The 115,343-nt window shown below is 54.2% G+C and carries 84 protein-coding genes, 1 tRNA gene and 1 pseudogene (2 of these 86 only partly in view); 37 read left to right on the forward strand and 49 right to left on the reverse strand.

The features are described from left to right. The 3 genes from H8B13_RS02040 to H8B13_RS02050 form a co-directional block, all read right to left on the reverse strand. Positions 1-211, reverse strand: partial view of an ABC transporter permease gene (locus H8B13_RS02040; RefSeq protein WP_187309154.1) — the beginning only. It extends 2,156 nt beyond the left edge of the window; 211 of the gene's 2,367 nt are visible here — the first part of the coding sequence; its start codon is at positions 209-211; its stop codon lies beyond the left edge, outside the window. A 55-nt stretch (positions 212-266) separates the two neighbouring features. Then, on the reverse strand, positions 267-956 hold the full coding sequence (locus H8B13_RS02045) for an ABC transporter ATP-binding protein (RefSeq protein WP_187309155.1): 690 nt from the start codon (positions 954-956) through the stop codon (positions 267-269). A gap of 77 nt (positions 957-1,033) precedes the next feature. Next, a complete protein-coding gene (locus tag H8B13_RS02050; RefSeq protein WP_187309156.1) occupies positions 1,034-2,293 on the reverse strand; it encodes an efflux RND transporter periplasmic adaptor subunit in 1,260 nt (419 codons plus the stop codon). 316 nt (positions 2,294-2,609) lie between these two features. Between H8B13_RS02050 and H8B13_RS02055 the strand changes: the two genes are divergently transcribed. From H8B13_RS02055 to H8B13_RS02065, 3 genes are all read left to right on the forward strand, one after another. Then, positions 2,610-3,992: a sigma-54-dependent transcriptional regulator gene (locus H8B13_RS02055; RefSeq protein ID WP_187309157.1), complete on the forward strand. Its 1,383-nt coding sequence runs from the start codon at positions 2,610-2,612 to the stop codon at positions 3,990-3,992. Beyond that, positions 3,982-5,334, forward strand: coding sequence for a sensor histidine kinase (locus H8B13_RS02060; RefSeq protein ID WP_187309158.1), 1,353 nt, complete (start codon positions 3,982-3,984; stop codon positions 5,332-5,334). Before H8B13_RS02055 ends, H8B13_RS02060 begins: the two co-directional genes overlap by 11 nt. A gap of 120 nt (positions 5,335-5,454) precedes the next feature. Continuing rightward, positions 5,455-7,449 (forward strand): alpha/beta hydrolase family protein, encoded by a 1,995-nt coding sequence (locus H8B13_RS02065; protein ID WP_187309159.1) that lies wholly within the window; start codon positions 5,455-5,457, stop codon positions 7,447-7,449. Between the two features lie 139 nt (positions 7,450-7,588). On the opposite strand, the gene H8B13_RS02070 is transcribed toward H8B13_RS02065, so the two are convergent. Then, entirely contained in the window at positions 7,589-9,133 is a 1,545-nt protein-coding gene (locus H8B13_RS02070; RefSeq protein ID WP_187309160.1) for a hypothetical protein, read from the reverse strand. 479 nt (positions 9,134-9,612) lie between these two features. Between H8B13_RS02070 and H8B13_RS02075 the strand changes: the two genes are divergently transcribed. The 10 genes from H8B13_RS02075 to leuB all read left to right on the forward strand — a co-directional run bounded on the left by H8B13_RS02075 (position 9,613) and on the right by leuB (position 21,822). Continuing rightward, positions 9,613-10,506 carry a branched-chain amino acid transaminase gene (locus tag H8B13_RS02075; protein ID WP_187309161.1) on the forward strand — a complete coding sequence of 298 codons (894 nt, stop codon included), beginning with the start codon at positions 9,613-9,615 and terminating at the stop codon, positions 10,504-10,506. Between the two features lie 22 nt (positions 10,507-10,528). After that, complete coding sequence (ilvD, locus tag H8B13_RS02080; protein ID WP_187309162.1) at positions 10,529-12,202, forward strand: dihydroxy-acid dehydratase; 1,674 nt, start codon at positions 10,529-10,531, stop codon at positions 12,200-12,202. Positions 12,203-12,210: 8 nt separating this feature from the next. Next, positions 12,211-13,947 (forward strand): biosynthetic-type acetolactate synthase large subunit, encoded by a 1,737-nt coding sequence (gene ilvB, locus H8B13_RS02085; RefSeq protein WP_187309163.1) that lies wholly within the window; start codon positions 12,211-12,213, stop codon positions 13,945-13,947. A gap of 152 nt (positions 13,948-14,099) precedes the next feature. Further along, entirely contained in the window at positions 14,100-14,705 is a 606-nt protein-coding gene (gene ilvN / locus H8B13_RS02090; protein WP_187309164.1) for an acetolactate synthase small subunit, read from the forward strand. Positions 14,706-14,872: 167 nt separating this feature from the next. Further along, positions 14,873-15,937 (forward strand): ketol-acid reductoisomerase, encoded by a 1,065-nt coding sequence (gene ilvC / locus H8B13_RS02095; protein WP_187309165.1) that lies wholly within the window; start codon positions 14,873-14,875, stop codon positions 15,935-15,937. Next, a complete protein-coding gene (gene ilvA / locus H8B13_RS02100) occupies positions 15,930-17,204 on the forward strand; it encodes a threonine ammonia-lyase IlvA (RefSeq protein WP_187309166.1) in 1,275 nt (424 codons plus the stop codon). The genes ilvC and ilvA overlap by 8 nt, the downstream gene beginning before the upstream one ends. Positions 17,205-17,547: 343 nt before the next feature. Beyond that, a complete protein-coding gene (locus H8B13_RS02105) occupies positions 17,548-18,714 on the forward strand; it encodes a 2-isopropylmalate synthase (RefSeq protein ID WP_187309167.1) in 1,167 nt (388 codons plus the stop codon). Position 18,715: 1 nt separating this feature from the next. Then, positions 18,716-20,107, forward strand: a complete 1,392-nt coding sequence (gene leuC / locus H8B13_RS02110) for a 3-isopropylmalate dehydratase large subunit (protein ID WP_187309168.1) — start codon at positions 18,716-18,718, stop codon at positions 20,105-20,107. Between the two features lie 9 nt (positions 20,108-20,116). Beyond that, positions 20,117-20,713: a 3-isopropylmalate dehydratase small subunit gene (gene leuD, locus H8B13_RS02115; RefSeq protein WP_187309169.1), complete on the forward strand. Its 597-nt coding sequence runs from the start codon at positions 20,117-20,119 to the stop codon at positions 20,711-20,713. Then, the gene (gene leuB, locus H8B13_RS02120; RefSeq protein ID WP_187309170.1) at positions 20,701-21,822 is read left to right on the forward strand and encodes a 3-isopropylmalate dehydrogenase; all 1,122 of its coding nucleotides are present in this window, start codon (positions 20,701-20,703) and stop codon (positions 21,820-21,822) included. Before leuD ends, leuB begins: the two co-directional genes overlap by 13 nt. Before the next feature lie 210 nt (positions 21,823-22,032). Here the strand turns inward: leuB and H8B13_RS02125 are convergent, their stop codons facing one another. The 5 genes from H8B13_RS02125 to H8B13_RS02145 form a co-directional block, all read right to left on the reverse strand. Continuing rightward, positions 22,033-23,502, reverse strand: a complete 1,470-nt coding sequence (locus H8B13_RS02125; protein ID WP_187309171.1) for a glutamate synthase subunit beta — start codon at positions 23,500-23,502, stop codon at positions 22,033-22,035. A gap of 227 nt (positions 23,503-23,729) precedes the next feature. Further along, complete coding sequence (gene gltB, locus H8B13_RS02130; protein WP_187309172.1) at positions 23,730-28,244, reverse strand: glutamate synthase large subunit; 4,515 nt, start codon at positions 28,242-28,244, stop codon at positions 23,730-23,732. A 146-nt stretch (positions 28,245-28,390) separates the two neighbouring features. Continuing rightward, positions 28,391-28,726 carry an ASCH/PUA domain-containing protein gene (locus H8B13_RS02135; protein ID WP_187309173.1) on the reverse strand — a complete coding sequence of 112 codons (336 nt, stop codon included), beginning with the start codon at positions 28,724-28,726 and terminating at the stop codon, positions 28,391-28,393. A gap of 641 nt (positions 28,727-29,367) precedes the next feature. Further along, positions 29,368-30,066: an outer membrane beta-barrel protein gene (locus H8B13_RS02140; protein ID WP_187309174.1), complete on the reverse strand. Its 699-nt coding sequence runs from the start codon at positions 30,064-30,066 to the stop codon at positions 29,368-29,370. A 239-nt stretch (positions 30,067-30,305) separates the two neighbouring features. Further along, the gene (locus H8B13_RS02145; RefSeq protein WP_187309175.1) at positions 30,306-31,538 is read right to left on the reverse strand and encodes an NADP-dependent isocitrate dehydrogenase; all 1,233 of its coding nucleotides are present in this window, start codon (positions 31,536-31,538) and stop codon (positions 30,306-30,308) included. A gap of 487 nt (positions 31,539-32,025) precedes the next feature. Between H8B13_RS02145 and H8B13_RS02150 the strand changes: the two genes are divergently transcribed. Next, positions 32,026-32,469 carry a MarR family winged helix-turn-helix transcriptional regulator gene (locus tag H8B13_RS02150; RefSeq protein ID WP_187309176.1) on the forward strand — a complete coding sequence of 148 codons (444 nt, stop codon included), beginning with the start codon at positions 32,026-32,028 and terminating at the stop codon, positions 32,467-32,469. Continuing rightward, entirely contained in the window at positions 32,469-33,824 is a 1,356-nt protein-coding gene (locus H8B13_RS02155; protein ID WP_187309177.1) for a serine hydrolase domain-containing protein, read from the forward strand. Before H8B13_RS02150 ends, H8B13_RS02155 begins: the two co-directional genes overlap by 1 nt. 83 nt (positions 33,825-33,907) lie before the next feature. On the opposite strand, the gene H8B13_RS02160 is transcribed toward H8B13_RS02155, so the two are convergent. Beyond that, positions 33,908-34,399 (reverse strand): GNAT family N-acetyltransferase, encoded by a 492-nt coding sequence (locus H8B13_RS02160; protein ID WP_187309178.1) that lies wholly within the window; start codon positions 34,397-34,399, stop codon positions 33,908-33,910. A gap of 251 nt (positions 34,400-34,650) precedes the next feature. Then, complete coding sequence (locus H8B13_RS02165; RefSeq protein WP_187309179.1) at positions 34,651-35,250, reverse strand: cadmium resistance transporter; 600 nt, start codon at positions 35,248-35,250, stop codon at positions 34,651-34,653. A gap of 597 nt (positions 35,251-35,847) precedes the next feature. On the opposite strand from H8B13_RS02165, the gene H8B13_RS02170 reads away from it, so the two are divergent. Then, a complete protein-coding gene (locus H8B13_RS02170; RefSeq protein WP_187309180.1) occupies positions 35,848-37,275 on the forward strand; it encodes a hypothetical protein in 1,428 nt (475 codons plus the stop codon). Positions 37,276-37,280: 5 nt separating this feature from the next. Here H8B13_RS02170 and H8B13_RS02175 read toward each other — a convergent pair whose 3' ends face one another. The 7 genes from H8B13_RS02175 to H8B13_RS02205 all read right to left on the reverse strand — a co-directional run bounded on the left by H8B13_RS02175 (position 37,281) and on the right by H8B13_RS02205 (position 42,972). Beyond that, positions 37,281-38,525, reverse strand: a complete 1,245-nt coding sequence (locus tag H8B13_RS02175; protein ID WP_187309181.1) for a hypothetical protein — start codon at positions 38,523-38,525, stop codon at positions 37,281-37,283. A 188-nt stretch (positions 38,526-38,713) separates the two neighbouring features. Beyond that, the gene (locus H8B13_RS02180; protein ID WP_187309182.1) at positions 38,714-39,874 is read right to left on the reverse strand and encodes a hypothetical protein; all 1,161 of its coding nucleotides are present in this window, start codon (positions 39,872-39,874) and stop codon (positions 38,714-38,716) included. A gap of 217 nt (positions 39,875-40,091) precedes the next feature. Continuing rightward, positions 40,092-40,268, reverse strand: coding sequence for a hypothetical protein (locus H8B13_RS02185; protein WP_187309183.1), 177 nt, complete (start codon positions 40,266-40,268; stop codon positions 40,092-40,094). A gap of 533 nt (positions 40,269-40,801) precedes the next feature. Then, positions 40,802-41,584, reverse strand: coding sequence for a hypothetical protein (locus tag H8B13_RS02190; protein WP_187309184.1), 783 nt, complete (start codon positions 41,582-41,584; stop codon positions 40,802-40,804). Between the two features lie 59 nt (positions 41,585-41,643). After that, the gene (locus H8B13_RS02195; protein ID WP_187309185.1) at positions 41,644-41,850 is read right to left on the reverse strand and encodes a ribbon-helix-helix domain-containing protein; all 207 of its coding nucleotides are present in this window, start codon (positions 41,848-41,850) and stop codon (positions 41,644-41,646) included. 406 nt (positions 41,851-42,256) lie between these two features. Further along, the gene (locus tag H8B13_RS02200; RefSeq protein ID WP_187309186.1) at positions 42,257-42,520 is read right to left on the reverse strand and encodes a hypothetical protein; all 264 of its coding nucleotides are present in this window, start codon (positions 42,518-42,520) and stop codon (positions 42,257-42,259) included. 380 nt (positions 42,521-42,900) lie between these two features. Then, positions 42,901-42,972, reverse strand: a tRNA-Glu gene (locus H8B13_RS02205). Positions 42,973-43,279: 307 nt separating this feature from the next. Between H8B13_RS02205 and gap the strand changes: the two genes are divergently transcribed. The 4 genes and pseudogenes from gap (at position 43,280) to H8B13_RS02225 (ending at position 46,174) form a co-directional block, all read left to right on the forward strand. Next, positions 43,280-44,287: a type I glyceraldehyde-3-phosphate dehydrogenase gene (gene gap, locus H8B13_RS02210; protein ID WP_187309187.1), complete on the forward strand. Its 1,008-nt coding sequence runs from the start codon at positions 43,280-43,282 to the stop codon at positions 44,285-44,287. Positions 44,288-44,475: 188 nt separating this feature from the next. After that, positions 44,476-45,354: a diacylglycerol/lipid kinase family protein gene (locus H8B13_RS02215; protein WP_187309188.1), complete on the forward strand. Its 879-nt coding sequence runs from the start codon at positions 44,476-44,478 to the stop codon at positions 45,352-45,354. 31 nt (positions 45,355-45,385) lie between these two features. Beyond that, complete coding sequence (locus H8B13_RS02220) at positions 45,386-45,733, forward strand: translation initiation factor (protein ID WP_187309189.1); 348 nt, start codon at positions 45,386-45,388, stop codon at positions 45,731-45,733. Positions 45,734-45,769: 36 nt separating this feature from the next. Continuing rightward, positions 45,770-46,174, forward strand: a pseudogene (locus H8B13_RS02225) (DUF1622 domain-containing protein). Between the two features lie 27 nt (positions 46,175-46,201). Here H8B13_RS02225 and kdsB read toward each other — a convergent pair. After that, positions 46,202-46,954 carry a 3-deoxy-manno-octulosonate cytidylyltransferase gene (kdsB, locus tag H8B13_RS02230; protein ID WP_187309190.1) on the reverse strand — a complete coding sequence of 251 codons (753 nt, stop codon included), beginning with the start codon at positions 46,952-46,954 and terminating at the stop codon, positions 46,202-46,204. A gap of 285 nt (positions 46,955-47,239) precedes the next feature. Here kdsB and H8B13_RS02235 point away from each other — a divergent pair, with 285 nt between their 5' ends. Together H8B13_RS02235 and H8B13_RS02240 are read left to right on the forward strand one after the other, a co-directional pair. Next, positions 47,240-48,250 carry a LysM peptidoglycan-binding domain-containing protein gene (locus H8B13_RS02235; RefSeq protein ID WP_187309191.1) on the forward strand — a complete coding sequence of 337 codons (1,011 nt, stop codon included), beginning with the start codon at positions 47,240-47,242 and terminating at the stop codon, positions 48,248-48,250. A 112-nt stretch (positions 48,251-48,362) separates the two neighbouring features. Continuing rightward, positions 48,363-49,121: a TIGR02757 family protein gene (locus H8B13_RS02240; protein WP_187309192.1), complete on the forward strand. Its 759-nt coding sequence runs from the start codon at positions 48,363-48,365 to the stop codon at positions 49,119-49,121. 13 nt (positions 49,122-49,134) lie between these two features. Here the strand turns inward: H8B13_RS02240 and H8B13_RS02245 are convergent, their stop codons facing one another. The 9 genes from H8B13_RS02245 to H8B13_RS02285 all read right to left on the reverse strand — a co-directional run bounded on the left by H8B13_RS02245 (position 49,135) and on the right by H8B13_RS02285 (position 62,481). Then, positions 49,135-50,436: a metal-dependent hydrolase family protein gene (locus H8B13_RS02245; RefSeq protein WP_187309193.1), complete on the reverse strand. Its 1,302-nt coding sequence runs from the start codon at positions 50,434-50,436 to the stop codon at positions 49,135-49,137. A 138-nt stretch (positions 50,437-50,574) separates the two neighbouring features. Further along, a complete protein-coding gene (locus H8B13_RS02250) occupies positions 50,575-52,827 on the reverse strand; it encodes a S46 family peptidase (RefSeq protein ID WP_187309194.1) in 2,253 nt (750 codons plus the stop codon). Positions 52,828-52,999: 172 nt separating this feature from the next. Further along, complete coding sequence (locus H8B13_RS21660; protein ID WP_187309195.1) at positions 53,000-53,509, reverse strand: DUF1232 domain-containing protein; 510 nt, start codon at positions 53,507-53,509, stop codon at positions 53,000-53,002. Between the two features lie 300 nt (positions 53,510-53,809). Then, positions 53,810-56,890 carry a T9SS type A sorting domain-containing protein gene (locus H8B13_RS02260; RefSeq protein ID WP_187309196.1) on the reverse strand — a complete coding sequence of 1,027 codons (3,081 nt, stop codon included), beginning with the start codon at positions 56,888-56,890 and terminating at the stop codon, positions 53,810-53,812. Between the two features lie 207 nt (positions 56,891-57,097). Continuing rightward, the gene (locus H8B13_RS02265; RefSeq protein WP_187309197.1) at positions 57,098-58,285 is read right to left on the reverse strand and encodes a hypothetical protein; all 1,188 of its coding nucleotides are present in this window, start codon (positions 58,283-58,285) and stop codon (positions 57,098-57,100) included. Between the two features lie 124 nt (positions 58,286-58,409). Further along, positions 58,410-59,243, reverse strand: a complete 834-nt coding sequence (locus H8B13_RS02270; RefSeq protein WP_187309198.1) for a type 1 glutamine amidotransferase — start codon at positions 59,241-59,243, stop codon at positions 58,410-58,412. Positions 59,244-59,391: 148 nt separating this feature from the next. Next, positions 59,392-60,495: a carboxylate-amine ligase gene (locus H8B13_RS02275; RefSeq protein WP_187309199.1), complete on the reverse strand. Its 1,104-nt coding sequence runs from the start codon at positions 60,493-60,495 to the stop codon at positions 59,392-59,394. A 91-nt stretch (positions 60,496-60,586) separates the two neighbouring features. Beyond that, on the reverse strand, positions 60,587-61,687 hold the full coding sequence (locus H8B13_RS02280; protein WP_187309200.1) for a RimK family alpha-L-glutamate ligase: 1,101 nt from the start codon (positions 61,685-61,687) through the stop codon (positions 60,587-60,589). A gap of 89 nt (positions 61,688-61,776) precedes the next feature. Then, positions 61,777-62,481 carry an esterase family protein gene (locus H8B13_RS02285; RefSeq protein ID WP_222841314.1) on the reverse strand — a complete coding sequence of 235 codons (705 nt, stop codon included), beginning with the start codon at positions 62,479-62,481 and terminating at the stop codon, positions 61,777-61,779. Positions 62,482-62,618: 137 nt separating this feature from the next. Here H8B13_RS02285 and H8B13_RS21480 point away from each other — a divergent pair, with 137 nt between their 5' ends. Next, the gene (locus tag H8B13_RS21480; protein WP_315985097.1) at positions 62,619-64,121 is read left to right on the forward strand and encodes an alpha/beta hydrolase-fold protein; all 1,503 of its coding nucleotides are present in this window, start codon (positions 62,619-62,621) and stop codon (positions 64,119-64,121) included. Positions 64,122-64,405: 284 nt separating this feature from the next. Here the strand turns inward: H8B13_RS21480 and H8B13_RS02295 are convergent, their stop codons facing one another. The 3 genes from H8B13_RS02295 to H8B13_RS02305 form a co-directional block, all read right to left on the reverse strand. After that, positions 64,406-65,026: a helix-turn-helix domain-containing protein gene (locus H8B13_RS02295; protein ID WP_187309201.1), complete on the reverse strand. Its 621-nt coding sequence runs from the start codon at positions 65,024-65,026 to the stop codon at positions 64,406-64,408. Between the two features lie 89 nt (positions 65,027-65,115). Continuing rightward, positions 65,116-66,000 (reverse strand): SDR family NAD(P)-dependent oxidoreductase, encoded by an 885-nt coding sequence (locus H8B13_RS02300; RefSeq protein WP_187309202.1) that lies wholly within the window; start codon positions 65,998-66,000, stop codon positions 65,116-65,118. Between the two features lie 370 nt (positions 66,001-66,370). Continuing rightward, positions 66,371-66,802: a DUF3127 domain-containing protein gene (locus tag H8B13_RS02305; RefSeq protein WP_187309203.1), complete on the reverse strand. Its 432-nt coding sequence runs from the start codon at positions 66,800-66,802 to the stop codon at positions 66,371-66,373. Between the two features lie 200 nt (positions 66,803-67,002). Here H8B13_RS02305 and H8B13_RS02310 point away from each other — a divergent pair, with 200 nt between their 5' ends. Then, positions 67,003-67,950 (forward strand): isoaspartyl peptidase/L-asparaginase family protein, encoded by a 948-nt coding sequence (locus H8B13_RS02310; RefSeq protein WP_187309204.1) that lies wholly within the window; start codon positions 67,003-67,005, stop codon positions 67,948-67,950. A gap of 124 nt (positions 67,951-68,074) precedes the next feature. Here H8B13_RS02310 and H8B13_RS02315 read toward each other — a convergent pair whose 3' ends face one another. Both H8B13_RS02315 and H8B13_RS02320 read right to left on the reverse strand, forming a co-directional pair. Then, positions 68,075-68,995 (reverse strand): cyanophycinase, encoded by a 921-nt coding sequence (locus H8B13_RS02315; RefSeq protein ID WP_187309205.1) that lies wholly within the window; start codon positions 68,993-68,995, stop codon positions 68,075-68,077. 166 nt (positions 68,996-69,161) lie between these two features. Beyond that, complete coding sequence (locus H8B13_RS02320; protein ID WP_187309206.1) at positions 69,162-70,976, reverse strand: M1 family metallopeptidase; 1,815 nt, start codon at positions 70,974-70,976, stop codon at positions 69,162-69,164. Between the two features lie 281 nt (positions 70,977-71,257). Here H8B13_RS02320 and H8B13_RS02325 point away from each other — a divergent pair, with 281 nt between their 5' ends. The 3 genes from H8B13_RS02325 (at position 71,258) to H8B13_RS02335 (ending at position 75,047) form a co-directional block, all read left to right on the forward strand. Next, on the forward strand, positions 71,258-73,015 hold the full coding sequence (locus tag H8B13_RS02325; protein ID WP_187309207.1) for a murein L,D-transpeptidase: 1,758 nt from the start codon (positions 71,258-71,260) through the stop codon (positions 73,013-73,015). A gap of 366 nt (positions 73,016-73,381) precedes the next feature. Beyond that, positions 73,382-74,038, forward strand: a complete 657-nt coding sequence (locus H8B13_RS02330) for a helix-turn-helix domain-containing protein (RefSeq protein ID WP_261990194.1) — start codon at positions 73,382-73,384, stop codon at positions 74,036-74,038. Between the two features lie 829 nt (positions 74,039-74,867). Continuing rightward, a complete protein-coding gene (locus H8B13_RS02335) occupies positions 74,868-75,047 on the forward strand; it encodes a hypothetical protein (protein WP_187309209.1) in 180 nt (59 codons plus the stop codon). Between the two features lie 141 nt (positions 75,048-75,188). Here H8B13_RS02335 and H8B13_RS02340 read toward each other — a convergent pair whose 3' ends face one another. Both H8B13_RS02340 and H8B13_RS02345 read right to left on the reverse strand, forming a co-directional pair. Next, entirely contained in the window at positions 75,189-75,692 is a 504-nt protein-coding gene (locus H8B13_RS02340) for a hypothetical protein (protein WP_187309210.1), read from the reverse strand. Between the two features lie 133 nt (positions 75,693-75,825). Then, a complete protein-coding gene (locus H8B13_RS02345) occupies positions 75,826-77,238 on the reverse strand; it encodes a DEAD/DEAH box helicase (protein ID WP_187309211.1) in 1,413 nt (470 codons plus the stop codon). A gap of 216 nt (positions 77,239-77,454) precedes the next feature. On the opposite strand from H8B13_RS02345, the gene H8B13_RS02350 reads away from it, so the two are divergent. Continuing rightward, positions 77,455-77,979 carry an NUDIX domain-containing protein gene (locus tag H8B13_RS02350; protein ID WP_187309212.1) on the forward strand — a complete coding sequence of 175 codons (525 nt, stop codon included), beginning with the start codon at positions 77,455-77,457 and terminating at the stop codon, positions 77,977-77,979. Positions 77,980-78,098: 119 nt separating this feature from the next. Here the strand turns inward: H8B13_RS02350 and H8B13_RS02355 are convergent, their stop codons facing one another. After that, entirely contained in the window at positions 78,099-78,683 is a 585-nt protein-coding gene (locus tag H8B13_RS02355) for a hypothetical protein (RefSeq protein WP_187309213.1), read from the reverse strand. Between the two features lie 191 nt (positions 78,684-78,874). Between H8B13_RS02355 and H8B13_RS02360 the strand changes: the two genes are divergently transcribed. From H8B13_RS02360 to H8B13_RS02375, 4 genes are all read left to right on the forward strand, one after another. Continuing rightward, complete coding sequence (locus H8B13_RS02360) at positions 78,875-79,093, forward strand: hypothetical protein (RefSeq protein WP_187309214.1); 219 nt, start codon at positions 78,875-78,877, stop codon at positions 79,091-79,093. Beyond that, positions 79,093-79,965, forward strand: coding sequence for a UDP-2,3-diacylglucosamine diphosphatase (locus H8B13_RS02365; protein ID WP_187309215.1), 873 nt, complete (start codon positions 79,093-79,095; stop codon positions 79,963-79,965). Before H8B13_RS02360 ends, H8B13_RS02365 begins: the two co-directional genes overlap by 1 nt. A gap of 115 nt (positions 79,966-80,080) precedes the next feature. Further along, entirely contained in the window at positions 80,081-81,079 is a 999-nt protein-coding gene (locus tag H8B13_RS02370; RefSeq protein WP_187309216.1) for a glycosyltransferase family protein, read from the forward strand. 234 nt (positions 81,080-81,313) lie between these two features. Beyond that, the gene (locus tag H8B13_RS02375) at positions 81,314-84,130 is read left to right on the forward strand and encodes a PAS domain-containing protein (RefSeq protein ID WP_187309217.1); all 2,817 of its coding nucleotides are present in this window, start codon (positions 81,314-81,316) and stop codon (positions 84,128-84,130) included. A 20-nt stretch (positions 84,131-84,150) separates the two neighbouring features. Here the strand turns inward: H8B13_RS02375 and H8B13_RS02380 are convergent, their stop codons facing one another. Continuing rightward, positions 84,151-84,741, reverse strand: coding sequence for a hypothetical protein (locus H8B13_RS02380; RefSeq protein ID WP_187309218.1), 591 nt, complete (start codon positions 84,739-84,741; stop codon positions 84,151-84,153). Between the two features lie 407 nt (positions 84,742-85,148). Here H8B13_RS02380 and H8B13_RS02385 point away from each other — a divergent pair, with 407 nt between their 5' ends. Continuing rightward, positions 85,149-86,555: a GH1 family beta-glucosidase gene (locus H8B13_RS02385; protein WP_187309219.1), complete on the forward strand. Its 1,407-nt coding sequence runs from the start codon at positions 85,149-85,151 to the stop codon at positions 86,553-86,555. A gap of 106 nt (positions 86,556-86,661) precedes the next feature. Here the strand turns inward: H8B13_RS02385 and H8B13_RS02390 are convergent, their stop codons facing one another. Together H8B13_RS02390 and H8B13_RS02395 are read right to left on the reverse strand one after the other, a co-directional pair. Then, on the reverse strand, positions 86,662-88,608 hold the full coding sequence (locus H8B13_RS02390; RefSeq protein WP_187309220.1) for a cytochrome-c peroxidase: 1,947 nt from the start codon (positions 88,606-88,608) through the stop codon (positions 86,662-86,664). Between the two features lie 98 nt (positions 88,609-88,706). Next, a complete protein-coding gene (locus H8B13_RS02395; protein ID WP_187309221.1) occupies positions 88,707-90,203 on the reverse strand; it encodes a hypothetical protein in 1,497 nt (498 codons plus the stop codon). A gap of 231 nt (positions 90,204-90,434) precedes the next feature. On the opposite strand from H8B13_RS02395, the gene H8B13_RS02400 reads away from it, so the two are divergent. Beyond that, entirely contained in the window at positions 90,435-91,949 is a 1,515-nt protein-coding gene (locus tag H8B13_RS02400; RefSeq protein WP_187309222.1) for a 3' terminal RNA ribose 2'-O-methyltransferase Hen1, read from the forward strand. Positions 91,950-91,967: 18 nt separating this feature from the next. Here the strand turns inward: H8B13_RS02400 and H8B13_RS02405 are convergent, their stop codons facing one another. The 3 genes from H8B13_RS02405 to H8B13_RS02415 all read right to left on the reverse strand — a co-directional run bounded on the left by H8B13_RS02405 (position 91,968) and on the right by H8B13_RS02415 (position 96,039). Continuing rightward, complete coding sequence (locus H8B13_RS02405; protein WP_187309223.1) at positions 91,968-92,537, reverse strand: hypothetical protein; 570 nt, start codon at positions 92,535-92,537, stop codon at positions 91,968-91,970. 44 nt (positions 92,538-92,581) lie between these two features. Next, on the reverse strand, positions 92,582-94,495 hold the full coding sequence (locus tag H8B13_RS02410) for a glycoside hydrolase family 97 protein (protein ID WP_261990195.1): 1,914 nt from the start codon (positions 94,493-94,495) through the stop codon (positions 92,582-92,584). 194 nt (positions 94,496-94,689) lie between these two features. Continuing rightward, positions 94,690-96,039: a putative sensor domain DACNV-containing protein gene (locus tag H8B13_RS02415; RefSeq protein ID WP_187309225.1), complete on the reverse strand. Its 1,350-nt coding sequence runs from the start codon at positions 96,037-96,039 to the stop codon at positions 94,690-94,692. A gap of 78 nt (positions 96,040-96,117) precedes the next feature. On the opposite strand from H8B13_RS02415, the gene H8B13_RS02420 reads away from it, so the two are divergent. Further along, the gene (locus H8B13_RS02420) at positions 96,118-98,871 is read left to right on the forward strand and encodes a polynucleotide kinase-phosphatase (RefSeq protein ID WP_187309226.1); all 2,754 of its coding nucleotides are present in this window, start codon (positions 96,118-96,120) and stop codon (positions 98,869-98,871) included. A gap of 126 nt (positions 98,872-98,997) precedes the next feature. After that, the gene (locus H8B13_RS02425) at positions 98,998-99,582 is read left to right on the forward strand and encodes a transposase (RefSeq protein ID WP_187309227.1); all 585 of its coding nucleotides are present in this window, start codon (positions 98,998-99,000) and stop codon (positions 99,580-99,582) included. Between the two features lie 110 nt (positions 99,583-99,692). Here the strand turns inward: H8B13_RS02425 and H8B13_RS02430 are convergent, their stop codons facing one another. From H8B13_RS02430 to H8B13_RS02440, 3 genes are all read right to left on the reverse strand, one after another. Continuing rightward, positions 99,693-100,727 (reverse strand): S41 family peptidase, encoded by a 1,035-nt coding sequence (locus H8B13_RS02430; protein WP_187309228.1) that lies wholly within the window; start codon positions 100,725-100,727, stop codon positions 99,693-99,695. A 210-nt stretch (positions 100,728-100,937) separates the two neighbouring features. After that, entirely contained in the window at positions 100,938-101,975 is a 1,038-nt protein-coding gene (locus tag H8B13_RS02435) for a DUF4917 family protein (RefSeq protein ID WP_187309229.1), read from the reverse strand. Positions 101,976-102,023: 48 nt separating this feature from the next. Beyond that, positions 102,024-103,742, reverse strand: a complete 1,719-nt coding sequence (locus tag H8B13_RS02440; protein ID WP_187309230.1) for a M28 family metallopeptidase — start codon at positions 103,740-103,742, stop codon at positions 102,024-102,026. 483 nt (positions 103,743-104,225) lie between these two features. Here H8B13_RS02440 and H8B13_RS02445 point away from each other — a divergent pair, with 483 nt between their 5' ends. Beyond that, the gene (locus tag H8B13_RS02445; RefSeq protein WP_187309231.1) at positions 104,226-110,222 is read left to right on the forward strand and encodes a carboxypeptidase-like regulatory domain-containing protein; all 5,997 of its coding nucleotides are present in this window, start codon (positions 104,226-104,228) and stop codon (positions 110,220-110,222) included. A gap of 142 nt (positions 110,223-110,364) precedes the next feature. Here H8B13_RS02445 and H8B13_RS02450 read toward each other — a convergent pair whose 3' ends face one another. From H8B13_RS02450 to H8B13_RS02465, 4 genes are all read right to left on the reverse strand, one after another. Further along, the gene (locus H8B13_RS02450) at positions 110,365-111,027 is read right to left on the reverse strand and encodes an alpha/beta hydrolase (protein ID WP_187309232.1); all 663 of its coding nucleotides are present in this window, start codon (positions 111,025-111,027) and stop codon (positions 110,365-110,367) included. Positions 111,028-111,029: 2 nt separating this feature from the next. Further along, positions 111,030-111,965: a ring-cleaving dioxygenase gene (locus H8B13_RS02455; RefSeq protein WP_187309233.1), complete on the reverse strand. Its 936-nt coding sequence runs from the start codon at positions 111,963-111,965 to the stop codon at positions 111,030-111,032. Positions 111,966-112,280: 315 nt separating this feature from the next. Continuing rightward, a complete protein-coding gene (locus tag H8B13_RS02460; protein WP_187309234.1) occupies positions 112,281-114,299 on the reverse strand; it encodes an RICIN domain-containing protein in 2,019 nt (672 codons plus the stop codon). Between the two features lie 881 nt (positions 114,300-115,180). After that, positions 115,181-115,343 carry the 3' end of a glycoside hydrolase family 127 protein gene (locus H8B13_RS02465; RefSeq protein ID WP_187309235.1) on the reverse strand. It continues 2,213 nt past the right edge of the window, so the window shows 163 of its 2,376 coding nt (coding positions 2,214-2,376); its start codon lies off the right edge, out of view; the stop codon is at positions 115,181-115,183.

Here is a 115,343-nt window from a genome sequence, read left to right on the forward strand (position 1 = left end):
TTATTCCCTGATTGGTGCGCTGGTTTTCCATCACTCGGAAAAGCCGGCTGTCATTCTCGTGATATTTGTCAAAACTCATCTCATCGTTTACCCACAGATACACAGCTAGGGTACACGCCAACCCCGTTGATAAGCCAATAATGTTTATCAAAAAGGTGGTTTTGAACCGCTGAAAGTTGCGATAAATCAGAAGTAGAGAATGCCAAACCATGCCGCTGAGTAATAAGGACGGATAGAATCAAAATGCCACCTTAAGTAGCCTTACATCAGGTGGTAAACTGCTTGTGTACATTCTCCATTACTACCTCGCCATCGAGCAGCCGAATGACGCGGTGGGCGTAGCGGGCATCGTGCTCGGAGTGGGTCACCATGATGATGGTAGTGCCAGCTTCATTAAGCTCCGTGAGCAGTTCCATTACCTCATTGCCGTTGCTCGAATCAAGGTTACCGGTAGGCTCGTCGGCCAGAATCAGGCGGGGGGCATTTATGACGGCCCGGGCTACCGCTACGCGCTGCTGCTGACCACCTGAGAGCTGCTGCGGAAAGTGGTTACGGCGGTGCATAATCTGCATTTTCTCCAGCACCTTTTCCACTTTCTCCTTGCGCTCCGCCGAGCCTACGCCCAGATAAATCAGCGGTAGCTCTACATTTTCCAGCACCGTGAGCTCCTCAATCAGGTTGAAGCTTTGGAACACAAACCCCAGGTTACGCTTGCGCAAATCGGCCCGCTTCCGCTCGTTGTAATGGGCAATTTCCGTCCCGGCAAACTTGATGCTGCCACCGTCGGGTTCATCCAGCAACCCAATGATATTCAGCAAAGTAGACTTCCCGCACCCCGACGGTCCCATGATAGCCACAAACTCTCCGTCGTTCACCACGAGGGAAACTTTGTTGAGCGCTTTGGTTTCAACTTCCTCCGTGCGGTACACTTTTTCGAGGTTTTCAATCTGGATCATAAGGCTGGTGGTTGGGCTAGTGTATGCTTGTTGCTTTGACGTTGTTTTTCTGTGCTTGTGCGCTGCTGGGGGGGCTTTTATTCCTCTGTGTCTTTGAGTACTAGCTCGCCCATGTCCTCGTAGCCTTCGTAGCTGGAAGTCACTACTTTGTCGCCGGGCTTCAGGCCTTCGAGCACTTCGTAATAATCAGGGTTCTGGCGCCCCAGGCGGATATCTGTGCGGTAGGCTTTGGTGCCGTCCTCATTGACTTTAAAAATCCAGTTGCCGCCGGTTTTCTGATTAAATCCGCCCTTGGCCACGCGCACGGCTTGGGTCTGGTCGCTCAGGGATAACCGCACCTGCAGCGTCTGGCCGCGACGAATGCTCTGGGGGGCATTTCCCACGAATTCCAGGTCCACCTGCAGCCCTTTGTTTACCTGCGTAAATATCTTTTTAACGCTGAGCTCATAGCGCTTACCGTCGTGCATAAACTCGCCTTTCTGACCCGGAAAAATGCGCGAGATATAATACTCGTCAATGTTGGCGCGCACTTTTAAGCCGTTGAGCATATCCAACTGCCCAATGCGCTGCCCCGGCGCAATCGACTCGCCCACTTCCGCGTTCAGCGACGTGATACGACCTGCTACGGGCGCTTTGATAGTCAAGTCATCCATCTTCTTGTGCATGAGCGCCAGGTTGCTTTGCATGCGCCCCACCGACTCCTGCATCTGATTGACTTGCTGGCGCATAGCCACCGAATCCTGCTGCAGCGTTTGGTTAGTTAGCTGCCGCTTACGCACTTGATATTGGTAGTTATTCTGGCTCTCCGTAAACTCCTGGCGCGAGATTACTTTCTGCTCGTACAGCGATTTATTCAGCTCATAGATCCGCTTGGCTTCCTTCAAACGAAACTCAATATCCGCGAACTGATTGAGCTGCTGAATGCGGTTTTGCTGCATCAGGTTGCGCGTGTTCTGCAGGTTATTCATCAGGTCAAACACGGCCGTTTCGCGGTTCACCATTTCCAGCTGCAGGTCGGTGTTCGTGAGTTCCAGAATTGGCTGGCCGGGTGTGAGCGTCGCACCATCTTCTACCAGCACCCGCTTCACGGTGCCGCCTTCGGTAGCGTCTAGGTAGATGGTTTTGATGGGCATCACGGTGCCATCAATCGGAATAAACTCCTGAAAAGCCCCCCGGGTAACTTCGCTGATGGTGATGCGCTCCGGATCGACGTTGAGCTTGCTGGAGCCCGTCGTGGAGAAGTAGCTCGCCGCCAGTAACGCCAGCACTACCACAATTCCGCCGGAAAGAAGCAGCTTGCGAAGTGTCCAGGTTTTCTTTTGAATGGGAACGTCCATGTAACTGTTGAAATGCCGAAGAATGCCTGTGTGAAGGCGTTGTCGTCTGTACTAGTAAGGATAATGCCAGCTAATTAATATATTGATTATAAGACATTTATATAACATGTTTCTCCTGTAGACTCTTCAACTGTTCGCTTTCGATACAACCAAGTGTGCGGTAGTGATACAACTTGGTAGGCACGGCCAACAAAAACGCGCTTAGCGGGCTAGAAAAGGAGATTTTTTTATTTAGTATAGTTTATGGTAGGCAATTGGGTACTTAGCATTCTGAATCGGTAGGCCGGTTCTTCCATCTTCTATTGTAGTAGTTTCCATGGCTTCCAATAAGGCGCGCGTTCTGGTAGTAGATGACGACCGTGATGTACTGTTCGCGGTTAAGCTGCTGCTCAAAACTGAGGTGCAGGAAGTGGTGACGGAGCGGAATCCGGAGAACCTGCTTTCCGTGCTGAGCCGGCAGTCGTTCGATGTCATCTTCCTAGACATGAACTTTAAAAGCAACGTGGGCACCGGCAACGAAGGTCTGTATTGGCTGAGCCGCATCCTGGAGCGCGATAAGGACGCCACCGTAATTATGATCACCGCTCACGGCGAAATCAGCACGGCTGTACGCTCCTTGAAAGCTGGTGCCACCGACTTCATTGTGAAGCCTTGGCACAATGAAAAATTTCTGGAGACTCTGCACGCTACCCTGCAGCACAAAGCCCCCAAGACCAATTTGCCCCCCAACGTGCCCAAGAGCCCGCCTTCTTTCGCCGATGTGGCCATGCTGGGCAACTCTGAGCCCATGCAGGAGCTATTTCACACCATCGAAAAGGTAGCGCCAACGGAGGCCAATGTGCTGCTATTAGGCGAAAACGGCACCGGTAAAGAACTAGCTGCTAAGGCCCTGCATCAGCGCTCATTTCGCGCCAGTAAGCCGTTCGTTACCGCCGACTTAGCAGCCATGAGCGATGGCATTTTTGAGAGCGAACTTTTTGGCCACAAAAAAGGCTCGTTCACCGATGCCAAAGACGATAGGGTAGGGCGCTTCGCCGCTGCTTCCACAGGTACGTTGTTTCTGGACGAAATCGGCAATATCTCGCTGCCCCAGCAAGCCAAGCTGCTCACGGCTTTGCAAAATCGACAAGTGATTCCGCTGGGCAGCAATACACCAGTGCCCATCGATATTCGGCTTATCTCGGCTACCAACGTGCCCATCTATGATCTGGCGGCCAAAAATCAGTTTCGAAAGGACTTAATCTACCGCATCAACACCGTCGAAATCACCTTACCGCCCCTGCGCGACCGCGGCGGCGATGTGATCATGCTGGCCCAGCACTTCGCGGGCCTGTACGCGGCCCGCAATCACAAGCCTCGCCCCGAATTTGAGCCGGCTACGCTCAAGAAGCTTCAGCAGCATCGGTGGCCCGGCAATATTCGCGAGCTGCAACATGCCGTGGAGCGGGCCGTTATTTTGGCTGAGGGGCAAGTGTTGCGCCCCCAGGATTTTGCCTTTTCCGCCATGGAGACGCCACGGCCCACTGGGGGGCAATTTTTGCCCGACTTTGCCGATGGTCCGTTGCAGCTGAATGAGATAGAGAAGAACACGATTCTGCGGGTCATTGAGCGCCACAACGGCAACATTACCAAGGCGGCCAAAGAACTCGGCCTTACCCGCACCGCCCTCTACCGCCGTCTGGAAAAGCATGACCTTTAAACGGCTCGAAATCGGTATTTTCTTCCGGCTGCTGGCCATTCTGGTTTTGCTGTACGCGGCGGTGCACTACGGGCACCGAGGCTCGTATGCACCGGTGGCTTTTGCCGTTTTGCTGGTAGTTGTGCTAGTGCTAGAGTTGGCCCGCTACGTGACGCGCAGCAACAAGGAACTGGCTAATTTCCTGCTGGCCGTGCGGTACCGAGACTTTTCACAGCACTTCAACGAAGCGCACGCCAACCCAGCCCTGAGGCAATTGTATTCGGCTTTTAATCAACTCAATACTACTTTTCGGCAGCTAAGTGCGGAGAAGGAAGCCCAGTTTACGTACCTGCAAACGGTACTGGAACTGATCGATACTGGCATTATATCCTACGATGCGGACGGGCATGTGGAATGGGTGAATGAGTCGTTTAAACAAACGCTGGAATTGCCTTATCTGCGCACTATCCACTCCCTGCAAAAGCGCCACGAAGGCCTGTATCACGCCATTACGCAGCTAGCCCCCGGCAGCCCAGTTGTGGTGAAGCTGACGGTTGGCCAGAAAACGCTGCAGCTCTTATTATCGGCTACTTCCTTTAAGCTCCACGGTCGCGAGTCCACGCTTATTGCCTTCAAAAATGTCAGTCACGCCCTCGACGAGACTGAAACCGAGGCATGGCAGAAGCTCCTGCGCGTAATGACCCACGAAATCATGAATTCCGTGGCGCCCATTGCTTCCCTGGCTGATACCTTACGCCGCCACGTGCAGCTCGAAAAAGCAAAAGGCTCAGACCCTCACCTTCAGGACTTTGATTTGCTGGATGATGTAGAAGAAGGAATCGGCATTATTCAGCACCGCAGTGAAGGCCTGTTGAATTTTGCCCAGGTCTACCGCAATTTTAGCAAGATCACTACTCCGCTTCTGACAACCATTTACGTGGAGGAACTTTTCAATAGTGTGCAGGCCTTGCTGGCGCACTCCCTGGCCGAAAAGCAAATTGAATTGCTGGTGTCTGTTAAGCCACAAAACTTGCTCTTGCAGGCCGATAGCCATCTGATGGAGCAAGTGTTGATCAACTTAGTGCTTAATGCCGCCCACGCCGTGGAGGAGTGCCCTAACCCTCAAATTCAACTCGTGGCTTATACCGATGACAATGAGCGTGTTATTCTAGAGGTAATCGACAATGGTATGGGCATCCCAGCCGACTTGCTGGACAGTATCTTTATTCCGTTTTTTACTACTCACAAAAGCGGTTCGGGCATTGGCCTGAGTCTAGCTAGACAGATTATGCATCTGCATAAGGGCAGCATTCAGGTGCAATCGGTGGAGAGCGCGGGCAGTATCTTTCGGCTACTGTTTTAAAAGCACATTTCATTCTCCTGAAGGCCCGATGACGTCTGTATTCGGGCCTTTTTCTTGCTGTTTAATGATTGGCTTTCGGTAACTTTAAGAGTGGCCAATCAATATATTCAACTATCCTTCGTGAGAGTTTTGCTGCTTTCCGTAGCGCTCGGATGGCTGCTTAACGGGTACGCTCGCGCCCAAGCGCCTTACGACGTCATCGATTGGAAAGCTCCCACCACGCTCAATACCTACCTAGTCCAACAGATTCACCAGCAATCCGATCAGCGCCGGGCCGCTTTCACGGCTGCTTTGAAGACGGGCGTAGCTATGCAGGCTTATCAGGACACTGTTCGGGCGCGCTACCGCCGGCTGTTAGGTCCGTTGCCGGCCCGGACACCGCTTAAGGCTCATGTGGGGGGCAAAATTGAGCGCCCCGGCTACCGGGTGGAAAAAGTGGTGTACGAAAGCACCCCCAACCATCATGTTACGGCCAACCTATATGTGCCGAAAGGCAAAGGCAAGTGGCCCGCCGTGCTGCTCTTTTGCGGCCATGAAGCCACCGCCAAAGCTACCGAATCGTACCAGAAAACAGCCATTCTATTCGCTCAGAATGGCTTTGTTGTGCTGGTCATCGACCCCATTTCCCAAGGCGAGCGATATCAGCTCACCGATGCCAGTGGCAAGCCGCTCACCCGCGGCGGCACCACTGAGCACACTCTGCTTAATGGCAGCGCGGCCTTGCTGGGCACCAGCGTGCCTGCCGCCCAGCTGTGGGATAATGTGCGCGGCCTCGATTATCTGCTTACTCGCCGCGAGGTAGATGCAGACCGTATCGGCTGCCTTGGCAACTCCGGGGGTGCTACGCAAACCGCCTATTTACTTGGATATGATCCGCGGGTGAAAGTGGCCGCGCTGTGCAGCTACGTGGCCAGCGGCGAAAGAAACCTCGAGCTTACTGGCCCCGCTGACGGTTGCGTGCAGATTCCCGGCGCTGGCCAGGCTGGCCTTGACTTGGCCGAATGGCCTATCATGTTCGCGCCTAAGCCCTTGCTGCTCCTGGCTGGTCGCTATGATTTCATCGACTATGCCAGTATTCAGGCTACTTATCATGAGTTAAAGCAAGTCTACACTAAGCTGGAAAAACCTAGACGAATCAACCTGTTTACCTACGACGACGGACATGGGATTTCCCAGCCCAAGCGAGAAGCTGCCGTAGCTTGGTTTCGGCGCTGGCTGCGTGACGATGCTCAACTCGTGCCGGAAAAAGATATAGCTACTTTGTCGGCTGAGCAGTTGAACTGCACCTCTACAGGCCAAGTGAACACTGCCTTCCCGAAGGAGAGCACACTGTTGGGGCAGTATCTGGCCCAGGCGCAAGCGTTGGCTTCGCAGCGTCAGCCCCTTACCTATGCCAGCCTAACGGCTGCAATCCGGCATGTATTGGCCTTGCCCGAGGCTACGGCCATAGTTCCTCCGGTAGAGGCCGCCGACGAAGGCAGCGTGCAAGCTAAAGGCATTGCCATGCGCAAGCTGTTGCTGCGCCGCGCCGGACAGCCGCCCTTACCCGCCCTGTTAGCCTTGCCCCCCGGAAATTTGCCCCCCAGCAAGGTTATTGTCTGGCTACCCGATCAAGGTAAGGCGGCGCTTGTTGATAGCGCTAACCTTCTCGCCAATTACCTGCGAGAACGGGCCGTGGTCCTGCTGGTAGACCTGCGCGGCCTGGGCGAAACCACCGATCCGACAGCCTTCAACGACCCTAAATACTACAACCGTGAGTACCGCCCGGCGCTACTGGCGCTCCACTTGGGGCGGCCGTTATTGGGGCAGCGGGTAGAGGATGTGTTTTCGGTGCTAAACTTTATCCGGCAGGACAACAGGTTCAATGCCTTGCCTATTGAGGTTTATGCCAATGGCCGCGCCGCGCCAGCGGCGTTGCACGCGGCTGTGCTATCGCCCCAAATTACCCGCTTAGAAGTAAGCGATTTGCCTGGCTCGTTCCACGAGATTTTGACCCAACCAATTCGAAAGGATTGGTATTCGCTGGTGCTGCCTAATGTATTGCACTACTACGACTTGCATGACCTGGCAGTGGTAATTGGCCCCCAACGACTTCACAACGGTAACGTGCGATAAAGCAGCCGTAGCGTAAAGTGTAGAATCAATCGGCTTCTTCAGACACTCAGGTTTCTATATGACCTGCCAGAACTTTTGCTGGAATATTTATTGCTGCCACTCATAAGCCCGCTTGGTCGCTGCTTATCAGGCGAAGCAGTTACTTCAATAGCAAGAACTTGCGCTGAATAATCTCCTGCACGGGCACGTTCTCAATCTTGCTTTCCAGCCAGGAAATAATGTCGAGGTAGAGAAATGGGCGGCGCTCAAACGGGTTGGCGGCAATGCGAATGAGTTGTTCCTTGAGTTGCACAAATGCCTCTTTCAACTGAGAAGGTGCCACGTCGCCGAGGTTGCGCAGGAACTGAAAAATGGCCACCTGCATTTGCTGCTGCTCGTTCATTTTGCCCAAGAAACGGTACACCGACTTGATCTGATACTCCAGATCTTCGTCGCGACCGGCCTCGTAGTGCGCAATTAGGTTCAGGATGCGGGCAAAACACTGAATGTCTTCACGTAGGCCGAGATCTTTGTGCTGAATGACTTTAGTGAGATAATCAATGGCCTTATCATAGTGGCCACTGCCGAAATAGAGGCTGGCAATCTTGTAGTAAAACACGAGCCTGCGGTGCGGATCCAACTGCTGGCGGAAGCGGCTCAGGTTGTCAAGCAGCTCCGGAACGATAGTGAGGCCCTCGGTGAAGCGCCCACGCATAAAGTAGGCGTTGATGCGGTTGGTATAGAAATACAGAAAAAGCAGCATGTCCGTGTTGGGACTCGTACGCCGGTCGGGGTCATTGGTCAGGGCCTCTAGGGTACGCAATACCTCGCTGAACTTGCTGTAATACTGTAAGTTGAATAGCGAAATAAGCAGGTTGTGCAGGCCCTTGAGGTAGAGCATGAACTGCTGCTCCTGCATGCTGGGGTATTCTGTGAACAGGTCTACCCACTTCTGCGCATAGCGATAACAGGCGCGGAAATTCTGGGTGATGGTGTGGTACCAAACCTGGGCCTGGTAGAAGTACAGCTTCTCAAAAAAGCCCCCCGCAGTCAGATCAACCGCGGCTACTTCTGTTCGGAAAAGCGCGGTGATACTTTCGGAGTCCTCTTGGTTGCGGGAGTGGCCAATTTTAATGTACAACCCGTACATGCGCAAGGCCAGATTGGACAGCTCGTGCTCCTGGGTCAGGTGGGCCACCGTGTCCCGCACCTCCGCCGACAAGTTCTCCGCCTTGCCCCGCAAACTGCGCGTGATGTACTGCGACTCAATAAGTTTCTCAAAGTCGAGCGCCAGCAGCGCGATGTGGGGCATCTCGGCCTGGTGGGCAGCTACCTTCACTTTCTCCAGCATCTTCAGGCTCTGCTGGTAAAGGCCGCGATTGTAAAGCACGCGGGCATAATCGAGCTGTTCGCGCAGCTGAATATCCAGGTTTTGGCCCAAGTGGTAGAGGCGCAGGCTGGCCAGCATTTGCTTGTATAAGTTGGCTTTCAGGTTGGCCAGCTGCACCTTTTTGATGGCGGGTACTTCTGAAAGCACACGTTCCTCGTCGTAGCGATCCTGCTCATCCAGCGCGTCAAAAAGCTGTAGAAATTTCAACCCTTCATTGGAGCCTTGCCGATTAGTAAATAGCCGAAAGTGCCGCTTTTCGGAGCGGGTTAAGGACTTAATTAACTGAAAAACCGGGTCAAGGCTTTCGTTAGGCATTGTATTCTAGTGTTTAGTAATTACTTATTAAAGAGACAGTTATAATTGGAATAGCTGCATTTGGAAATAGTGGATTAAGTGAAATTTGTTTTTAGCCCACTAAACGGACGGTGCTACTTGCGTGCAGCTTACAGCAATGAAGGGCCGGCTTTTAAGCTAACTGCGACACTCAGCCAAAGTGCATTGTAGCGCTGCAAGCTAAACAGAAAGCACCACCTGCTTATTGCTCGCAAGTTGATCGTCCTGACCGACAACTCAAATGAATTTACGTGCATAGTTGGGCTCCTCTTTCCTGCACGCATCAACAACGCCACCGCTCCAGCTGCCATGCTTTTCACCGTCCTAGTCGTCATTCTGGTCATTATTCAGCTGCCGCTGGGCTGAAGGAGCTATTTCTGTTTTCAAGAACAAGCCTTTCTAAGCCCCGCGCTCAGAAAGGCTTTTTACTGCTGACCACTTAACTCAAATTCACCGCTTCTATGTATTTCAAGGAAAACACTGTCGCTTTTGTAGATGGTGAGTTTGTTCGGGCCGATCAAGCTACCTGTAGTGTCTATGCGCAATCGTTGCACTACGGATATGCCGTTTTTGAAGGCATCAGGGCCTATAATACCCCCCAAGGCCCCCATGTCTTTAAGGCGCGCGAGCACTACGAACGGCTAGAGTACTCGTGCAATACCGTGGGAATGCCGCTGCCGTATTCGGTGGAGGAACTGATTCAGATCAGCTACCAGCTGCTGGAAAAAAACGGCCTTACTGATGCTTACATCCGGCCGCTAGTGTACGCGGCTACGCCCAATATGAGTCTGAAATGCGCGAGCAGCAGCAACCTGCTGATGGCCGTGTGGGAGTGGGGTAAATACCTCGGCGACCAAAGCTTGCGCCTGACCATTTCGCCCTACGAGCGGCCCAACCCCAAAGCGGTGCCCATTGAGGCCAAAATATCCGGCCACTACGTCAACTCCATCATTGCCAGCACCGAAGCGAAAGGTCGGGGCTACGATGAAGCGCTCTTGCTAGATATGAATGGCTACGTGGCGGAAGGACCGGGGGCCAATTTCTTCTTCGAGAAAAACGGGGAGCTGTTTACCGCTCCGGCCGGCAGCATTTTGCGCGGCATCACCCGCAACACCATCATTGATCTGGCCCGGGAAGCAGGTATTACGGTGCACGAAAAGTTCTTCACGCCCGCTGCTTTGCAGGGCGCTACCGGTGCCTTTATGACGGGCACTGCCGCTGAGGTGATTGGCGTGTCATCCGTGGACGAAGTCGTGTTCGAGACGCCTTTTCAAGATACCATCGGAGCTCAATTGGCGCGCCGCTACCAAGCTTTAGTAACTGGGGCGTTGACGTCAGCACTTTCCTCTAAATAACTCCCACTTAGAACCGCTTTCCATGGCTCTTAACCCTTACAGCCGCATCTATACTCAAGACGACAGCTTGCCGGCTTCCCAGGCCATGCTGATTGGCTCCGGCCTGTCGGAGGCCGATTTGCGCAAGCCGTTTGTGGGTATTTGCTCCACCGGGTTCGATGGCAACACCTGCAACATGCACCTGAATGGCTTGGCAGATCAGGTGAAGGAGGGCGTAGGTGCACACGGCATGGTAGGGCTGCGGTTCAATACGATTGGCGTGAGTGACGGCATTACCAACGGCACGCCGGGTATGCGTTACTCGCTAGTTTCGAGGGAGATAATTGCCGATTCTATTGAGGCTATGGCCGCTGCGCACAACTACGATGCGCTGGCCTGCGTGGTGGGCTGCGATAAAAACATGCCCGGCTCGCTTATGGCGATGGCGCGCCTGAATCGACCTTCGCTCATGGTATATGGCGGCACCATTAAGGGGGGCAATTTTAAAGGTCAGCAACTCAATATTGTCTCGTGCTTTGAGGCTTATGGAAAGAAGCTGCAGAACGCAATTTCCGACGAAGATTACCGAGGCATTATCAACCACGCCTGCCCTGGACCGGGGGCCTGCGGGGGCATGTACACGGCCAACACGATGGCCTCGGCAGCGGAAGTATTGGGCATGTCGGTGCCGTATTCTTCGTCGGCACCAGCGGTGAGTGCGGCCAAGCGCGAGGAGTGCCTGCACACCGGCGAGTACTTGCTGCGCCTGTTGGAAAAAGACATCAAGCCGCGGGATATCCTGGTGCGTGAAGCTTTCGAAAATGCCATGGTGCTCATCACGGCGCTCGGGGGCTCTACCAATGCTGTTATTCACCTCATCGCCATTGCCGACGCGGCCGGCGTGAAGCTAACATTGCAGGACTTCCAGCAAGTCAGCAACCGCGTGCCTATGCTGGCCGACCTCAAGCCCAGCGGTAAGTACCTGATGGAAGATTTGTCGGCTTTGGGGGGCGTTCCTGCCGTGATGAAAACCCTGCTCAACGAGAAATTGCTAACCGGAGACTTGCTGACCGTAACGGGCAAAACGCTGGCGGAAAACCTGGCTAGCGTAGCCGCATTAGGTGAGGAGCAGGATTTGCTGCGGCCGTTTTCTAACCCCATCAAAGCCGACGGTCACATCCAGATTCTGTTTGGCAACTTGGCGCCTGAAGGAGCCGTGGCTAAAATCACGGGGAAGGAAGGGACCAAGTTCGTGGGTCCAGCTAGTGTGTTCGATTCAGAAGAAGAGCTGAACGAAGGACTGACCCAGGGCAAAGTTGAGGCCGGCCAGGTGGTCATTATCCGCTACGTGGGCCCGAAAGGCGGGCCCGGTATGCCCGAGATGCTCAAGCCGACCTCGGCCATTATTGGTGCTGGTTTAGGCGATAAAGTAGCGCTGGTAACCGACGGTCGCTTTTCGGGCGGCACGCACGGCTTTGTTATCGGCCATGTGTGCCCCGAGGCCTACGATGGCGGACCCATCGCGCTGGTCCGCAACGGCGACCAGGTGGTGCTGGATGCGGCCAACAACACAATCAGTGTGCTAGTGGAAGGAACCGAAATGGCGGACCGCCGGGCCCAATGGACGCCACCAGCCGAAAAAGCCCCCCGGGGCGTGCTGCGCAAGTATATCCGCACCGTGGGCTCCGCCAGTGAGGGGTGCATCACCGATTCATAAGTAAGACTATGTTCACGAAGGAAGAACCAGTCCAACTCCTGCAGGAAAAAGCCCCCCAGACTATGTCGGGAGCTGAAATGACGCTGCGTGCCCTGCTGACTGAAGGTGTAGATACTGTTTTTGGCTATCCGGGCGGGGCTATTATTCCCATCTACGACGCGCTTTTTGACTTCAAGGAGCAGCTGAACCATGTGCTGGTGCGCCACGAGCAAGGCGGAATTCACGCCGCCCAGGGCTATGCTCGTGCCTCCGGTAAAGTAGGGGTGGTGTTTGCCACCAGCGGGCCCGGCGCGACCAATCTGGTCACGGGTCTGGCTGATGCCCTTATCGACAGCACACCTTTGGTATGCATTACCGGCCAGGTATTCGCGCATTTGCTTGGCACTGATGCCTTCCAGGAAACCGATATTATCAACATCACGACACCAGTTACCAAATGGAATTATCAGGTAACCGAGGCTAGTCAACTACCAGAGGCACTGGCCAAAGCCTTCTACATTGCCCGCAGCGGCCGGCCCGGTCCGGTCCTGATTGACATCACTAAAAACGCTCAGCAGCAGAAGTTTGGGTTTTCGGAGTACACGCCTTGTAATCACATTCGTAGCTACCGGCCCACGCCTATTGTGCGGCACGAATATGTAGCCCAGGCAGCAGCGCTGATTAACGAAGCTAAGCGCCCCTTCGTGCTCTGGGGTCAGGGGGTAATTTTGGGAGCAGCCGAGCAGGAGTTCCGCAACTTCATTGAGAAGAGCGGCATTCCGGCTGCTTGGACTATTCTGGGCGCTGGCGCTCTGCCTACTGGCCATCCATTGAATGTGGGCATGCTGGGCATGCACGGCAACTACGGCCCCAACGTGCTGACCAACGAGTGCGACGTGCTCATTGCCATTGGTATGCGCTTCGACGACCGGGTAACTGGTCGCCTCGACAAATATGCCAAGCAGGCTCAGGTAGTTCACCTCGACATCGACCCAACGGAGATCGATAAAAACGTTGCCACCACCGTGCCCGTGTGGGGCGATTGTAAGGAAACGCTGCCCTTGCTCACCGAACTGATTGAGGCAAAAACCCACCCGGAATGGCGGCAACGGTTCGAGCAGTTTCAGACAGAAGAAGTGGCCGCTGTTATTCAAGAAGAGCTTTTTCCGACGTCGGATGAGCTGACCATGGGCGAGGTCATTCAGCAGCTAAATGAGCTGACTCAGGGCGACGCCATTGTGGTGACCGATGTGGGCCAGCACCAGATGGTCGCCTGCCGCTACGCCAAGTTCAATTACTCGCGCAGCAACATCACCAGCGGCGGACTGGGCACGATGGGGTTTGCCTTGCCCGCAGCCATCGGAGCCAAGTTTGGTCGCCCCGACCGCACCGTGGTAGCCATTATTGGCGACGGTGGTATCCAGATGACGATTCAGGAGCTGGGAACCATTATGCAGACCGGCGTGGACGTAAAAATCATCATCCTCAACAATCAGTTTTTGGGCATGGTGCGGCAGTGGCAGGAGCTATTTAACGACCGGCGCTACTCTTTCGTGAACATCGCCAGCCCCGACTACGTGACCGTGGCCAGCGGCTACAGCATCAGCGGCAAACGCGTTTCGGAGCGCGCAGAGCTGAAAAGCAGCCTCCAAGATATGCTACAGCATCCCGGCTCTTTTCTGCTGGAGGTAATGGTGACCAAGGAGAACAACATCTTTCCCATGGTGCCGCAAGGCTGCAGCGTTAGCGAAATCCGGCTGCGGTAGGGTGATACTACATTAACTAAAAGAACGTGTCATGCAGAGGCGGAGCCGAAGCATCTCGCGTGCTGACGCTGAATTAGTAATCTAACGGCGCGAGCGAGATGCTTCGGCTCCGCCTCTGCATGACGGCCAAGAAGAGAGTTAAACCAAGAAATATGAGTGAGCAACCCATTGACCGGCAGGAATACAACATCACGGCGTACACCGAAAATCAGATCGGCTTGCTCAACCGCATTGCCATCATCTTCTCGCGCCGCAAAATCAACATCGAAAGCTTGAACACTTCACCCTCCGAAATCGACGGAATTCACCGCTTCAACATCGTGATTCACGAAACAGAGGATGTGGTACGTAAGATTGCCAAGCAGATTGAGAAGCAAGTAGAGGTGCTAAAAGTGTACTTCAACACTAACCAGGAGGTGATTTGGCAGGAAATGGCGCTGTACAAAGTGCCGACTGATATCATAGCCGAAAAAGCCTCCGTGGAGCGCCTGCTACGTGAATACGGTGCCCGGGCCGTCGTGATTCGCCGCGACTATACGGTATTCGAAACCACGGGCCACCGCGAAGAAACCGATAATCTAATCAAAGTGCTGCAGCCCTACGGCCTGATCGAGTTTGTGCGCAGCGCCCGCATCGCCATCATCAAGCACAGCGACGGCTTCAACCGCAAGCTGCGCGAATTTGAGCGCACAGAACCAGGCTCAGAAGTCATTGAGAATGAGTTTCTCAATGACCGCGACAAGGTCTTTACGATGTAAGCAAGACCGTCATGCAGAGCGCAGCGAAGTATCTCGCTCGCGCCGTTAGATTACTAATTCAGCGTCAGCACGCGAGATGCTTCGGCTCCGCCTCTGCATGACGTTCGAAAAAGCCCCCCAGACGACAGAAAAACAACTTTAAACCATAAAACTCAAACCCCAACAACATGGCAACCATCAATTTTGGCGGCGTAGACGAAACCGTAATTACCCGCGACGAATATCCGCTGTTCAAGGCGCAAGCCTATTTGAAGGACGAAGTAATTGCCGTGATCGGGTACGGGGTGCAAGGTCCCGGCCAGGCGCTAAACCTGCGCGACAATGGCTTCAACGTTATCATCGGGCAGCGCCAAGATTCGCCTTCATGGGAGAAGGCCTTGCAGGATGGATGGGTAGAAGGCGAAACGCTGTTTTCTATTGAGGAAGCGGCGGAGCGCGGAACCATCATCGCCAATCTGCTGTCGGATGCCGGCCAGATTGCGCTGTGGCCTACGCTTAAAGCCCGACTGACACCTGGCAAAACGCTGTACTTCTCGCACGGCTTCGGCATCACTTTCAACGACCAAACCAACATCATTCCGCCCGCCAATGTGGACGTGATTCTGGTAGCGCCCAAGGGTAGCGGCACGAGCTTGCGACGGTTGTATTTGCAGGGTGGGGGGCTAAATTCGTCGTTTGCCGTGTACCAAGACGCCAGCGGCGACGCTTATGAAAAAGCTATTGCATTGGGCATCGGAGTAGGCTCAGGCTATCTGTTTGAAACCGATTTTAAGAAGGAGGTTTATTCTGATCTGACGGGGGAGAGAGGCGTGCTCATGGGCGCGTTGGCCGGCATCATTGAGGCTCAGTATCAGGTGTTGCGGCAGCGCGGGCACTCGCCTTCGGAAGCCTTCAATGAAACCGTGGAAGAGCTGACTCAGAGCCTCGTGCCGCTGGTAGGCGAAAACGGCATGGATTGGATGTTTAGCAATTGCTCCGTAACGGCACAGCGTGGTGCTCTCGATTGGAAAGGCCGCTTCCGCGAGGCTACGTTGCCCGTGCTCAATGAACTCTACGATAGTGTAGCCTCCGGCAAAGAAGCGGAGCGCACTATCCAGCGCGGCTCAACGCCTAATTACCGTCAGGAACTGGAAGTGGAATTGAAGGAAATTCGCGAGTCGGAGCTTTGGCAGACCGGCGCTACTGTGCGCCAGCTTCGTTCTCTGAAAAAGACCCAGGAAGCCGATGCATAGCGAAACTATAGCCACTTCAGCCCCGGCGGTGCTGCTGGAAAATGTAGAGCAAGCTGCTCGCAATTTGCAGGGGGTAATCTATGAAACGCTACTACAGCAAAATCTTGGCTTGTCGGCTGCTTATGGAGCCACCATTTACCTCAAGCGGGAAGACTTGCAGGTGGTGCGCTCCTACAAGATTCGGGGGGCTTACAACAAGATTTGCACGCTAACGCGGGAGCAGGGCGCGCACGATGTAGTGTGTGCCAGCGCCGGCAACCACGCCCAGGGCGTGGCCTATGCGTGTCAGCTGCTGGGGCTGAAGGGCTATATTTTCATGCCGGCCAATACGCCGGCCCAGAAGGTGAGTAAGGTGCGCCTGTTCGGCAAAGATCAGGTAGAAGTAATCCTGACCGGCAACACCTTCGACGACACCTTTACGGCTGCCAAGCACTTCTGCGACGAGCGAGGCAGCACCTTCGTGCACCCTTTCGACGATATGGCCATCGTGGAGGGTCAGGCCACCGTGGGCTTGGAAATTCTGCAAGCGTCGCCCGTACCAATTGACTATTGCTTTATGCCCATAGGTGGGGGTGGGCTGGCCTCGGGCGTGGGGAGCGTTTTTCGGCAACTAAGTCCGCACACCAAGCTGATTGGCGTGCAGCCACAGGGCGCACCTTCCATGCAGCAAGCCATTCAGGCCGGGCAGCGGCAGGCTTTGGAAAATATCGAGAGCTTTGTAGATGGAGCCGCCGTGAAGTGTCCCGGCGCCCTCACGTTTGAGTTGTGCCGTGAGTTGCTCGACGATGTGGTGCTGGTGCCGGAAGGGCAGGTGTGTGAAGACCTGCTCAAAATGTACAATGAGGAAGGCATCGTGCTGGAGCCCGCCGGCACGCTGAGCATTTCAGCCCTTCGTCAGTATGCCGATGAAATCAAAGGCAAAACGGTGGTGTGCGTGCTCAGTGGCAGCAACAACGACATTACTCGGATGGAGGATATCAAGGAACGCGCTATGCGTCACCAGGGCCTGAAGCACTATTTTATGGTCACCTTCAACCAACGCCCCGGGGCACTCCGCCGCTTCGTAAACAACGTGCTTCACCCCGACGACGACATTATTCACTTCCAGTACATCAAGAAAAATAACAAGGAGAAAGGCCCCGTTTTCGTGGGTATTGAAGTGAGAAAGCCCCACGAAATTGAAGGTATTCAGCAACGAATGGCGGCAGAAGGTTTTGCCTATGAATACCTCAACGGTAAGCAGGATTTCTTGAGCTTGCTGGTGTAGGTTAAGCTAAAGTGTTAGTTATCAAATAGAACGTTATGCAGAGCGCAGCGAAGCATCTCGCTCGCGGTCGTGAGATTACTAACCTCACATCAGCACGCAAGATGCTTCGCTGCGCTCTGCATGACCGCCTTTTGGAGCCGTTTGTATCTTATGTCCAGCATAAAATATAACCAGTTTAGGCGTTGGCCTTTGTATTTGGTTTAGATGTTAAATATTGATTATCAAAAGGTTATAATCTAAAAAGTCACAATTAGAAATAGTAGGCTTCTCGAAAACTTGTTTCTCTAGCTAGGTTTTGCCGGTGTACTTGCGACAGCTATTCGCTTCAAAGTACTCCGACTATATGGCAGCTGAGAAAATACGAATCTTCGATACCACGCTCCGCGACGGCGAGCAAGTGCCGGGCTGTAAGCTAAACCGCGACGAGAAACTGATTATCGCTGAGCAACTTGAACAGCTTGGCGTTGATGTTATTGAGGCTGGATTTCCCGTTTCCAGTCCCGGCGACTTTGAGGCAGTGCAGGCTATTGCAGCCCAAACCCGCGAGGCAACGGTTTGCGGCCTGAGCCGAGCCGTGGAAAACGATATTCGGGTAGCGGCTGAAGCACTGAAACCGGCACGCTATCCGCGCATTCACACGGGCATAGGAACCTCCGAATCGCACATTTTGCACAAGTTGTGCAGCACTCAAGATAAAGTGCTGGAGCGCGCTATAGCGGCCGTAAAGCTGGCCAAATCCTTCGTGGAAGACGTCGAGTTTTATGCTGAAGACGCTGGCCGTACGGAGAACGCCTATCTGGCCCGCGTTTGTGAGGCAGCTATTAAGGCTGGCGCCACCGTTCTGAACATTCCCGACACCACCGGCTACTGTCTGCCCGACGAGTACGGCGCCAAGATTAAGTACTTGCGTGAGAATGTGCGCGGTATTGAAAATGTCTGTTTGTCAACGCATTGCCACAATGATTTGGGTTTGGCCACGGCCAATTCTATCTCGGGCGTGCTGAACGGCGCCCGTCAGATAGAGTGCACTATTAATGGGGTAGGAGAGCGGGCTGGCAATACGGCGTTGGAAGAAGTCGTCATGATTCTGCGCCAGCATCCTTATTTGCAACTTGATACCAACGTCATTTCTCAACGTTTGGCCGACACTTCGGCCTTGGTTTCGACCATGATGGGGATGCTGGTGCAGCCCAATAAGGCCATTGTGGGGTCTAATGCTTTCTCCCATTCCAGTGGCATTCATCAAGACGGGGTGATTAAGAACCGCGAAACCTACGAAATCATCGATCCGCGTACGGTGGGCGTGGCCGATTCTTCCATTGTGCTTACGGCCCGCTCGGGGCGTGCGGCACTAGCCTATCGACTCCAAAAGTTAGGCTATGAATTTGACCGTCCGGCGCTTAATAAAGCCTATGCGTTATTTATGCAACTCGCAGACCGTCAAAAGGAAGTGGTGGATAGTGACCTGCACTCATTAGTGGAACAAGAAAACCTGGTTACGGCCAATTAACATGGGCAAATCGTTAGTTGATAAAATCTGGGATGCGCACGTGGTGAAGGTCGTGGGCGATTTGCAGGTGTTTTACATCGACCGCCACCTCATTCATGAGGTGACCAGCCCTCAGGCCTTCGATGAGCTTGCAGCGCGAGGTCTTACCTTATACAACCCCGATCAGATAGTAGCCACCGCCGACCACAACGTACCCACGCGCAACCAGCACTTGCCGATTCAGGACCCGCTTTCGCGCTCCCAGGTGGATAAGTTGACTGAGAATTGCGCCAAGCACGGCGTGGAGTTATTCGGATTAGGTCATGAATACCAAGGGATTGTGCATGTCATTGGGCCTGAGTTGGGTATTACCCAGCCCGGTATGACCATTGTATGCGGCGACAGCCACACTTCTACTCATGGCGCTTTTGGCGCCATTGCTTTTGGTATCGGTACGAGCCAGGTGACGCAGGTAATGGCCTCGCAATGCTTGCTGATCAGCCGGCCCAAGCGCATGCGCATTACTGTGAACGGTGAGTTGCGGCCGGGCGTCACGGCGAAAGATTTGATTCTGCACGTCATAGCTAAGCTCGGCACGGGCGGCGCTACGGGCTACTTTGTGGAGTACGCGGGTAGCGCTATCCGGGCCTTGAGCATGGAAGGCCGCATGACGGTGTGCAACATGAGCATTGAAATGGGCGCCCGCGGCGGACTTATCGCGCCTGATGCTACTACGTTTGCTTACCTGAAAGGCCGTCCGTATGCGCCGCAAGGCGAGCGATGGGAGCAGGCGGTGGCGTATTGGCAAACCTTGTACTCCGATGCCAATGCCAGCTTCGATGCTGAGCTGCAATTCGATGCGGGGGGCATTTTTCCTATGATAACCTACGGCACCAACCCCGGCATGGGGATGGCGCTAAATGGCAGTATTCCATTGCAGGTGCTGGAAAGTGAGTCGGTTAGCTTTGATAAGTCATTGCAATACATGGGGTTTGCGCCCGGTGAGTCGCTGTTGGGCAAGCAGATCAACTACGTTTTTATTGGCAGCTGCACCAACTCGCGCATTGAGGACCTCCGCGCTGTGGCCGCCTATGTGAAGGGGAAGCACAAAGCGCCGCACGTGGAGGCCATCATTGTGCCCGGCTCCAAGCAAGTAGAAAAGCAGGCCATTGCCGAAGGACTAGATCAGGTGCTAACCGCAGCGGGATTCGAGTTGCGTGAACCCGGTTGCAGCGCCTGCCTGGCCATGAACGACGACAAGATTCCGGCTGGCGCCTACTGCGTGTCTACCTCCAACCGCAACTTCGAAGGGCGCCAAGGACCCGGTGCGCGAACCCTGCTGGCCAGTCCGCTGGTAGCGGCTATTACGGCCGTGGAAGGACGCATCGTGGACATTACCAAGTATTTAAACTAGGCCGCGCCCATGGAAAAGTTTCAAACGCTCCGCTCAACGGCCGTACCGCTGCCCATCGAAAATATCGATACGGACCAGATTATTCCGGCCCGTTTTCTCAAGGCCACAACCCGCGAAGGCTTCGGCGCCAACTTGTTCAGCGACTGGCGCTATACATCTGATGGCCAGCCTAGGCTTAGCTTCGTGCTGAACGATGCGCGCTATGGTGGGCAAATTCTGCTGGGGGGTAAAAACTTTGGCTGTGGCTCCAGCCGCGAGCATGCTGCATGGGCGCTCTATGACGCTGGTTTCAAGGTCGTCATATCCAGCTACTTTGCTGATATTTTCAAAGGTAATGCCCTGAATACCGGACTGTTGCCGCTGCAAGTTTCGGATGAGGTGCTGCAACGACTTTTCCGTCAAATTGAGTTAGACCCGCAGACGCAGCTCATCGTGGATCTGCCTACGCAGACGCTGACGGTGCCTGTGTGGGAGGAAAGCATCGGCTTTGCGCTGGACCCTTACAAGAAAGAATGCCTCATCAATGGGTACGACGACATTGATTTTCTCATCAACCAAAAAGCGGCCATTGCCGCCTACGAAAAGCAGCGACCATGGGCATACTAAGAAAGCGAATTGTGGTGTTGGCCGGCGATGGCATCGGCCCGGAAGTGTGTCAGGAGGGCGTGCGGGTGCTGAAGGCTATTGCGGAGCGCTTTGGCCACGAATTCATCTTCGACCACCAACTCATGGGCGCCTGCGCCATTGATGCCACAGGCGACCCACTGCCCGAAAAAACGCTGGTCGCCTGTTGGCAGGCTGATGCGGTGCTACTCGGGGCCATCGGCGACCCCAAGTACGACAACAACCCCGCGGCCAAAGTACGCCCCGAGCAAGGGCTGCTGAAGCTGCGCAAGTCGCTGGGTCTCTACGCGAACATTCGTCCCGTAACAGCCTACGACCGGCTGCTGGAGCACTCGCCCCTCAAGAAAGACCGGATACAGGGCGCCGACATGCTCATCTTCCGGGAGTTGACGGGGGGCATTTATTTCGGCGAAAAAGGCCGCACCGAGGATGGCGTCGCCTATGACCATTGCACGTACAATCGGGAGGAAATTGCCCGCATTGCGCACCGTGCTTTTCAGGCCGCCGATAACCGCCGCCAGAAACTGACACTGGTAGATAAAGCTAATGTGTTGGAAACCTCACGCTTGTGGCGGGAAGTAGTGCAGGAAATTGCCCCCCAGTACCCCAATGTGGTCGTCGATTACCTGTTTGTGGACAACGCGGCTATGCAGCTTATTCTCAACCCGCGGCAGTTCGATGTAATCCTGACCGAGAACATGTTCGGCGACATCCTCTCCGATGAAGCTTCTGTCATTGCCGGCTCGTTGGGCCTGCTGCCTTCCGCCTCGGTCGGCGACCAGATTGCCCTATTTGAGCCCATCCACGGCTCTTTCCCGCAGGCCAAGGGCAAAGGTATTGCCAACCCCATTGCCACTATCCTCTCCGCCGCTATGCTGCTGGAACACTTTGGCTTACAGGCCGAAGCCGACTGCGTGAAAGATGCGGTAGATAATGCACTGGAACGGGGCGTGCTGACCCCCGAGCTGACTGCTGGCGTGCCGTATACTACCGAGCAAGTAGGCAGCTTCATTGCCTATGGCGTTCTTGATTTGCAGGATTGTCAGCTACACCGAAGCAATATTGAAGTCGGCCTGAGCACGATTATCTAAAGACGAAAAGGAGCAGATACAAAAAGGCGGTCATGCAGAGGCGGAGCCGAAGCATCTCGCCCGCGCCGTTAGATTAGTAATTCTTGTAAACACGCAAGATGCTTCGGCTCCGCCTCTGCATGACGTGCTAGTTAGGTTGAAACGTAAAAAGTCCCCCAGCATACTCCCGTAGTATGCTGGGGGACTTTTTTAATTCAGATGCTCAGTAGTTTAGGCAAACATGCCCACGGCATTCTTGCTCGGCAGAGAAGTTTTACCAGTCAAAAACATGTCAACGCGGCGCGCTGCTTCGCGGCCTTCCGAAATGGCCCACACCACCAATGACTGCCCACGGCGCATGTCGCCGGCCACAAATACGTTGGGTAGATTGGTTTGATAGGTGCCTTCCAAGGCGCACACATTGCCGCGGTCGTCCAAGGCCACGCCGAGCTGTTCCAGCAGGCCTTCATACTGCGGGGACGCAAATCCTAAGGCCAGCAATACCATGTCGCAAGGGATTTCACGCTCCGAGCCTTCTATTTCCTGAAAGGCGATGCGACGGCCGAGGACATCGGTTTCCCAGGTTACATCGGTAACGAGTACGGCTCGTAATTGTCCTTGCTCATTACCCAGAAACGCCTTCGTGTGTACGCCCCAATAACGGTGGCAGCCTTCCTCGTGGGAGGTGCTGGTGCGGAAAATAGTGGGGTAACTAGGCCAGGGCGTGTGCGCGGGTCGGTCGGTGGAGGGCTCGTGCATGAGAGCAAATTGCGTAACGGAACTGGCTTGCTGCCGGTTAGCTGTGCCCACACAGTCGGAGCCGGTATCGCCACTGCCAATCACAATTACCCGACGGTCGGTGGCCAAAATAGGCTCAGTTGTGATGGGCAACTCACTCACCCGACGGTTGTGCTGGGTCAGGTAATCCATGGCGAAATGAATCCCGGCTAAGTCTCGACCCGGAATGGGCAAGTCGCGAGGCACGAGGGCGCCGCCAGCTAGCACTACGGCATCGAACGTGCGGATAAGCTCAGCGGCGTGCAGGTCTTTGCCGATCTCGGTGTTGCAGCGAAACACAATGCCATCTTCCTCCAGCAGTTGAATGCGGCGGTCAATCACCCATTTGTCCAGCTTAAAATCGGGGATTCCGTAGCGTAAAAGCCCCCCAGGCCGGTCGTCGCGCTCAAATACGGTTACGGAGTGACCCACTTTAGCTAATTGCGCGGCCGCTGCCAGGCCCGCCGGACCCGAGCCAACCACTGCTACCGTCTTGCCTGACTTCAAAATGGGCGAAGTTGGCCGCACGTAGCCCTTGCTAAAAGCAATTTCAATGATGTGCTTCTCAATTTCCTCGATGGCAACCGGCTCACGGTTAATACTTAACACACATGCCGATTCGCAGGGAGCCGGGCAAATGCGGCCCGTGAACTCGGGGAAGTTATTGGTCGAAGACAGAATCTGATACGCTTGCTCCCAATCGTGCTGGTGCACCGCGTCGTTGAACTCGGGAATGATATTGCCTAATGGACAGCCCGCGTGGCAAAACGGAATGCCGCAGTCCATACATCGAGCCGCCTGATGATTCAGTTGCTCATCAGAATACATCCCGACGAATTCCTGATTATGCGCTACCCGTTCCTGGGGCGCGGCCTTGGGGGGCAATTCCCGCTCAAATTCCTTGAATCCTGTGATGTGCGCCATCGGAAGAGAGTTATGTAAAGACGCAATACTTCGCGTCTCATCGTTGAACGACTGGTTTTGAGCAGTGAATTAACTTTGCCCGTCATGCCGAGCGGAAGCGAAGCATCTCGCGTGTTTACCAGGATTACTAATCAGACATCAGCAGGCGAGATGCTTCGCTTCCGCTCGGCATGACAGTTATTTTGGCAACCTCAGCAACGCGCAAGAAGACGCGAAGTATCGCGTCTCTACACCGTGGCGTATTGTGCCTTTTGCAATACCTTTTTGTATTCGGAAGGAAATACCTTTACAAACTTGCCCGCTTCTTCCGCCCAACTATCCAGCAGATGGGCCGCAAGCTGACTTTGGGTGAGCTGCACGTGCTTGCGCAACAGTGCCCGAATCTGGTCTTCATCGTCCGAATCAAGTGGGTCCAGCTCTACCATTTCGGTGTTGCAGTTTTCGGGGAAGCTGCCGTCGGGGTCGTAGATCCAGGCCAGGCCGCCGCTCATGCCGGCGGCGAAGTTGCGGCCGGTTTTGCCCAGAATAAGAGCGCGGCCGCCCGTCATATACTCGCAGCCGTGGTCACCCACGCCTTCCACTACCGCCGTGGCACCGGAATTTCGCACCGCAAACCGCTCCCCAGCCTGGCCCCGCACAAACAGTTCGCCGGAAGTCGCGCCGTATAAGGCTACGTTGCCGATGATGATGTTTTGCTCGGGCACAAATTGGCTGTTGGGCGAAGGGAAGATGACCAGCTGAGCCCCCGAAAGGCCTTTGCCGACGTAGTCGTTGGCTTCGCCCTCGAGGGTAAGCGACAAGCCTTTGACGCTGAATGCGCCGAAACTCTGCCCCGCCGAGCCGCTAAACCGGAAATTGATAGTGTTGTGCGGCAGTCCCGCCGCGTGGTAGCGCTTGGTTATCTCGTTGGAAAGCAGCGTGCCGATGGTACGGTCGATGTTGCGCACTTTGAAGGAAGCAAAAACTGGAACGCCTTCAGTTAGCGCAGGTTGTGCATGCTGGAGAAGCTGCCAGTCGAGAATCTCATCCAGGCCGTGATCCTGGGTTTCACTGTTGTACAATGTGCCTCCCGAGGGGTTGGCGGCTGGGTGAAGCAACCCACTGAGATCCAGGGTGCGGGCCTTCCAGTGTGTTATTTCGCGCACCTTCAAGAATTGGGTCCGGCCCACCATCTCATTCACGGTCCGGAAGCCCAGCTCCGCCATTATTTCGCGCAGCTCTTCAGCCAGAAAGCGGAACAGGTTCACAATGTGCTCCGGCTGGCCCGTGAACAGCTTGCGCAGCTCGGGGTCCTGGGTAGCTACGCCCACCGGGCAGGTATTGAGGTGGCATTTGCGCATCATCACGCAGCCGCCCGCAATGAGCGCGGCCGTGGCGATGCCCCATTCTTCGGCCCCGAGCAGGGCAGCAATGGCTAGGTCGCGGCCGGTTTTGAGCTGGCCATCGGCTTGCAGCACCACGCGACTGCGGAGCTGGTTGCGCAGCAGAGTTTGGTGCGCTTCCGCCAAGCCTAATTCCCAAGGCAAGCCGGCGTGTTTAATCGAGCTCATGGGCGAAGCACCTGTTCCTCCATCGTAGCCAGCAATGAGAATCACATCGGCATGAGCTTTGGCGACACCCGCCGCAATGGTGCCGACGCCCGCCTTGCTCACCAGCTTCACGTTGATGCGGGCGGCGCGATTGGCATTTTTCAGGTCGAAAATCAGCTGGGCTAAATCTTCGATGGAGTAGATGTCGTGGTGGGGCGGGGGCGAAATGAGGCCTACGCCGGGCGTGGCGTGACGCACCCGTGCTATCCATTCATCTACTTTATGACCAGGGAGTTGACCACCTTCGCCAGGTTTTGCCCCCTGGGCCATTTTAATTTGCAGCTCATCGGCGTTTGTAAGATAATGAGCCGTGACACCGAAGCGGGCCGAGGCAATTTGCTTGATGCCGGAACGCATGGAGTCGCCGTTGGGCAAGGCCTCGTAGCGCATCGGATCTTCGCCGCCCTCGCCCGTGTTGCTCTTAGCCCCGATGCGGTTCATAGCAATGGCCAGCGTGCTGTGCGCTTCGTGCGAGATGGAGCCAAATGACATCGCCCCCGTCGCAAAGCGACGCAGGATGCCCTCAACGGGCTCAACTTCATCGAGGGAAATAGGCTCGCGGTGGTGGGCAAAATCCAGCAGACCCCGGATGCTGAACAGCCGATCGGTTTGCTCATTGAGCAGACGGGCATAGCGCTGGTAGGTCGCGTAATTGTTGGTGCGGGTGGCGTGCTGAAGCAAGTGTACCGTTTCGGGGTTGAACATGTGCGCCTCACCCCGGCGGCGCCACTGATACACGCCCCCGTCGGGCAGAAGCTGTTGTTCTTCGGGGGTAGTACTTTTGAAGCCCTGAAAGTGCTTATACAGCGTCTCACGGGCTATTTCATCGAAGCCCAGTCCGCCAATGCGCGTGACAGCGCCGGTGAAACAGTGGTCAACGACTTCCTGGTTGAGGCCCAGAATCTCAAATACCTGTGCGCCGTGATACGATTGCAACGTCGAGATTCCCATTTTAGAGAAAATCTTGAGCAAACCATCACACACGGCCTTTACATAGTTTTTGACCAGCTGCGGATGCGCTTCCGGCGAGTCAAATTGCCCCCCGGCCTGCATGGTTTGGATGGTGGACAGGGCCAAGTACGGATTGATGGCCGTGGCGCCAAACGCCAGCAGACAGGCGAAGTGGTGCACCTCCCACACGTCGCCGGCTTCTACCACCAGACCCACCGAACCACGATAGCCCTTGCGAATCAGGTGGTGATGCACCGCCGACACCGCCAGCAAGGACGGTATGGGCGCGTGCTCCGAATCCAGGGCGCGGTCGGAGAGGATGAGCACCTCAAACCCGTCGCTCACCGCGTCCTCGGCGTAGCGACACAGCCGATCGACGCCATTCTGCAAGGAGCCGGGCTTGCCATCGGCCTTGAAGTAGCTCATCAAAGTTTTGGCGTGAAACAGGCCCGTATCGATGCTGCGCAGCTTTTCCAGCTCGTGGTTGGTCAGGATGGGCTGGTGCAGGGCCACGCAGTGGCAGTGCATTTTGTCCTCATCGAGGATGTTGCCGTTGTTGCCGATAAAGGTCGCCAGACTCATCACCAGCCGCTCCCGAATTGGGTCGATGGGCGGGTTGGTAACCTGGGCAAAAAACTGTTTGAAGTAGCTGGATAGGTGCTGGGGCTGGTCGGAGAGTACGGCCAGCGGCACATCCACACCCATCGAGCCTATGGGCTCTTTGCCCTCCACGGCCATGGGTGTGATGATGCTGTCAATATCCTCGCGGGTGTAGCCAAATACTTGATGGTACTTGAACACCGACTCGGCCGACAGATCGGTGAACATCTGGCGCGGCTCGGGCAGCTCTTCCAGCCGAATCTGATACTCGTTCAGCCACTGCTCGTACGGCTGCTGGCTGGCGGCCTGGGCTTTCAGCTCCTCATCGGTGATAATTTGCCCCCCAACGGTATCCACGAGCAGCATTTTTCCGGGCTGCAAGCGGCCTTTCTGTACAATCTTGGAATCGGGAATAGGTAGCACGCCGGCCTCCGAGGCTACCAGCACGCGCCCGTCGTTGGTGACCACATAGCGCAGGGGCCGCAAACCATTGCGGTCCAGCATGGCCCCGATCATCTTGCCATCGGTAAAAAGCAAGGCTGCCGGACCGTCCCAAGGTCCCATAAACGTGGCGTGGAACTCGTAAAACGCCTTTTTTAGCGGGTCCATTTGGGTGTTGCCGTCCCAAGCTTCGGGCACCAGCATCATCATCACATGGGGCAAAGAGCGGCCCGAGTGGAGCAGAATCTCGGCAATGTTGTCGAGGCACGCCGAGTCCGACTGATTGTTGTCGATGACGGGCAGCAGCATGTCCATTTCCTCCGCCGAAAAATAGGGCGAGACGTAGGAGCGGAGTCCGGCAAAAAACCAGTTCAGATTGCCTCGGAGCGTGTTGATTTCGCCATTATGGGCCAGCAAGCGAAACGGCTGCGCCAGCTTCCACGAAGGAAGGGTATTCGTAGAAAAGCGCGAATGCACCAGCCCAAACCCCGACGTAACCCGCTGATCAGAAAGGTCGGGGAAGTAGTGGCGCACCTGATAAGTCGTGAGCTGGCCTTTGTACACGATAACCCGGCAGGAAAGCGAGGCGAAGTAGAAGTCATTCTCCGCCTCCGGCACCGATTCCATAACCGTTTTCGTAATCAGCCGCCGCAGCACAAATAGCTTACGCTCAAAGTCTTCGCTGTTCGTGATGGCTGTTGGCCGCGCCACGAAAACCTGCTCCATCACGGGCTCCGCCGCCAAGGCCGTTTGGCCGATACCAGTCGGATTCACCGGCACCGGCCGATAGCCCAGTAGCTGCAAGCCCAGTTTTTCGGTTGCTGCGTTAATAATAGAGCGGCAGGATTCGCGCTGGGGTGCTTTTTTAGGCAAAAACACCATGCCCACCCCGTAGCAGCCCGGCTCGGGCAGCCGGATATTCAGGGCTGTACATTCTTCCAGAAAAAACCAGTGCGGCACCTGTAACATCAGGCCTGCCCCATCGCCCGACTCAGCGTCGCAACCGCAGGCGCCGCGGTGCTCCATGTTCTCGAGCATGGTCAGCGCATCCGCAATCGTTTGGTGCGACTTATGGCCTTTCAGCGACGTTATAAAACCGGTGCCACAGGCATCATGCTCAAATTCAGGGCGATATAAGCCTGGCGAGTCAGTAGATTTCATCACTGTAAGTAGGGCGTTAAGGTTCTATCGTGCTGCTCGTTGGGCGGTAGCACGCTGGAATTTGAAAGGCAGTAGTAGGAGGGAGGCGCGTGATGAAGGAGGAGGGCGTTGACCCTCACTTCCTTTATGTACGCTTCACTAATTGTTTACCACAGGCGGGTGTCGCTGACGCCGGGCGGCAGCGGCCGCAACTCGGTTAAGCCCAAAATGCACCAGCCACTCTGTAAGCCAAAAGCGCCGCCTTGCAGCACGTAGCTGATCCAGCGGGCCGTGGAGCGGCCACTGTAGGTTTCGCTTTCTGGTTCGTATTCACACAACTGCACGGCGTCGCCCACTTGATAGTTGCGGTCGTTCTCACGCACGTCAAACGTTTTGGCCCCCGACAATGTAGCTTCAAAGCAGGCGGGCCAGATTTTTAGCTCGTGGGTGCGGGTATGGGACAGGGAAGTTGGGTGATCTAGGGTTGCTATATGGGTAATCATGGTGATTGTCGTTTGAAGTGGATGTGGAGCCGTGCAGACAAGCATAGCCCATCACGCAGACGTGGGGTCACGAACCTGCACGCAGTTCGTCTTTTTTTAGAAAATGCAAGTGCCCACACTTGTGCCCCGACTTATACTTCAGGCTTGAGTAAATGCCTGTAAGTCAAGGTTAAAAAACGGTTGCCTTATGAATGGAAGGCTGAAAAAGAAAAAGATTGTACAGTTACCCAGCACCGTGGCAAAAGGCTGAACCTTTCTGGTAGGCTGGTTCGCCTGCTCCCTGTCGCAGGCGAAATATTGAGCAGGCCGGGTGGGATGACGGCAGCAGCTCCAGGGCGTACGTTGGCTGAATATAAGAAATAAATGCCTTAAAACTTCTATTCTCTTACTTCAGTACTGTTTTAATAAAGTGATGGATGAAAAACTAAATGCCAACAACACAGGCAACTAGCAAAGCGTGCCATCAATTGCTAAATACGCAGTCGAAAACAAAAAGTAAGGCCCAGGGGGGCAAAATGAACGCCACGGCCAAATACTTGACCGTGGCGTTCATTTTGCCCCCCTGGGCTATTTGCTTACTATAAGCTTGTGTGAGCAGTTACGTCGCATCGGAGCCGCTGCGCGCGGGCTGCTTAGGGTCGCTATTTGGGCGTAGAGCGCTTATAGAGTTGAAAACCGCCTTCCAGCACTAGCTGTTGCAATTTGCGCGTCATAAAGGCCGACTCGCCGGGCGCGGGAAAGGATTCCTTATAAGGGGAGAGGCCCCACTCATACCGAACATTCAAATCGACGCGGCCCAGCGTAACGCCTGCTCCGGCCTGCACAGAAGCCTGCCACCGCTTGGGGTTTGCATCCAAGGCGCTCATCACGGCCTGCACCTCCGGATCTGGGGAAGTAAAATTTCGTGAATTATAGAGATAGTAACCGATGCTAGGGCCCGCAAACAGGCGCAGCGGACCAGATTGATAGCCCCCTAACAGTCGGGCATCAAGGCGCCGGATGCGGCTATTGGAATAAGGAAAGGAAGTGGTGGCGTTTGATAGTAAAACCGGAGTTTCCAGGGTCGACATATACCCCAACTCAGGTTGTACATACCAGCCCGTCTGCCCAATCTTCCAGCGACCAAACAACGTGATGCTGTTGCCCGTCTCGTCGTTGGATTGATCAGCAAACGGATCAATCAGAACGGAATTATACCGAAAGGCGTAGCGATCTGCCTTTAGGCGTGCAACATTAAACCCTGCGCTAATGCCAGCAGCTTGTAGCTGTTGCGCGTAAGCAGGAGTTGCAAAACAATGCAAGCCTAGCGCTGCAATGCTGCTGAATGCAATTCTTTTCATTTGAAAGTGGGTAAGAATAGACATAAAAAACGATGATAGGGAAGATTAGCATTGAAAAAAGCCCCCCAGACGCACACTTGAGCAAATACTCTAGCGGTAGCACACGGGGGAGCTTACAAGGTTATGTGATGGTTGCACACGAACAACAAAAAACGTTGTTGCCTAATACACTGCTTGAGCGGCACAAAAAAAGCCCATTCGATTATCGAATGGGCTTTTTTATATGGAGCAAATAAGAACTATTTGCCCAGCTTAGCTTTCAGATTTTCGTCCAAGGCTTCCAAAAACTCCTCAGTATAGAGATAGTCTCTGCCGTGCTCAACCTTGTTGCCGTGAATGCAAACAGCCAAGTCCTTGGTCATTTTACCGCTTTCCACCGTTTCAATACAAACAGCTTCCAGCGCTTTGCAGAAGTCGATCAACTCCTGATTGCTATCCAGGATTCCGCGGAATTCCAGCCCGCGAGTCCAGGCAAAAATGGAAGCAATTGGGTTCGTAGACGTTGGCTTGCCCGCCTGGTGGTCGCGGTAGTGGCGAGTTACGGTGCCGTGCGCGGCTTCGGCCTCCATTACGGTGCCATCTGGGGTCACTAGCGTAGAAGTCATCAGGCCCAATGATCCAAAACCTTGCGCTACGGTGTCGCTTTGCACGTCGCCATCGTAGTTTTTGCAGGCCCACACAAAGTTGCCGTTCCATTTCAGAGCGGAGGCTACCATGTCATCAATCAGGCGATGCTCATAGGTAATGCCGGCGGCCGTGAACTTGGCGCTGTAATCCTGCTCGTAAATCTCCTGGAAAATGTCCTTGAAACGACCGTCGTATTTCTTCAGGATGGTGTTTTTGGTCGATAAGTACAAGGGCCAGCCTTTCATCAGGGCTTGGTTGAAGCAAGCGTGAGCAAACCCCCGGATTGACTCATCCGTGTTGTACATGGCCAGCGCAACCCCGTCGCTCTTGAAGTTGAATACTTCGAAAGACTGCGTTTCGCCTCCGTCTTCTGGGGTGAAAGTGATGGTAAGCTTACCTTTTCCTTTGGTCACGAAATCAGTAGCCCGGTACTGGTCGCCGAAAGCATGACGGCCGATACAGATAGGAGCCGTCCAGTTAGGAACCAAGCGTGGCACGTTGCTCATCACAATGGGCTCGCGGAAAACAGTGCCGTCCAGGATGTTACGGATAGTGCCATTCGGCGACTTCCACATCTGCTTCAGGTTAAACTCTTTTACTCGCTCCTCATCCGGCGTGATGGTGGCACACTTGATACCTACTCCATACTGCCGGATGGCATTGGCGGCGTCGATGGTAACTTGGTCACCAGTGGCATCGCGGTACTCGATTCCCAGGTCGTAATACTTGATGTCGAGGTCGAGATAAGGCGTGATCAACTTGTCCTTAATGAACTTCCAGATGATGCGCGTCATTTCGTCGCCATCAAGCTCCACTACCGGGTTAGCTACTTTGATTTTTGTCATTTCCTCAGGGAAAGATGGTTGATATTTTTCCGCTTAATGTGTAGCCCGAAGATACGGGCCCAATCTTATCTTGTTCAAAGGTCCCCGACAAAATCAATGAATGTGAGAAGGAGTGTCTCATTCAGTATTACTTAGCTCCGCAGCAATAACCCTCTCACTAGCAGAAGTCGGCGTAAAAAAGCCCCCCAGCGGTTGTCGTAGAACAACTGGCGGTGATTTCAACAAAGACTCAGCATATAAATCTAAAGCGCTGCTAACACCAGAGCCGGGTGGTCGATATGGCTAGAATACGTTCTCACAGCGCATATAACTCCTTAAATAGAGCGCGGTGTAGTTTTGAAGCTGCTAGGTAGGTAACCAATTCAAACCTTCACGAAAGCTCATTAGAGCCTAATTGCTAAGAGAAAAGCCCCCCGCTTGAGGGGAAAAATCGATATCACTTGATTTTATTGATATATCAATTATATTTGTATCAAGCAAAATGTATATGATTGTTGACACCCCCACCCAAACTGTCCTTTATACCCTTGAGCAGGCGATAAAGGCATATCGCAAGCTGTGCCAGCAGAACATTGATCAAGTCATGGATAAGCTCACTGTGGACCAAGCTCTGATCTTGATTGTGCTAAACAAATACCCTGCTCTAAGCCAGCAGCAGATTGCTGATTTGGTTTTCAAAGACAAGGCATCGCTGACTCGCATCATTGAGTTGTTGGTTCAAAAGGGCTTACTCACGAGGGAAATTCACAATACCGACCGTCGGAAATTTGAGCTGCACCTTACGGCTCAAGGTCAGCATACTCTGGCTCAATTAACCGATACCATTCAGCTCAACCAACGAACGGCGCTGGCGGGCCTGACCGAAGAAGAACTCGCCCAGTTCCACACGACGCTGCAGAAAATCATTGCCAACTGCACTACCCCGGCCTGATGCGCTTAGCCATTCTTGTATTGCTGTTTTGCCTAGGCGCCATCAGCACCAGCGTGGGACAACTGCCTGTGCGGCAACAGTTAACGGCCTATATGCAAGCGCAACACGATGTAAACCGCTTTGCGGGAGTTGTGCTAATTACGCGCCACGATTCGGTGCTGCTGCACCAAGCTTATGGGCTGGCCGATGCGGAATGGGCCGTGCCCAATACCTTAGATACTAAGTTTGCCCTTGCCTCCATCACCAAGCACATCACTGCGCTGGCAATTCTACAGCTTGCCGAATGCGGTCAACTCCAGCTTACGGATAAGCTCAGTTCGTTTCTGCCGGGCTTCCCGAATGGCGACGTCATTTCCTTGCACCAGCTGCTGACCCACACGGCCGGTCTAGCCCTTGATTTTGAGGAGCTATACCTGAATCACACGGCCGTTGCAAAAGACTCCGCTCTGGCGTTTATCAAAAAGCAGCCTGTTCAATTTGCCCCCGGTACCCAAGTAGGCTACAGCAATGTCGGGTACTTTTTACTGGGTCAGATCATTGAGAAAGCTTCGGGCAAATCGTATGGTGCGTATTTGCAAAAAAACATCTTCGATGTGGCTGGTATGACGAACACCGGTCTTCATAGCAACACCGCACTCGTACCCGGCCTCGCCCGCTCGTACTACCGGGAAGGCGATGCATTCTTCAAGAACCCTTATATCAATTGGGACCTGAATGTGGGACACGATGGGCTGTACTCCACAGCCAGTGATCTGGCCAAGCTAGACAGGGCATTACGAGGTACAGCGCTGCTTTCGGATGCCTCCAAGACGCTTATGGCCACTCAGCACAACAAGCGGTTTCCGGGCAATGGATTTTTGGACCATTACGGCTATGGTGTGTTTATCAACCCTTATTACAACCATGGCCACGACCTGCTAACCCACAGTGGGGGCTATTTCGGGGCCATGACCACCCTGGACCGCTACCCTCAAGATGAGATTTTTGTCACGGTATTGTCGAACAATCAGGCCGAATCGCATTGGATCAGCTATGGGCTGGCTGGCATCCTATTCGGCAAAGCCGTGGAAGTGCCATATGTTCATCGTCCCGTGGCCGTCGCGCCGAGCAAGTTGCCCAATTACGCAGGGCACTACGAGGAAATCTACATTCTCTACACCAACGGCCAACTCTATCTTCAGAATCAGGAGACGCCCTTAGTGCCTGAATCCCCCCAAAAGTTTTTTAACCGAAACAATCCTGACCGTACGGTCGAATTCCTTACCACTAAAGCAGGCCGCGTATATGCCCTGACTTTGACGAAAGGAGGCGTAAAAGACCCACCCCGGAAAAAAAGTAGTTCTGCCAGACGTTAGCAATACCAGCTGCATATCGGGTGGTCAAATCCTTCATCCTCGCAGCATTGGCATTGCGGGCATCTCACCCATCCCGGTTACTGTTACGTGAGCAGCATTTCCAATTGAATATCACTGCGCTCGTAGGGCGAGGGCGGACCCGATGTAACCCGTCGAAAACCCAACTGGTGATACAGGTGAAGGGCTGGGGCCAGCTTGGTATTACTTTCCAGATATAGCCGCCGAGCACCCAAAGACCGGGACTTGGCAATGGCCGCCTCAGCTAGCAGCCGCCCGATACCGCGTCCTTGCATACGGGCGGTAACGGCCATCTTACCTAGCTCATAGCTCGTCTCGTCCATTCTCAGCAGGGCACACGTACCCACTATCCGTCCGGCGTAGGCAGCCAACAGAATATGCCCCCCACGCTGGAGTACATACTCGTCAGGGTGGTCCAATACACGTAGGTCCGCCTCTTCAACTCGGAAGTAATGCTCAATCCATTCCTTATTCAGGCGCTTAAAGTCCGCCTGGTACCGCGGTTCGTAAGTCAGCAGTTGCACCTGGGGTTCGCCTGTTTGTTCCGGAGATTCCATGGCCAAAAGGTACATAGTAAGGAGTTGTTATTTAGCATCTATCTGCGTTTTCCAACTGCCCACGAGCCTTACCAATGTCCTCTTTACTTCCTCTTGCAGGTAAATTATGTGTGTCAATAGTGTAGGAGTAATTCTCCAAGCAACTCCTTGGGGAAGAACCTGACGAAACCAGTCCGCCGTCCAGTAACAGATTTAGCCGGCGTTGGTACGCAGGGAAAAGCCTAATTAAGCTGGTCTAAAGGCAATACTAGTTAGCGAAGCACTAGGGTGTAAGCCTTGGTCTCGAAGAGTATCCAGCATCCCAAGGCCATAAGGAAGAAGGGGAGGACGAGGTGGCCGTAACAGGCTAGCACCTTAGAAAGACCCGGATGCTGCACTAGATAATAGCTTACTATGCACCACACGCCCACCATCGCAGCGAACACGCCGCAGTATAAGCCTACGGTCACCACAGGCAGCGTAGCGAACAAGGGTACGTAAACGCTGACGTTATCGGCCCCGTTAGCAATGGTTATTGCCGACACTTGCAGCACACTGGAGCCGGTGCTCACCTCCTGCTGGGTCGTTTCCGGTACCGAAGCGCTTTGCAGGCGCCAGGCCGCACGCAGCCCGATAAAAATGGGTACTAACCCTAACAAGCCAATCCACTGCTGATTCACGAATGTACCTAGCACCAAGCCCACCAGGCTAACCCCAACCAGAAACGCAACGCCTAAGAACTGACCGACCACCACCGAGCGGACTGGATAGCGTGGGTTGCTGAAAAACAGGCTCAGCAAAAGCAAATCATCGACGTTAGTGACGGCAAATGTTACTAGGGCCAGGCCAAGGTGGCCCATGAATCCGTCCATTGGGTAGCGTATCGAAATGAAAATAGCAACAACGGGGCAAGGTATGTACGCAATTGCCCAAGTACGTACTCCAGTTCAACGGACGGGACATCTTAGCTGTGTAGGTGAGGCAGCATTCGCCAAGAAGCCATACACAGTTGCTTGGTCTTAGTCGCATTGCTTCCTTGTTATCACTGGCTGGCTCTTGAATGATGAGCTTTTTATCGCAAGTGATGGACGGGCAAAGACATCTTGGTTAACTATTAAACCTTGTGCTAAGAAGAAAAAGCTCTAAGTATAAGTGAAGGATTTTAAAACCATCCTTCTAAAAAAGATATAAAAAAAGCCCTCTCTGATATCAGGGAGGGCTTTTTAAAACGAGTGGTTAGTAGTCCGTAGGGGAATCGATGTAAAAAATGAACAAAATAAACCGCGTTTGCAACCAGTGAGGGCATATTGAAAAAGCGGGTTTTACAAAATATAGAGGGTGTTACACAACGGATACAATTGAACAATATGGGTTTTTAAGCGATATTTTGGGGTTCAGATATTTTTGTGTAACTTTGTGAAACCATCACAAAGCGGATGGTTTTGTCAAACCTAGACGACGCGAAGACCATGCCCGCCAAGAAACCCGAATCAAACGTTCTCAAAGCTGCCAACGGGGCGACGATTACGCCGCAGCTACACAGCTACCTCAGCAAGAAGGACGGGGGGCATCACGTTTTGCTTCGGGTTACCCTGAACAAGAAGCACACCTACCTTGACACCGGCATCTACGTCATGCCGAACCAGTTTGACACCACGGCGAAGGGACTCAAGAAAGCAGACCTGCAACTTGAGTTGCGGCGGCTACTGGTTGAAGCGTTGAAGACGGTGGAAATATCGCGGGAAGACAATATCAAAGACGAGTGGAACCGGTTCAAGGCGGGGGAGAAGTCGCACGAATGGCTTGACGTAGTTACTACCTTGATGGAAGAAGACAGCTTACGCAAGTTGATTGTGAAGCGTGGCGAATTGGAAGCACAACTTGCCGAGGTCAACAGCCTTATCAAGCAACTCGCTGAACATACCGGCACCGACGTAGTGAAGGCTTCACCGTCTGCACAAGACGTGACCGAATACGAAGCGGCTAAGAAGCTATTCCTTGCCAGCTTGGTCGGTCGTAGCAAGCGGGACCAAGATGCCTTTGTCAGCTTCTTCACCGTCTTGGACGAATGTGCGAAGGCGAAGAAGTTCAAACTGTCGCTGGACGTGTTCGATATGGAGTTTTACGCCGCCTACGCGAAGTACATCCTTGATGACCGCGACAACTTCAACAACACGTTCGGTGCCCACGTCAAAAAGCTAAAATCATTCCTCAAGTACGCCGAAAGCAAAGGGTTTAAAGTGAACTCTGGATACAAAGACCGGGAATTTAAAATCCTAGAAGAGACGAAGAAGGTCGTGTACTTGGACGCTGAGGAACTGGATATGCTGTGGAACCTCAAGGCTGTTTACCCTCAAAATGCCAACCACATCGACCTCTGTGTTTTTCAGAACTTGACCGGCTTGCGTGTTGGCGACTGTATGCAGAAGCATTGCGTGGTGACCGAAAAAGGGGAGAAGTTTCTCAGCAGCACGACGCAGAAAACCGAGGGCACTTACTGGATACCGTTGGCACTTGACGACCGGATTCTTGAAATCCTTGAAGCCCACGACATGAACATGAATATCCTGAGTGAAGCGGTGTACAATCGGGACATTAAGAACGTGTTGAAGAAGATGTACAAGCACTACGGCAAGGTTGACACCCTTATCGAGTACAAGCGGTACAAACTGAAACAAGAAGTGCCATGCGAAGCCCTGAAAAGTGACCTGATAACGTCACATAGTGCCCGTCGTGGTTTCATTTCCCGCAACATCAACAACGGTCACTTCAACGAGTCCGACCTGTTGTCGATGCTAGGCAGCAAGGACTATTCGCAACTCAAGAAATACATCAAGATTGAGTCCACCGCACTCGCAGCTAAGGCAGCAAGTAGCAAAAAAAAGGCTGTCATCTAATGCAATCACATCATGTGGACAATTACTGTTTGTTTTCCGCTTTCGCCTGACGGTGAGTACCTTTCATAGACCGACATGCCACCAAGGGAATTAGCCATCTTATAGCCCATGATGGCGTTAGTTATTGCAGATATCGCGTTCATAACTGAATGAATACATTCATAAGCATCTTTTTGAGAAACGTCCAGTTTACTGCGATGGATGATGCTGTTACGTACGATAATGCTTTTGTTCAGTAAGTTGTCGTATTCAGCAGTTTTTTTAAAATCGTATCTAATTGCATCAAGCACTAAGGTCTCTGCAATTTCGGTAATGCCTAAATGCTTTCGGTCCTTACTTTTTGGTGCATCTGTTTTAAACTTTCTTTTTATCTTTCCTTCATCTAGTCCTTTTAATTCATAAATTTCTTGCAATGTTGGGGTTAACCAAGATTCAAAAAGTATAAGTGAGTTAATTACAGCCATACGCCACTCTTGCAATACAATTTTATTCCAAGCTTCATGCCGTAGGACTGAGAATAAATCTATTTCCCCTGCATTTAAACAACTATTTCTTAACTCCTTATCAAGTTCTAACGGTATGGTTTTTGCAAATGGTATAGGCTGTTCCCACTGCCTTGCGATGTGAGTTAAGGAAACACTCCTGTCCTCGTGCAAGTCAATAAGTAAGAATTTGCCAACTGTATGGACCGTCACCGAAGGGATATATAATTTGTTGGCAATCAGCTTGTAATTCAACAAGAAGACGTTGAATGCTTCCATTCCAGCAAGAGTCATATCGTGCACTGGTCTATGGTCTGATGATATATCTATATTGAAAGTGTCCGACCCAAATTCAATCATGACGCAAGTGAAGCCAATACCCTTGCTTACACTACCCATAAATTCTTTATCCTTCAGTTCTCCCTCAATTCCATCGCTATTGACCTTAAGCAGCGTAATCCTGACCATGCCGTACTTGTCGGTGTTAACCAAGTACGGCGGTGGGGTGTCAAGCGGTGTTTGATTTGGGAAATTATGGGCAGGTGTTAAATCAATCGTCGTTGATTTAGCAATTTCTACTGCTGTCCTATTAAATTTCCTTTCACCTCTGTAATAACTCTGAATTAAGCCATTTCCAAAGTTGTCGTCAACCATGATGACAAAGGGTAAATCAAAAGTTAGTTTTCTCTGGATAATCTTGACTGCTGACGGTGCTTTACCACCTGACAAAGTATATTCTTCTAGGTTTGCTAACTCAAGATTCGTCATGTTGCGTTTTAATGTAATGAAGGGAAAGCAAGGTACCGGATTCCTGATTGTTTGATTCGTGGCGGGCTTCGCTTTGGAGTTTAACGCAGAAAGGGACCGACCATTACAGCCCGTCCCTCTCGTTCACATTTCACCGTACTGACGTGCCAACGCAAGTACAGTTCTTATATATCAAAAGCTGAAAAAGTTTATTTGAACTTGGGATTCAGCCCCAACGCGTTGAACTCGTTCAGGGCAATGGCTTTGATGTTGTCGTACTCGTCTTCGCGAACAATGACGCAATCGTGGACGGTCACAACCTCGGTGTAGCCGTTGTTAATGCAAGCCTGTACAATGTGAGAATACATTACCCCGCTTTCAAGCCGTTGTGCAATCAGGCAATTGTTAGCGTATTGCTTGCGTTCCCCCGCCTTGTTGACGGTGCATTCCATGTACAGCCCCTTCACCTCCTTGAATAGTTGGTAGACGGTCGGGAACTCCTGTTTGTACACCTTGTAGAAGTCATTCTTGACCTGTGCCATCCACGTCTTACGCGGGGTGTCAAGCATGGAATCTTTCAGGTCGTAATCCCCAAATAGAACGCCGTACGTCAAGCGTTTGGTGAAGTCTCGCTTTGCTTTCTCGTCCCCGTCGCACAGGGTGTCATGGTCGCGTTCATACGCGGCTTGCAAGTATTCGTAAACCTCGCCATCGCGGCACAGGTCTTTGAACTTGGTGAAGTTCGGGCAAGTCTCGTACTTGGCAAACACGGCTACCGCCTTGCCCGCGTCCGGCACGAATTGGGCTATCAAGGCACTCGTCACGCTACTCAGGAAGTAGGGTTGAGAGTTCACAATATCAATTTCCCGTACGGGCACCAGCGGGCTTGAAACGAAGCGTAAGCATCGCCGCAACACCTTCGGCATGTTGGTAATGACCGAATGTACCCGGTTACCGAATCGGTCAATGCCCACGCGTTTCAACGGGCAATGGTTGAAGTACGTGGCATAGGTTTCGGGCGGGTTGGGGTTACCCGCTAGCCGGTATTGGTCGGCTATGTACGCCAACGCTTCGGTGTCCGGCACCAACATCAACTGATGCGTTTGGTCAATGACGTGTTGCCGTGCGTTGTCGGTGCGTTCATGGGACAGGTTCGTGCTTTTAAGCCGGTTCAGCTTGCGTTGGAAGTAGCCGTTGACTTCTTCCTTCACGTACTTCAGCGGTGCCCGTACGTTCATCCGTTTGGGGTGGATTCGGTACGACTTGCAATAGTGGTAAGCGGTGGAATAGCTGCTGTTTTCCTGAATGTATTCTGCTTTTACCAACGAGGCAATCACGTCGGCGTAGCAGTCCCGGAAGATGCACCGCAATATGTCGGAATGTACCTGTTGGTATTCGTCGTGGGCGGCACCGAACTCAACGTACGGTTCGCACAGGATATGGAAGAGTAAGAAGAAGTTGACAGCGGCAATCTTGCCGTTGTAGTCGTCCATGACTTCGTGTTTTAAGTCGGATAGGTTGACCCGGTTCGGGTAGTACAGGGTGGTGTAGGGGAGTAGGGGTTTCTTACGTGGCACGTCATAGTTCTTATTTTTCTAGCTGCTGGATTTTCTCGGTTATCAGCACGTCCAACACCGTGCTTTGAGGTAGTTCTTGGTACTCGTTCCCCAATGCCTTGCACAGCCGCAACAACAGGGCTTTGGTATCGGGGCGTATGTTCACCGTGGTCCAGTGATAATCGTATTTCTTGGGTGTCGTGGTCATGGGCTTCAATATGTTTTCTTATTGTATCTTCTGGTAAGTACTAAGTTGTTGGTCAGTCCTTAACTATTTTACAAGTAACTGATAGTCAGTAAGAATTATTCAGCATGTTTCACTCGACAATGCTTGCTTGACGCTACCCGCTTGGGCGGTTCGCTGCCAGCATCGTCGCTAAGTGCGGGTGCTGCTGCTGTTGCCCAACTTGGTTAGGTACATTTTGGGAGACATATCAATGCCGTTCCCCTTACCCTTCTTCTATATTATGTCTCCCAAAATGTACCTTATCAATCAAAATATTAATAATCAATACATTGACTGATAAATCAACTTCATCCCATAGAAGTAGGCTTGTAGCGTCGCCCCCAAGGCGAAAGCGTAAAGCAAGCCGTGCTGAGGGGCAGCCATTTGCCAAGTCAGAATAAATAATAGCGGGCACCGGGAAAAACCTAAAAACCCGGTGCCCTTGCCCAACGCGGTGGTATACATAAGCTGACGAGGGAAGGACACCCCCCGACCACGTAAGGCAGCTATTATTCTTACCTCTGATTGCGGGCTTGCAGGAAGGTTTCGGTTTCCTGTTGGCGTTTGCGGGCGGCGGCTAGGGCAGCCTCGTCGCGGTCCCGGTTCAGTTCGCGGGCGGCGGCGGCTTTTTGGGCTAGCATCGCGTTCATTTTCGCCCGGTGGTCAGCATCGGCTAGCAGGTTGTACACCGCCAACTCGTTCCCGGTGCCGGTGCCGTTGTGCAGGGTCACCAGCTTGTTCAGGGTGCGGTGCAACTCGGCTACGGACTCAGAAGCCCCCCCGAAACGGTGCAGCGTGGCTTGCATCCCGGCAAGGGTTTCGGCGTACTGGTTCACTTGGTTCAGTACCTCGGCACGGTCGGCACTTGTCCAGTCGATAACGTAGCCATTCAAGTACTCGGCAACCTTCAACCCATGCCGAAACAAGGTGGGCAGCGTGGGCTTCTCTAAGGTATCGCCGTTACCAATGGCACCGTTGGCGACCGTTAGCGTCTCCTGCATTTCCTGCAAGGCGTGGGCGATTTCGGTAATGATTTCGTAGCCGGTCAGGTCAATCGTTTGGTTAATCAAGGCTTGCTTCGCCTCGTCGGTGCGTAGCATGTCGTACTGCATTTTCAGCCCCTTGTTCGCGGTCACCAGCTTGGTAAATAGTTGCGTCTTATAGGCGAAGTGCAGGGTGGTCGTATCGAGACTTAACGGCAAGGCGTTCGCGTCCAACAGCGTGGCATAGGCAGCGGCGGCGGCGGCAAATTCTGCGTAGCGGGGTAGTAGTTCGTCGTATCGTTTTTGGGTAATCATAAGGGGTTAATTATTTCTTTTTGGCTTTAGCGGCGGCGATTGCGGCGGCTACTCGTTGGCTAAATGTCATCGGTGTCGGTGGTTGGTTTTGTGGCACTCAGGTAGTGTTCCAACGCGGTTTTGATAACCTTGCTACGCGTGGTGTTGGCGGTGTCGCACAGGGCATCCAGTTCGCTTAGCAGCGTGGGCTTCATTCGCACCGTAATCGTTGCCGACGTGTTGCCGTAGCGTTTCTCTAGTCCCTCCAATAGCTTGTTTAAATCCATGGTTAATATGTTGTTGTTTATATACTTATCTATAATCAGTTTTCGCGTTTTGTCACACTAAAAGCACACACTTTCCCCAACTATTTTTCAATAATTTGCTTATTTTCCCTCTATTTCGTTGAAAGTAAAGTAATTGCCCCTTGGCAAGCCGTTCGGGTTGAAAAGCAGGGAGTGCCCACGACGTGACCTCGTCTATATATTGGCACGATAATATTTGGCACGATTTTATTTGCCTTATGCTTTTGAATCTGTGGCATAGACAGAAACAATCCACCCCAATAGCGAAGTCATCTAACGCCAACCACGACGAGAACCGAAGTCATCTACGGCTATCCACGGCACAAAAAAACCCGTCACTTGGTAGCAACGGGTTCGGCTTGATGATACGACGGGATTACTCGTCCACCTATACCAATTCGGCAAGTATTTCAAAAGTGTCCGTTTCGGGATTCATGACATACTCGGCTATGTCGCCCATCCAATGCGTGGCTTCTTCTTCCGAACCGAACTTAAAGGTCATGTCAAGTTTGGAACGAGAGGTAAAGAGTTTTACAGTGGTCTCCATCCCGTTTTGTGTGTCATGCAAGCCCACTGTGGGCACCATACCAACAACGTGGTCAATGTTTATCAAGATGGGCGGGGCTTGGTGGAAGAATCTGAGGAACGGCATTAGGTAGGGATTAGGTGAACGCTAAAGGTAGTGGGGTAACCCCCCAACACTCTACACCGTCGCGGCACCAACACCCAACAACGAACGGCACCCCGTCCATGTCTTTCCTTGTCCGACCGGCTTGCGTGGCGTGGTGAGGCTAAAAACCACTAAAAAGGGCAGCTAGGGTTTCGGTAAGCCTCAGCAACTACTCAGTTGTGGGAAGGGGAGTGTCTTCGGGGTGTCGCTAGGTTGAATGTGACTATTCAAGGCAGGCAAGCCCACGGTTTGACAAACCATGCCGACCTTTTGTAAAACCACTGCGAAACAAAAGGACACAAAAAAGCCCTTCCAGATACCTAGAAGGGCTTTTTTGGGGTTTGTCAGAGTTTGACAATTAGTAGTCCGTAGGGGAATCGAACCCCTGTTGGTAGAATGAAAATCTACTGTCCTAACCCCTAGACGAACGGACCAGATGATGTGCCTTACTCGTTTTTAGTGGTGCAAAGATAAGGCAAGGATAATTCAGCGCAATACGTAGGGCCAAAAAAAAAGCCCCCCAGCAGCAAATAGGCTGACTTTCAGGAAGAAATTCTTTTTGTAGGGGGCAAATATTAAGCTTTAAGCCCGTCGGGAGCGGCAAAAAACCGTAAGAAGAAAAGCAAAGTAGATGGCTTACTAGTTGATTTGGCTATATTCCCTTAGCCCTGTACCTTCGCTGCGCGTTTCCACCAGGGGCCCTCGTGGTCTTTTTAATTCCCAAACCCCAAACCTCTCATCATGGCTAAAATTAAAGTCGCTATCAACGGCTTCGGTCGCATTGGTCGCCTCACGTTCAAGTCTCTGCTCGGCCGCGACAACGTGGAAGTCGTAGCTATCAACGACCTGACTGATAATAAGACGCTGGCTCACCTACTTAAATATGACTCCGTACACGGCCGCTTCGATGGCACGGTGGAGTTTGATGATAACAGCCTGACTGTAAATGGTCAACGTATTCAAGCGCTGGCCGAGCGCGACCCTAAGCTATTGCCTTGGGGCGAGCTGGGCATTGACGTAGTACTAGAGTCTACGGGCCGCTTCGTGGACGAAGCTGGCGCTGGCCAACACCTTACTGCTGGCTGCAAAAAAGTCGTGATTTCGGCTCCTGCCACGGGCAACATTCCGACCGTAGTATTGGGCGTAAACGAAGACATCCTGACTGGCGACGAAACCATTCTGTCTAACGCCAGCTGCACAACCAACTGCCTAGCCCCCATGGCGAAGGTGTTGGATGAGGCATTCGGCATTGAGAAAGGCTACATCACCACGGTACACGCTTATACTTCCGACCAAAATCTGCAGGACGCACCGCACAAGGATCTGCGCCGCGCCCGCGCTGCAGCTTTGAGCATCATTCCGACCAGCACCGGTGCCGCTAAGGCCGTAGGTTTGGTGTTGCCCCAGCTAAAAGGCAAGCTTGATGGTATCGCCATGCGCGTGCCTGTGCCGGATGGCTCTACTACCGACCTGACTGTAATTCTGAAGCAGGAAGTAACGAAGGAGCAAATCAACGAGGCCGTACGCAAGGCTGCTGAAGGCCCCATGAAAGGCATCATCGAGTACTCCACCGATCCGTTGGTAAGCATCGACATCGTAGGCAATCCACATTCCTGCATCTTCGACTCGCAGCTGACGGCCGCTAACGGTACGCTAGTGAAAGTGGTAGGCTGGTACGATAACGAGTTTGGCTACAGCACGCGCACCGCTGATCTGATTCAGCAGCTGGGCCAGAAAATGGCAAAATAACTCTTGCTACGTTGCTTATTAACAGAAAAGCCTGCCCACTTTGGGTGGGCTTTTCTGTTAGGGATTTGAAGCGGCTGGGGGGCTTTTTCGGGTGTTTTGATCAGCATCAACACGCGGCATTTTACCTCCCGTCGCTTCTCTTACTCCGCTACTCAACCTTGCGCTTCGCGCCGCGTTTCTATCCATCTATGCCCGCCAAGCCGCGTATCTGTTTTATTCTAAATCCTGCTTCCGGCACTAACCGTGCGCAAGATGTGCCGGCCCTGATTGAGCAATACCTCGATCATTCTGCCGTCGACCACGCCTTACGCCTGACGGCTTATGCCGGGCACGCAGAAGAAATAGCCCGCACGGCCGCCGCTGAAGGGTTTCGTACAGTAGTAGCCGTGGGCGGCGATGGCACGGTAAACGAAGTGGGGCGCGGCTTACTTGGTACGAATGCCGCCATGGGAATTCTGCCGCGGGGCTCCGGCAACGGGCTTGCCCGGCATCTTGAGGTGCCCCTGGCTCTGCCAGCCGCAATCCGCCGGATGAGTAGGCCCGAGTTTCAGCGTATGGATGTGGGGCGCATTAATGGACGTCCGTTTTTTTGCACGGCTGGGCTGGGGTTTGATGCCCACGTGAGCAAGTGCTTCGCCACGGCTGGCACCCGTGGGCTGGCCACCTACGTGCGCGTGGCGTTGCGTGAATACCGAACATTTCAGCCGAAGCCTATTACGGTCACGCTCAACAACCGCACGCTGACCACCGATTGCTACGTGCTGGCTTTTGCCAATGCCGGGCAGTACGGCAACAACGCCTACATTGCCCCCCGCGCCGATATTCGCGACGGCCTGCTCGACGTGTGCCTGATTGATGCGCTACCGCTACGCCGGGCCGTGCGCGTGGCTATTGGCCTGGCCCTGGGCGATTTGCCCCAGTCGGGAGCAGCGGTATATCATACGTCGCGGCACGTATTGGTAGAGGCCGCCGCGCCCATGGGCTTTCATGTGGATGGTGACTACGCGGGCGAGTCCACTAGCTTTGAAATAGAATTGCTGCCTCTAGCTTTGGAAGTAGCCGTATAACCTAAAACTGATTTCTGCTTTACATTTCGCTATGAAAGCCGACAAAAACCGCCGTAGCCGCGAAGGCGTGGTGTACTCCACCAACTCCGACTTTTCCTATCAGCACGCCGATGAAGAATCGGTGGTAACACTGCCGCCCCAGCAGCAAAACCTGCGCGTGCACCTCGACCGCAAAAGCGGAGGCAAGCAAGTAACACTCATCACCGGCTTCGTGGGCCAGGATGCGGATCTGCAAACCTTAGCTAAACTGCTCAAAACCAAATGCGGAGTGGGCGGCAACGCCAAAGAAGGCGACATCCTTATCCAGGGCGATTTTCGCGATAAAGTGATGGGCGTGCTGCTGGATCAGGGCTACAAAGCGAAGAAGTCTGGTGGTTAGAATAGTAGCAATAGCGCAGCCACTTTATTCACCTCAATGGAATCTGTCAACCCCCGTGAATTAGCCGAAAGTGGGATTATAAACGCCGTTCAGTGGCTAAAGCTGGGTGTCGAAACCATTGGGGCGTTTATCATTGCCCTCGGCATACTAGTGGCGGCCTGGTTGCTGATAAAAGCCTTGATACAGCGCCGTACGGCCAATTTTACGGCTATTCGCCTGACGCTTGCTCGCTACCTGGCCTTAGTGCTGGAGTTTCAATTGGGCGCTGATATTCTCTCCACGGCAATTGCCCCTAGCTGGGAGCAAATTGGGTAGCTAGGAGCAATTGCCGTCATCCGAACGGGTCTCAACTACTTCTTAACCAAGGAAATGCAGCAGGAAGAGCGTCAGAGTGCCGAACAAGCCGTGACGGAGCGAGCACATCAAACTCATGGCACATAGCAAGCGCGGAAAAAAGGGCGGGGGCTTTTATTCGGTCATTTTCAATAAGTTTCTGGCCCGCTCCACATCCTCAGGCGTGTCGATGCCAATGGTTTCCAGCTCCGTTTCCGCGGTCAGAATGCGGAAGCTATTCTCCAGCCACCGCAGCTGCTCCAGGCTTTCGGCCTGCTCCAGCGAAGAGGGTGGCAGTTTCGTAATAGCGGCCAGCACATCGGGCCGGTAGGCATACAGCCCGATGTGGCGTAGATAGCGATGGTGTGCAAGCCACTGGGCTGGTTCGACTTGGCGCTGATAGGGCAGAGGGTGACGACTGAAATACAAAGCGTAGCCCTGGGAGTCAAGCACCACTTTGGGCAGATGCGGACTGAATAACTCGTCATCGCTGAGCACTGGTTTGACCAATGTAGCGAGCTGGGGGGCTTTTTCTCCATCAAAAAGCGCTACTAGCGCATTGATTTGAGCGGGATGTATAAAAGGCTCATCGCCCTGAATATTAATGATGCAGTCAGTTGCCACGCCGAGCTGCTGGTAAGCATCAAACACGCGGTCGGTGCCGCTTGGGTGATCGGGAGATGTGAGCACCGCTTCGCCCCCGAAGCCGTGCACGTGCTCCAGAATGCGCTCATCATCCGTAGCTACCATCACCTGGCTCAGATTAGAGAGCCGCGCCTGCTCCACTACTCGTTGAATCATGGATTTGCCCCCCAGATCAACCAATGGCTTCCCGGGTAAGCGAGTGGAGGCGTAGCGGGCGGGAATAATACCAAGGGCGTGGACCATAAAATGGAGTTTGCGAAAGCTGAATACAGGCTGGGGGGCATTTTGCAAAGAACAGCGAAAACCCCGAATTGCCCGTTGCTTATATGCAGAATGTAGCGTGGCAGGCCAATAAATGTCACCCGACCACGTTAGTTATAAGTGGCTTATGAGGCGTCGTTGAATCATTCAGAAATGGCCTTTTTGGGACTCAGCTGGGATTATTTTTTATCTTTCGGCGCTTTTAAATTTCCCCCCAAGCTGCCCCACCCTGATTTTGGGGCCACTCGTTTTTCGCGAACTGCTCGTATGACCCGTTTTCTGTTGCTGCTGCCTGCGTTTGTTTTCGCTGGTTTTGCCGCCACCGCCGCGCCCCGGCTCGCTCTCCCGCCCGATTCCATTGGGGTTGAATACCGCAATAATAAAATGTTTATCAAGCATCGTGTGGTGGCTGGGGAAACCCTTTATGGCCTCTCGCGGCGCTATTCGGTGCCCGTTGAGCAAATTGTGGAAACCAATTCTTCGCTCAAAGGCGCGCTCGTAACGGGTCAGGTAGTGTTGGTGCCCCGCACGCGGGTGGTGCTCACAACGCCTGCACCCACAAGCACCGCCGCTCGCCCATCAGCACCCGCCAACACAGTTGCCGCAGCCCGTTCTCTGCCCACCGATAGCAACGGAAACCGCGTGTACACGGTGCAAAAAGGACAGACGCTGTATGCAGTAGCCCGCCTCTTTCAGCTTTCTCCCGTTGATCTGGCGCGCTTTAATGACCTACCTGCTACCACTGGCGTTAAGGTCGGTCAGCGCCTGATTATAGTGCCGGCCGGCGCGAAAGCGCCCGCAACGGCAACGGCGTCGACTACTCCGTCCCCTGCACCCGTAGAAACGCCTGCTACTCCCGCGCCTACCTCAGCGCCAGTAACGCCGAAACCAGTCGTAACGGCTCCAATACCTGCTCGAACGGTTCCGGCCCCAACCAACACTAAAGACTCTGTTCGCACTCCGGCTCAGGAAGCGGAGGAGCGCGCGCCGGAGCGGGCCAGTGAAGTTGTGCGTCGCGTAACCGAAAGCGGGTTGGCCACCAAAATTGAAGGCACCGGCACCGATAAATACTTGGCTTTGCATAAAACGGCTGCTGTTGGTACCATCATGCAGGTGCGCAACATCATGAACGGGCAGTCTGTGTACGTGCGTGTCATTGGTCAATTGCCCGATACAGGCGAAAACAGCAACATTCTGGTGCGCCTGTCGCCCCGCGCCGTGCAGCGTCTTTCCACACCCGACAACCGCTTCCGGGTAGAAACTTCATACGTGCCGTAAGTAAGAAGCTGATAACTACGACCTAGGAGTCAGGAGTGGAAGCGAAAAGTAACGCCTCGCAACTCTTGACTCCTGGCTTTGTTTTATAGCTAACCACCTCCAAATCATTCAATTGAATCACGCGCAGCTCCGAGAGTTTCTCGACGACCATTACGACCGCTACAATCGGCCGGCCTTCATTACTAACGACCCAATTAGTATTCCGCACCGGTTTTCTCAGCGTCAGGATGTGGAAATAAGCGGGCTTTTTGCGGCTTTGCTAGCCTGGGGGCGCCGCCCAACCATCATCAGCAAGTGCCACGAGCTGATGCGTCGCATGGACGATGCGCCTTACCAGTTCATCACCCAACACTCCGATGAAGATTTGAAGAAGCTGCTGGGCTTCTGTCACCGTACCTTCTGCGACACCGACCTGCTGTATTTCGTGCATTGGCTGCGCTGGTATTACGCTGACCATGACACATTGGAAGATGCCTTTTTGCAGGGCAACACCCAGCGCGAGCGGCTCGAAAACTTTCATAACCTGTTTTTTAGCTTGCCCGATGCGCCCCAGCGCACCCGAAAACACGTGGCGACGCCGGACCGCGGCTCTGCCTGCAAACGAGTAAATATGTACCTGCGCTGGCTTGTGCGCTGCGACGACCGGGGCGTAGATTTCGGCCTCTGGACGCGCCTACCTATGACTGATCTGGTCTGCCCCTGTGATGTGCACGTAGAGCGCGTTTCCCGTCGCTTGGGTCTGCTTACGCGCCGCATTGTTGATTGGTCAGCAGCCGAAGAACTGACCGCTCACCTCCGTGATTTTGCCCCCCACGACCCTGTGAAGTACGATTTTGCTTTGTTTGGGCTGGGTGTTGAGGAGAAGTTATAGGTTTTAAACTCCGTTATGGGTGGGAATATAATACTCCGCCTTTCATCACCAGCTTTACCTGTCGCAACGCCGTTACATCGCGGGTGGGGTCGCCGGCTACGGCTACTAAATCGGCAAGCAAGCCGGGACGGACGCTGCCACGGTCGGCGAGATGAAAAATGCGGGCATTTCCGCTGGTAGCGGCGCGCAATACGTCAAGCGGCTGCATACCGTGATCCTGCACTAGCTGTTCCATTTCGCGCACATTGTCGCCGTGCGTGAATACGCCTACATCACCGCCTATCACCAAATCGACGCCGGCTTTGCGGGCGGCTTGCATACTGGTGCGTTTTTGCTGAACTCGCTCGGGTAGGGGCACAGTGCCTCTGCGCCAACCCTGATATTGGGAAATGGCGTCGCCGGCGGCCACGGTAGGGCAGAGAGCTACACCACGCTGCTTCATTAGCTTGAATATTTCCGGCGTGCCATTGTCGCCGTGTTCTATAGTTTCGACGCCGGCGAGTGTGGCCCGCCGCATACCTTCCGGCGTGCTAGCGTGGGCTACGACTGGGCGGCTCGCGGCTCGCGCGGTTTGCACAATCAGGTTCAACTCATCCTGCGAAAACGTTGGCCGGGAAGGCTCGCCCTGACCCCAGCGGTAGTCGGCGTAGACTTTAATAATATCGGCACCCCTGCCAATCTGCTCCCGCACGGCTCGCACAATACCTTCTACGCCATCAGCTTCCTGCGCACCTTGGGGGGCATTTACGTCTACGGAAAGCTTGGGCCCGTAGCTGCCAGTGGCCACCAGCGCCAGCGTAGCCACCAGTAGGCGCGGTCCAGGTATAATACCTTGGTTAATAGCTTGTTTTAAGCCAACATCAGCGTAACCTGCTCCCTCGCTGCCGAGGTCTCTGGCAGTAGTGAAACCGGCTAGCAGTGTTTTCTGGGCGTGGGCAGTGGCGCGAGCTACCCTCAGCGCGTGCGATTCCAGCAGCACTTGGTCATTCCAACTCGTCTCGTTGTAGGGGTGAAGCAGCATGTGTGAATGCCCCTCAATAAGGCCCGGCAGCAGCGTAAGCCCCGGCAGCTCCAGCGTACGCGCCCCAGTTGGTGCTGTCACCTGGCCGGCCGGCCCAGCCGCCGTAATCTTGTCGCCGGTTACTACGACTACCCAGCCAGAATGCAGACTCTCCCCATCGAAAACCGCCGCTGGACGAAGTAGCGTAGTAACAACTGGCGCAACAGAAGAAGCTTGAGCCAAAAGCGCAACAGGCTGTCCCGACAAAAAGGCAGATAGCAATAAACCTAAACAACTAAACGAAGCACGATTCATACAGAGGAGAGAAAGCTGACACAAAGCCAATAGCTGGAACCAGCTTGACAAGTAAGCTGTGGCTATCAGCCGAAAGTAAGCCCAATTAGCTTAGAATAGGCGCATTTTGTAAAAAGACTGGGTCAACACTCTACGTCTTTACTTAGCCTTCTTCAATCGTTTAGCTTTCTTCTTGCGCTTGCTCTCAGATGGTGCGGCAACTGGCCCGCTTACGAGCGTCATTTCGTCGACTAAGTGTTTGGCTCCGGCGCACTTATCGACCACAAACAACATGTAGCGCACGTCGAGGGTAATGTTGCGCACGCGGTCGGGGTCAAACATGATGTCGCTCATGGTGCCTTCCCAGTTACGGTCGAAGTTGACACCGATCAGCTCGCCCCGACCATTAATAACTGGTGAGCCAGAATTGCCCCCCGTCGTGTGATTCGTGGCAATAAAGGCCACGGGCACCGTACCGTTCACGGCATAAGGCCCATAATCTTTCTTCTGATATAAATCGGTGAGGCGGGCCGGAACTTGAAAATCCGGATTGGCAGAGTCAGCTTTGGCCATTAGCCCATCCAGGGTAGTATAATAGGCGTAGCGCACGCCGTCAGCGGGTTCATAGCCAGCTACTTGCCCATAAGCCACCCGTAAGGTAGAGTTGGCATCAGGGTAGAATTTGCGGTCGGTCTGCATCTGGCGCAAACCGGCCAGATAGGTGCGGGCCAGTACGGCTACGTTATCGGTGGCAATAGTAAAAGGCGGCAAAATATTCGCCCGATAGTTCGTAACAATGGCATTTACCAACTGATAAGCCGGATCATTGAGCAAAGCACGAGCGTTTCCCTGAGCTACTTCATCAAGTACAGCGTACGCATCGGCTTGGGTAGTAAGGCGCGATTTTGAATACAGCGAAGAGACATAGGTAGCCCAGCCTGTGGGGCCGGGATATTGCTTGCGCAGTGTCTTTACATAGTCGGGGAGGAAAGCCGCGGGAGTGCCGTCGGCATAGAGAGCAAGTAGGGCCGCCGCTACTTTTTGGTCAGTCGGTTTGTTGTAGTTCTTAAAGAAGCCGACGGCGCCTTTCTTTAGCTTTTCTACCGCGGCTGCGAGGTCGGCGGGGGGCGTTTTGGCAGCGGCCATGTCGCCTAAAGCGGTAAGGCTATTGGCATAGAGCAACAGTTCCACGCCCAAGACAGCTTCGGTTACGTAGTCGCGGGCTACGGTTAGGTCGCGCAGACTGGCGTAATTTTTCTCGAATTCAGGAAGTAAAGCTCCGTAGGTGGCTTTGCGGGCAGCATCGCCGGAATTGACCCACTGCGTGAAACGGGCTTCCTGCTCGCGCTTGCGGGCAACGGCATCCAGCTTTTTAAGGCCCCGATTTTCACCTATCCATTTCTTCCAATAATTAGCCAGACTCGCATATTTGGCCGCATACTGGATGCGCACTTTATCCGAGGCCTTCATATCCTGATCCAGAAGGCGAAGCTTGGCGTCGCGCACTTTGATTTTGGCGGGGTTGGAGAGCGAATACAACTCGTCGACGCCCCACGAGGTCAGGTATTCGTTGGTCCTGCCGGGAAAGCCGAAAACCAGGGTAAAGTCGCCGGGCTTAACGCCATTCAGGGAAATGGGCAGATGATGACGTGGCTTAAATGGTTTGTTGTCAGAAGAATAAGTGGCAGGCTTATTATCAGGGCCGGCGTAGATACGAAACAAAGAAAAGTCGCCGGTGTGGCGGGGCCACATCCAATTATCCGTGTCGCCGCCAAACTTGCCGATGGTGGAAGGCGGAGCGCCTACTAAGCGCACATCTTGAAAAACCTCCGTGACAAACATATAATACTCGTTCCCATTAAAGAACGGGCGTACAAATGCTTGGTAATGCGTGCCTTGCACGGCGGCCTGCGCCACGCGCTGCCCGTTCTGCTGCACCAGCCGCTCGCGCTCAGCCTCCGCGATATCCGTGGTAGGCACGCCAGCCAATACCTGACCGGTTACATCTTCCATGCGCACGATAAACGTAGCCGTCAGGCCCGGATTGGGCAATTCCTGGTCGCGGCTCATGGCCCAGTAGCCGTTGGTGAGGTAGTCTTTCTCGACGGAGGAATGGCTTTGAATCTGGCTGTAGCCGCAGTGATGGTTGGTGAGCAACAGGCCCTGGTCGGAGATAATCTCTCCCGTGCAGCCACCACCAAACTGCACTACGGCGTCCTTCAGGCTGCCCTGATTTACGCTATAAATCTGCTCCGCCGTAAGCTGAAGGCCTTTTTTCTGCATATCCGCCTCATTTAGCTGTTTGAGCAGCAATGGCAGCCACATGCCTTCATCGGCACGGGCGGCGGGCAGAAAGAAGAACAGTGTGAACACCAGCAGAACCAGGCGAATTGCGAATAGGCGTGTAGACATCGGAATTAAATGGCGAAAAGAGTAATGTAAGCCCGGTTTAAGCGCTTCTCGGCTATTTAAGTCTCGAAGTTTTTCTCACAAAATAGTTGAGAAGTACTTCGTGCGCATGAAGCAGCCCTCCGCTCACCGTCCTGTATTACGGCGCGCGGAGGGCTGCTTTTACTGTAAAATGCTAAGAGTGACCTAGTTCAGCTACGGCCGGCTGCGACTTATCAGAAATGGCTGGGGTGGAAGGAGGAGCGATAACGCCATTATTTGGCGCCGCCGATTTGCTTTCCCAGGCCTGAAAACGAGCAATCTCGCCCTGAAATTTGCTGATAAACCAGCTAATCAGACTTAGATCATCCAGAAAACCGACTACGGGAATAAAATCGGGCACCAGGTCGATGGGCGACAACACATACAGGAGAACGGCAAGGCCGGAGATGATGGTCGTCGTCTCAATTTGACGGTACGAACCACTGACAAAAGCGCCTATCAAGCGAATCAGCGTGCGCGCCATATCAATGATCTGTTGTATGGGGCCTTTTTTACTGTCTTTTGCGTCGAGCTTGGAAGCTACTTCGCGCAGGATGAGAGCAACGCGAAACGGCCTCCCCAGCAATTTGCTGGCCCGGCCAAGGAATACGTTGAAAAGTGCGTTTTTCGAAATAGCGAGGCCTTTTTCGTACAGTGAGGACATGAGCAATATGTTAAGTAAGAGGTTGGTAAAATGGGTACGGTTGAGAACGGGCTGGCGTTGTAGGAGTCTTGTCTGATAGATGATTTTTGAGCGGAAGTTGATGCATTCAATAGGATGGTACGATCAGCATGGAGCATTACACCCGTCTGGGGGGCTTTTTTTGAGGGTGGCTTAGATCAAAACAGGGCTCCACCTTCTGTACTTTAAAAAAAGCCCCCCAGGCAGTACCCATAGAACAAAGAAGGTCCCACTTCTTAAGTGGGACCTTCTTTGTTCGGTTATAACCTGTCAGACGTTCATCTATTGCTTCACAAACCGCTTTACATAGGTTTGACTCGGACTGGTAATACGTAGAATATACACGCCCTCACTGAGGCTAGATAGCTTCTGGTTTAGCTGTTGATTTACCTGCTCCAACGAGCCCGCAGCCTGTGCTACGGCCCGTCCATCGGCACTCATTACCTGCATGCGCACCTGCTGCCCGGCGGAAGCTGGCAAGCGCAGTTGCACCTTGCTGGTAGTCGGATTAGGATAAACATCCAGTTGAGCATTAGCCTTCTGTGCACTGCTGCTGGATGTTACGTAGCCAAAAGCGAAGCGCGTCAATACAGGATAATGGTCGGAAGTAGTGTTGGCGTAGTTGGGGATAAGGGCCGCCAGATCGGTGCGGAGCTGTGCCGTAGAAGGCAGGTAAAAAGCATTCAGCTCGCTCGATACCACAACGTGGTCGATAACGTCGCCAAAATCTACGGTTGAGCGCTGGCCTGTCTGGCTCAGAGGTAAGGTAAGCGCTACATAGTTAGCTACATCAGTGGTAAAGGCGCTAAACGATGTAGCAGTGGTGTTCACGCCAGAAGCTACGGTTTGGTCAAGGTCATCGTTGAAGTCGCCCAGAATAATAACGTTGCCGGTACTGAAGCGAGAGTCTAGTTCAGCTTTCAGTGCATCAGCCCCCAATTTCCGCCGGTCATACGCCTCCTGAGCATCAGCTACAGAGGTGTTTTCGTTGGCTTTGGCGTGAATAAGCACAAAGTTTATACGCTGCGTCTGCCCATTGATGGCTACATCGGCCTCCATTAAATATGGGAAGCGCCCCGAAGACCAAGCGTTGTATTGGGGACATGTAGTGGCATTATCAGGGCAGCGCAATAGACCAGAGAACGTAGGGTTGCTCACGACACTCGTGCGATACACAAAAACTAGCTTCTGAGCCGAAGCATAGTCGGGGTCGTTGTTGTCGGGCGCATTCGAGCCGAATTCTGCCACCTTATACTTATAGTTGCCGGGCAACTGGCGCACAACTGCCCCTAAGCGGGCCGTATCCACTACTTCCGTCAGCCCATACACATCAGCATTTAGGTTTGTCAGAATAGTCTGTACATTGGCCTGCTGTAAGTCATCGTTGGTGGGAGCCTGAGCCGTAGAGCCGAACCACTCAATATTCCAGTTGGCTACGTCCAGCGTATTATCAGGCGCATATGTGTTGCCTGCCACGGCTACAGTTACATTAGAAGCTCCTGTGGTGCTGGCCGTTAAGGTAGAAGTATAGGAGCGAGCAGCCAGAGTAGGCGTGAAGCGCACCGTTAGGGTAGTGGAAATAAAGTTGGCCTCCTCTACGGTGTAAGTCAGTGAATTAGAGAAGGCAGTAGTGCCGTTCTTTGAAAGCTGAAAGGCTGGATCAGAGGATGTTATGGTAACGGGGCCAGTGAGGTTGCGAAAGGTGGCAGTCAGCGTTTGCTGGGCCGAGGCGTTGATAGCCTGATAGCCGAAAGCTATACTGGCGGGGTTGAGTAACAAAACCGGCGCTGCGGGCGCATTGGCGTTTTGCAGGCGCAAATCATCCAACGTCCAACGGGCGGCGCCCAACTCCGGTCCACTTGTGTAAACAAAGGCTATGTAAACATTGGGCGCTTTAAAGCGAGTGAGGTCGATATCAGGCGTTAGCGTCCAGACATCGGAACCGCTGCCGGGGAAGTCAGCATTCAGGTCGGTCCAGGTTACGCCGGCAGCGGTTGGGCTGCCCGTACCCGAGTAGTTGGTCGAAACCCGCAACCGCAGCGCCGCACCCGAGAAAGCCACCCGGCTCCAGAAGGAGAAAATCGGGAATTGGAAGGCGCTCAAATCAAAGGCTGGCGAAATCAACCAGTCCTCATTAGGTACACTAGCACCCGAAGCAAATCCGTTGATCTGCAATCCATTAGGAGCAGAAGCGCGATTGGTTGGGTCGTTGCCCGCGCGGCCAAAGGTGGTGCAGCCCCAGGTTTGTGGGCCCGTTACGCTGAAGGCCGTCCAGGTATCGAAGCTGGTAGAGCCGCTGGGGCATACATTAAACGAAAACAGGTTGTTATTCGGATCGATGCCCGTACCAGAAACGGATACATTCTTGGCCTCCGCCCCGGTGCTAGTATGCGTGATGGCACCGCTTGTAGCGCCGCCGGTGGTGGGAGTAAAGCGCACATACAGCGTTTGGGCCGTGGCCAACTCAGCCGGTGTGAAGGTGAGGGTAGAAGTGAAGGAGCTGCTGGGAGCGTTGCTTTTAGATAAAGCAAAACCGGTTGGAGCTGTGGCCGTTACGTCGGCCGTCAGGCTGCTGCCGGTGATGGTATAGGACTTGAGTGCTGAACTGGTATTGATAGCTTGGCGGTCGAAGGCAAGACTGGCTGGGGTCACGCTCAGCAAAGGAGCAGGAGCGCCCGCGTTGAACGACAAAGAAAAGTCGTCAATGGCCATTCCATCATCGGCCCCGGCGGCATTGAAATCGGTCCAGCGAATCCAGAAAGTGGAGTTTGGAGCGATATTCAGGTTGCTGATCGTGGCAGTGAGCGTAGCCGTATGAATAGGCGTAGCGACCCCGCCGCCAATAACAGTTGCGCTGGGTGGATTACTGTAGTCAAGCTCATTTACATCTAGCCAACCCTCGGTTGTGGTAAGCGAAGTGGCGGAGGTACTGTATTGAAAATCAAGTCTGTCGGAGCGGCTAGTGCCGCCAACGCGCCAGGTTTCGCCTTGGTAAGTCAGGGTAAGACTGGTGATAGTCGTGCTGGTATTATTGGTGAAGGAAGCGCCCAACGTAGGTGTCACGCTGCCGCTAAGTAAGCCCCCCAGTGCCCGGTCCGTCGATCCATCGGCTCCGTAGCTGTAGGTGTTGCCGCTATTTAGAGCACCATTGTTGGCGGTGTATGTGGTATTAGCGGCCGTTCCCACCTCCACGAAATCCCAGCCAGTAGGCAGCGTAGACTTTTCGTTTGTGCCAGTGGCAGGCAGCAAGTCAAAGTTTTGCGTGTACGGGCTAGTAGTGAGGGGCGCCTGTGCCCATGCGCCAGCCCCCGGCGCGAGTAGAAGCAGGCAGCAAAGCAGCCGAAAAAGTAAAGTCTGTTTCATGAGACAGGAGTTTGGTGACGAATAGATTTATCTACGTTCTTGTATTAGGAATAGATATTATTTTAATACTACCAATTTCTAAGGATATATCGCTCTAAACATCTTTCGGCATTCTTACGACTGACAATTCCTGGATGCCCGAAAACGAAAAAAGCCCCTCATGGGGCTTTTTTTAAGCTAAAAATGTATAAATGAGATGCGTGCAGACTATTCAAACAGGCACACTGTACCACCTACCCAATCTTTATTCTTATTAAAATCGACCCCAATCATTTCGCCGCGGCTTAGGCGGCCTAGATTAGTAAGTAAGAGTGGCCGCGGCGCATGCTCCGGCCAGCCATACAGCATCCTGATTTCGCATTTCACCAGCCCATCCGTTGATTGCACTACTGGCTCGTATTGCACCTTGCGCTGGAGCAGGTAGTTGTGCTTGTCGGTGATGGCATCCAGATCGGCAGCGGTTATATGCAGACGCACGCCGCTACCGGCGAAGGAAAACAGCGGTTTAAGCACATAATTCTCCAGATCAGCAGGGTAAGTCGTTAAGGTATGGAGGTAGTGGCTTTCGGGCACAAAAGGGCTGTGCAGCAAGGGCATAGTGTACTTGCTGATGCGGAAAAACCAGTTGGGATGCCCTACCCATGTTACATCCACGTCGTCAGTAAGCTGAAATTCCGTCTTTAGATCGGGGTGCTGGTCTAGCTCATCGAAAATCAAGCGGTTATAAATGCGCTTAATCGGGACCTGTCGCCCATCTTTCTCATAAAATAAGTGACGCCCTTGCTTGCGGACTTTCGTTAAGCACACCACCTCAATTCCTATGGCCCGGCGCGTCAGCTCAAAGTCGAGGCGGGTTTTCTGCTTCTCCGGAAATAGCTCCAGCAAGATTACCTGCTCCGGATTTTCATCAGCTACAATAAGCTCGCGCAAATGCTCGATATAAGCGGCACTGCCGCCCGGCTGAAAGACGTGTGACACGGAATCGGGTACCGGAAAATGCTCCCTGAATACCCGCGGCAGGTAGTCCTGAAATGCGTACAACGACGGGAAACCTTGCAACTCAATTAGCTGCGGTTCCAACTCACCTTGCGCATTTCGGCACACAGCAAAGTCAATTGCCAGGAAAGAAGTGTGCTCGTTTTCGTTGGGTACGCGCTGTCGGGGCGGCACAGCCTGCTCGGTAAGCGCCTTAAAGTTGGGGGCCGTGAGTACGTCAATAATGCTTTCGCCGGCGCTGATCAGTTTATCTCGCAGGGCGGCGGGCACGAAGATGGGCGTTTCGGCAATACGGAAATCCGGCAGGCCAGGCAACTCACGCTCAATAGCTTCGAGCATTTCCTGGTAACGCGACACGCTAAAGGCTTGGTTGTACGCTTGGCGGATTTCGGGAATCATAGCGAGATGGATAGAAGCGGAGTGGAGAGTAAGGGTTTGGCAAGTGTACGCAAAATAAAGAACGTCAGACTCCACCTGTGTGGCGCCTGACGTTCTTTCTGCTAAATGCCGGTGTCGACGGTAGCTATACTGGCTGTAAAGTAGCTTCCGGCGTCGTCAACGCAGTAATAGACTCCCGTAGAAATGTAGGCACGACGACTGATTCGGTTAATTCAATTGTGCCGGGGTCCTGAAGCAGGCGCACCATGTCGTTGTATTTGTCTTCGCCATGCTCCTGTACAATCTGCTGACGTTTGGCATCGGTCAGGAAATACCGCAGCATACCTTCACCATCGGCCTCCGGATGAAACTGAGTACCAACGATTTCGGGCGTAAAGCGGATAGCCATAATGGCCCGCTCCAACGGTACGTGAGGGCGCTCTTTCTCTAAGCACAATACCTTGATACCTAAGTCAGCCATGTGGTCAGCATCAGGCTCGACTACCTGATAATCGCGCGAATCGACGGCGTAGAATGGGGCAGGCAGAGATGCAAACAAGGGATCGGCTTGCCCGGCATCGGTTTTGGTGATGGGGAAAATCCCAAACGACGTTGACTTGCGCTTGCTCAAGGTGCCAACGCCTAAGTGCCGACTCACCAACTGGAAAGAGTGACAGATAAGCAACATGTGTTTTTTGCGCACATGGATGCTATTCCAAGCAAAAATACTGTCGATAAGTGCAAAATAAGGCTGCTCCCAGGCTTCATCGGAAGGAAGCGGGCTGCCGGGACCACCCGAAGAGATGTAAATATCATAGTCCAACGTCGGCAACTCACCATTGGCCCGAACGTTAAAAATGTCGAAATATAAGGCCGCACCATCAGACTGAGCCTGACGGATTAACCGCAAAATACAACGCATGCCTTCATTAGGCCGGTTGTCGTACATATCTAAAATGGCAATCTTCAAAAACTTCATGCAACGGTGCTAACTACAGGTAATCAGCCAATTATTGAAAAAAAGTAGACCTCAGCAGTTGCCCAATGGGTCTGTGAGGTCTACACTCATTGGCAAGATACAACGTAGTTGCCTATCAGGACGTTTTTATCCAATTATCATTTCAAAATCAAAGACCATAACTGGTCTCAGCAACAATAAAGTCTACTACCTGCTTGAGGTCACCGGTTTGGCGGAATACGGCTAGCTGACGGTCGGCGCCGGTGCCCATTTCCAGCATCTTCAATACATACTCTACCTCGTGGCGGCTGCCTAGCTCATCTACTACATCGTCTACAAAGTCAAGTAGTTCCAGGATGAGGGTACGGGTAGGAATCTCTTCCTGCTTGCCAAAATCAATCATCTTGCCGGCAATGCCATAGCGGGCGGCCCGCCACTTGTTCTCGTTAATGAGAGCTTTACGGTACTGCCGGAAGCTGAGGTTGCTGATCCTCAGCTTGTAAATTTTGGCTACCAACGCCTGCATCACGGCTGCCAGCGCGATGGCCTCATCGGCGCGCAGCATCATATCGCACACGCGGTATTCAATCGTGTTGAAGAAAGGATGGAGGCGCAAATCCCACCATATTTTCTTGCCATTATCAATACAGCCCGTCTTTACCAGCAAAGCGATATACTCGTCATACTCGCTGGCGCTGGCAAAGTGTTCGGGGATACCCGTACGCGGAAAGCGCTCAAATACTTTGGTTCTGAATGACTTATAGCCCGTTTCGCGACCTTCCCAAAAAGGTGAGTTGGTAGACAAGGCGAAGATGTGCGGCAGGAAATACCGCAACGAGTTCATCATGTACACGCCTAGCTCGCGAGTTTCGAGGCCCACGTGCACGTGCATGCCAAATACGAGGTTGGAGCGAGCAGCATCCTGCAATTCCTCCACAATCTTGTCGTAGCGTACGTCAGCGGTAATTGGCTGATCCTGCCAGCGCGAAAACGGGTGCGTGCCCGCGGCGGCAATCTTCAATCCTACCTTGTCGGCCAGCTCAATCACCTGCTGGCGTAGATGAATCACCTGATGACGGGCTTCCTCAATATTCTGGCAAATAGTAGTGCCAACCTCCACCACTGACTGGTGCATTTCGGCCTTCACCTGCTCCTGCAGAATCATTTGGCCACCCTCCACAATCTGAGACATGTGAGAGCGCAAATCCCGGGTTTCCGGATCAATCGTTTGAAATTCTTCCTCTATTCCGAGCGTAAAAACAGGCTTAGCCATAACGTTACTTACTTATCAATGGGAAGAGATGCCGCGAAAAGCGCTGAGGGGCTTTTTTCGAATATAATTCGCAAAAAAAGCCCCCCAGATACTATTCCTGAGCCTTTTTAGCTTTAGGGGTCGTTGCTTTGGGAGCGGCTGCTTTTTTAGGAGCGGCCGCTGCCTTCTTTGGCGCAGCTGCTTTCGTAGCGGCGGGCTTTTTAGCAGCTACAGCTTTGCCCGCTGTAATCGAATCTTGGAAGCCGTTCTGGGCCGAGCGTTGCACAAAAGTGCCCCAAGTCAGGTTGTCGCGGCCGGGCTGGTAGGCGCGGGCCTTCTCGATGGCGAGGTTGGCGGCAGCTTCCACTACCCACTCAAAATTCTGCTGGCCTACGGAGTTTACATCGGCGTCGGGAGCGGGGTTGCCAAAGTCGATGGCAATTGGAATACCATCGCGCACGGCAAATTCTACGGTGTTGAAATCGTAGCCCAAGCCTTTATTGAGGCGCAAAACGTAATCCTTAATAGTAGCTAGAAGCTTTTCGCCAGCGGGGCCGGTGGTTTTCATCTGGGTAGCATAGCGCTGATGAAACTCATTGCGGGGCTCGTAAGGCATAATAAGTACCTCTTTGCCACCGATGCAGTAGCAACGGAAATAATCGTCGAACTCAATGGCTTCCTGCAATAGCATCACTAGCTGGCCGGTTTCGGCGTAGGCGCGGAAAAACTCTTCGGGGTTGTGGAGCTTGTACACACTTTTCCAGCCGCCGCCGGAGTGAGGCTTCATGAAAGCTGGAAAGCCGATCTTTTCGAAAGCCATGTCCCAATCCATCATGCGCAGATTGCGGAACGACCGTTCGCTGGTGTCGTCGGGGCGCTCTTTGGAGGGCAGGAGCAGGGTGCGCGGTACGGGCACGCCAAGCTGCACCGCTAAGGCATTATTGAAAAACTTCTCGTCGGCGCTCCACCAGAAGGGGTTGTTGATGACGGCAGTACCAGTCAGGGCCGCGTTTTTGAGATAGGCCCGATAAAAAGGCACGTCCTGGGAAATGCGGTCGATGATAACGGCGTAGTCGGTGGGCACGTTCTGCTCGACTTGGTCGATGGAGACAAACTCAGCGGTGAATTCGCCGCCGGCTTTCTCATTTACCCGATCGACAAAAGCCTGGGGAAACGTGTTTTCCTGGCCGAATAGAATTCCGATTTTTTTCATGGTGTAGAGGTTAAAATCTGAGGGAGTGTTCAATATGAAAGGGCGTCAGGCAGAGTGCTTGACGCGGTGAAAAGGCTTGGGGAGCAATTTTACATCAAGGAAAGGTAGTGCGGAAACATTTCGCGCCAGATGGGCCAGTCGTGGCTGCCATTGGGCCGAATGTCGAGCCAGTGCCGAATGCCCTTATTGTGCAGGATGCCGGACATTTCCTCGTTGCCGGGGCGGCAGAAATCATGCTCAGCAGTGCCCAACACGATATTCATCTGATGGAAATGCTCATTCTGGGCATCGGGCATGTACTGCGGCGGGTTGTTGTAGTACACATCCTCGTCGTAATGTCCATCGAGGAACCGCCGCATGTCGAAGGCGGCGCCCATCGTAAATAAGTAGGCTACCTGCTCGGGGTGCCGAAAGGCGAAGTTGAGGGCATGGAAGCCGCCAAAACTGCATCCGGCCACCCCAATTTTATGGACGTTGCACTCCTGCTGGAGCGCGGGCACGAATTCCTGACTGAGAAAACGGTCGTAGCGGTTGTGGTTTTGGACCCGCTCGGCAGGGTGCAGGTGCTTGGCGTACCAGCTATCGTGGTCGCGGCTGTCGAGGCAGAATAGCTTGATTTTGCCCGACTCAATAAACCAGCGTACCGATTCGACCAGCAGAAAATCTTTAGCCTCGTAAAAACGTCCGCCCGAGGTCGGGAAAATGACGATTGGGTACCCGTGAGTACCAAAAACCAGCATTTCGATGGCGTGGCCGAGATGATGGGAGTGAAAGGAGCGGTATTCTTCGTGCAAAATCGTAGAGACCTTAGAGGGAGAGGAGATAGGAGAAAAGTAATGAAATATTTCAATGCACCATGTAAGCTTCAGCTAAGAACTGGAAAAAGGTACCTTGCAAGCTGAATACAGCGTCCGCCGATTTAGCTTTCCTAATGAATCATTCTCTTTTTTCGCCTTCCCAAGCCGCCACCGTACAAGTAATACGCGACGAAGCGCTTAAGTCAGCTTCTTTAGAGCGTACGGTGCGGCTTGACGTGGTGTTGCCACCCGCCTTCGACCCTGCCAGCCACGGGCTCTATCCGGTGCTGTATATGAATGACGGCCAGGATTTGCGACGCCTACGCCTGAAAGCTACTCTCGACGCGCTCTACCAGCAGCAGGCGTTGCGCCCGTTTGTGCTCGTTGCCATCCATGCCGGCGAACGAATACACGAATACGGTGCCGCCGGTCGGCCCGATTATTTGGGCCGCGGCAATAAGGCCGAACTATACACCGATTTTGTGCTGGAAGAATTACTGCCTTATGTCCAGCAGAAATACCACGTGACCTCCGACCCCGACCAATCAGTTTTTGCGGGCTTTTCCCTGGGCGGACTCATGGCTTTCGATTTGGTATGGCGTAACCCGGATGCGTTTACGCGGGCGGGCGTTTTTTCCGGCTCCTTCTGGTGGCGGCGCAAAGCCTTTGAAGACGGCTACATCGATGCCGACCGTATTATGCATTCGCTCGTACGCTCGGGCCGGCCTCATCACAATCACCGCTTCTGGCTCCAAACCGGAACGCTGGACGAAACCAACGACCGTAACCATAACGGCATCATCGACTCCATTGAGGATACACTAGACCTGATGGCGGACCTAATTCGCCAGGGTATTCCTGATGAGAATATTCGCTACGTGGAAGTGGCCGGTGGTCGGCACAACCAGGAAACATGGGGCCGCATTATGCCAGACTTTCTGCGCTGGGCCTTCGGCAGAACGGCGCCCCAGCCTGCCGATGCTTGGCTGCCTGCTGGTGCTCTGCCCTCTAAGCGAAACTGGGGAAGCGCTCAGCGCTTAAACCGACAGCGGCGGCAAGCAGCCAAAATTGCCCCCCAGCTTGCTGAAGCAGCGGTGCCAGCGGAACCTGTGCTCATCAAGCAGCCCGTCAGCGGCGAATACCCAGCTTATTACGAGAACTATCTCCGGCACGTACCCGATAGTATTGATCCGGTGGAGCTTCTGGAAAAACAAGGCGTCCACGCTCTGGCCCTGCTGGGCTCACTGACGGATGAACAGGCGCTGCTGGCCTACGCCCCTGAGAAATGGACCATCAAGGAGATGATTCTGCATATTCTGGATTCGGAGCGCATTTTTGCCTACCGTGCCCTGTGCATCGCTCGCGGCGACCAGCAGTCGTTGCCGGGCTTCGATGAAAATGCCTACGCCCCAGCTTCGGAAGCCAACACCCGCCCGCTGGCCGATTTGCTGGCTGAGTACGCTGCCGTACGCGCGAGTACGGTAGCGTTGTACCGGTCATTTGCCCCCCACATCCTCGATAAAGTAGGTCTGGCTAACGACCATCCTATTAGTGTGCGGGCGCTGGTGCATGTGGTGCCAGGACATGAGGCACATCATTTAACAATTTTGCATGAACGGTATTTGCCGTTATTGTAGCTTTAGAGCGCACAACACAAGCGAAGCAGCCTGCGTTAATACTTCCACCTCTCACCTTCATCTGTTCTAGTCATGGCTAAAGCACAAGACGCCCGCAAAGAGAAAAAGAAAGAGCCGACCAAGTCGGCGAAAGAAAAGAAAGCCGCTAAAGACGAAAAGAAAAAGTCGCGCGAAAGCAGCAGCGAGCTATAAGCTGCTTACGCCTAAAAAAAGCCCCCCAAGTATTGTTTGGGGGGCTTTTTTGTTGTTTATCATTGCGATGTCTGGGCTGTTCGCTTTATGATTTATAACGTGTAATACACTTCCTTTTGCTTGTCGTGGTGGCGCAGATAGCCGTGCAGAACGAGCTTAATGAGGGTGCGGTAGGCCCGGCGCTCCCCAACATTGATGAGTTTTTGATATTGAGCCAGCGTGATGCGCGGATTGGCGCGCAGGTAATCGAGCACGGCTATCTCGTCCTTGTTCAGCGGGATTTTCTCAAATGTTGGTTCTTCGCGTTGCAGCACTTTTTCGGTGAGGCTGCTGGTTTGCACGCTCTGGTCGCGCACGCGCACGTAGCCGCGCCAATCGCCCGCGGCCACTTGGGCCCGGTGAGGTTTATGCGCGCTTTCCCGCACCGTCACGATGAGTACTGTACGGTCATCTTCCTCTACTTCTTTGAAAGTGAGTAGGATAGGAGGGTCTACGTAATGAGTGGCCGCGTCGCGCAGCACATGAATTTCCTCCGCCGCATCCCGCACACCCACAATCCGCCCATCATCGTCGACGCCGACCAGCACGTAGCCACCGCGCGTGTTGGCCAGGGAAGCCAGGGTGCGCGAAATGCGCGTGGGGTGAGTGGTCTTTTTTTTGAACTCTACCTGTTCTCCCTCACCCTCCCAAATCATTTCCTGCAGCGTAGGCATGGGCTATACCGTAGTTGTGAAAGAAAACTCTGATTTGAGCCTTCAGGTTGTGATAGAGGATAATGTGCCTTGTGCTCAATTAATTCTACTTATTCTATACCCGTTTCCTCCTGCGAGAGGCGCCAGAGGCGGGCGGCTTCGGGGCGGCTCTGGGAGCGGCCAGAGGCGCGGCTGGGTTTGCGGTTTTTGAAATACTTCCCGCTCACACCTTCAACTTCAGGCGAAGAAGCTAGGTAAATGCTGGTTTGGGCGCCTTTTTCGGGGCTGATCATAAACGGCCGGGCGGTCCACCACATGGCTTTCATCAGGGGAGAACTGCCCGTATGCACCAAGCCCGTGTCTACCATGCCGGGGTGCAAACAGTTAGCGGTTACTTTGGTCAGGTCGAGGCGGTGCGCTAACTCGCTTGTGAACATGATGTTGGCTAGCTTGGAATCGCAGTAAGCCGTGAACGAGCTGTATTTTTCGCGCGCATTGCGGGCCTCTGCCGAAGTCTCAATTTCACCCAGCCAGTGCGCTTCGGATGCTACAGTAAGTATACGCGCCTGCGGAGCCTCCAGCAGCTGCGGCAACAGCAGATTGGTAAGCGCAAACACGGCCAGATGGTTTGTGGCCCAGCTCAGCTCGTGGCCTTCTTCGGTAATGGTAAGCGGACCCGGAAATATGCCGGCGTTATTCACCAGAATATCAAGCTGATCGAAGCGGCGGCTCACTTCCGCAGCCAAGGTGCGCACGTTGGACAGCAACGACAGGTCGCAAAGCAGCAGATCGAGCTGAGCATCGGCCCCGATGGCTTCGCGGATGGCCGTGCGGGCTTGCTCGCCGCGCTCCGGGTTGCGGCACACCATTACTACGCGGGCGCCTCGCCGCGCCAGTTCGCGGGCCGTTATCAGCCCAATGCCGCCAGAAGCGCCGGTAATGAGGGCCGTTTTACCGCGCAGAGGAGAAAAAGTAGATTCAGAAGACGCGGTCATCAGGAAAAAGCAAAATCAGTAGTGGGGGGCAAAAATTGAAGTAACGTACGCTTTAGAAGGGCAGACGTTGAAAAACAGGCAGTGGTTCGGCAGTAAACGGCTTTTCAAGACTAAAAAGTGTCTTTGATAAGAAAGGCATGCGATAAGTAATGAAAGCGGAAGAGAACGTCATGCAGAGCACAGCGAAGCATCTCGCGTGTTTAATTGGGATTAGTAACCCCTCTACTGCGAACGAGATGCTTCGCTGCGCTCTGCCAACCCAAGATCATCAGCTGAAAACAAAATCTAAGTATAAAAGCCCCCCAGCTAGAAAAAACAATGCCGCCCTCGGTGGAAGGCGGCATTGAGAAGATTTCGCAAAGCAGAACGCTTAGAAAGGCAGATCGTTGTCGTCGTCGCCGGCGATAGGAGCGGCGGGCTGAGCGCGAAGGTTCGGGTTTTGGTTCTGAGCGGGGGCCGTAGCGCGGGGAGCCGCTTGCTGCTGATTGGCGTAGTTGCCGCCAGCAGCGGGAGCACCGCCCCCTGTACCAGCTTCGATGCGCCAAGCTTCTAGGTTGGTGAAGTACAGCATCTGGCCGTTTTTGTTGAAGCCGCGGCCACGCAGATTAAACGTCACTTTTACCTCGTCGCCGATTTTGAAAGGATCTATCAGGGCTGTCTTATCCTGCACCAATTGGAACTTGATATGCTCGGGGTACTGGCCCTCCTGGACTTCCAGCACGAACTCGCGCTTGCGGAATTTTTCACTCACCTGCTGTTCGTCGAAAATCTCGTGCAGGCGGCCGGTAGCGTCGTAAGCCATAAAAAAGGAATAGTTGAAATGATGAAAATGGGAAGTCAAACGTACGAAAAAAAACCCGTTTCGGTTAATAAAACGGGTCGAACTCCGGTCCGTTGGCTGCGTACCTGTAAGGACCAAAACTACCTCAAACTGGTTCCGAAAGCTAACCAGGGTTTGTCTCTATCTTGCGCTTTAGGGCGTATCCACCCATTTTTATTCGTATGAAATCCACCTTTGCACTGGCCGTTCACGGCGGGGCGGGCACCATCTCCCGCGACCAAATGACACCCGAAAAAGAGCAGGCCTATCACGCCGCGCTCCGGCAGGTGCTCGAAGCGGGCCACGATGTGCTGCGCCAGGGCGGAGCCGCCCTCGACGCGGTAGAAGCTGCGGTGCGCTTGCTCGAAGATTCGCCTTTGTTTAATGCTGGCCGTGGTGCCGTATTCACCCATGATGGACGCCACGAAATGGATGCCGCTATCATGGACGGGCGCGATCGAAGCGCCGGCGCCGTTGCGGGCGTGCGTAATCTGCAAAACCCAATTAGCGTTGCTCGTATGGTGATGGATAAGTCGGACCATGTGCTGCTGGCCTGGCCGGGGGCGGAGGAGTTTGCTCGCGAGCATAACTTACCCACCCAGCCCGATGAGTACTTTTTTACCCAGCATCGCCACGACCAGTTGCAGGAAGCGCTGGAGTCGGGAGGGATTCATCTGGACCACAGCGAATCGAAAAAAGCCCCCCCGAAGAAAATGGGAACCGTAGGTGCCGTTGCCCGCGACCAGCACGGCAATCTGGCCGCCGCTACCAGCACCGGCGGCATGACCAACAAGCGCTACTCCCGCATCGGCGACTCGCCCATTATCGGGGCCGGCACCTTCGCCGACAACCGAACCTGCGCTATTTCCTGCACTGGCTCGGGCGAATACTTTATGCGCGCCGTTGCTGCCTACGATGTAGCCTGCCTCATGGAATACCGCGGCCTGAGCTTAGCCGAAGCCTGCCGCATTGTAGTGCACGATAAACTGGAGCCCGTTGGCGGCGAAGGCGGATTGATAGCGGTAGATGGTGCCGGTAATCTGGCGCTACCCTTCAATTCAAGTGGCATGTACCGTGGTACCATCACTTCAGACAGCCCGATTTTCACCGCCATTTATGAGGATAAATAGAGCCACTTTAGATGCACTATATATATAAGGAGTAGTGCGCTGACCTCAAGCACCAAGCATTGTTAACGAAAAGGCCGCTCTTCCAAAGAAGAGCGGCCTTTTCGTTTTGAAAATAGAGAGGCTTCTACAACACCTGCGACTCAGGCTTGGGCGAAGCTACGGGGGGCAAAACTGCCTTACTTGGGTAGAACTTGCGCTCCTCTATATTATACACGTTGCCTTTAATGAGCACGTGCAGCACCATGTTCTCGATGGAAAGGGCCGCGCCTTTCTTCGCCAGGCTGGCGTTATTATGCTCTAGGTTGTGCCCATCCATAATCACGACCAGGTTGGAGCCGATGGTTTCAATCAGATTACCTTCCGTGATAAGTATACCGGTGTCCTCGCCCAAACCAATACCAATCAGCTTGGGATATAAGGCCACGCACTCAATGAGGCGGCCGAAGCGGCCACGCTTCACGAAGTGCGAGTCGATCATAACTTTTGGCATCAGACCCAGACCAGCTCCGATTTTGACAGCGCCTTTCATCAGGGCGTCGGGCACGCTGCCGCCCCGGATCATTACTTTTGACATCGCCATGGCCCCGGCGCTGGTACCAGCAATGATAAAGTTGGCGTGGTGGTGGTAGCGCTCCGTGAGAATACGCAGAAACTCAGTGTTGCCGAACATTTCCGTGAGCCGTGATTGATTGCCCCCACTAAACATGATAATGTCGGCTTCGCGCAGGCGGTCCAGGTGCTTTGGCCGGTCGGTGTCCTCGGGCACACGAATGTCGAAAACTCCCACATTGAGGCAGTTGAGCATAGCAAAGGACGCCACATAAATGCGTGCTACCTCTTCCGGAATCATGGAAGCTGTGGTGACAACCTCAATGCGCGGGTCGGCTTTCCCCGATTCGGTTACAATCCTTTTCAGAATACCCAACTCGAAGAAGTTGAGGTAATATTTCTTCTTGGTGCGGGGGTTGGGGTAAGTGCCTTTATCCTCATTGCCACCTATGGCAATTAGTTTACCGAGAGGTTTTAGATTTTCCAATACCAACATTCTATACTAGTTCAACACAAAAAACAACAGAGCAGTCAGCTCCAAATTCAAGCAAGCTTCGGGCCATGCATGGCCTAATGTAGCTCCCCTGGCAGAGTGAGTAACAGGCCCCCTAACAACTCAACAACTCAATCCTCTCACTTTTGGCCCTTTTTCTTCTTCAGATTTATGCCGGCCTACCCAATAGCGCATCAAAAGTACTGGTGGCTACGGCGTGATAGTTAGGACGGGCGCGGGCGTAGATAGCCTGGGCGCGGCCCTGCCCATCGGGGAGGGCCAATAGTGCTTTATACAGAGGAGTCAAAAACTTGCGCCGGCCCACGCGCAGCAAAAAACGCTGGGTAGCTTCCTCGGCCGGCAGATGCCCCGCTGCCAATGCAACGGGGAGCCAGGCCGCCAGAATTTCGGCATTGCCGGATTGGGTGAGCTGAAAGGCAGCATCTAGCTCCGCAATTTGCCCCCCAGATAAATCGGTGGACAAGCCTTGCACAAAATGAACCCACTCATGCGTACTCCACTCCGACACGACCAAGTCGGCGGCCGGGGTGCCACGTTCCCACTGGCGCCGCGCGGCATCAACGGCCGCGAAGCGCTCGGAGGTTATGGCCGGGGCTACGCTTGGAATGCCGGGCCCATTGATCCAGGCATCCAGCTGAAGCTTTTCTTCGAGGCCGGCCTCCCGATCCAATAGCTCACGGCGCAGGTAAGCCACGAAGGAAGCCGTGTCCATACTCTGAAAACTGTGCTGTGCGAAGTACTCCTTAATAAAGGCATCGAGGCGGGAACGACCTATCAGGCTCTCCAGCGTGAGGAGGAGGTAGTCGCCTTTTTCGTAAGCGATATCATTGAGCCCATCATCGGGGTCGCGGCCGGTAAGGTTGAGGTAGAGGTGGGTGTCGGGGCTTTGGGGGCCAATTTCCTCTATGGTATGGAGCAACGAATTATAACCCAACATCTGAAGCATAGCGGTGTAGGCGGGGCCATATAGCTTCTCCATAATCCGCCGCTCAAAATAGACCGTGAAGCCTTCATTTAGCCAGAAATCATTCCACGTTGCATTTGTAACCAGGTTGCCCGACCAGGAGTGCGCCAGTTCATGCGCTATTAAGCTGGTCAGACTACGGTCGCCGGTTATTACGGTAGGTGTTACAAATGTTAATCTTGGGTTTTCCATTCCACCAAAAGGAAAACTGGGGGGCAAAACCAACAAATCGTATTGTTCCCAGCGGTAGGGACCATACAATCCCTCGGCTGTCGCTACCATTTTTTCGAGGTCTCGAAACTCCGAGGCGGCGGCTGGCAAGCTTACGGGTTCGGCATAAACGCCAGTGCGGGCACTGATGGGAGTGTAGCTTAGGTCGCCCACGGCCAGCGCCATGAGGTATGCTGGAATGGGCTGCGTCATGCGAAAGTGGTACTCGCCCTGCGGATCTTTTGCCTGTGGATTCTCGGCGCTCATCAACGCCAGCAGATGGGCCGGCACTCGAACCCAGGCTTCGTAGGTGAAGCGCACGCCGGGCGAGTCCTGGCAGGGAAGCCAGGTGCGCGCCAGAATAGCCTGAGACTGGGTAAATAAAAATGGCTCCTCCCGGCCTGCGGTTTGTGTAGGAGATAGCCACTGCAAGGCAGCTGCTTCGGGTGAGGTCTGATACCGAATAGTGATGGCCGTAGTCGTCGGTGTAATGGCTATGCGCAGGGCCTGACCCAGCACTGCGTCAGGGGCTCCCAACTCGTAGGTGGTGGCCGCACCATCCGGGCCGTCGAGCAAGATCGACTCGATCTGAAGGTCGCGGGCATCCAGATAAATATCGGGGGCACCGCCCGGGTTACTAAACTGCCAGGTGGCCTGACCCGTGAGTGACTGCGCCGTGAAGTCAACGCTTAGGTCAAGAGCTAGGTGATGCACTCGTGCTTCGGCAGGGCGGGCGTAGCTGTGAGGATCGGGGGTAGAGAAAGCGCTAGAGGCGGAGGGAGTGGGCATCGGCAAAATCCAAAAAGTACGTTTTAATCTTTTCCTCAAAAAGGAGGGCGAGGAAAGTAAAGGTAGCCAAAACCCTCGCTGGCGAGCGGTAACGCAGTATACAATTGTGGAAGCAAAACGTGTATATTGCCAACCGAGGCGTATTCGTACCCCCGCGGAAACTTCGCGGGGCCGAATGCAGTAGAACGCCCAAGCTGCCACCAGGGACCTATCTTAGGTTCAGGTTTGTTGAGGAGGTTACTTGGTACTACTTGCGTTTTCTGTCGCTTCTTTATTTACATATGAAATCTCTCTTTCGCTTTTCTTTTCTTTCCACCTTCATGGTTTGGCTGCTGGGCCTTGCGGTGCTTGTCACGTCCTCATCATGCAGCCAGGATCAGAAGGATCAGATTAAAGATGCCCTCCCCGGTGCCCTCACCAAAGCAGGTGGCCCTCAGCCTAAGCTGGATAGCACCTACGTGATTCGACAGATGAGCGCCGAGCCCGCCTTCAAGGAGCACATCGAGTGGGGTAAAAAGTTTTATAAAGAGCGGGACTACCGCCTAGGCTGGTTCCGAAACCATGAGCTGGTGCCGCAGGCCAAAACGATGCTCGGGGTTCTTGAAAAAGCCGCCGACGAAGGCCTGGACCCTAAAGAATACAAAGTCAAGGACTTCGATAAGCTTTTTGCTAATCTGGAAGCGGCGCAATCGGATTCGACTAAGCGCAATGCCTTAGAAAAGGAAATTGACGTGGCATTGTCAAGCACGTATTTCAACTGGGCATCCGATTTTTATCGGGGAACGGTAAGTCCGCGCGAGGTTAAGAATATAGATTGGCGGGTAAAACGCAACAAGATTAAGCTGCACAAGGCCCTGATGACCATTCTTCAGGAGCGGGAAAGCACCTATCCTTACTACGAATTCGAGCCGCTTCACCCGGAGTATAATGCTTTGAAAAAAGCGTTGGCTGACTACCGGGCGTTGCAGCGCAATGGCGGCTGGCCAACTATTCCAGCCGGCACAAAGCTAAAGCCAGGGAGTTCATCGCCGGCCGTTGCGCAGTTGCGGCAGCGTCTGCTGGGGGGTAAATCTGAGCCTGAAGCGGCGCCTGTACAGCCCGTAAATAACAACGGCACCGCTGCTACACCAACTGCTAATACAAGTCCGGCCGCCGTCTATGAAGGCGAGTTGGTAGATGCCGTGAAGGCCTTTCAAACGCAAAATGGCCTCAAGCCCGACGGCGTAGTTGGAGGTGAAACGCTGCGTCTGCTCAATGTGCCGCTGGCTGATCGCATCGATCAGATCATGCTGAACATGGAAAGGTGGCGCTGGATTCCGAAGAGATTTGAACCAGATTACTTATTGGTTAATATTCCCGACTACAAGCTCCACGTAATTGAGGACAACAAGGAAGTGTTCAATATGCGGGTAATCGTGGGCAAGACTTTAAACGCTACACCGGTGTTCAGCGACAAGCTGGAATACGTAGTTTTGTCGCCTTACTGGAACGTGCCCATGAGCATCATCCAGAAAGAATTGGCCCCCAAATTGGCCAACGATCCTAGCTACCTGGACCACCTGGATATGGAAGTGGTAAAGGGCTACGGCGCCAAAGCGGTGCCCGTTGACCCCAGTTCTATTGACTGGACGAACGTAAACGAAAAGACATTTAAGTACACACTGCGTCGTCGTCCGGGTCCCAAAAACGACTTGGGTGAGGTCAAATTTATCTTCCCGAACTCCGACGATATTTACCTCCATGATACTCCCAATGACGAGCTGTTTAACCAAACCAAGCGCGGCTTTAGCCATGGTTGTGTACGGGTGGAGGAGCCCATTAAACTGGCCGAATACCTGCTCCGCAATAAGCCCGGCTGGGACCGGCAGACCATCTTGGACACTATCCAAGTTCGCAAAGAGAAGTACATAACGCTGAATGAAAAGCTGCCCGTGTATTTAGTTTACTTCACTGCGTGGGTAGATGAAGACGGCAGTGTGCATTTCCGCGACGACATTTATGGCCATGATAAGGTGCTAGCTCAACAGTATTTCAACTAAGGATTCCACATCCGGTCGGTAGCTCCTTCTTGTATACTAATTAGAATCCCAAGCCAAAATAGCCCCCCGCGACTTAGTGTTCGCGGGGGGCTATTTGCTGTTATTAATTTTAAGATTTGCTGTTCTCTATCCATCGCCAGCTAGTAATGAATCTGTGTGGTGAGTAGTAGGAGTAGATTACAGTATTCGTGCGTAACTCTAAATATGTTTGCAATTGACATTTGTAAATAGGTACGTTAGTGTTTACTGATGTTAACATACGTAACGCCATGAGCCTTGCATAGTTTATAAATGTAACTAGAAGTGTGATGTGTCCATGATTCCTATATACTCGTACATTTGTAAATCGTTAGTTCAGGATATATTATGGTTGAGCGCATCCGGCAAATTTTACAGACCCGACAGTTGAGCCCTACTCAATTTGCCGATGCACTAGGCTTGGCGCGTCCTATCATCAGCCATGTGCTTAGTGGGCGTAATAAGCCAAGCCTTGAGGTTGTTCAGAAAATAATCGCAGCCTTTCCAGACATATCACTGCCGTGGCTCCTGAGTGGGCAAGGCCCCATGCTGGCTTCCGCTGCTTCTCAACCCGCTACCCCGGTTCCAACTGCCCCAGAAAGCGCCGTAATACCAGCAAGTTCAGAGGCAACAGCTGCTAATCAGCGCCCTAAACGCACGGCAGCACGTGCCTTAGAAGCCACAGGACCTATTGCTACGGCCGCACCGCCTGTACAGGCGGCGGCAGCCGCGACTGCTCCACCGGCTCCAGTGTACACCCCTCCTGCGCCCGAAAGCCCAGAGGCGCCTCGGCCAGTTCCACCTGTCGTGGCCACTCAGCCTACACTTGCTCCATCAGTGGCTGTTGCTGCTTCGCAAAATGCCCCCCAGGCACCTACTGCCCCGGTGCCCGCTTCCCCCGATTTGTTGTCCGCTTTTGCGGAGCCAGGCAAAACGATTCGCCGCATCGTGATCTTTTATCATGATGGCACCTTTTCTGCATACCAGCCGGAAATGCCCAGTTAGGGTATTGCTGTTGCCTGCTCAAGGTACCCAAACTACTTACCCAAGGCCTGTCGTATATGTATCCGGAAGCGCGTGAATCAGGCGCTTTAGACACGTATATAGCCCTGCTTTTAGCTCTATAAGGCGCAAACATTTGAAATGCTGAATAAGCGGTATGCAGCCTTTTATACTACCCGAAGTACAATCTAGTAAAGCATGTTTTGGTAGGTTTTCTGCCCGTGCATAAAAGGTGATTTATCTATAGGATACGCCTGATAATGATGTCTGTAGCAATGAGGATAGTTATAGTTGAAAACAGCATTATGATATAGATATTATTTTACTAATATTATTCATATATAAGTCCGATAATCAGATGTTTATAGCGATTTGATAAAAGTAATAGTATCATTGTATGCGTGCTATTTTAGATGTTGTAAGTTTATTGTTTGATTGCAAAAGACAAGCTATAATTAATCGGTTGTCCTCATGGCTCTAATTTTAGAGAATTGCTAAGCCATTTGACATGGTTAATTCATGTTAAAAGTGAAAGTAACAGGAAGGTTGTTGGGCGCTAAAAGCTTTAGTACTAGTTCTTAAATCTGCTGCGACTTTGAAAGCATAGTGAAGCCACCTACCAGGCTTGCCCGTACGAATTTTTTAGTGGTCTTTGGATGGTTGCACTTTCGTCTTAGTTATCAAATGTTATCTGTTTAAAGCGCGTGGGCAAGTGCATTGTTACGTCACTTGATAGACGGAATTAGTCATAATAACTTATTGCGTTGCCAAAGCTGCTTTTTCGTTTAGCACAGCAGTTGGGAGTTTTGATAGGGGTGCTTACCTTTGGCGTATGAAAAAATTCCGTCTGCTTCTGCTGTTTGCTTCCTGCGCCTCACTCCTCATGACTACTTCTTGCTCAGTGCCCCCGAACGCTGAAGAAGATCCTAACGCCGATGCGGCTTACAAGCGGGCGCACCGCACGGAGATGTACCGCAAAGCTCAGAGCAGCGAACCTTCCATTCAACAATAATCGACAAGTCAGGCGGGTCGCTAGTCCCTCCTGACTTGTCGTAGCAGATAAACTCAGGATAATGCAGAAGCCCCACCCGACGTAAGTCAGGTGGGGCTTCTGCATTGCTAGAAAGTTGGCCTTTGGGAGTTAGCCCTTGTATTAGTTGACCAACACCGCTGCCAGTTGCTCGGTGTTTGCAACCGGAGCGGGCTGGGGGGCAAAATCGGGGAGGCTGATATTGGCGAGTAAAGAATTCTCCAGTAAGTCGGCCCAGGTGCGTAAGTAGAGTACTACGTCGTCGCGCTGGTTGTGGCGGAGAGCATTGCGACGCTCAAAGGGAATTGCCGCCCGAATGGTAGGATCGGCGAGGCGTTCGAGGTGCGTCAGGTCTTGGCGGGAGAAGCCTAAAGCCAGCATTTCGTCAATAGTTTGATCGATGGGCAGGCCGCTGGTGGGGCAATAGTCAATTAGTTGGCGCTCCCAGTCGCCGTAGCGCTGCATGGCGCGGGCGTGAATCTCGGCTTTGGTGAGGCGCGTAACGGTTTGGGCAAGGTGGCCGCAGTTGCAACTGCCCATATGGCCCCATTGGTAGGGAGCCTGAGTAGCGAGGCGCTGAGCCGTGTCGCGTAGGGCCTGAATAACGGGAAGGGTGCTCTTAGCCATAAATGGATGGATCGGGTTGAGACAAGTACTGAACGACTTCCAGGTATATAAGGCTAAAGAACACTGTTTTGTTTCACAAAAAAGCGGGGCCGACTATTCGTTGGCCCCGCTTCTGGTTTAGCATTTTGAGTGACTAGCGGCCACTACCGCCGCTGCCGTAACGACGACGATTTTGCCCCCCAGTGCCGCCACCGCTGCTCGTGCGCTCGCCACCGGCGGGCCGGGGAGAAGAAGAGCGTGGGCCAGCGGCCGGGCGGCCCTGGCCACCGCGGCTCGCTGACTCAGCGCCAGCGCGGGCTGGGCGTCCACCGCCGCCACCATCGCGGCCGGGTCGGGCTGGGCGACCCGCTGGACCTTTCGGACGCTGAATTGATTCGCGGCCGTTCAGCAGCACCGGCGCAATAGCCGTGGACCGGTAAGGGTGCGTGGCTACATCAATTTGGCGGCGAATCAGCTTCTGAATATCCTGGAGGTATGCGCGCTCCTCGTCTTCGCAGAAGGAAAGGGCAATACCATTGGCTCCGGCGCGGCCCGTGCGACCAATGCGGTGCACGTAAGTTTCGGGCTCGTTCGGAATTTCGTAGTTGATGACGTGCGTCAGCTCGTCCACGTCGATGCCGCGGGCGGCGATGTCGGTGGCGACCAGCACGCGAATGCTGCCGGCCTTGAAGTTCGACAAAGCGCGCTGACGGTGGTTTTGCGACTTGTTGCCGTGGATAGCTTCAGCGGCAATGTCAGCCTTTACCAACGTCTTTACTACTTTATCGGCGCCGTGCTTGGTGCGCGTAAACACGAGCACCCGGCGGATATTCTTGTCGGCGAGCAAATGCTCCAGTAAGTCCGCTTTGTCGTGCTTATCGACCATGTACACGGCTTGCGAAACCGTATCGGCCGTGCTTGACACGGGCGTAACGGCCACTTTTACCGGATTGGGCTTCAGAATCGTGCTGGCCAGTTCCTGAATAGGACCGGGCATCGTAGCCGAGAAGAACAGCGTTTGGCGAGCGGTGGGCAGCTTGGGCAGCACACGCTTGATATCGTTGATAAAGCCCATGTCCAGCATGCGGTCGGCTTCATCAAGCACGAATACTTCCACGTGGCGCAAATCCACGAAGCCTTGGTTCATCAGATCAAGCAGACGACCGGGCGTGGCGATGAGTACTTCTACACCGCGGCGCAGTGCATTGGTTTGGGGCAATTGGCCCACGCCCCCGAAAATAACGGTGTGGCGCAGGGGCAAGTGGCGACCGTAAGCCGCGAAGCTTTCGCCAATTTGGATGGCCAACTCGCGGGTAGGAGTGAGCACCAGGCAGCGGATTCGCGAGTGCGACACATGCGCTACTTTGGCCGTTTGGGTTAGAATTTGAAGAATTGGAACAGTGAAGGCAGCGGTTTTGCCGGTGCCCGTTTGGGCAACGCCCAGCAAATCGTGGCCTTCTAGCACCTGCGGAATGGCTTGCTGCTGAATAGGGGTGGGCGTGGTGTAGCCTTCCTCGTGCAGGGCACGGAGGATAGGATCAATCAGATTGAGTTCGTCGAATGACATTGAAAAAGATAAAAGGAGCCACCCCTAACGAATACGGTAGGCGGCAGCCGACAAAAACGCGGCTTAAAGACCGGTCGAAAAAGAGAAAAAAGCCCCCCGGCAGTGCCGGGAGCGTAAGCGGATTGCGGCGGTTGAACGTATAACCAGAGCCAAGCGCCGCGCCTGGCTCAGTTATTTCCGATAAAATCCAACGTTTACACGCCAAGCTTACGACCTATGAACATAAAGGACCGGAAAATCCTCTACGAAGGCTTTTACAAACTTAGTGAACTCACGGTGCAGGATGGCTCCGAGGAATACCAGCGCATCCGGTTCGAGCCCGGTGAGGCCGTAGCGGCCTTGGTACTGGATACCACTCGCCAACGTTATCTACTGGTCCGTCAGTTCCGTGTAGGTGCCGAGGCCGACGTATTAGAGCTGCCCGCTGGCATGCTCGACAAAGAAGGGGAGAGCCCGGAAGAGGCGCTGCGTCGTGAGATCAAAGAAGAATTAGGGTACAAAGTTGATCATTTAGAACAAATAATTCAGATGTACCCTTCGCCGGGGGCCAATTCGGAGCGCATTACCATCTATTACGCCGAGGTAAGTCAACAAATCGCCCCCGGCGGCGGTGAGGCCAGCGAGGGCGAAAAGTTGGCAGCCGAAGAATTTACTTGGGATGAATTGACAGCCGAGCCCCTCGAAGATGCCAAAACGATAATAGCCGTGCAGTGGGCCCAGCTACGGAAGGCAAAAGAATAAAAGCGTCTATATAGAACGTCATGCAGAGGCAGAGCCGAAGCATCTTGCGTGCTGACGTTGCCAAGCTAATCAACGAAGCGAGCGAGATGCTTCGGCTCTGCCTCTGCATGACGTTCTAATTAGCCCTGCGGATCTACCACGTACTCGAAGTTTTGCTGGAGCTTGGAATCCGTGATGATGACAGTGAGGGGCTGGGGCGTTTCGGTTTTAACAAATGGAATAGTCCGCTCGCTCTTGTAGAGGTCACGATTCCAGAAGCGACCGTTGCCAGCGGCAGGGGTTTTGTTAAATACTTCTTCCCCTGCTTTATTCTTGGCCGTGATGCTGAGCAGGCTCGGGTCAGCATTCTGGGCACCGCGCCGATACATGGTTACTACCAAGTTGCCGCCGGCGGGCAGGCTGTTGAAACGGCGCTGATAGGTCGTATCGGCCCAGTTGTTCATTTTGCGCAAGGCGTTTATTTCGGTGAGTAGCTCCTCATAGGGGCGGTAGGCTAGGCGCGTAGCAGTGCCGTTGGCTTCCGAATCTTCGCCAGTATTCTTGGTTACGTTCGAGATATAAGCGCAGTCTTTATCCTTTTGTGGAATCATGTAGCGCTGCTTGCGCTCTTCCTTCTCCTTATCTTTATCCTTGGACTTTTGGCTTTTTTGGGCCGTAGCAGCGAAAGATGATAAGAGGCAGCAGAGGAGTAAAATTTTTTTCATGGAGATTGATAAGAAAGGAAAATGAGGCTGCGCTGTAGCGCGATAAAAGTAGGAGTGGAGTGCTGCCCTAAGCTGAAGATTGGCGGCATACTCGCGCCACAGCAAAAAGCGTGACAAACCCATAATACTTGCGTAACGCTGGCGTCATAGACCGCCCCGATCTTTGCGGCGGGTAAACCTGCTTTGGCCATATGCACGCTCCTATAATACTGCCGCTGCTGCACCTTTCGGGTTGGTCATTGGCTTACGCAACTTGCCAGCTGGCACTGCTTGTAGCCATCGGGCTGCGCGCCGTCGCTGGGGGGCATTTCTCGTTTAGCTTCGGTGGGCGCACGGCGGTCAAAGCCTCTTTTTTGCCCCCCAGCGGCCGATGCTCTCTGTTTTCAACTCAACATTATCGTGCTGCCTAATGGGAAAGAAAAAGAAAGCCCTCAAAGGTCGCCGCGTGGCCGTAGCCATTATTTCCGATGTGCATCTGGGTACGTATGGTTGCCACGCCGAGGAGTTATTGCGCTACCTCAAGAGTATTCGGCCTAAAGTGCTGGTGCTCAACGGCGATATCGTTGATATCTGGCAATTCAGCAAAAGCTATTGGCCGGCTTCGCATATGCGCGTGGTGCGCCACTTGGCTGGCCTAGCTGCCAAGGGCACACCGATTCATTACCTCACCGGCAACCACGACGAGTTGCTGCGCAAATTCACCGGCACTCGCTTGGGTGCTCTGAGTATTGCCAACAAACTAGTGCTCGACTTGCCCGGCGACGGCAAAGCCTGGATGTTCCACGGCGACGTATTCGATGTTACCATGCAGCATTCGAAGTGGCTGGCCAAGTTGGGTGCCCAGGGCTACGACGCTTTGATTCTGCTCAATCGACTTGTAAATTTCGTATTGCAGAAAATGGGAAGGCCTCGGGTGGCTTTATCCAAAGCTGTGAAAGACAGAGTGAAAGGCGCCGTGAGCCTAATAAGCAACTTTGAGCAAACCGCCGCCGGCATTGCTGCCGACGAAGGCTACCGCTACGTGGCCTGCGGGCACATTCATTATCCCGAAATCAAAACCATTGCTACGGAGAAAGGGGCGGTGACCTACTTAAACTCCGGCGATTGGGTCGAAAACCTAACTGCCCTCGAGTACAGCGCCGATACCGGCTGGCAACTCTATCGCTATGCCGACGACCCGCTAATGCAAGAGCCCGCCGAGCTGGAAACAGAAAGTGAACTTGATGAGGCGTTTGGCGCTCTGGAAACCGCGCTATTCGAAGAAATTAGGAGTGGGAAGTAGACCCTAAGCTGCTTTTTAACTGCCCGCTTTATACATAACCCGAATAAATGTCGAAATAGCACGGAGCCTGCTACCTCAACAGTTACTCCGCTATCTCACGTTTAATCTCTTTCCCTTGCCTCGTATTCTTTATGCCATTCAAGGCACCGGCAACGGCCACCTAAGCCGGGCCCGCGATATTATTCCGCTGCTCCAGGAGCGCGCTTCCCACCTCGATGTGCTCGTGAGCGGCCCGCCCGCCGACCTGGCCTTGCCCTTTCCAGTGCAGTATCAGTTTCACGGCATGGGGTTCGTATTTGGGAAAAGCGGTGGTATCAGCTTTACCAAAACATTTGGACAAGTAAATGCTCCCGCTTTTGTGCGCGAGATGCGGCAGCTGCCGGTAGAGCAGTACGATCTGGTTATCAACGATTTTGAGCCGGTGTCGGCGTGGGCGTGCCGGTTGCGCCACGTGCCCTGTATTGCTTTGAGTCATCAGAGTGCAGTACTTACCAAAAATGCCCCCCGGCCCAAGCGCCCCGATGTGGTTGGCCGCATGGTGCTACGCCACTACGCCCCCGCCACGGCTCACTATGGCTTTCACTTTGAGCGCTACGATGAAGGCACGTACACGCCCGTTATTCGGGGGCAGGTGCGTGCTCTTACTCCCACCAATGAGGAGCACTACACGGTGTATCTGCCGGCCTACGATGAGGCAACGCTGGTAGCGCGCCTACGCTACCTCAGCCGTACCACCCGCTGGGAGGTGTTCAGCAAGCACAGCCAAAAGGAGGCTGAGCATGGTAATGTGCGTGTACGCCCCGTGAGCGGCGCGGCCTTCACCGATAGCCTTGCCCGTAGCGCCGGTGTGCTGTGCGGGGCCGGTTTCGAGACGCCCGCCGAGGCACTCTTTCTAGGCAAGAAGCTGGCCGTGGTGCCCATGAAAAATCAGTATGAGCAGGCGTGCAATGCCGCCGCGCTGGCTAAAATGGGCGTGCCCGTAGTGAAAGGACTCAAGGACAAGCACCTCGATGGCCTCGACCAATGGCTGCAGTTTGGCAAACCCATTCCCGTAAACTATCCCGACGAAACTGCCGCTGTGCTGGATAAGCTGCTGCGCGAACACTTAAAATAAGCGCTGGGGGGCTTTTTAAGGAGGCTGGTGTCATACTACTGCTTATCTAACTTCCTGATTATCGTAGCTGTATAAGTTGATAGGATTAAAAAAGTGATCAGAACTTCGCACTATGCTGAGAAGTCTGAGCACTTTTTTGGTTTATGCTCCTCACAGCGCTGTTATCTTAGCTCTCCAGTTTGCTCTATTCGTGCAGGCCCCCATGTCCATCGCCTTTGTTTCCTCTGCCACGTAATGCTCCATTCTGACACTGTCCCAAGCTCCCTTTTGCCAGGTCTGCATGACCTGCAGCCGCTGGATGAGTTGCTACGAGGCGTGCTTGATGTATCGCTTACTGGGCTGATTATTTATCGTCCGGTATACGATTCGGATGGCAGCAGCGTCGTCGATTTTGCTTTTGCGTACGTGAACCCTGCCGCTCAGCGCATGCTAAGCCTGCCTGAGCAGCCCGCCCTGACGCACTTGCAGCAGTGGCCGCGGAGTCAGGCTTATGGCACGTTCGCCTTCCACCTCAACGCGTTCGAATCCGGGGAGCCTGTACAGCATGATGTGCAGTATCAGGCCGATGGCTACCAAAACTACTACCGCTTGGCCGCCCGCCGCGCCGGCCAGAGCCTGCTGGTAAGCCTTACCGATACGCCCGACCAACCCCGCACTCTCATAGAAGTAGCTGAAGCCCAGGCTGATGTTCAACGACAAGGCCAGCAGTTGCAGCGGCTGTTTATGGAAGCGCCCGCCGCCATCTGCATTCTCTCGGGGCCTGACTTTGTATTTGAGCTGGTAAACCCCGGCTACCAGCGCCTATTGCCGGGGCGACAGTTGCTGGGGTTGCCCTTTGTGGAGGCGGTGCCCGAGTTGGCCAACCATTCGTCGGTGGAGGTGTTCCGTCAAATTTATCAGACAGGAGTAACCCACGAAGAGCTTGGCATCCTCGTTCCCGTTGCTAGGCCCGATGGGGTGATGGAGGACCGTTATTTCAATTACATTCAGCAGGCCCGCCGCAATGAGCGCGGGCAGATTGACGGCGTACTCGTGTTTGCCTTTGAGGTAACTGAGCAGTTTCGGGCCCGTCAGCAGGCCGAAGCACTCCAAGCCGAGCTGCGGGCGGCCGCCGAACGCCGGGAACAGGCCAGCAAAACCATCTACCAGGTATTTGAGCACACCCCAGCGGCCATCTGCATTCAGCGCGGGCCTGAGCATCGCTACGAGTATATCAACGCCGCCTATCAGGCTTTCTTCCCCGACCGCCAGCTGCTGGGCCTCTCCGTAGCCCAAGCACTCCCCGAAACTGTGGAGGCGGGCGTTGTGGACTTGCTGGATAACGTTTACCAGACCGGAGAAACCTACTTCGGTAGGGAGTTGCCCTTGCTGATAGCCCAGCCCGATGGCCGTCCGCCCAAGCAGATGTACTTCACTTTCACCTACCAGGCGTACCGCGAAAACGGCGAGATTGTGGGCATCTCCACCTTCGCCTACAATGTGGCCGACCAAGTACTGGCCCGCCAGCGGCGCGAGGCCCAGCAGCGGCAGCTGGATCAGCTATTCATGCAAGCCCCTACGCCCATCGTCATCCTCGACGGGCCCGAGATGGTGTATCAGTTGGTTAACCCTGCTTACCAGCAAATTTTTCCCGGCCGCGACCTGCTCGACAAGCCTCTGCTGGAAGCCTTGCCCGAGCTGGCCGATACGCTTATTCCTGACACACTGAAACAAGTGTACCAAACAGGGAAAACCTATGTGGCGCACGAGCTGCCCCTGCTGCTGGCGCGTTACAAAGATGCTCCGATGGAGGAAATCTACTGGAACTTCACCTTTCAGGCCCGCCATAACGGGCCGGGGGGCATTGATGGAGTATTCGTATTCGCTCAGGACGTCACGGCGCAGGTGCGGGCCCGCCGCATGGTGGAAGAGAGGGAAGAGTCCTTTCGCCTGATGGCCGACAACGCACCGGCTATGCTCTGGGTGACTGATCCCGAAGGATATTGCACTTACCTCAACCAGCCCTGGTATACCTTCACCGGCCAAACTACCGCCGAGGCCCTGGGTATGGGCTGGGTAGGAGCCATCCATCCCGACGATGCCGCCGCCGCGGGCACTGCCTTTATAGAAGCCAACGCACAGCGAGCGCCGTATCATAAGCTCTTCCGGCTAAAGCGCCACGACGGTGTGTACCGCTGGGTAACTGACAGCGGGCTACCACGCTTTAGTGAAGCCGGGGAGTTTGAGGGCATGGTGGGCACGGTCATCGATGTGCACGAGCAGAAGCTGGCCGAGCTAGCCCTGCAACGCCTGACCAAAAAGCTGCGCACTTCCCGCGACGAGGCTCACGCTCTGAACACAGAGCTGCGAACCGCCAACGACCAGCTCACCCGCACCAACGTAGATCTGGATAACTTTATTTATACCGCTTCCCACGATCTGAAAGCACCAATTACCAACATCGAGGGCCTAGTGCATGTGTTAGCAGGAGAATTGCCCGCAAATGCTCGTTCTGGCGAAGTAGACTACATTCTGGAGCTGATGCAAAGCGCCGTGGACCGTTTCAAATCCACCATCAACCACCTGACAGATGTATCGAAGCTGCAAAAGGAGCACGGGCAGGCCATAAGTCAGGTGATGCTGGCGGAGGTAGTGGAAGATGTGCGCCTGGATCTGGCTCCTTTGCTTCAGGAAGCCGATGCTCAGCTGAAAGTGGATGTGCTGCGCTGTCCGGTAGTTGCTTTTTCGGAGAAGAATCTGCGCTCCGTCGTCTATAACCTGCTCAGCAATGCCCTCAAATACCGTCATCCCGACCGCCCGGCGCAGGTAAGTCTGCACTGCCACGCCGAGGAGACTTACGTGGTGATGAAAGTACAGGACAACGGCCTGGGTATTGATCTGTCGCGGGAGCGCCAGCTGTTTCAAATGTTTCAGCGCTTCCACACGCACGTGGAAGGCTCGGGCGTGGGCTTGTATATGGTCAAGAAGATGGTGGAGAATGCGGGGGGCAAAATTGAGGTAGAAAGCGAAGTAGGCGTGGGTTCTACCTTCACCGTGTACTTCCGGCGCTAAGGCCAACTTGTTGTCTGGCTTTAAAAGCGGGTTTTGGTCGTGAAGCCTTTGCCGTTCGTGATGGATACCTGCTTGAAACCTAGCTCGGTCAGCTCGCTGCGCACCTGCTCAAGCACGAAATCCTTGTTGTCTTCATTGAAAGCGGGCGAGGAAAGGGTAATATTCTCGGCCTGAGCACCCGAGACGCGGGCCCGCACGTTCAGTTCATCCGAAATAGCGTCTTCGGGCAATTCCTGGGCATAATATTTCTTGAACTCGTCGGGTAGCTGGTCGGCGTGGGCGCGGCGCGCGGCTATGGCTATTCGGTTTTCGGCGGCTCGCTGTCTGGCGGCCGCTAGCTCCGCTGGGGAAGGCTGGGGAGGAGCGGGGGGCAAAACCGGCTCCTCGGTGGCCTCCTTTTCGACAGTGACCTCCGACTCAGCGGCGTTAGCGCCGGTGCTTTGGGCCAGCATGGCAGCGGCCACCGAATCCTGCATTCTGGCCCGCCGAGCCACTGCTGCCGCCGATTCGGGCCGGCGGGCGCTTACTGCCCGGCTGGTTAGCTGAGGGGTGCGGACAGGAGTGGACCGCTGGAGGCGACCAATGAAAAATGCCGCAACAAATGCGAGCATACTAAGCCCTAGGATTCCTAAAAGGACATTTTTACTCATAGCCGGGAAGTTAAATGGCGAATAAACAGCCAATTTTACTTTTTATGTCCACTAGTAAGGCTCAACCCAAATCTGCGACTTTAACTCATGGAAGGTAAGCGAGTGCGCCGCTTTTGTACTAACCGACGAGCGTTTTTGTGGCTGCAAACCTTGCTGACAGAAGCATTCTGTAACCCATGCGCTATCAATTAAATCAATTTAGGACGTACAGAAAACCTGTGATAACGCTGAAAGTTGCTTTTCAACGAAAGCCGCATATTGATCTTCTTGCCCCGCTTATCCGTATGCGTAGCCAAAAATAAGCAGATCAGAATAGTCACTTCTCCTGGTTAGAGCGGCGGTGCCTGCTGTCCTTAGTTATTGTCTGAATGCCTGATTCTATTGCTGCCTTGCCCGCCGCTTTCTTTCCCGAAAATGCCCCCCAGACCTATTCCCGAGGCGATTTTGGTCCTGATTTCCGGTGGGGCGTGGCGGCCGCGGCCTATCAGACCGAGGGCGCATGGGATGCCGATGGCAAGGGGCCCAGCATTTGGGACGAATTCGTACAGCGCCCCAAAAAAATTAAGAGCAACGCCCACGCCCGGATAGCCACCGATTTCTACCACCGCTGGCCATCTGATCTGGATTTGATGCGGCAGCTGAATATTCCCAATTTTCGCTTCTCGGTAGCCTGGTCGCGGGTGTTGCCTAGCGGCACAGGTACGCTGAATAGCAAAGGGTTAGATTTTTACGACCGGCTGGTAGATGGCTGTTTGGAGCGCGGCATTACGCCCTGGCCCACGCTCTACCACTGGGATTTGCCCGCCGCCCTCCAGCAGCGTGGTGGCTGGACCAACCGCAGCATCGTGGGCTGGTTTGCCGACTACGCTCAGCACGTGGCCGCCCGTTTCGGCGACCGTGTGCAGCACTGGATGGTGCTGAATGAGCCGATGGTGTTTACGGGTGCCGGTCACATGATCGGTATTCACGCACCCGGCCACCGGGGGCTGGGGAGCTTTTTGTCGAGCACTCACCACGCTGCTTTGGCTCAGGCCGAAGGTGGCCGGGCCCTGCGCGCCACACTCCCCGCCACCGCCCAGATTGGCACCACGTTTTCCTGCTCGCACCTTACGCCCTGGCGACCCGACCTGCTGCGCGACCAGCGCGCTACGGCTCGCGCCAATGCCATTCTCAACCGTCTTTTTGTAGAGCCAGCGCTAGGAATGGGCTATCCGGTGGCCGAAGCGCCTGTGCTCAGCTGGCTCAGTCGCTACATGAAATCCGGCGACGAGCAGCACTTGCCCTTCGCTTTCGACTTCTGGGGCATCCAGAACTACACCCGCGAAGTGGTGCGTCATTCGCCCTATATACCGCTGGTGTGGGCCAAGCTGGTAGGCGCGGCCGAGCGCGGCGTGCCCCACACCACGATGGGCTGGGAGGTGTATCCCGAAAGCATTTACCACATGCTCAAGCAGTTCAACAACTACAAAAATGCCCCCCGCTTGCTCATTACCGAAAACGGCGCCGCCTTCCCCGACGAGCTCATCGACGGCCGCGTGCCCGACGCGGACCGGCAAGCATTTCTGCGCGCCTGCATAGCCCAGGTGCTGCGCGCCCAGCGCGAGGGCGTACCGGTAGATGGCTATTTCGCCTGGTCGTTCACCGATAACTTCGAGTGGGCCGAGGGCTACCATCAACGCTTCGGCCTGGTCCGCGTGGACTACGACAACCAGCAGCGCACCGTGAAGGATTCCGGGCATTGGTATGCGGGGCTGCTGGGGGGTGATGTGGTGTAGATATGAGTGAATTTACTAGATGTATTCCTCTAGCCCGTCATGCTTCACTGCGTTCTGCATGACTGCTTGTTGGTCTATTAGTTTTATTCTGCAAACGCCCATAACCCTAGTATTTGCCCCCCACAACTCGCTTATTGAGATGAGCCAGGCCCGCCGGAAACCTCGGGAGACTATGGGGAGCTTTTTGGGTGTTGGAGGTATCGGTGAGGGAGTGTAGGAAGGCTAGCAGGTCGCTTTTTTCAGCTTTAGAGAGGTTAAGCTTATCGGATGGCAAGGTTTGGTTGGGGACGTTGAGGCCCAGACCTGCGCCGCCGCCCTGGTTATAGAATTCAATTACTTCTTCCAAGGTCTGGTAGGCGCCGTTGTGCATGTAGGGCGCGGTGAGGGCGATGTTGCGCAGGGTGGGCGTTTTGAAGGCGTGTCGCTGCCACTCAATACCTTGCAGACGGAACTTGCCCGGATCGGGGTCGATGGTTTTAGGGTGAAGGCTGGCTTGGGCAGGCACACCCAGAATCTCGGTTTCGGTGCGGTCGAAGGTAGGGGCTACGTTGCCATTAAAGAGGGGCATGAAGTGACAAGTGCCGCATTTTCCCTTCCCCATATACACGTTGAAGCCGCGCTGGGCCGCCGCATCTAGCACAGCCGTTTCGCCCCGCACGTAGCGGTCGAAGGGCGAGTTGAGGCGCACTAGGGAGCGAACGTAGCTGGCTAGGGCCTGCTGCACCTGGTTTTCGGTAATGGTAGCCTCGGTGGCGTCCATTGTTTCGAAAGCGCGAGCAAACGCGGCCCGATAGGCTGGGCTTTGGCGCAAGAGTGTGGCGGCGCGGGCCAGGGAGCCGTGCATTTCGGTGGGGTTGGCCAGCACGTCGGCGGCCTGGTCTTCGAGGTAATTTAGGCGGCCATCGTGGTACTGAGTGCGTTGCAAAGCTGCATTCAGCAGGGTAGGAGCGTTGCGGCTGACCGTTCCCTTACCGGCAAAGGCAACGCTGCGGGCCCGATTTTCGGCAAAGCCGCGGGTGGGCTGGTGGCAGGAAGCACAGCTCCGCCCCCCGTTGCCCGACAGCACCGGATCAAAAAACAACTGCTGACCCAACGCTACCTGCGCCGGCGTAGTGCGCGCATCGCTCTGGGGGGCAAAATAATCGGCGTTGAAAGCAGCCGAGTCAAACAATGTGGCGGCACTGGCTCGCAAGGCCCGCGCCTCCGTGAATTCTGGAATACCTAGTGCCAGCTGGGCCTGCCGCAGCTGCTGGGACAGAGGATTAGCGTATTTGGTCAAAAAGGTGAGCTGGTCGAAATCGGCGGCAGGTGAGCATTTTAAATGATTAATGCTGGTGGTCAACGTTTTGTCAAGGCGCTCAGCCAGAGCCGCATCGCGGGTGCGCAAGGTAGGCGTGTAAGCGGCTAGAGCGGCGCGCAGGGCCTGTAAGCTGGCTACAGCCTCAGGCACAGCATCTCCGGGGGAGGCAGGCGTATCGAAGCCCGGCAGCCCTAGCGTCACGACGCGGAACACGCCCAGGCGCAGGGCATCGAACACGTGCCGGTCGGTGAGCACCAGAATATCGGCTGAGTTGCGCAGGCCGCGTAGGGAGCTGCGCGTGAGGGCCAACTGATTGAGCAGGTCGGCGTGTTGATCGGGGGCATAGGCTTCGGGGTAGAAATAGGTTTCGATTACCTGCAAGCCCTCGGGCATAATCTGGCGCTGCTCCTGGTCGTAGTCAGCTACTTCAATAATGGCTGGACCATTGAGCAGCTTCGCTAAGGAAGCCTGGTAATATTCAGCCAAAAATTCCACCTGCTTATAGCGTTGCCGGGCCAGCCTAAATGCTCGCCGCTGGGCTGCCACCGGGACCTTAGTAGCCACACTTTTTTGCAGCTGCACCAGGGCCGAATCGAGCAAGATCAGGTTCTGGTGGTAGGTAGCCAGCACCTGATCAGTGGGGCGGGCTGCGGCCTTTTGAGCTACGCTAGCCTCGGGTCGTTGGCAGGCCGTAGGGCCAAGTAAAGCTAGAATGAATAAACCCGCTGCAATCCATAATAAAAACTTTACCATCTGATTTTCAATAAATAAACAAATGAGTAAACACCTGTTTTACACACATGAGAAAGCCTCGCCTTGGTCGGACGAGGCTTTCTGCATGCGTTATTTGGTTAGCGGGGCAGGCCGCTGATGACGACCAGCTGACTGGCTTGGCTGTTGCCGTTGTTCGGTTTGGCGCCACCGTCGCGGTACTTCTGGCCGGTCCAGCTGTGGGGCTGAATGCACACCACAAACGTGTTCGGAATACCTAAGTCATCGGATACGTCGAGCATAGCGCCGTACTCCCAGCTACCTTTGCGGGCGGCACCGCTACCTACATTATACTTGGCGGCGTCGGCCTCGGTGCGGCGGTGGTCCAGCTCCAATACTTTCTTCAGCCCGCCCCCATTGATGGCGTACTGGTAGATGTAGGCATCGTGGGTTTCGGGGCCGTAGCCGTTGGAGTCTTCCTGCACATACACGTAGTTTTCGGTTACGCAGATGTTGTCGGGATTCTGAAACTCGCCGGCGATGCCCTTGCGGTCGTCGCCATCCAGAATTACTTCCAGCGTGCCTTTCAGTGGGTTTTTCTCATCTAATACAAGGCGGTACACCCGGCCCCATACCGTCCGTGAGTTATCGGCGTTGGCGCCAGAAGCGGCCTGGCCGGTCACGTTGAAGTAGATTTCTCGGCCGTTGGCGCGGTTGCCCTGACCGTTGTTCTCGTGGCCCTTGCGGTAGTCTATATCCTCTACGCGGCCAAACTTAATGGCTTTCAGCGGGTCAACCTGGGCCTGCATCTGGTTGCCAGTCAGGTTCTTGTGGTCCGGAATCAGGGCAAATTCGATGTCATACTTCTGGCCCACTTTGATGTCGGTTTCTTTCTGGTTGAGGTCGGAGCGGCGTAGCATGTACTGCTGACCACCGTCGAGGTCGCCCACTACGTTGCTCAGGTAGAGCGCCAATTGCCCCCCAGTGGCGTCGGAAGCGTCTTCACCGGTCAGCACCACCGTTTTGCCGGGGTAGGCCGACTTAGGCAGAGGTACCGCATTTTCGGCGCTCCAGTAGCCCAGGCCCCGAATACCTTTGGCCATGCCTTGCGTGTTATTAGGCGCAAATGGATCAATCAGATGGGTTTGGGCATTTACATCGCTTTCGCCAGCGCTTAGAAACGCAGGGCCGAAACCGTGCTCCTTAGGAGTTACGAGCGTGGCTGAGCACAAGCGCCACCGGCCGCCGTCGGAGTTGAGGACATATTCGCCGCTTACGGGCTTGAAGTTGTTATCGAACTGCACCCGCGAGATGGACAGGTTGTCCTCGTGGTTGACGAGCATGGTGAAGCCGTTGCCGTCGGGGTTGCGTAGTAGGCCCGCGCCGTCGGCCGAGCCGCCGAACATAAACTCGGGCGAGGCGGGCAGCACGTCGTCGGAGCTGATGAGGGAATAGATTTTGAGGTTGTCGAAGCCTGACAAGGGTTTGATGAGGGCCGGCGTTACCGAATGGTTTTCCAGCTTCACGGCCTTGTTAACCGGAATGCTCGGCTGGTTGCCTTTGTCGGTTTCGCAGCTGGTCAGCGCGGCACCCAGAGCTAAGGCAGAAAGGCGTGTCGAGAGGGTAATGTTATTCATAAACAAATAGTTAGGTAGGGGAAGAGGTTGCGTACTAAGAATGCCCAAAAGTATTGGGGGCATATTACCGTCGTGTAAAGAGCCAGTTATCAAGCTGTGACGGCGAGGTTATGAAATTGCGACCCGCAGGGAGGCTGGGGGGCTTTTTTGGGCGAAGTGCAGGCCGCTGGGGTGCGGGCCTCCCGAACCCGACTATCTTGGGGGGCTTTTTTGCCGGTTTAGCTTCTCCTTATGCTACTCACCATTACCACGACCCACCAGCCCGCCACCGATTTGGGCTACCTGCTGCACAAGAATCCGGCGCGCCTGCAGTCGGTGGACATTGCCTACGGGCAGGCCCACATCTTTTATCCCGAGGCTACTGCGGAGCGCTGCACGGCCGCTCTGTTGCTCGACATCGACCCCGTGGCGCTGGTGCGCAACCACCGCGGTCCGGCCGGCGAAGGCTTTGCCCTGGAGCAATACGTGAACGACCGGCCCTACGCGGCCTCATCCTTTATGAGCACGGCGTTGGTCAAAGCCTTCAGCACGGCTATGAATGGCACCTGCAAAGACCGCCCCGACCTGCCCGACACGCTCTTGCCCCTCGAAGCCACCGTAGCCGCCCTGCCCGCCGCCCACGCCAGCCAGCTCCAACGCCTTTTTGCCCCTTTGGGCTACGAAATCGAAACCGAAGCCTACCCGCTCGACCCCACCGTGCCGGCCTGGGGCGACAGCCGCTACTTCACGCTCCGGCTGCTCCACCCGGCCCTGCGTCTGCGCGATTTGCTCAGTCACCTCTACGTACTCATTTCCGTCCTCGACAACGACAAGCACTACTACATCGGGCAGGCCGAGGCCGACAAACTCCTGCACCGCGGCGGCGACTGGTTGCCCCAACACCCCGACCGGGAGTTTATCACGCGCCGTTACCTGCGCAATCTGCGCCAGTACGTGGATCCAGCGTTGGAGCGGTTACTAGCCGGGGAGGAAGCTGACCTGACGACGGCCTCACCCCCTAGCCCCCTCTCCCAAGGAGAGGAGGAACTAGATGCTAATATTTCTAGCTCTAGTCAATCTAATTTAGAATTAACTCTAAAAGCTAGTTCCCCCTCTCCTTGGGAGAGGGGGCTAGGGGGTGAGGCCCCCGTTGAACAAGCCGAAAAGCAAAGCCTCCACGACCTGCGCCTCGACCGCGTAGCCGAAGAAATCCGCCGCCTCGGGGCCAAGCGCGTACTCGATTTGGGCTGCGGTGAGGGCAAACTGGTGCGTCGGCTGCTCAAAATTCCGCACATCGAGCACATTCTGGGCATGGACGTGTCGCACCGCGAGCTGCAACGCGCCCACGAGCGCCTACACATCGTGGAAATGCCCCCCAGGCAGCGCGAACGGCTCACCCTGGTGCAAGGCTCCCTGCTCTACCACGACCCGCGCCTCAGCGGCTACGACGCGGCGGCCGTCGTCGAAGTTATTGAGCACCTCGACGAAAACCGGCTGGCGGCTTTTGAGCAGGTGGTATTCGCCCGCGCCCGCCCCGGCGCCGTACTCGTCACCACGCCCAATGCCGACTACAATCAGCGCTACGAAACGCTATCCGCCGGGGAGTTCCGCCACCAGGACCACCGCTTCGAATGGACGCGGTCGCAGTTTGCGGCTTGGGCAGCGGGAGTTGCAGAGCGCTACGGCTACCGCGTGCGCGTGGAAGCGCTGGGGCCAGAGGCGGGAGAAGTAGGGGCGCCTTCGCAGTTGGCGGTGTTTGAGCGGTAAATAATTTTTTACATGGATTTATGATGTTCCGTTAACTTGTAGATCAGACAGCTTATTCTTAGTAAGGTTAACATTGATTTCCCAATAATAACTGCCACCATCAAATACTGTTGAATAATCAGAATCGTATTTAAGTCTTGTATCTAGTGAGCCTCTTATATTGTCAACCAGAGTATATTCATTCCAATGAAAATTGATATGTATTATCTTGTCTCCCTTTTTATTAAAGAATCCTACATACTGTCTAAAATATTTATTTAAATTTTTATGAATTATCTGATTGTCATCTGATTGATTCATGCGACTCCTATTTGCGAACTGTAATTTTCTTGATAAGATATATTCTGCCTCTTGTAACTCCTCTAATGTTGGTGTAAATCTTTTTAAAGAATCAATATCTGATACATGTAATAAAGTAAACGGATATTTATCAGTGAAAATAGTTCCTCTGAAATTGTTGCTCTTTACGCCTAATAGTGTAGTCTTACTAGTAGCAAAAACTTCTATTGGTATTTTGTGATTAATTAATCCTGGTTTACAAGATGAAAATAAAAACAGTATGACGAGGGTTAAATGCTCGATTCTCATTATATAAATTTTTACTATTGAGTCGACTGCACAACAAGCTGCTCTCAATTCAACTCAATCACAAATCCGCCGCGCGCCTTTACCGGCAGTGTGAGCGACGTGCCCGTGAAGCTTCGGGTGCTGAAGTCGCGGTTGGTGGTGCCGTCGGTGATGAGGGTGCCGCCTTTGGTTGCGCCCAGCTTGGATAGGTCGAGGGTGATGGTGCGGTCGGTGGGAGTGCCATTGATGCCGGCCACGTACCATTTGTTGTTGGCTTTGCGGGCCACCACGGCGTACTCACCGGGGAAACCGTCCAGAAACTTCACGTCGTCCCAGCTGGGGGGCAAATTCCGCATAAAGTTCACCACGTAGGGCGGCTGCTTTTGCATACCCTCCGGCACTTCCACGTAGTGCTGAATGCCCGATTGAAACAGCACCGAAAGCGCTAGTTCGAAGCCGTTGGTGGTGAGGCGGTTAACCTTTGGAATTTCGGAGAAGCAGACGGGCGTAAAATCCATGGGCCCCACGGCGTTGCGGGTGAAGGGCAGCATCGCGCAGTGCGTAGACTGGTCATCGGCATCGGCCTGGGCAAAGGTCAGAAACTCGAAGCCGCGCACCGCTTCCATAGTCATCAGGTGGGGGTAGGTGCGCGTCCAGCCGCGGGGGATGGTGGTGCCGTGAAAATTGACCAGCAGCTTGGCCTGGGCCGCATCGTCTAATAGGTCTTGGTAGTAGTTCATCATCGACTGCCCGTCGCCGCCGAAGAAGTCGATTTTCACTCCTTTGATACCCATTTGTTGCAAGCGGGCAAACTCCTTCTTGCGCGATGCTGGCTCGAAAAGCACGTTTATGGGCGTCTGGGGGGCTTTATTCCAGTTGCCGTTGGAGTTGTACCACACCAGCAGGTCCACGTTTTTGGTGCGGGCGTAGGTGGCCAGCTCCGTCATTTTATCGTACCCGATTTGCTTGTCCCACAGGGCATCAATCAGGCAGTAGCGCCACTTCATGTCGGCCGCGTAGTCTACGAAACGCTTCTGCACGTCATACACGGTGGCCTCGTCCTTGAGCAAAGCCCAGCTCCAGGAGGCCTTGCCCGGCTTAATAAAGGCCATATCCTTGAGTTTGGCCGGCGCACTCACGTCGGTCGTCAGCGTCGATTCTACGATGGTGCCCAGCGTGGGGCCCACCACCAGCACGCGCCACGGCGTGCTCCACGGCAGCGTCGATTCGGGCGCGGTACTCGCAGTGGGAGTAGTGCCTTCGCGCTCCTGGGCAAAGGCGATGCTGTACTCGCCATCGGGCGAAAGGTGGGCCAAGTGGGTGCCGCCATAATTGCGCTCCATGCCGGCCTCGGTTAGCAGCACCCAGTTGCCAGCCGCCTGAAACAGCGCCGGAAACGACCAGCCCTGACCTAAGCTCGATGGCGTGCCTACAGCTATGGCCATCTTGTATTTCTCCTCGTACGACGGCTGCGTATTCGACCAGCCCGTTTGGGCAACCGCGTGCGGGTGCAGCCAGCCCTTGGCCGCCGTGGGCAGCTTGAAAGTGGTTTTTTCGGCTAGAATTCTCTGTTTCTCCTTGGATTTGCCCCCCAGCACATAGCGAAATGCCACCCCATCGTTCGATACCTGAAACACGATGCTGATCCGGCGCCCATTGCTGCCCGAAAACGCGATTTCGCGCCGATTGGCCTGGTAGCGGCAAGTCGAGCGTTTGTCGTTGGTAAGGGTGTAGCTGTCGGTAACAGGTGCCGTTTTACCAGCGCTGGCTAGCTTGAGTCCTTTGCTTAAATCCGCGTCGGCTAGTTTTAGGCCCAGGCTTGAGGGCCGTAGCAACTCTGTCTCTTTGTAAGCTACCGAGTAAACCGGAACGCCCTGATTGCCAAGGCTTACCGACACCCGCACCGCCCCATCGGGGCTGGCAATGCTTATAGGTTCTGGCTGGCCTGCCCAAGCCAGCATAGTTGTAAGAAGCAACATCAATGTAAATGAGCCTTTTAACATGGGTAGGATAGAGGAGAAAAATGGGAATGACAGCAGCTAACTTAAGCTACCAAACATACGCCGCATTTCACTGCTATTTCCAACTCTCGGGCTGGAGCGTAGAGTATCTAAGCAACGACTCGTGCTAGCCCAACAAAGACTCATATAGATAGAGCGTAAAGCTCTTTATATCATTCTTTAATATTAATATTTAATGGCTTGCTGATTTTATCACTTTTAATAAATTGCTGCACTTTAATATTTTCCCACATCACCAATTTATCCTCTACCCGGGTAATTGCCCGAATATCACCGTCCTGAGAAACGACAAAGCCTAAACTGCCTTTATTACTCCAACAATAAGAAAACATGGAGTTGTGCCGGGTTCCAAATTGATTAGGGCTAATTGGCGTTACTTTACTGTCGCACACCGTTGCACTTTTAGCTACATATATATACTCCGGCAGCGGCTTGGAGCGAATGACCGTACCAAATCCCCTTACTTTTAAGTCGGTGGTAAGCACAACCAGACCATCGATACAGGAAAGAGAGGAGATAAATCGGATGGCGCCCTTTATTTCGTCGCTCGTTTCTTTTTTTTGCGCTTCCGATACGTTTTCGCTCACATATAAGGATACAGGAACCAAATTTTTCTCGTCTTTTGAGAATTCAGCCGCTATAGCATTGGCGTACTTGTAATGCGCAATATTAAGCTGTATATAATTTATAATAGCCCTAAACAATCGGTCGTAAGATAGCTCGTGTTTTACATTTAAACCCGCTTTCTGATACGGAGTTATCAAAAAAGCCCCCCCGTTATGATAGCTCTGAGTTTTGAGAAGTATGCGCGATAATGATTGAATAATGGAAGTTTCTATGTATTCGTGCCAATCTCTGGGATTCTCGTCCTTATATTGTTTTTTAATATAATTTGTTATTTCTTTTTTATACGGTTCAGAGTATAATTTTAGTATTTTATTTACGGTACCTCTTCTGAAAACATCGACATAATTACTGATTAACGTGTTTTGCTTTAAGGTTGCAATCAACTCATAATCGAGCATTACATAAATGCTCCCAATGTCGGATATGGTAGTCTGGAAAAGTCCGGGTTGTTCGGAGCCGGAATCAGTTTCGTAGTTGAGAAAATCCTGGTAGTGAACCGCCTGATCAATCATTCCCCAGATAAAAAGCTCATCATTGGAGTCGTAGTAAACGGCCAGCGACGAGCTCCATGGGTCGGCTGCTTTCGATAGCTTCACGATGTTCTTGACGGTGAAGGGAATGCGTTTGCGGAAGTGGATATAATTCCAGCGGTCGGCCACAATGCGCTCCGGCGGGCTAGGGTCGGGGTCAGCGGGATCGATGAAGGTGACCGTAACCTTAATCAGCTGGCCTTCTTCCGTTTTGAGGCTGGTAAAAAACAGGTTCTCGAACAGATGATGTAATATGCTCTCGCTGGGCTGCGGATAGTTCGTCTTTGTTAGCTTTTTGTAAACCAGCCTGGCTAAGTCGTGATAAGTGGAGTTCGTATGTGCCATCGTATCGTGCCGAATAAGCTAGAAACCCGTTAAGGTTGCCAAGAAAGCTATTCCTAAATATACGCCTGCTTTGCTCTTATGGCTCTGACTACCTTAAAACTTCCCGAACTCTCGCTGGTGCTGCTGATGGGCACGTCGGGGGCGGGGAAGAGTACGTTTGCCCGTCGGTTATTTAAAGACACTGAAATTGTGTCTTCTGACTACTGCCGGGCCCTGATTGCCGACGATGAAAACGACCAATCGGCCACGCCTGATGCGTTTGCCCTGCTTCAATATTTGGTAGGTGTGCGCCTCAAGCGCGGCCTGCTCACGGTAGTAGATGCCACCAACGTGCAGCCTGAAGCCCGCAAAGTGCTCGTGCAGCTGGCCCGCGACTACCACGTCTTGCCCACCGTCATCATCCTCGACGTGCCCGACCGCTTAGCCGAGGACCGCAACCAAACGCGCCCCGAACGCCGCCACATGCCCCGGCACGTGGTGCCCCAGCAGCGCCAACAACTGCGCCGCAGCCTCAAAACCCTCAAACAGGAGGGATTTCGCCACATTTATCACCTGCACGGTGCTGAGGAAATCGACGCGGTGCGGACCATCGTGCGCGACCCCCTCTACAGCAACCGCAAGCACGAAACTGGTCCTTTCGACATTATCGGCGACGTGCACGGCTGCTACGACGAACTGGTGCAGTTGCTTGATAAGTTGGGCTATACAGTAGAAGCGGAGCCGGTGGTGGATGTGCGCGATTTAGGCGTACGCGTGACGCGCCGCATTGAGGCGACAGGCGGTAGAGACGCAATATCTTGCGTCTCGTCGTTGAACGACCCCGCGCAGAATGATCCCAACCAAAGCATTCAACCAAACAACGTCAGCAACGACGAGACGCAAGATATTGCGTCTCTACCACTTATCGGAGCTGAACGCCGCGTCATTTTCCTCGGCGACCTAGTTGACCGCGGCCCTGCCTCGCCGCAAGTACTGCGCTTAGTCATGCGCATGGTGCAGGACGGGCTGGCCCTGTGCGTGCCCGGCAACCATGATATCAAGCTGCTGCGCCATCTGGGGGGCAAAAGTGTGAACGTGCAGCACGGTTTCGCCGAAACGCTGGAGCAACTGGCGGCCGAGTCGGATACGTTTAAAAATCAGGTGCGGCAGTTTCTGGATGGGCTTGTGAGCCACTATGTGCTGGATGGCGGCCGCCTGGTGGTGGCCCACGCCGGCATGCGCGAGGAAATGCAGGGCCGCGGCTCAGGTGCCGTGCGGGCGTTTGCGTTGTTTGGCGAAACGACCGGCGAGATTGACGAATTTGGCTTGCCCGTGCGCTACAATTGGGCCTCCGAGTATCGGGGCCGCGCCATGGTAGTGTACGGTCACACGCCCGTGCCTGAGGCGGAGTGGTTAAATAACACCATCGATATTGATACCGGCTGCGTGTTTGGCGGTCAGCTCACGGCCCTACGCTACCCCGAGCGGGAGCTAATAGCCGTGCCCGCCGCCCGCGTGTACTGTGAGCCAGTGCGCCCGCTGAATTACCGCGCTCTGCAACTGCTAGAGGCCACCCAAACCGACCTCTCCGCCCAACAGCAGCACGACGACTTGCTGGACATCCGCGACGTGACGGGCAAGCAAATTATTCGGCCGCGCCTGCTGCCTTCGGTTACCATCCGGGAGGAAAACGCCGTGGCCGCCCTGGAGGTGATGAGCCGCTTTGCCCTTAACCCCAAGTGGCTGCTGTATTTGCCCCCCACCATGTCGCCCACCGAAACCTCGCCGCTGCCCGACCTGCTGGAGCACCCCGCCGAGGTCTTCGACTACTTCCGCCGCCAAGGCGTGGAGCGTGTAGTGTGCGAGGAAAAGCACATGGGCAGCCGCGTAGTGGTGGTGCTGGCCCGCGACGAAGACGCCGCGCGTCGCCATTTCGGGGTGGTAGGCGAGGGGCCAGGCAAATGCTACACCCGCACCGGCCGCAACTTCTTCACCGACCCCGCCCTGGAAGCCGCCTTCCTCACCCGCCTGCAAGCGGCCTTGCTGGGGGGCAATTTTTGGGAGAAATTCCAAACCGACTGGCTTTGCCTCGATGCCGAGCTGCTGCCGTGGTCGGCCAAGGCCCAAGAGCTGATCAAGAACCAATACGCCGCCGTAGCCGCTGCCGCCAGCGCCGCCCTGCCCCTGGCCGAAGCCACACTGGCCCAAGCCGCCAGCCGCGGCCTCGACGGCGTGGAAGCCCTGCTGGCTCGCACCTCGGCCCGCCACACTGCCGCCACCCATTACGCCGAGGCCTACCGCCGCTACTGCTGGCCGGTAGAAAGCCTCGACGATTTGCGCCTGGCGCCCTTTCACCTGCTGGCCACCGAGGGCCGCACCTACTTCGATAAAGACCACGCCTGGCACATGGAAACCCTGCGCGCCCTTAGCCTCCAGGACCCCGGCCTGCTCCGTGCCACCACCTACCACGTCGTAAATCTGCAAGACCCCGCCGCTGTGGAAGCCGCCACCCAGTGGTGGACCGACCTCACCGATGCCGGGGGTGAAGGCATGGTAGTAAAGCCCTACGACTTCATCCCCGCCACCAAAAAAGGCCTCGTCCAGCCCGCCCTCAAATGCCGCGGCCGCGAGTACCTGCGCATCATCTACGGCCCCGACTACCTGCTGCCCGGCAACCTGGAGCGCCTGAAGGAGCGGGCCGTAAAAGCCAAGCGCAACCTAGCCCTGCGGGAATTTGCCCTCGGCGTGGAAAGCCTGGAACGCTTCGTGGCCGGCGCTCCGCTGCGGGAGGTGCACCAATGCGTATTCGGTGTGCTTGCCCTGGAAAGCGAAGCGGTAGATCCGCGTTTGTAATCCAGCACGATTGTAGAGACGCGACACTTCGCGTCTCCTCGTTGCGCGACCTAATAAAAGAAAGCAGTTGTGTTAACGTCAGCAACGAGGAGACGCGAAGTGTCGCGTCTCTACAATCTTATTTTAATGAATGATTCTCGTTATCAGGACACATATCGCGTAGCTTCTACTCGCTTGCCAGGCTATGATTATGGGCAGAGTGGCATCTATTTCATCACCATCTGTACAAAAAACCGACAACCATATTTTGGTGCAATCAAAGTACCCAACGGGAATTGGGATGCTGCTTTTTTGCGCACCTCCGTATTAGGTGAGAAAGCTACTGAGTACTGGAACACCATTCCTGAGTTTGCGCCATTTGTACGTCTGGACGCGTTTATCATGATGCCTGATCACCTACACGGTGTATTGCTTTTCGACAAGGATGAGCCAAGCATCTCGAGCGGAGAGACGCGAAGTGTCGCGTCTCTACAAGCATACGATAATCAATTTGGCCCCCAGTCTAAGAATTTGGCATCCGTGCTACGCGGGTTTAAATCAGCCGTAACTATGTACGCTCGTTACCATAGTATAGAATTTCACTGGCAGTCCCGCTTTCACGATCGGGTGGTGCGAAACCAGCACGAACTAGAGCGAATCCGTCATTACATCAGTACTAACCCAACACGCTGGGAGGCTGAATACGATAATGGAGAAGGCCTTTACCGCTGAACGCTGTAGAGACGCGACACTTCGCGTCTCCTCGTTGTGGAAGTTGTTTAGTTGACACACAGCCGTTCGTTCAACGAGGAGACGCGAAGTGTCGCGTCTCTACAATTATTCTAGCGGCCTTTCTTCAGCCACTTCAGCGCCGCGGCTACTTTAGCGTCTTGGCGAAGGTCGGTGAAGTTATCGCCGCCGGTGATGAGCACGTCGGGGGTGAGGCTGGTTTTGTAGGTGGTTTTGTTGCGGTCGGTTTCCAGCAGGCCGGCGATGGTAAGGTAAGAGGAGCCGCTGATGCGGTAGCTTTCGTTGGCGGTGGTGGCGCCGTAAGTGGGCTCGCCGAAGAAGCGGGTGGCGGGCCGACCTTTTAGGCTGATGGCTACAATCTCGCCGGAGCTGGCGGTCATGCCGCTGAGCAGCACGGCAATGGGCTTATCGGTGCGCTTGACGGGGCAGCGGTCCTGGAGCGTAGTTACCTGCAACGTATCCATGTAGAAGTTGCCTTGCTTGAGGTACCACTGCTGGTCGGGCTTGCCGTCTTTGTCCACAAAGCCCCCCAGGTGACCGTCGCCGAGCAGGGGTGCGATGCCGGCCAGCATGGGTGCCATGGCCCCGCCGTCGTTTAGGCGTAAATCAACGATCCAGGCCCTTACCTTATCGGAGTTGATGCGGCAGAGCGAATCCTGCACCACCTTAGCCGCGTCGCGCATGGCTTGCAGACTGCCCCCCGCGTTGATGCCCGGCAACTGAATATAGCCGACGTTGTTGGGGAGCATTTTGACCAGAATACCGGGCTTTTTCGCCAGGGCTTCCTTCACGACAGTATTGATGTAGGCCGGGCGGGCGGTGTTGCGCCACTTATAGGTTTTACCCTTGTAGGTCAGCCAGCCGTGGTCGTCCTTGAGCTGCTCAAACACATACGGGTAAATCGGCAGCAGCTCCCGCACCGACTGGGCGCCCTGCGCTTTCTGGTACACCGTCTGCCGCAGCTGGGGCCAATCGACGGTGCTGCGTTCGAGCGAATAGGTTTCCAGCAGCGTCAGACTCTTGTCGAGAAAGGTTTGAATGGAATCGGGGAGCGGAGCCGGCGCGGTTTGGCAGTGGGCCGCGTGGGTAGCAGCCGTGAGGAGCATCAGTAGCCAGAGTTTCTTCATGCAGCTAAGATGCGGGTTGCGGCTGGAGGGTTGTTTGGGGGGGCGACATACTTTGCTCAGTAACCTAAGAGCCAGCGAATGACGGTAGCTCTTTTAGGACAATTAGCCTGTCGAATGGCAACATACTGCATGTTGAAGGCAGTTTCACAGTCAAAACAAACGTTTTTGTAGCCCATAATGATGTCAGTGAGTAGCTTAAGTAAGATGTAATCAAAATGACCTTAAACTGTGAAATAGAGTTTCGGAATCATAGACGACCACATCTTTATTTGTAAATGTATTTCGGAAAAAGGAACTCTCTTTTTCTAGCTCTTCTAAAGTCTTATCGCCTTTATATATACTAATGGCTACTTGTTTAGCGTGGCTTTTGTTTGCAAAATTGACGATATGTTTGTCAGGCTCACTAAAAGAGAATCCGTAAAATGTAATGTTTCTGAATGATGTTTGAAGTTTACTTGCACAAAAACTCAAATATGAATTATTATTTATAGTAGAAAGTTTGTCGTTTGCATGACCCTCAGCAACAAAAATAGGGAAGTTATTATTCTCTATTTCTCTTCTTATAAGTTGAATATATTCTAATCTTAGCTGTTCCAATCTTCTAAGCTTATAAGTAGAGCGCTGGTTTCTGTATACATAAAGAAACAATGCGCCATGCAGATAGTAAATACTTCGAGCTGAGCTATAAGGATTTGAGTTGGAAAACTTTAACTCAGTAGGGTTAGCGGCTTCATAGAAGTAATCTATGAATGGATCTTCTTGCTTCTTGTCCCGAAAATCAGATATAACTTGTAGTATACTTTTGTATAAAAATACATCATAATTAGTTGTGAAAATATCTGAAAAATCTAATAACTCATATCCTAGGCTTCTAAGCTGTGGATAGTAAATTTCGCTATGAGTAGGGTGGTTGTCCTGAACTGTTTTTATTAAGCCGTCTCTCAGCTCATCTCGCAAAGGCTCTATTTTATTAGAAATATTATTAATTATTTCATTTACTTTTTCTGTATTGTTTAATATCTGAATTATAAGCTCGAAATTATTAGTGTTAAAATCAGAAAACACCTTAAGTAGTTCTGAGCTTGCTGTTAATTTGAACTTATCGAACAGTGATTTATAAGAGAGTTTGTTGCAAAGGGAGATTGAGAATCCATTTCCTAGGAATAGGTTTGATTTATCAAATGCGTCAGAAATGGATTCCCATTGAAAAACAACAATTGCATTTAGCTCATCAATAGAGTGAGACATAAATTCTATATATGTTATTAATGAGGAGTATTCTACCTGATAGTCTATCTATTGTTTACTTATACTCTTATCCCGCGCGCCTTTAAACTCCGAATCCGCCTTCCACTGCGGAAACGTCGTTTCTCCGGCTAAGCGCTGACCTACGCGGAAGTACAGCTGCGCGTCTTGAGCGATGCCGGATAGGTCCCATTTGGGGTCGAACTGATCTGCGGGCTTGTGGTACATGTTGGTGGTGTAGTTCTGACGCTGCTCAGCGATGTACTCCTTGCCGCGGGTGCGGCTCTCGAAGCCTCCGCTGGCGTAGAGTGAGGGCACGCCCACGTGGGCGAAGCTGAAGTGGTCGGAGCGGTAGAACATGCCGGTTTCGGGCGTCTGGTCGGGGAGGATGTAGCGGTCCTGCTCCTTGGCGGCGGCGCGGGCGTACTCTTCCAGCTCCGATTGGCCGTAGCCGATGACGGTGAGGTCCTTCATCTTGCCGTAGGGCCAGAGCATGTCCATGTTCAGGTCGGCCACCGTTTTGTTGAGCGGAAACACCGGATGCTGCGCGTAGTAGGCCGAACCCAGCAGGCCCTGCTCTTCGCCCGTCACGGCCAGGAACACGATGCTGCGGGCGGGATTCTGGGGGGCTTTTTGGAAGGCTTCGGCAATGCTCAGCAGGGCGGCCAGGCCGGTGCCATCGTCCACGGCGCCGTTGTAGATGGAGTCGCCGGCAATGGCTTTGCCCACGCCAAAGTGGTCCCAGTGGGCCGAGTAGATAATGTACTCCTTGGGGCGAGTGGTGCCGGGTATCACCGCCAGCACGTTGCGGCTGGTCTGGCGGCGCAGCTTATTCTGGATGCTGGCCGTAACTGTAAGCGCATCGAGCGGACGGGCGCGGAAGCCTTTCTGGTTAGCGGCTGTGTAAAGCTGGTCGTAGTTCTGGCCGGCGGCCTGGAAGAGGCGCTTGGCCGCGTCGAGGGTGAGCCAGCCTTCGATGGCGCACTTATCGGCGCCTTTGTCGGCGGTTTGGGCGCGTAACTTGGGGCTGACGGCCCCACTCAGTACCACTGACCACGGGTAGGCCGCCGGCTTGGTGTCGTGCACGATGAGCACGCCCGTAGCGCCCTGCCGAGCGGCTTCCTCGTATTTGTAAGTCCAGCGGCCGTAGTAGGTCATGGCCTTGCCCTTAAACAAAGTGGTGTCGGGGCCCGCGTTGCCCGGGTCGTTTACCAGCACTACCACGGTCTTGCCTTTCACGTCGAGGCCCGCGTAATCGTCCCAGCCGTACTCGGGGGCTACCACGCCGTAGCCGGCAAATACCAGCGGCGAATTGGTAACGGCCACCTGGGGCTGCTCGCGCTGGGTGAAGGCTACAAAATCGGTCTTGTATTGCAGATTCAGGCCTTTGCCTTTGCCTTTGATCTGCATGATCGGGGCCGGGGTGCCGGTTATTTCCACCAGCGGCACGGCCTGAAAGTAGCTGCCATCGGGGCCGGGCTTGAGGCCGAGCTGCTTGAATTGGTCAGCCAAATATTGGGTGCTGCGCTCCTCACCCACGGTAAACGGCTTGCGGCCCATCATCTCATCCGACGACACGGCTTGCAGATACTTGCTGATGCTGGCCGTGCTGATGGTATCAGTAGAAGCGGCTGCGGTATCGGTGGTGGCCGTAGCCGAAGCTTCGGGTTGAGAAGCCTCGGTAGTGTTGGAAGCGGGCTGCGACTGGCAGCCGACTAGCGCCAGGCCAAGCAGCCCAGCAACAGCAGAGAATCGAGTGATTGGTAGCATGAGAGGATGGCAGTTAAACCCCAAGGGCCAAATGACAGGTTTTGAGGGGGCTGACGAAAAAGGATTCGGTTTATCAATAGTAGCAGATATTCGCTTACGAATGCTACGCTCAGATTCTTCATCTTGCGGTCTATGCACGCTCGTATCCAAACCGCTCTCGCCCTACTCGAAGCTGCTCACAACATCCGCATCCGCGACGCCCGAGAGTTTCGCCGCATTTAGTTTTTGTAAGGCACACATCATATAAGCAAACTGCAGAGAGGCTGCTGATTCAGCTGCGGCGGGATTTTTACGCAGTAGAAAGCAAATAACAGAGTGGTCCTACGGCTGCTAAGTTGTAGGACTATTCTGTCTAAATAGATTATTACTAATATTTTTTCGTGGCAGCGTGTGGAAAAAAGCCCCCCAGGGCATCCTCCTCACGTCGGCCGGCGGATAGCTTGGGCTCGACCAGTTTTCTGGCCCTTCTAACCTGCCTCACCTATGCTCCGATGCCCACGCTTCGCCCTTGTATTGCTGTATTTGTTGAGCTGGCAGTCGGCCGCCGCTCAGCAGCGCCTGGCCCAGGGCCGGCAGCGCAGCTACTACACGAAAGTCTTCCGCCTCACTGATGCTCAGACGCTGCTGCTATATCAAAAAGGCTTGGCCGCTGCGAGAGCCAGCTTTTTCACTCAGCCTGTTGATTCGTTTCTGACTGACAGTCTCCGTCAGTGGCGCCGCCCGCTGCCGGTGGGCTACTACCTAGTGGCGCACACCGAGGGGCCGCGCCTCGTGTATTGGCTGCGCTCCGTCACCGACCGCGAGGTGCTCGTGTTGGATAATCAGGTGGATCTGGCCCTGGTGGTGCGCGATACTACGGGTCATTTGCTCGATGGGAAGGCGCGGGTGAGCATAAGCGGGCACGATGTGCCCTTTGATGCCGCTACGCAAAGCTTCCGCAAGGCGAGAGGCGGGCGCGGCGGTAATGTGGCCGTCACTCAGGGTGGGCGCACGACTTATCACCTTCTCAACCGGACGTTTCCTGCCAAAAACCAACCTACGGTTCGCAGCGTGGCTAATCGGGTGGTGTTCGGGTTTCCGCTGGGCTATCTCACGGGCCCCGTGCGAAACTTCGTGCGCAGCCTCCAGCACTTTAGCTACACGACCACGGGGCTGGTGGGCTTGGTGCGGTCGGTGTTTAGCGAAGACGTGCGCTATGAGCGCCAAGATCAGCACGAGCGGCGGCGGGAGCAGGCCTGGACGCACTACATGGTGTTCAGCAAGCCGCGCTATCGGGCCCAGGGCGACACGTTGCGGCTAAAGGCGCGGGTGCTACGCCGCGACGGTGGCTGGCCCAGCACCGCGCCGCTTACGCTGTGGCTCACCAATGCCAGTAAGGCAAAAAAGATAGCCGTGCTCCGCCCCGAGCGGCCCGGTTCCTACGTGTTTGAATTGCCGCTCACCGATACGCTGGGTCTGCAAAGCAGCCGCCCAGTGTACGTGCGCCTCGCCGACTCCCATGATGTGACCCTGGCCAGCAGCGAGTTTCAGCTGGAAGATTATGAGTTGAAAAACACCCGCTACACCCTGCGCGTAGCCGAAACCGAGCAGCGCCGGGGCACGCCCCAGGCTTTGTTTCTGCGCGGCACCGATGCCAATGAGTTGAATCTGCTCGATGCGCGGGTGCGGGTGGCGGTGGTGCCCACGGAGGTTACGCGCCTGGCCGCGCCCGTGGTATTTGTGCCCGACACGCTCTGGACGCACGCCCAGGCGCTCGACCCTATGGGCGAAACGCGCCTGAATTTGCCCCCCAGCCAACTGCCCGCCGCCGACTTGCGCTACCGCGTAGAAGCCACCTTTCTCAATTCTGACAACGAGCGCCACGCCGAACTGGCCGATGTCACCTACCACCTCGACTCCGACCAGCTGACCGTGCAGCTCCACAACGATTCGGTGCAGCTTCGCTTCCAGCAAGCCGGCAAAAATGCCCCCCAGCAGGCCACGCTGGAGATTTGGCCTCCAGATTCCGCTCTAAAGAAGCCCTTGTTTCGCGGTCCCGTGCAGCTACCGCTAGAGTTGCCCGTACTGCCCCAGGCCGCCCGCTACGTGCTGCGCGACGCTACCGGCCGCACCGCCGAGCTAAACCTGACGCCCGCCAACGCCGCCCTGGCCCTGCGCTCCGACCGCATCCACGACTCGATTTTTGTGGAGATGGAAAACCCGCATCGGCTGGCGTTTTGGTACTTTTTGTACAGGGGCAATGAACTGGTGCGCCGCGGCTACGGCCGGGAGCTAAAACTGGCCGAGCAGGCCAGCAGTCCGGAGCCGTGGTTTGCCTCGGTGCAGTACGAGTGGGGCGGGCAAATGCGCACCGAGGAATACAGCATGCCGCTGATTCAAAGTCAGTTGCAGGTGCGCGCCGAGCAGCCCGTTGTAGCCTACCCTGGCCAACGCATCCGCCTGACTTACCACGTCACCGACGCCGGCGGCGCGCCGGTGCCCCATGCCGACCTTACGTCCTACGCTTACACCAGCAAATTCCGGCAGCCTGAGGCTCCTGAGCTGCCCAGCTTTGAGCCGCCCACAGTCGGAAGGCGGGCCGGGCGGCGGTTTCGGATGGCGGAGCAGTTTGATAACAAACCCGAGCAAACCAGCCAGCAACCGCTCGATTGGGAGCAATGGCGCAGGCAGCTGGGGCTCGATTCGCTGGTGTTTTATCAGTTTTTATACCCGGAGTTTGGGGTGTTTGGCGAATACCGGTCCGCGCCCGGTGGCCTCACCCAGGTAGCGCCCTTCGTAGTCGATTCGGGGCGGGTGCAGCCGGCGGCGGCCGTGTATCTGGATGGCGTGCCGATCTACATCCGGGTCATCAATCACACGGAGCCCTACGCCCTAGTGGCCGACAGCGGCTACCATACCCTGGCCGTGCGCACCGCCACCCGCCTCATCACTTTACGCGGGGTGTATCTGCAACCGCTATACAAGCTTACCATCAGCCTCGATCTAAACCATTCGCGCCCCGATATGACGGTGGAAGAGCGCCCCATCACCTTTACCAACCTGGAGCAAGTTGAGCTGAATCGAAGATTATTGCCTGTGAGCGTTACGAATTTGCCCCCCGGCGAGCTGCCTACGCTCCGGCAGGGCACGCGCTTGCAGGTACTTACCTATCAGTATCGTTCTCAGCAGGACTATCGAAATCCGGTGTGGATGGGCGGGCCGTTTCGGGCCGATTCGGTGCTGTACCGGGAGGGGAGCGGGCTGCGGCAGAAGTTCCTATTTGAGCCCACCTACCGCTATGCCTTCGCGCCGGGCCTGCTCAAGCAAACCAGCATGGAGCCCTACCGCTTCGAGCGCCTCGCCCGCTACAGTGATGCCGACTCCATTCCTTTGCGCGGCTTTGCCTACACCGAAGCCGCCGTGCGCAAGCTGCAAGAGCCATTCAACTTACAGTCAACCAGCAACACCTGGACCTCCGTGCGCCTCGATGATACCGTGCGTACCCGCGTTGGTCAGGGCCGCCTGGTGCTTTGGGCGCCGCCCACTGAGGTAGATGCTCAGCCGCAAACATCAGCTCTTCCGGCCGTTTTATACACTGCAATTACCCAGCAAGGTCAGCCAAAATTCGGGTGTCTGTTGCGTGGACTAGCCCCGGTACAAGGCTTGAAACCCGGCAAATACCGCGTGGCCGTACTCCTGGCCGATAGCACCTGCCTGGTACCGGCCGATGTAGAGGTGCGGGCTGGCGGCACTACCTACGTGCAGCTTCAGCACACCCATCGGCAGCCAAAAGGAGCTGTTAGCCAGCGTATGCGTCGCTTTATTGAGTCGCGCACCATTCGTTCGACGGCGGCGAGCGAACATCCGGCCGTGCGCACGTACAAATTTCGGGAGGTATTGGCGGCGGAGCGGCGGGGGTGGCCGCTGGTGCGGGGGCGGGTACTGGATAAACTCTCGGACGAAGGCTTGCCGGGCGTTACGGTGCTGGTAAAAGGAACCAGTGTGGGGGTGTCTAGCAACGCCGACGGCAGCTTTGAGCTAAACATACCTTACGGCGGGACACTGGTTTTTTCCTTCATTGGCTACATCACGGTGGAGCGCGTGGTGATTGGGCGGGAACTGGAAATCAGCTTAAGCGCGGATACTAAGCAGCTTTCGGAGGTGGTGGTGACGGGTTATGCGGAAATGAAGCGCTCTAACCTGACATATGCAGTATCATCAGTTATTGCTGGTGCAAGTCCAGGCGTTAACATAGTCAGGGTCCGAGGCAACGCTAGCTTATCCATGACAAACCAACCGCTCTATATTGTGGATGGGCTGCCTTTCAATGGGCGGGTGGAAAACATCGATCCCGCCTCCATTCTTTCCACCACCGTACTCAAGGGCGCGCAAGCCGAGGCAATCTACGGCTCTAAAGCCGCGGGCGGAGTGGTTATTATCAAGACCAAAGCCGCCAAAACACCCCGTTCCTTAACTGACCCCATGGCCCCAGCCGACGCCGACAATGGCCAACCCGACGGCCGCGACCCGCGCCTGGCGTTACGCCGCCGCTTCTCCGACGTGGGCTGGTGGCGCCCCAACCTGCTCACCGACGCCCGCGGCCAAGCCACCACTGAAGTCACACTGCTCGACGACGTAACCGGCTGGGACACCTTCGTGCTGGGCTCCGACAACCACGGCCGCACCGGCAGCGCTACTACCACACTGCGCTCCTTCAAGGGCTTGATGAGCGAGCTGGCCGTGCCCCGTTTCCTGGTGGCCGGCGATAGGGCCCAGGTCTTGGGCAAAACCCTCAACTACCTCCCCGACACAGCCCAGGTCACGATAACTTTCCGCCTGGGCAATACCATAGCCTGCACCACGCATCATCAGGTGGTTACGTCCGCGCTGGATACGCTCACCGTCACGGCCCCCGCCGCCGACTCGCTGCAAGTCACGTTTAGTCTGCAAAAACCGGATGGCTACGCCGATGGTGAAGTGCGCACCGTGCCTGTGCTGCCCGCCGGCACCCGCGAGCGAGTTGGCACCTTCGCCGTGCTCACCGCCGCCGATACTACCTTGCAGCTCACCTTCGACCCCAAGCTGGGCGAAACCACCGTGCGCCTGGAAAGCGACCCACTGCCCCTGTTGCTCGACGAGATTCGTCACGTGCAGCAGTACGACTACCTCTGCAACGAGCAAGCCGCCTCCAAGCTCAAAGCGCTGTTGCTGGAGCAGCGCATCCGTGAGTTTCTGCACCAGCCTTTCACCCACGCCAAGGACGTAAATCAGCTGATTCGGCGGCTTCGGCAGGGGCAACAGAAGCCGGGCCTGTGGGGCACCTGGCCCACCGCGCCCATCAGCGCCTGGACTACGCTGCACGTGCTGGAAGCCCTGCTCGAAGCAGAAAAGCAAGGCTACAAGGTGCAGTTCGACCGCGACGAAGTACAAGTCTATCTGCTCAAACAACTGGATCTCAGCTTCGCCGAAAAACGAGATGCAGCCTTCGTGGGGGGCTTTTTTACGACTCCCGACGACCGCCTGCGTCTGCTACAGCTCCTGCACCGTCTGGGCATCCAAACCGATTACGCCACCTATATCACCCGCCTGGAGCGCGGCCGGCAGCAACTGGATACGTATCTGGCGCTCACCAATTTGCGCCAGGAGCTGAAGCTGCCCTACCAGCTGGATAGTCTGCGCCGCCACTGCTTTACCACCCAGCTTGGGGGCGTTTTTTATGAGGATACCCTGCGAACCAGCTCTTATTACCGTTATCTGCTGAATAGAAGGGTAGGAACTACTCTACTGGCATACCGCGTGCTGCGGGCCGCCGGTGGGGGAGGGGCGGAGCTGATGCGCATCCGCACGTTTCTGCTGAACCAGCGGCGCGTAGGGCACTGGGCTAGCACCTACGAGGCCGCTCAGATTCTCGAAACCATCGGCCCCGATCTATTTGAAGCCGGCCGGGCCACGGTGGCACGGGTGCAGCTCAGCGGCGGGCTCCAGCAGGAAGTGACGCAGTTTCCATTCGAGGCAAAAATGCCCCCCAGCGCCGGTTTACTCACGTTGCGCAAGGAGGGGTTGCTGCCCGTGTACGCTATCGCTTACCAAACCTTCTGGAATCCCCAGCCCCCCACCGTATCCGCGCCCTTCCGCGTGGCGACTACCCTAGCAGGGCAAACGGGCACGCAGGTCAAGCTCAGAGCTGGCCAGCCCGCCGAACTGCTGGTGACGGTAGATGTGGCCGCTGAGGCGCGCTATGTGCTGCTGGAAGTGCCTATTCCGGCCGGCTGCTCCTACGGCGACAACAAGCCGGGCAATTCTTTCGAGGTGCACCGCGAATATCTGCGCCACCAAACCGGTATCTTCATCGATGTGCTGTCCGTGGGCCGCCATACCTTCCGTATCGCGCTGCAACCGCGCTTTCGGGGCCGGTATACGCTCAATCCCGCCCGCGCCGAACTGATGTATTTTCCCACCCGTTTCGGGCGCGCGGCCAGTAAACAGGCCATAGTGGAGTAGCTCAGTAGCGATGCTATGGACAAGTCGTTTATGAGAATAAAACAAGAAAGGCCCCAGGTACTAATCCTGGGGCCTTTCTTGTTTTGATACTTTACTGTTTGCTGGTTATTGCGCAGTAAATCATGTTTATATAAAATAAAATTTACTCGGCATTACTAAAGTTCGACCGATACCAGCTAGCGGCCTGAACTACATCCTGAGGCGTAAGGTTGTGGCCGGCGGGCGCGTCGTAGCGCGTGAGCGCAAAGCCCCGATTGGTAAGCAGGCTCGCGTAGCGGTCGGTGGCGGCTGGGTCTACAGTCGGGTCGCGCTGGCCAGGGGCGAAGAATACGGGCACGGGATTCTGGGGGGCTTTTTGATCGTCGTTGTTTGCCTTAGGAGCGGCAGGTACTTCGCTCAACGGCTGCATGGGGCGTAGCAAGGCAGCGCCGGCCAACAGCTCAGGGTAGAGCAACAATACGCTGCCAATGAGATTGGCGCCGTTTGAATAGCCCAGTGCCACCAGGTTTTGTAGGTCAAACTCCTTCTGGGGGGCAATTTTGCGCAGGAATTCCACCAGCTCATGCGTCCGGAACCGAACGTCGTCCTCGTCGAACACGCCCATACCAAGGCGGCGAAAGAAGCGAGGCATACCATTTTCCAGCACGTTGCCGCGCACGCTCAGCACGTTGAAGTCTGAACCAAGTTGGCCGGCAATAGGCAGCAGATCCCGCTCGTCGCCGCCCGTACCGTGGAGCAGCAGCAAGGTTTGGGTACTCGGCTGCTCGGCAGGGCGGTAGATATAAGTAAGAGGCTGATAGTCCATAGTTAGCTGATAACGGGTAGCTGCGCTTCAATCTGGGCCCGGCGGCGTTCGTACTGGGGTGGCAGCAACAAGTGGGTGCCCAGTTCCGCCAACGGCTCGTCGATCATAAAGCCAGGATTGTCGGTAGCAATCTCAAACAAAACGCCCCCTGGCTCGCGGAAATAAAGCGAGTGAAAGTACTGCCGGTCAATCTGCTCCGTGATGTTGAGGCCGCGGGCCGCAATCTTTTCGCGGAAGCGCATTTCCGTCGCGTCATCGGGCACGCGGAAGGCAATGTGGTGCACCGAGCCGCCAGCCACGTGCCCACGGGCCTCACCGGGCGCTTCCACCAGATCGATGATGGCCGCGCCGGGCACGGCATCCGTAGCGAAGCGGTAGCGGTTCACGTGCTGCTCCACCAGCTTATAGCCAAATACGTCCGTCAGAATCTCGGCCGTGCCCTTGATGTTGGTCAACGTCAGGGTCACGTTATGAAAGCCCTTGGTCGCTACGGCGGCGCTTACCTCCGGCGTCGTCCAGGGCGTACGCGGATCGGCGTTTTTAGCGACGGTCAGCTCCAGTTTCAGGCCGTCCGGGTCGAGAAAGGTGAGGTAAGGCTCGCCGAATTTTTCGCTGGGCTTTTTGAACGTCACGTTGTGCTGCTCAAAGCGCTTCAGCCAGAAGTCAAAGCTACCCTCCGGCACTGAGTAGCCAATTTCGGTGGCCTGCCCGGTGCCGCGCCGGCCGGGTGTCATGTTTTGCCAGGGAAAAAACGTGAGTATGGTGCCCGCCGAGCCTACCTCATCGCCAAAGTAGAAGTGGTAGGTGCTGGGATCATCAAAGTTGACTGTCTTCTTCAAAAAGCGCAGTCCCATAACCTTAGCATAGAAGTCATAGTTGCGCTGCGCATTACTGGCAATGGCCGTGATGTGGTGTAGGCCAAGGATCTGATCCGACATAAAATGGGAGATTTAAGGGTGAATAGAAGCTAAACTGACAGAACTAGAAAAAATCTAGCGTTAAAGATAAAATCCTGAAACTTCTACTGATAAGCCTACGTAAAATTCATCAGTAGCGCCGCTTATGGGAGTCTGAGGCCTACAGAAAGAATAAAAGTGACAGTGAACCAGAGAAGTTATCAGAAGTAGAGCTAGCATTAGAAGTATAGTGCAGCACGGAAGCTAGATGGAATTATAAGGCAACAAAAAACCCCTCACTAGGAGGGGCTTTTGTAAGAAGAACTAAAATGGTAGGAAACGCAGGGAAGAGAGATACTACTTAACTTCTAAGCGCTGTGTGCTGATCTTTCCTTTCTCACCCACGCGCACCTGGTACAAACCATTGGCTAAGCTCTGGATATTCAGACGCTGGGCCAGTGCACCACGCTTCTCCAGAACCGTTTTGCCAGACTGAGCAACGATCTGAACGTAGTCGGTGCCAGTAGGCAGCATCACGTAATCAGCGGCTGGGTTAGGATAGATAGCAAGGTCATTCGTGGTTTTAGCAGTTGCAAAGCTGCTGGCGGCAGTCACATTGCTAGTGCTCACGGCGCTTAGAGTAGCGTTAGAGCTGATGCTTGAACCGTCACGGACTAATACCCAACGCTGAGCAGTTGAACCGTTATCATCCCACTGCTGCACTTTAGCGCCATTATGAGAGTTGTTGTTATCTACATCGAGCACTTTGTTGGTGCCTTTGTGCATGAGCTTGAAGCTGCCATCGCCGTTAGAGGTGATGATCCAACGCTGAGCACTAGAGCCATTATCATCCCATTGCTGCACTTTAGCGCCATTCTGGTCGCTGTTGTTATCTACGTCGAGCACTTGGCTAGTGCCCTTGTGCGTGAGCTTATACGTACCATCGCTCTGGAGCGTGATTACAAAACGCTGAGCGGTTGAACCATTGTCGTCCCAAATCTGCACTTTAGCACCAGCATTGTTGCTATTGTTATCTACGTCAAGCACTTTGTTGGAGCCTTTACCTACAAGCTTGTACGTGCCACCTGATACAATTTCGCTGCTGCCACCTGGAGTTGGTGCTGGTGCAGGAGCGGGGGTTGGGGAAGGTGTGGGGGCAGGCGAACCCGAAGTTGGGCCTATTACTACGCCATTGTTACGCAGCTTATTTTCCCATATTACGTACTCAGCTTTCTCTGTATCACGAGTAATTAGGAAAGGCAATTCTATGTTCAACGAGTAGTTGTGACGCTCGTTAGCATCGGGTAGGTACTGGTCATTACGCTGACGGTCACCGTTTGCGTTACGGTTAACATAGCCCACTGTGTTGTTGTAAGCTCTGTTATTTTGGAAGATGTCATTGCTGCCACCTGACTTCATGATGTAGATACCAACGTTGTTGCAGCGGATGTACGTGCCGTCGGCTAGGTAGCCCGAGTTGATGATCCGGTTGTTGTAAAACTCCATATCGTGACCAGCCGATACGCAGATACCCTGCGTGCCAGTGCTTACGATGTGATTATCGAAGGCCTTCATGAAGCCTGGAGATGCATTAAAGTCGCTGGTGTTACCATCGCCCATGTTGATGCCGCCCCCGCCGTAGTCAGTTTCAGAACCTGGATTTGCTGGGTATGCCCCCTGAATGTAGTTATTATGGATGAGAATGGGGCTGTCCGATGTACCGTTAGACAAGTAGAAATTGATATTTTCTTCAACTCGGCTCTTATAAGGCTCATTAATTACCTGGTTCCAGGCAATTTCTACACCTCTTACTTGACGTACGCTGTTAAACTGTACAAACTGTACACGTTCCATTCCACTATTGCGGAAACGGCCATCGATGTTGGTTACTTTATTATAAAGGATCTTTACTGTCTCGTCACCCGAGTGGTTACCTTGGTAGCCAGCCAAATAGATGCCCGACGTATGATCAATATAGTTATGCTCTACGCGAATGTTTCTGAAGTTGGTTGCATCGATAAAGCGGCCGTACCGTACGTTATCTTGGCTTGGCGTTAAGCCGTACCCGTTCGTGTTACGAACCGTTACATGGCTACCAGGCTGGTGAGCACGAATCAAAATGCCTCGGCTACGAATATTCGCATTTTCAATCACTACCGGCTCTGAAGTTTCAATACTTACAGCAGGTGTATTTGAGTCATTGCTCTCCCAGTTGCCGGAATAAGTACCGCCTCTGGTAATCCGTAAAGGACCTTGATAATCTTGGGCGATGCTGGTGTGGGCAGCGCCAGTTAGGAGTAAAAGCAGCCAGGAAAACAGTGTCCAATGAGATGTTACTCGGCGTGCTGGAGCAGGTGTAAGGTGTCGGATGTGCATTCGCAGAAAGGGTTGAAAGAATAAAAGTGAACAATCCAGAGTGAACAATACTGACCAGCTTAGGTGGGAGTCGACTGGTTTATAAGTGGCAATATTACTGGATAATGTCGAACCCGAAGCATTAGAACAAAAAGTTGCACATAGTGGAAACACCATAAACCTTACTGTGCAGCTAGGCAGGAAAAGCAACAAACGATGTAGTAAAAACGCCCCCCAGAGCATTTTAGAGGCGTTTTTACTATATTATGTAAAGTAGATCCTACTTCTTTATTACAAATAAACCGACTTAAAATGCCTCATTATTGCGCGAAGTGACATTATAAGGTTCACAGTATAGGTAATGGATTATATTGGAATACGGCGCGAAAAAATTGGACAGCAAATCTGGGAGAAAGATAATTTTAGTTAGAATGCTGCAACCGTAAAATTCGGCTGTCAGCGACTACACTTGTAAGGATTATATAGAGGCTGCAATGCCTGAACTCGGTGTTTACTGTCGAGGTTAGGTGAGGCCTAATTTTGGAGAGGAGCAAACTGGTTTAGCTATCACTTATTAATCTTATCGGCATGCATAATAAATGAACTTTACTAAGCTTGTATTTATATGTATTGTAAAAGTTATATTTAGCTTAATATTAATGGTGTTTATAAATGAGATATTATATATATATTTTATAAAATAGTAAGTATATACATGGGTCTGCAAGGGGGAACAGCATCTTGCGTCAATGTTTATTCTGACCTCTATTACCAAAGAAGCTTAGCTGAACAGTGGGTTATAGCTCACTGTTCAGCTAAGCTTCTTTAGCTGCAAATTCATTGCAGCCTGTAGTACATGAGCCGAGCAAGTTGGCTGTAATGTATTTCCCAGCTAGAATTGGTTAATCTGTTTTCAGTAAGCGTACGTAATACACGCCCCCTGCCGTAGACCCGTTATTCGCCTGGAATTTGACTGTAAGAACTTCCGGCGCAGAAGCCAGCACTTGAGCAGGGAGCTTATAGTCCACCTCAATGAATTTGTCGCCGCCGAGGCCTTGCAAAATT

The organism is Hymenobacter sp. BT188, from assembly GCF_014333585.1.
GTDB lineage: Bacteria > Bacteroidota > Bacteroidia > Cytophagales > Hymenobacteraceae > Hymenobacter.

Coding starts and splice junctions, on each gene's coding strand:
- H8B13_RS02045 (WP_187309155.1), bottom strand. CDS start 956: ATGATCCAGATTGAAAACCTCGAAAAAGTGTACCGCACGGAGGAAGTT.
- H8B13_RS02050 (WP_187309156.1), bottom strand. CDS start 2,293: ATGGACGTTCCCATTCAAAAGAAAACCTGGACACTTCGCAAGCTGCTT.
- H8B13_RS02055 (WP_187309157.1), top strand. CDS start 2,610: ATGGCTTCCAATAAGGCGCGCGTTCTGGTAGTAGATGACGACCGTGAT.
- H8B13_RS02060 (WP_187309158.1), top strand. CDS start 3,982: ATGACCTTTAAACGGCTCGAAATCGGTATTTTCTTCCGGCTGCTGGCC.
- H8B13_RS02070 (WP_187309160.1), bottom strand. CDS start 9,133: ATGCCTAACGAAAGCCTTGACCCGGTTTTTCAGTTAATTAAGTCCTTA.
- H8B13_RS02075 (WP_187309161.1), top strand. CDS start 9,613: ATGTATTTCAAGGAAAACACTGTCGCTTTTGTAGATGGTGAGTTTGTT.
- ilvD (WP_187309162.1), top strand. CDS start 10,529: ATGGCTCTTAACCCTTACAGCCGCATCTATACTCAAGACGACAGCTTG.
- ilvB (WP_187309163.1), top strand. CDS start 12,211: ATGTTCACGAAGGAAGAACCAGTCCAACTCCTGCAGGAAAAAGCCCCC.
- ilvN (WP_187309164.1), top strand. CDS start 14,100: ATGAGTGAGCAACCCATTGACCGGCAGGAATACAACATCACGGCGTAC.
- ilvC (WP_187309165.1), top strand. CDS start 14,873: ATGGCAACCATCAATTTTGGCGGCGTAGACGAAACCGTAATTACCCGC.
- ilvA (WP_187309166.1), top strand. CDS start 15,930: ATGCATAGCGAAACTATAGCCACTTCAGCCCCGGCGGTGCTGCTGGAA.
- H8B13_RS02105 (WP_187309167.1), top strand. CDS start 17,548: ATGGCAGCTGAGAAAATACGAATCTTCGATACCACGCTCCGCGACGGC.
- leuC (WP_187309168.1), top strand. CDS start 18,716: ATGGGCAAATCGTTAGTTGATAAAATCTGGGATGCGCACGTGGTGAAG.
- leuD (WP_187309169.1), top strand. CDS start 20,117: ATGGAAAAGTTTCAAACGCTCCGCTCAACGGCCGTACCGCTGCCCATC.
- leuB (WP_187309170.1), top strand. CDS start 20,701: ATGGGCATACTAAGAAAGCGAATTGTGGTGTTGGCCGGCGATGGCATC.
- H8B13_RS02125 (WP_187309171.1), bottom strand. CDS start 23,502: ATGGCGCACATCACAGGATTCAAGGAATTTGAGCGGGAATTGCCCCCC.
- gltB (WP_187309172.1), bottom strand. CDS start 28,244: ATGAAATCTACTGACTCGCCAGGCTTATATCGCCCTGAATTTGAGCAT.
- H8B13_RS02135 (WP_187309173.1), bottom strand. CDS start 28,726: ATGATTACCCATATAGCAACCCTAGATCACCCAACTTCCCTGTCCCAT.
- H8B13_RS02140 (WP_187309174.1), bottom strand. CDS start 30,066: ATGAAAAGAATTGCATTCAGCAGCATTGCAGCGCTAGGCTTGCATTGT.
- H8B13_RS02145 (WP_187309175.1), bottom strand. CDS start 31,538: ATGACAAAAATCAAAGTAGCTAACCCGGTAGTGGAGCTTGATGGCGAC.
- H8B13_RS02150 (WP_187309176.1), top strand. CDS start 32,026: ATGATTGTTGACACCCCCACCCAAACTGTCCTTTATACCCTTGAGCAG.
- H8B13_RS02155 (WP_187309177.1), top strand. CDS start 32,469: ATGCGCTTAGCCATTCTTGTATTGCTGTTTTGCCTAGGCGCCATCAGC.
- H8B13_RS02160 (WP_187309178.1), bottom strand. CDS start 34,399: ATGGAATCTCCGGAACAAACAGGCGAACCCCAGGTGCAACTGCTGACT.
- H8B13_RS02165 (WP_187309179.1), bottom strand. CDS start 35,250: ATGGACGGATTCATGGGCCACCTTGGCCTGGCCCTAGTAACATTTGCC.
- H8B13_RS02170 (WP_187309180.1), top strand. CDS start 35,848: ATGCCCGCCAAGAAACCCGAATCAAACGTTCTCAAAGCTGCCAACGGG.
- H8B13_RS02175 (WP_187309181.1), bottom strand. CDS start 38,525: ATGACGAATCTTGAGTTAGCAAACCTAGAAGAATATACTTTGTCAGGT.
- H8B13_RS02185 (WP_187309183.1), bottom strand. CDS start 40,268: ATGACCACGACACCCAAGAAATACGATTATCACTGGACCACGGTGAAC.
- H8B13_RS02190 (WP_187309184.1), bottom strand. CDS start 41,584: ATGATTACCCAAAAACGATACGACGAACTACTACCCCGCTACGCAGAA.
- H8B13_RS02195 (WP_187309185.1), bottom strand. CDS start 41,850: ATGGATTTAAACAAGCTATTGGAGGGACTAGAGAAACGCTACGGCAAC.
- H8B13_RS02200 (WP_187309186.1), bottom strand. CDS start 42,520: ATGCCGTTCCTCAGATTCTTCCACCAAGCCCCGCCCATCTTGATAAAC.
- gap (WP_187309187.1), top strand. CDS start 43,280: ATGGCTAAAATTAAAGTCGCTATCAACGGCTTCGGTCGCATTGGTCGC.
- H8B13_RS02215 (WP_187309188.1), top strand. CDS start 44,476: ATGCCCGCCAAGCCGCGTATCTGTTTTATTCTAAATCCTGCTTCCGGC.
- H8B13_RS02220 (WP_187309189.1), top strand. CDS start 45,386: ATGAAAGCCGACAAAAACCGCCGTAGCCGCGAAGGCGTGGTGTACTCC.
- kdsB (WP_187309190.1), bottom strand. CDS start 46,954: ATGGTCCACGCCCTTGGTATTATTCCCGCCCGCTACGCCTCCACTCGC.
- H8B13_RS02235 (WP_187309191.1), top strand. CDS start 47,240: ATGACCCGTTTTCTGTTGCTGCTGCCTGCGTTTGTTTTCGCTGGTTTT.
- H8B13_RS02245 (WP_187309193.1), bottom strand. CDS start 50,436: ATGAATCGTGCTTCGTTTAGTTGTTTAGGTTTATTGCTATCTGCCTTT.
- H8B13_RS02250 (WP_187309194.1), bottom strand. CDS start 52,827: ATGTCTACACGCCTATTCGCAATTCGCCTGGTTCTGCTGGTGTTCACA.
- H8B13_RS21660 (WP_187309195.1), bottom strand. CDS start 53,509: ATGTCCTCACTGTACGAAAAAGGCCTCGCTATTTCGAAAAACGCACTT.
- H8B13_RS02260 (WP_187309196.1), bottom strand. CDS start 56,890: ATGAAACAGACTTTACTTTTTCGGCTGCTTTGCTGCCTGCTTCTACTC.
- H8B13_RS02265 (WP_187309197.1), bottom strand. CDS start 58,285: ATGATTCCCGAAATCCGCCAAGCGTACAACCAAGCCTTTAGCGTGTCG.
- H8B13_RS02270 (WP_187309198.1), bottom strand. CDS start 59,243: ATGAAGTTTTTGAAGATTGCCATTTTAGATATGTACGACAACCGGCCT.
- H8B13_RS02275 (WP_187309199.1), bottom strand. CDS start 60,495: ATGGCTAAGCCTGTTTTTACGCTCGGAATAGAGGAAGAATTTCAAACG.
- H8B13_RS02280 (WP_187309200.1), bottom strand. CDS start 61,687: ATGAAAAAAATCGGAATTCTATTCGGCCAGGAAAACACGTTTCCCCAG.
- H8B13_RS21480 (WP_315985097.1), top strand. CDS start 62,619: ATGAATCATTCTCTTTTTTCGCCTTCCCAAGCCGCCACCGTACAAGTA.
- H8B13_RS02295 (WP_187309201.1), bottom strand. CDS start 65,026: ATGCCTACGCTGCAGGAAATGATTTGGGAGGGTGAGGGAGAACAGGTA.
- H8B13_RS02300 (WP_187309202.1), bottom strand. CDS start 66,000: ATGACCGCGTCTTCTGAATCTACTTTTTCTCCTCTGCGCGGTAAAACG.
- H8B13_RS02305 (WP_187309203.1), bottom strand. CDS start 66,802: ATGGCTTACGACGCTACCGGCCGCCTGCACGAGATTTTCGACGAACAG.
- H8B13_RS02310 (WP_187309204.1), top strand. CDS start 67,003: ATGAAATCCACCTTTGCACTGGCCGTTCACGGCGGGGCGGGCACCATC.
- H8B13_RS02315 (WP_187309205.1), bottom strand. CDS start 68,995: ATGTTGGTATTGGAAAATCTAAAACCTCTCGGTAAACTAATTGCCATA.
- H8B13_RS02320 (WP_187309206.1), bottom strand. CDS start 70,976: ATGCCCACTCCCTCCGCCTCTAGCGCTTTCTCTACCCCCGATCCTCAC.
- H8B13_RS02325 (WP_187309207.1), top strand. CDS start 71,258: ATGAAATCTCTCTTTCGCTTTTCTTTTCTTTCCACCTTCATGGTTTGG.
- H8B13_RS02330 (WP_261990194.1), top strand. CDS start 73,382: ATGGTTGAGCGCATCCGGCAAATTTTACAGACCCGACAGTTGAGCCCT.
- H8B13_RS02335 (WP_187309209.1), top strand. CDS start 74,868: ATGAAAAAATTCCGTCTGCTTCTGCTGTTTGCTTCCTGCGCCTCACTC.
- H8B13_RS02340 (WP_187309210.1), bottom strand. CDS start 75,692: ATGGCTAAGAGCACCCTTCCCGTTATTCAGGCCCTACGCGACACGGCT.
- H8B13_RS02345 (WP_187309211.1), bottom strand. CDS start 77,238: ATGTCATTCGACGAACTCAATCTGATTGATCCTATCCTCCGTGCCCTG.
- H8B13_RS02350 (WP_187309212.1), top strand. CDS start 77,455: ATGAACATAAAGGACCGGAAAATCCTCTACGAAGGCTTTTACAAACTT.
- H8B13_RS02355 (WP_187309213.1), bottom strand. CDS start 78,683: ATGAAAAAAATTTTACTCCTCTGCTGCCTCTTATCATCTTTCGCTGCT.
- H8B13_RS02360 (WP_187309214.1), top strand. CDS start 78,875: ATGCACGCTCCTATAATACTGCCGCTGCTGCACCTTTCGGGTTGGTCA.
- H8B13_RS02365 (WP_187309215.1), top strand. CDS start 79,093: ATGGGAAAGAAAAAGAAAGCCCTCAAAGGTCGCCGCGTGGCCGTAGCC.
- H8B13_RS02375 (WP_187309217.1), top strand. CDS start 81,314: ATGCTCCATTCTGACACTGTCCCAAGCTCCCTTTTGCCAGGTCTGCAT.
- H8B13_RS02380 (WP_187309218.1), bottom strand. CDS start 84,741: ATGCTCGCATTTGTTGCGGCATTTTTCATTGGTCGCCTCCAGCGGTCC.
- H8B13_RS02385 (WP_187309219.1), top strand. CDS start 85,149: ATGCCTGATTCTATTGCTGCCTTGCCCGCCGCTTTCTTTCCCGAAAAT.
- H8B13_RS02390 (WP_187309220.1), bottom strand. CDS start 88,608: ATGGTAAAGTTTTTATTATGGATTGCAGCGGGTTTATTCATTCTAGCT.
- H8B13_RS02395 (WP_187309221.1), bottom strand. CDS start 90,203: ATGAATAACATTACCCTCTCGACACGCCTTTCTGCCTTAGCTCTGGGT.
- H8B13_RS02400 (WP_187309222.1), top strand. CDS start 90,435: ATGCTACTCACCATTACCACGACCCACCAGCCCGCCACCGATTTGGGC.
- H8B13_RS02405 (WP_187309223.1), bottom strand. CDS start 92,537: ATGAGAATCGAGCATTTAACCCTCGTCATACTGTTTTTATTTTCATCT.
- H8B13_RS02410 (WP_261990195.1), bottom strand. CDS start 94,495: ATGTTGCTTCTTACAACTATGCTGGCTTGGGCAGGCCAGCCAGAACCT.
- H8B13_RS02415 (WP_187309225.1), bottom strand. CDS start 96,039: ATGGCACATACGAACTCCACTTATCACGACTTAGCCAGGCTGGTTTAC.
- H8B13_RS02420 (WP_187309226.1), top strand. CDS start 96,118: ATGGCTCTGACTACCTTAAAACTTCCCGAACTCTCGCTGGTGCTGCTG.
- H8B13_RS02425 (WP_187309227.1), top strand. CDS start 98,998: ATGAATGATTCTCGTTATCAGGACACATATCGCGTAGCTTCTACTCGC.
- H8B13_RS02430 (WP_187309228.1), bottom strand. CDS start 100,727: ATGAAGAAACTCTGGCTACTGATGCTCCTCACGGCTGCTACCCACGCG.
- H8B13_RS02435 (WP_187309229.1), bottom strand. CDS start 101,975: ATGTCTCACTCTATTGATGAGCTAAATGCAATTGTTGTTTTTCAATGG.
- H8B13_RS02440 (WP_187309230.1), bottom strand. CDS start 103,742: ATGCTACCAATCACTCGATTCTCTGCTGTTGCTGGGCTGCTTGGCCTG.
- H8B13_RS02445 (WP_187309231.1), top strand. CDS start 104,226: ATGCTCCGATGCCCACGCTTCGCCCTTGTATTGCTGTATTTGTTGAGC.
- H8B13_RS02450 (WP_187309232.1), bottom strand. CDS start 111,027: ATGGACTATCAGCCTCTTACTTATATCTACCGCCCTGCCGAGCAGCCG.
- H8B13_RS02455 (WP_187309233.1), bottom strand. CDS start 111,965: ATGTCGGATCAGATCCTTGGCCTACACCACATCACGGCCATTGCCAGT.
- H8B13_RS02460 (WP_187309234.1), bottom strand. CDS start 114,299: ATGCACATCCGACACCTTACACCTGCTCCAGCACGCCGAGTAACATCT.